The sequence below is a fragment of the Paenibacillus sp. FSL H7-0942 genome (genome assembly GCF_045040715.1).
Classification (GTDB): Bacteria; Bacillota; Bacilli; order Paenibacillales; family Paenibacillaceae; genus Paenibacillus; species Paenibacillus amylolyticus.
In genome coordinates this window covers 1,038,083-1,153,425 of the sequence record NZ_CP150279.1, presented here as the reverse complement: position 1 = coordinate 1,153,425, position 115,343 = coordinate 1,038,083, and the positions used below count along the sequence as shown (strand labels likewise).

Annotated in this window: 89 protein-coding genes and 2 riboswitches (2 of these 91 running past the window's edge); of the genes, 26 read left to right on the top strand and 63 right to left on the bottom strand. The window is 47.3% G+C overall.

The window, feature by feature from the left end:
- From MHI48_RS05140 to MHI48_RS05085, 12 genes are all read right to left on the bottom strand, one after another.
- A protein-coding gene (locus MHI48_RS05140) for an IucA/IucC family protein (RefSeq protein WP_405143241.1) crosses the window boundary here: on the bottom strand, positions 1–801 show its start. It extends 1,047 nt beyond the left edge of the window; 801 of the gene's 1,848 nt are visible here — the first part of the coding sequence; it begins with the start codon at positions 799–801; the stop codon falls past the left edge of the window.
- Positions 761–2,074, bottom strand: a complete 1,314-nt coding sequence (locus MHI48_RS05135) for a type III PLP-dependent enzyme (RefSeq protein WP_076329388.1) — start codon at positions 2,072–2,074, stop codon at positions 761–763. The genes MHI48_RS05140 and MHI48_RS05135 overlap by 41 nt, the downstream gene beginning before the upstream one ends.
- Positions 2,071–2,847, bottom strand: a complete 777-nt coding sequence (locus MHI48_RS05130; RefSeq protein ID WP_076329387.1) for an HpcH/HpaI aldolase/citrate lyase family protein — start codon at positions 2,845–2,847, stop codon at positions 2,071–2,073. The genes MHI48_RS05135 and MHI48_RS05130 overlap by 4 nt, the downstream gene beginning before the upstream one ends.
- Positions 2,844–4,856 carry an IucA/IucC family protein gene (locus MHI48_RS05125; RefSeq protein ID WP_405143239.1) on the bottom strand — a complete coding sequence of 671 codons (2,013 nt, stop codon included), beginning with the start codon at positions 4,854–4,856 and terminating at the stop codon, positions 2,844–2,846. Before MHI48_RS05125 ends, MHI48_RS05130 begins: the two co-directional genes overlap by 4 nt.
- The gene (locus MHI48_RS05120; RefSeq protein ID WP_405143237.1) at positions 4,831–6,618 is read right to left on the bottom strand and encodes an IucA/IucC family protein; all 1,788 of its coding nucleotides are present in this window, start codon (positions 6,616–6,618) and stop codon (positions 4,831–4,833) included. Before MHI48_RS05120 ends, MHI48_RS05125 begins: the two co-directional genes overlap by 26 nt.
- Entirely contained in the window at positions 6,596–8,029 is a 1,434-nt protein-coding gene (locus tag MHI48_RS05115) for an MFS transporter (RefSeq protein ID WP_405143235.1), read from the bottom strand. Before MHI48_RS05115 ends, MHI48_RS05120 begins: the two co-directional genes overlap by 23 nt.
- On the bottom strand, positions 8,023–9,378 hold the full coding sequence (locus MHI48_RS05110) for a diaminobutyrate--2-oxoglutarate transaminase (RefSeq protein ID WP_405143233.1): 1,356 nt from the start codon (positions 9,376–9,378) through the stop codon (positions 8,023–8,025). Before MHI48_RS05110 ends, MHI48_RS05115 begins: the two co-directional genes overlap by 7 nt.
- A 186-nt stretch (positions 9,379–9,564) precedes the next feature.
- A complete protein-coding gene (locus tag MHI48_RS05105; RefSeq protein ID WP_405143231.1) occupies positions 9,565–10,575 on the bottom strand; it encodes a hypothetical protein in 1,011 nt (336 codons plus the stop codon).
- Positions 10,576–11,147: 572 nt separating this feature from the next.
- Complete coding sequence (locus MHI48_RS05100; RefSeq protein WP_405143229.1) at positions 11,148–11,969, bottom strand: ABC transporter ATP-binding protein; 822 nt, start codon at positions 11,967–11,969, stop codon at positions 11,148–11,150.
- Positions 11,970–11,982: 13 nt separating this feature from the next.
- Positions 11,983–13,026, bottom strand: coding sequence for a FecCD family ABC transporter permease (locus tag MHI48_RS05095; protein ID WP_405143227.1), 1,044 nt, complete (start codon positions 13,024–13,026; stop codon positions 11,983–11,985).
- A complete protein-coding gene (locus MHI48_RS05090) occupies positions 13,023–14,036 on the bottom strand; it encodes an iron ABC transporter permease (RefSeq protein WP_076329380.1) in 1,014 nt (337 codons plus the stop codon). Before MHI48_RS05090 ends, MHI48_RS05095 begins: the two co-directional genes overlap by 4 nt.
- 97 nt (positions 14,037–14,133) lie before the next feature.
- Positions 14,134–15,147: an ABC transporter substrate-binding protein gene (locus MHI48_RS05085; protein ID WP_036672595.1), complete on the bottom strand. Its 1,014-nt coding sequence runs from the start codon at positions 15,145–15,147 to the stop codon at positions 14,134–14,136.
- A 425-nt stretch (positions 15,148–15,572) separates the two neighbouring features.
- Here MHI48_RS05085 and MHI48_RS05080 point away from each other — a divergent pair, with 425 nt between their 5' ends.
- Positions 15,573–16,154 (top strand): hypothetical protein, encoded by a 582-nt coding sequence (locus MHI48_RS05080; RefSeq protein WP_076329379.1) that lies wholly within the window; start codon positions 15,573–15,575, stop codon positions 16,152–16,154.
- A 223-nt stretch (positions 16,155–16,377) separates the two neighbouring features.
- A complete protein-coding gene (locus MHI48_RS05075) occupies positions 16,378–18,150 on the top strand; it encodes an alpha-glycosidase (protein WP_076329378.1) in 1,773 nt (590 codons plus the stop codon).
- Positions 18,151–18,544: 394 nt separating this feature from the next.
- Here MHI48_RS05075 and MHI48_RS05070 read toward each other — a convergent pair whose 3' ends face one another.
- From MHI48_RS05070 to MHI48_RS05060, 3 genes are read right to left on the bottom strand one after another with little or no spacing between them, the layout of a single operon-like run.
- Complete coding sequence (locus MHI48_RS05070; RefSeq protein ID WP_076329758.1) at positions 18,545–19,924, bottom strand: fatty acid--CoA ligase family protein; 1,380 nt, start codon at positions 19,922–19,924, stop codon at positions 18,545–18,547.
- On the bottom strand, positions 19,918–21,336 hold the full coding sequence (locus MHI48_RS05065; protein ID WP_076329759.1) for a hypothetical protein: 1,419 nt from the start codon (positions 21,334–21,336) through the stop codon (positions 19,918–19,920). Before MHI48_RS05065 ends, MHI48_RS05070 begins: the two co-directional genes overlap by 7 nt.
- The gene (locus MHI48_RS05060; RefSeq protein WP_076329760.1) at positions 21,333–22,712 is read right to left on the bottom strand and encodes an esterase family protein; all 1,380 of its coding nucleotides are present in this window, start codon (positions 22,710–22,712) and stop codon (positions 21,333–21,335) included. Before MHI48_RS05060 ends, MHI48_RS05065 begins: the two co-directional genes overlap by 4 nt.
- A gap of 447 nt (positions 22,713–23,159) precedes the next feature.
- On the opposite strand from MHI48_RS05060, the gene MHI48_RS05055 reads away from it, so the two are divergent.
- On the top strand, positions 23,160–25,316 hold the full coding sequence (locus tag MHI48_RS05055; RefSeq protein WP_143781519.1) for an alpha-amylase family glycosyl hydrolase: 2,157 nt from the start codon (positions 23,160–23,162) through the stop codon (positions 25,314–25,316).
- Between the two features lie 155 nt (positions 25,317–25,471).
- Here the strand turns inward: MHI48_RS05055 and MHI48_RS05050 are convergent, their stop codons facing one another.
- From MHI48_RS05050 to MHI48_RS05035, 4 genes are all read right to left on the bottom strand, one after another.
- Positions 25,472–26,758: an MFS transporter gene (locus tag MHI48_RS05050; protein ID WP_083677596.1), complete on the bottom strand. Its 1,287-nt coding sequence runs from the start codon at positions 26,756–26,758 to the stop codon at positions 25,472–25,474.
- Positions 26,759–26,906: 148 nt separating this feature from the next.
- Positions 26,907–27,743, bottom strand: a complete 837-nt coding sequence (locus MHI48_RS05045; protein ID WP_017690474.1) for a sugar ABC transporter permease — start codon at positions 27,741–27,743, stop codon at positions 26,907–26,909.
- A complete protein-coding gene (locus MHI48_RS05040) occupies positions 27,740–29,095 on the bottom strand; it encodes a sugar ABC transporter permease (RefSeq protein ID WP_076329761.1) in 1,356 nt (451 codons plus the stop codon). The genes MHI48_RS05045 and MHI48_RS05040 overlap by 4 nt, the downstream gene beginning before the upstream one ends.
- A 223-nt stretch (positions 29,096–29,318) precedes the next feature.
- Positions 29,319–30,605, bottom strand: coding sequence for a maltose ABC transporter substrate-binding protein (locus tag MHI48_RS05035; RefSeq protein ID WP_076329818.1), 1,287 nt, complete (start codon positions 30,603–30,605; stop codon positions 29,319–29,321).
- Positions 30,606–31,051: 446 nt separating this feature from the next.
- On the opposite strand from MHI48_RS05035, the gene MHI48_RS05030 reads away from it, so the two are divergent.
- Positions 31,052–32,086, top strand: coding sequence for a LacI family DNA-binding transcriptional regulator (locus MHI48_RS05030; protein ID WP_036672606.1), 1,035 nt, complete (start codon positions 31,052–31,054; stop codon positions 32,084–32,086).
- A 173-nt stretch (positions 32,087–32,259) separates the two neighbouring features.
- Here MHI48_RS05030 and MHI48_RS05025 read toward each other — a convergent pair whose 3' ends face one another.
- Positions 32,260–33,018 carry an SDR family oxidoreductase gene (locus MHI48_RS05025; protein WP_076329762.1) on the bottom strand — a complete coding sequence of 253 codons (759 nt, stop codon included), beginning with the start codon at positions 33,016–33,018 and terminating at the stop codon, positions 32,260–32,262.
- Between the two features lie 192 nt (positions 33,019–33,210).
- Between MHI48_RS05025 and MHI48_RS05020 the strand changes: the two genes are divergently transcribed.
- Together MHI48_RS05020 and MHI48_RS05015 are read left to right on the top strand one after the other, a co-directional pair.
- A complete protein-coding gene (locus MHI48_RS05020; RefSeq protein WP_076329763.1) occupies positions 33,211–33,804 on the top strand; it encodes a TetR/AcrR family transcriptional regulator in 594 nt (197 codons plus the stop codon).
- Between the two features lie 144 nt (positions 33,805–33,948).
- Complete coding sequence (locus MHI48_RS05015) at positions 33,949–34,500, top strand: hypothetical protein (protein ID WP_143781520.1); 552 nt, start codon at positions 33,949–33,951, stop codon at positions 34,498–34,500.
- Between the two features lie 120 nt (positions 34,501–34,620).
- On the opposite strand, the gene MHI48_RS05010 is transcribed toward MHI48_RS05015, so the two are convergent.
- From MHI48_RS05010 to MHI48_RS04990, 5 genes are all read right to left on the bottom strand, one after another.
- Positions 34,621–35,760 (bottom strand): toxic anion resistance protein, encoded by a 1,140-nt coding sequence (locus MHI48_RS05010; protein ID WP_076329765.1) that lies wholly within the window; start codon positions 35,758–35,760, stop codon positions 34,621–34,623.
- Positions 35,761–35,780: 20 nt separating this feature from the next.
- Positions 35,781–37,469 (bottom strand): VWA domain-containing protein, encoded by a 1,689-nt coding sequence (locus MHI48_RS05005; protein ID WP_076329766.1) that lies wholly within the window; start codon positions 37,467–37,469, stop codon positions 35,781–35,783.
- Positions 37,470–37,481: 12 nt separating this feature from the next.
- Complete coding sequence (locus tag MHI48_RS05000; RefSeq protein WP_100527732.1) at positions 37,482–38,213, bottom strand: hypothetical protein; 732 nt, start codon at positions 38,211–38,213, stop codon at positions 37,482–37,484.
- Positions 38,214–38,890: 677 nt separating this feature from the next.
- Positions 38,891–39,457 (bottom strand): Uma2 family endonuclease, encoded by a 567-nt coding sequence (locus tag MHI48_RS04995; protein ID WP_076329767.1) that lies wholly within the window; start codon positions 39,455–39,457, stop codon positions 38,891–38,893.
- Positions 39,458–39,538: 81 nt separating this feature from the next.
- Positions 39,539–41,860, bottom strand: a complete 2,322-nt coding sequence (locus MHI48_RS04990; protein ID WP_076329768.1) for a beta-L-arabinofuranosidase domain-containing protein — start codon at positions 41,858–41,860, stop codon at positions 39,539–39,541.
- Positions 41,861–42,042: 182 nt separating this feature from the next.
- On the opposite strand from MHI48_RS04990, the gene MHI48_RS04985 reads away from it, so the two are divergent.
- Positions 42,043–42,807: an AraC family transcriptional regulator gene (locus MHI48_RS04985; protein WP_133386495.1), complete on the top strand. Its 765-nt coding sequence runs from the start codon at positions 42,043–42,045 to the stop codon at positions 42,805–42,807.
- Positions 42,808–42,936: 129 nt separating this feature from the next.
- Entirely contained in the window at positions 42,937–43,449 is a 513-nt protein-coding gene (locus MHI48_RS04980; RefSeq protein ID WP_076329769.1) for a GNAT family N-acetyltransferase, read from the top strand.
- 134 nt (positions 43,450–43,583) lie between these two features.
- Here the strand turns inward: MHI48_RS04980 and MHI48_RS04975 are convergent, their stop codons facing one another.
- Complete coding sequence (locus MHI48_RS04975) at positions 43,584–44,627, bottom strand: 2,3-butanediol dehydrogenase (RefSeq protein ID WP_076253459.1); 1,044 nt, start codon at positions 44,625–44,627, stop codon at positions 43,584–43,586.
- 116 nt (positions 44,628–44,743) lie between these two features.
- On the opposite strand from MHI48_RS04975, the gene MHI48_RS04970 reads away from it, so the two are divergent.
- Positions 44,744–45,655, top strand: a complete 912-nt coding sequence (locus MHI48_RS04970) for a LysR family transcriptional regulator (protein ID WP_076329770.1) — start codon at positions 44,744–44,746, stop codon at positions 45,653–45,655.
- A gap of 114 nt (positions 45,656–45,769) precedes the next feature.
- On the opposite strand, the gene MHI48_RS04965 is transcribed toward MHI48_RS04970, so the two are convergent.
- From MHI48_RS04965 to MHI48_RS04940, 6 genes are all read right to left on the bottom strand, one after another.
- The gene (locus MHI48_RS04965) at positions 45,770–47,524 is read right to left on the bottom strand and encodes a methyl-accepting chemotaxis protein (RefSeq protein ID WP_076329771.1); all 1,755 of its coding nucleotides are present in this window, start codon (positions 47,522–47,524) and stop codon (positions 45,770–45,772) included.
- A 180-nt stretch (positions 47,525–47,704) separates the two neighbouring features.
- On the bottom strand, positions 47,705–47,995 hold the full coding sequence (locus tag MHI48_RS04960) for a hypothetical protein (protein WP_047841737.1): 291 nt from the start codon (positions 47,993–47,995) through the stop codon (positions 47,705–47,707).
- 20 nt (positions 47,996–48,015) lie between these two features.
- On the bottom strand, positions 48,016–49,404 hold the full coding sequence (locus MHI48_RS04955; RefSeq protein WP_076329772.1) for a WXG100 family type VII secretion target: 1,389 nt from the start codon (positions 49,402–49,404) through the stop codon (positions 48,016–48,018).
- A gap of 289 nt (positions 49,405–49,693) precedes the next feature.
- Positions 49,694–51,046 (bottom strand): amino acid permease, encoded by a 1,353-nt coding sequence (locus MHI48_RS04950; RefSeq protein ID WP_076329773.1) that lies wholly within the window; start codon positions 51,044–51,046, stop codon positions 49,694–49,696.
- Positions 51,047–51,183: 137 nt separating this feature from the next.
- Positions 51,184–51,465 carry a hypothetical protein gene (locus tag MHI48_RS04945; RefSeq protein ID WP_076329774.1) on the bottom strand — a complete coding sequence of 94 codons (282 nt, stop codon included), beginning with the start codon at positions 51,463–51,465 and terminating at the stop codon, positions 51,184–51,186.
- A 166-nt stretch (positions 51,466–51,631) separates the two neighbouring features.
- Positions 51,632–52,087, bottom strand: coding sequence for a GNAT family N-acetyltransferase (locus MHI48_RS04940; RefSeq protein WP_076329775.1), 456 nt, complete (start codon positions 52,085–52,087; stop codon positions 51,632–51,634).
- A gap of 255 nt (positions 52,088–52,342) precedes the next feature.
- Between MHI48_RS04940 and MHI48_RS04935 the strand changes: the two genes are divergently transcribed.
- Together MHI48_RS04935 and MHI48_RS04930 are read left to right on the top strand one after the other, a co-directional pair.
- Positions 52,343–52,918, top strand: coding sequence for a GNAT family N-acetyltransferase (locus tag MHI48_RS04935; protein WP_179086603.1), 576 nt, complete (start codon positions 52,343–52,345; stop codon positions 52,916–52,918).
- Positions 52,915–53,262 (top strand): DUF1801 domain-containing protein, encoded by a 348-nt coding sequence (locus MHI48_RS04930; RefSeq protein ID WP_076329776.1) that lies wholly within the window; start codon positions 52,915–52,917, stop codon positions 53,260–53,262. The genes MHI48_RS04935 and MHI48_RS04930 overlap by 4 nt, the downstream gene beginning before the upstream one ends.
- A 604-nt stretch (positions 53,263–53,866) precedes the next feature.
- Here the strand turns inward: MHI48_RS04930 and MHI48_RS04925 are convergent.
- The 5 genes from MHI48_RS04925 to MHI48_RS04905 form a co-directional block, all read right to left on the bottom strand.
- Positions 53,867–55,171, bottom strand: a complete 1,305-nt coding sequence (locus MHI48_RS04925) for a DUF1963 domain-containing protein (protein ID WP_076329777.1) — start codon at positions 55,169–55,171, stop codon at positions 53,867–53,869.
- 121 nt (positions 55,172–55,292) lie between these two features.
- The gene (locus MHI48_RS04920) at positions 55,293–56,471 is read right to left on the bottom strand and encodes an alanyl-tRNA editing protein (RefSeq protein ID WP_076329778.1); all 1,179 of its coding nucleotides are present in this window, start codon (positions 56,469–56,471) and stop codon (positions 55,293–55,295) included.
- A 463-nt stretch (positions 56,472–56,934) separates the two neighbouring features.
- Positions 56,935–59,082, bottom strand: a complete 2,148-nt coding sequence (locus tag MHI48_RS04915; RefSeq protein WP_076329779.1) for a hypothetical protein — start codon at positions 59,080–59,082, stop codon at positions 56,935–56,937.
- 261 nt (positions 59,083–59,343) lie between these two features.
- The gene (gene dhaK / locus MHI48_RS04910; RefSeq protein ID WP_405143214.1) at positions 59,344–61,113 is read right to left on the bottom strand and encodes a dihydroxyacetone kinase subunit DhaK; all 1,770 of its coding nucleotides are present in this window, start codon (positions 61,111–61,113) and stop codon (positions 59,344–59,346) included.
- Positions 61,113–62,255 carry a glycerol dehydrogenase gene (locus tag MHI48_RS04905; RefSeq protein WP_017690500.1) on the bottom strand — a complete coding sequence of 381 codons (1,143 nt, stop codon included), beginning with the start codon at positions 62,253–62,255 and terminating at the stop codon, positions 61,113–61,115. Before MHI48_RS04905 ends, dhaK begins: the two co-directional genes overlap by 1 nt.
- 305 nt (positions 62,256–62,560) lie before the next feature.
- Here MHI48_RS04905 and MHI48_RS04900 point away from each other — a divergent pair, with 305 nt between their 5' ends.
- Complete coding sequence (locus MHI48_RS04900) at positions 62,561–63,595, top strand: PocR ligand-binding domain-containing protein (RefSeq protein ID WP_076329781.1); 1,035 nt, start codon at positions 62,561–62,563, stop codon at positions 63,593–63,595.
- Between the two features lie 105 nt (positions 63,596–63,700).
- Positions 63,701–64,690 (top strand): aldo/keto reductase family protein, encoded by a 990-nt coding sequence (locus MHI48_RS04895; protein ID WP_340936916.1) that lies wholly within the window; start codon positions 63,701–63,703, stop codon positions 64,688–64,690.
- On the opposite strand, the gene MHI48_RS04890 is transcribed toward MHI48_RS04895, so the two are convergent.
- The 4 genes from MHI48_RS04890 to MHI48_RS04875 form a co-directional block, all read right to left on the bottom strand.
- Entirely contained in the window at positions 64,687–65,565 is an 879-nt protein-coding gene (locus MHI48_RS04890; protein WP_076329783.1) for a LysR family transcriptional regulator, read from the bottom strand. The two genes, MHI48_RS04895 and MHI48_RS04890, sit on opposite strands and share 4 nt — an antisense overlap.
- 31 nt (positions 65,566–65,596) lie before the next feature.
- Positions 65,597–66,067: an SMI1/KNR4 family protein gene (locus MHI48_RS04885; protein ID WP_076329784.1), complete on the bottom strand. Its 471-nt coding sequence runs from the start codon at positions 66,065–66,067 to the stop codon at positions 65,597–65,599.
- Between the two features lie 114 nt (positions 66,068–66,181).
- Positions 66,182–67,282, bottom strand: coding sequence for a low specificity L-threonine aldolase (locus tag MHI48_RS04880; RefSeq protein ID WP_076329785.1), 1,101 nt, complete (start codon positions 67,280–67,282; stop codon positions 66,182–66,184).
- Between the two features lie 53 nt (positions 67,283–67,335).
- Positions 67,336–68,196, bottom strand: a complete 861-nt coding sequence (locus tag MHI48_RS04875; RefSeq protein WP_076329786.1) for a LysR family transcriptional regulator — start codon at positions 68,194–68,196, stop codon at positions 67,336–67,338.
- A gap of 181 nt (positions 68,197–68,377) precedes the next feature.
- Here MHI48_RS04875 and MHI48_RS04870 point away from each other — a divergent pair, with 181 nt between their 5' ends.
- From MHI48_RS04870 to MHI48_RS04855, 4 genes are all read left to right on the top strand, one after another.
- Positions 68,378–69,367: a zinc-binding dehydrogenase gene (locus tag MHI48_RS04870; protein WP_076329787.1), complete on the top strand. Its 990-nt coding sequence runs from the start codon at positions 68,378–68,380 to the stop codon at positions 69,365–69,367.
- A 393-nt stretch (positions 69,368–69,760) separates the two neighbouring features.
- A complete protein-coding gene (locus MHI48_RS04865; protein WP_083677597.1) occupies positions 69,761–69,979 on the top strand; it encodes a bacteriocin immunity protein in 219 nt (72 codons plus the stop codon).
- A gap of 36 nt (positions 69,980–70,015) precedes the next feature.
- Positions 70,016–70,237 (top strand): hypothetical protein, encoded by a 222-nt coding sequence (locus tag MHI48_RS04860; protein ID WP_143781521.1) that lies wholly within the window; start codon positions 70,016–70,018, stop codon positions 70,235–70,237.
- 75 nt (positions 70,238–70,312) lie between these two features.
- Positions 70,313–71,101, top strand: coding sequence for a formate/nitrite transporter family protein (locus MHI48_RS04855; protein WP_036606169.1), 789 nt, complete (start codon positions 70,313–70,315; stop codon positions 71,099–71,101).
- A gap of 264 nt (positions 71,102–71,365) precedes the next feature.
- Here MHI48_RS04855 and MHI48_RS04850 read toward each other — a convergent pair whose 3' ends face one another.
- From MHI48_RS04850 to nirB, 8 genes are all read right to left on the bottom strand, one after another.
- Positions 71,366–72,352 (bottom strand): WXG100 family type VII secretion target, encoded by a 987-nt coding sequence (locus tag MHI48_RS04850; RefSeq protein WP_036606168.1) that lies wholly within the window; start codon positions 72,350–72,352, stop codon positions 71,366–71,368.
- Positions 72,349–72,474: a hypothetical protein gene (locus MHI48_RS04845; RefSeq protein ID WP_282615757.1), complete on the bottom strand. Its 126-nt coding sequence runs from the start codon at positions 72,472–72,474 to the stop codon at positions 72,349–72,351. Before MHI48_RS04845 ends, MHI48_RS04850 begins: the two co-directional genes overlap by 4 nt.
- A 154-nt stretch (positions 72,475–72,628) precedes the next feature.
- On the bottom strand, positions 72,629–74,200 hold the full coding sequence (locus MHI48_RS04840) for a glycoside hydrolase family 30 beta sandwich domain-containing protein (RefSeq protein WP_076329791.1): 1,572 nt from the start codon (positions 74,198–74,200) through the stop codon (positions 72,629–72,631).
- Positions 74,201–74,342: 142 nt separating this feature from the next.
- On the bottom strand, positions 74,343–77,054 hold the full coding sequence (locus MHI48_RS04835; RefSeq protein ID WP_076329792.1) for a beta-glucosidase: 2,712 nt from the start codon (positions 77,052–77,054) through the stop codon (positions 74,343–74,345).
- Positions 77,055–77,716: 662 nt separating this feature from the next.
- Positions 77,717–82,687, bottom strand: coding sequence for a DUF4132 domain-containing protein (locus MHI48_RS04830; protein ID WP_076329793.1), 4,971 nt, complete (start codon positions 82,685–82,687; stop codon positions 77,717–77,719).
- 24 nt (positions 82,688–82,711) lie between these two features.
- A complete protein-coding gene (locus MHI48_RS04825; protein ID WP_076329794.1) occupies positions 82,712–83,131 on the bottom strand; it encodes a hypothetical protein in 420 nt (139 codons plus the stop codon).
- Positions 83,132–83,474: 343 nt separating this feature from the next.
- A complete protein-coding gene (locus tag MHI48_RS04820; protein ID WP_076329820.1) occupies positions 83,475–85,607 on the bottom strand; it encodes a molybdopterin oxidoreductase family protein in 2,133 nt (710 codons plus the stop codon).
- Between the two features lie 21 nt (positions 85,608–85,628).
- Entirely contained in the window at positions 85,629–87,743 is a 2,115-nt protein-coding gene (gene nirB, locus MHI48_RS04815) for a nitrite reductase large subunit NirB (RefSeq protein ID WP_405143206.1), read from the bottom strand.
- Between the two features lie 425 nt (positions 87,744–88,168).
- On the opposite strand from nirB, the gene MHI48_RS04810 reads away from it, so the two are divergent.
- Positions 88,169–89,398 carry a nitrate/nitrite transporter gene (locus MHI48_RS04810; RefSeq protein ID WP_405144585.1) on the top strand — a complete coding sequence of 410 codons (1,230 nt, stop codon included), beginning with the start codon at positions 88,169–88,171 and terminating at the stop codon, positions 89,396–89,398.
- 123 nt (positions 89,399–89,521) lie between these two features.
- Here MHI48_RS04810 and fabF read toward each other — a convergent pair whose 3' ends face one another.
- A complete protein-coding gene (gene fabF / locus MHI48_RS04805) occupies positions 89,522–90,760 on the bottom strand; it encodes a beta-ketoacyl-ACP synthase II (protein ID WP_076329796.1) in 1,239 nt (412 codons plus the stop codon).
- A 138-nt stretch (positions 90,761–90,898) separates the two neighbouring features.
- Here fabF and MHI48_RS04800 point away from each other — a divergent pair, with 138 nt between their 5' ends.
- Positions 90,899–91,762, top strand: a complete 864-nt coding sequence (locus MHI48_RS04800; protein WP_076329797.1) for a helix-turn-helix transcriptional regulator — start codon at positions 90,899–90,901, stop codon at positions 91,760–91,762.
- A 134-nt stretch (positions 91,763–91,896) separates the two neighbouring features.
- Positions 91,897–92,571, top strand: a complete 675-nt coding sequence (locus tag MHI48_RS04795) for a response regulator transcription factor (protein WP_076253483.1) — start codon at positions 91,897–91,899, stop codon at positions 92,569–92,571.
- A 21-nt stretch (positions 92,572–92,592) separates the two neighbouring features.
- On the opposite strand, the gene MHI48_RS04790 is transcribed toward MHI48_RS04795, so the two are convergent.
- From MHI48_RS04790 to MHI48_RS04735, 12 genes are all read right to left on the bottom strand, one after another.
- Positions 92,593–95,835: a response regulator gene (locus tag MHI48_RS04790; protein ID WP_076329798.1), complete on the bottom strand. Its 3,243-nt coding sequence runs from the start codon at positions 95,833–95,835 to the stop codon at positions 92,593–92,595.
- 178 nt (positions 95,836–96,013) lie between these two features.
- Positions 96,014–96,319, bottom strand: coding sequence for a PAS domain-containing protein (locus MHI48_RS04785; RefSeq protein WP_076329799.1), 306 nt, complete (start codon positions 96,317–96,319; stop codon positions 96,014–96,016).
- 69 nt (positions 96,320–96,388) lie between these two features.
- Positions 96,389–98,347, bottom strand: coding sequence for a methyl-accepting chemotaxis protein (locus MHI48_RS04780; protein WP_076329822.1), 1,959 nt, complete (start codon positions 98,345–98,347; stop codon positions 96,389–96,391).
- A gap of 463 nt (positions 98,348–98,810) precedes the next feature.
- Entirely contained in the window at positions 98,811–99,668 is an 858-nt protein-coding gene (locus MHI48_RS04775) for a MetQ/NlpA family ABC transporter substrate-binding protein (RefSeq protein WP_083677600.1), read from the bottom strand.
- Positions 99,669–99,714: 46 nt separating this feature from the next.
- Positions 99,715–100,386 carry a methionine ABC transporter permease gene (locus MHI48_RS04770; protein ID WP_047841707.1) on the bottom strand — a complete coding sequence of 224 codons (672 nt, stop codon included), beginning with the start codon at positions 100,384–100,386 and terminating at the stop codon, positions 99,715–99,717.
- Positions 100,383–101,192 carry a methionine ABC transporter ATP-binding protein gene (locus MHI48_RS04765; protein ID WP_076329801.1) on the bottom strand — a complete coding sequence of 270 codons (810 nt, stop codon included), beginning with the start codon at positions 101,190–101,192 and terminating at the stop codon, positions 100,383–100,385. The genes MHI48_RS04770 and MHI48_RS04765 overlap by 4 nt, the downstream gene beginning before the upstream one ends.
- A 131-nt stretch (positions 101,193–101,323) precedes the next feature.
- The gene (locus MHI48_RS04760; RefSeq protein WP_405143201.1) at positions 101,324–103,627 is read right to left on the bottom strand and encodes a PQQ-binding-like beta-propeller repeat protein; all 2,304 of its coding nucleotides are present in this window, start codon (positions 103,625–103,627) and stop codon (positions 101,324–101,326) included.
- Positions 103,628–103,728: 101 nt separating this feature from the next.
- Positions 103,729–104,523 (bottom strand): energy-coupling factor transporter transmembrane component T family protein, encoded by a 795-nt coding sequence (locus tag MHI48_RS04755; protein ID WP_405143199.1) that lies wholly within the window; start codon positions 104,521–104,523, stop codon positions 103,729–103,731.
- Positions 104,498–106,069 (bottom strand): ABC transporter ATP-binding protein, encoded by a 1,572-nt coding sequence (locus tag MHI48_RS04750; RefSeq protein WP_405143197.1) that lies wholly within the window; start codon positions 106,067–106,069, stop codon positions 104,498–104,500. The genes MHI48_RS04755 and MHI48_RS04750 overlap by 26 nt, the downstream gene beginning before the upstream one ends.
- Positions 106,070–106,663 carry an ECF transporter S component gene (locus MHI48_RS04745; protein ID WP_076329823.1) on the bottom strand — a complete coding sequence of 198 codons (594 nt, stop codon included), beginning with the start codon at positions 106,661–106,663 and terminating at the stop codon, positions 106,070–106,072.
- Between the two features lie 229 nt (positions 106,664–106,892).
- Positions 106,893–107,003: riboswitch (TPP riboswitch) on the bottom strand.
- A gap of 43 nt (positions 107,004–107,046) precedes the next feature.
- Positions 107,047–107,715, bottom strand: a complete 669-nt coding sequence (locus MHI48_RS04740; RefSeq protein ID WP_076329805.1) for a pectate lyase — start codon at positions 107,713–107,715, stop codon at positions 107,047–107,049.
- A 347-nt stretch (positions 107,716–108,062) separates the two neighbouring features.
- Positions 108,063–108,938 carry a radical SAM/SPASM domain-containing protein gene (locus tag MHI48_RS04735; protein WP_076329806.1) on the bottom strand — a complete coding sequence of 292 codons (876 nt, stop codon included), beginning with the start codon at positions 108,936–108,938 and terminating at the stop codon, positions 108,063–108,065.
- Between the two features lie 217 nt (positions 108,939–109,155).
- Positions 109,156–109,258: riboswitch (TPP riboswitch) on the top strand.
- Positions 109,259–109,415: 157 nt separating this feature from the next.
- Between MHI48_RS04735 and MHI48_RS04730 the strand changes: the two genes are divergently transcribed.
- From MHI48_RS04730 to MHI48_RS04720, 3 genes are all read left to right on the top strand, one after another.
- The gene (locus tag MHI48_RS04730) at positions 109,416–110,180 is read left to right on the top strand and encodes an ABC transporter ATP-binding protein (RefSeq protein WP_076329807.1); all 765 of its coding nucleotides are present in this window, start codon (positions 109,416–109,418) and stop codon (positions 110,178–110,180) included.
- Positions 110,170–111,000 (top strand): ABC transporter permease, encoded by an 831-nt coding sequence (locus MHI48_RS04725; RefSeq protein WP_076329808.1) that lies wholly within the window; start codon positions 110,170–110,172, stop codon positions 110,998–111,000. The genes MHI48_RS04730 and MHI48_RS04725 overlap by 11 nt, the downstream gene beginning before the upstream one ends.
- A gap of 162 nt (positions 111,001–111,162) precedes the next feature.
- On the top strand, positions 111,163–112,236 hold the full coding sequence (locus tag MHI48_RS04720; protein ID WP_076329809.1) for an ABC transporter substrate-binding protein: 1,074 nt from the start codon (positions 111,163–111,165) through the stop codon (positions 112,234–112,236).
- Positions 112,237–112,729: 493 nt separating this feature from the next.
- On the opposite strand, the gene MHI48_RS04715 is transcribed toward MHI48_RS04720, so the two are convergent.
- Positions 112,730–112,879, bottom strand: a complete 150-nt coding sequence (locus MHI48_RS04715; protein WP_405143193.1) for a hypothetical protein — start codon at positions 112,877–112,879, stop codon at positions 112,730–112,732.
- A 376-nt stretch (positions 112,880–113,255) separates the two neighbouring features.
- Here MHI48_RS04715 and thiM point away from each other — a divergent pair, with 376 nt between their 5' ends.
- The 3 genes in view from thiM to thiE are tightly spaced (each overlapping or abutting the next) and all read left to right on the top strand, a layout consistent with a single transcriptional unit that may run on beyond the window.
- Complete coding sequence (thiM, locus tag MHI48_RS04710; RefSeq protein WP_076329810.1) at positions 113,256–114,068, top strand: hydroxyethylthiazole kinase; 813 nt, start codon at positions 113,256–113,258, stop codon at positions 114,066–114,068.
- The gene (gene thiD / locus MHI48_RS04705; protein ID WP_076329811.1) at positions 114,065–114,877 is read left to right on the top strand and encodes a bifunctional hydroxymethylpyrimidine kinase/phosphomethylpyrimidine kinase; all 813 of its coding nucleotides are present in this window, start codon (positions 114,065–114,067) and stop codon (positions 114,875–114,877) included. The genes thiM and thiD overlap by 4 nt, the downstream gene beginning before the upstream one ends.
- Positions 114,877–115,343, top strand: partial view of a thiamine phosphate synthase gene (gene thiE, locus MHI48_RS04700; RefSeq protein ID WP_076329812.1) — the 5' portion only. It continues 199 nt past the right edge of the window; the window shows 467 of its 666 coding nt (coding positions 1–467); the start codon lies at positions 114,877–114,879; the stop codon falls past the right edge of the window. The genes thiD and thiE overlap by 1 nt, the downstream gene beginning before the upstream one ends.

The window sequence follows — 115,343 nt, the reverse complement described above, 5'->3', positions numbered from 1 at the left end:
CTGCAATTGCCACGGGTGAACAGGCATCGGCAGATATTCGTTCAACGTGATCCCTTTTCGGGCAAACTCGGCTTCCAACACTCCGCGCTGAACATCGTCTAACACATCCAAAATGGACAATCTATCTTCACACCCTTGCTGCACGGCATCCAACCGTATAGCCACCCAGCGCAACGAAATCGCCTTCCCGAATTCTGCTGCATACCGTGTTACATCTTCTGCGTTGAATCCCACCTTGGCTTTGGACGATGGGTGAAATGGACGATCCCGCAATGCCGCAACGCGCTCCCCCTTGATAAACCATTCATAAGCAGAAGCCGGGACGTTAGCGGACAGATACTGGACTTGTTCCCAGCCCAAAGCATACTGCTCCACAGCAATGTCCAGACTAACCAGGAATTCCGCCACCCCAGGCTGCGCATAGGCCTTATCCGACAAAGCCCTCTGTAACACCGCACGTCCAACTTCTGCCGGAGTATCAAGGAGAACCCAGCTTCCATCAGTTTTCTCCTCGTAGATCGGTGAACCCTGAACCCACTGAGTCCCCTGTCTTACTCCAGTTTCAACCAGACACAGCACGCCTTGAGTGTGCAATCTATAGCGAGACGCTACATTATGATTATGCTCTTCGCTGTCATATCCCTTGTACAATCGACGGAACGGTGCAGGTGCTGCGGTAAAATCAATTAATGGGTGATCCTCCAGTGGGATTAATTGCTCCGACAAAAATGAATTCATCAGATCCGCCATAATCCGGCGTTCAGCGGCTTGCAGACTGGAACGTTTCATCAGTGTTGACATGATTATTGTCCTCCGTTAGATAATGGAATGCCGGGTGCGGATGCCCCAGAAAATCATGATGCGAGATGGTCCAGCAATAAGCCCCAGACTTTTCAAATACAACAATGTCTCCCACGCGCAGCAGTGCTACCTCCGCATCAGCATGCATGCGATCCTTGGGTGTGCATAGCTCACCTACGATATGGACTCGATGACCTCTTACCTCTGGCCGGACAAATGAATGCTTCCAACGGTCCGTCTCCATAATCTGGAACGGGTGGTTATGTCCCCATGAAGCAGGCAGACGATTGTGATGTGTACCTCCCCTTAACACAGCAAAATGCTGATCATGAGAGGTTTTGATATCCGTAACTTCTGCTGCGTAGTACCCATGGTCTGCCACCAGTAGTCGACCCGATTCAAAATACAGCTGACCTCCGCGTGAAGCAAGGCGCTCTCTGGCTTCACTTTGCTCCAGCAGGGAAGTGAACAAGGGCCAGTCGAATCCGGGGCTGCCATCATACGTAACACCGAACCCACCTCCTGCATTCACCACTTCCACAGGAAGATCATACTGTTGCTGCCACTGTTCCACCTTTTGCAAATACAACTCGATCATCTCGGCGTGCAGCCTTGCATCCATATTGTTGGACAAGGAGTGAAAATGGAACCCGCTTAACCGAACCACACCCGCGCCTTCCACACGAATGAGTTCAATGGCTTCTTCCACCGCCTCTTCATCTATTCCAAAAGGACTCGGCCCACCGCCCATGACAATCTTCGTCCGAGGTAACGTACTGCTTCGCAGATTGATTCGGAGCAGAATGCGCACCTCCTGCGCTTGCTTCTGTTGTTGCTTGTGTTTCGGCTCATTTTCTTGCACTTGCTCCTGCTCCATCGCCCTCTCTTTCGCAATCGCAATGATGCGCCGAAGTTCCAACAGACTCTCCACATGGATGTAACTCACGCCCTGCTCGATCGCCAGCCTCAGTTCGCTCTCCTTTTTACCCGGACCTCCAAACAGAATTGGAACCTCGCGACTTACCGCTCTAACCTTCAGCAGCTCTCCAATTGAAGCCACTTCAAAGCCCTTCACAAATGGAAGCAGCGCCTCAATGATCCGCGGATCAGGATTCGCCTTAATGGCGTAGAACAACTGTGTGTTCCCAGGCATGCTGTCCAACATCTGATGTACCTGTTCCTGAATGCCAGCCAGATCGTATACATACGCACATACCGGATCTTCCATCCCTCGTTGCAGTTCATCTATCGCATGCCATACACTAGGTTTCATATCTGCCCACCCGCATTCCTGTAGTCATTCCGTTTTTGGGCATACGCCCGAAACGCGGTATTCCGATCATCACCAAGCACGTATATATGTACTCCCCGCTCAGCCCAGAGAGACATATCCTCCACACCTCTGGTGACCGTTGCATAAGGTACTTCGCACTGCTGGGCGGTAGCATGTAATTCATCCAGCGCACGTCTCACATCCGGGTGCTCGGTCTGCCATGGCACACCGAGGGATTGCGACAGATCCGCTGCCCCTTCCAATACAAAACTCACCTGAGGGTGAGACAGAATCTGTGCACTTTGCCTCACGCCCTCCGCACTTTCAATCATGGGGACAACCATCACCTGTTCGTTCGCTTCTTCAATGTATTCTGTGAGCGGATATTTCCCAAATACACCGGGACGACCACTATTCAAGCTCCGCATGCCAACCGTATGATAGTAGGCGTGACGAACCGCTTCTTCCACCTGCTCCAGTTGCTCGACATGCGGAATGACGATGCCTTGTGCGCCACAGTCCAGCACTTTCAGAATCTCCGCTCGCTCCACTTTTGAGATACGTACCAGCGGGGTTAGGCCGACCAGTTCAGCCGACCTGATCAACTCTTCCACCGATTCCATCGATGTTGCGGCATGTTCCAGATCAATAATGACAAAATCATATTCCGCATGTCCTATCATCTCGACGATCACCGGGTGTGGTATGGATACAAAAAGACCGTATACGGGCTGTTTGCGTGCAATTTTTTCCTTCAGCGTATTAATCCTCATTCGACGATTCCCTTTAATTCGGGTGTTCCATTTGATTCAAGTACATCCTTTGATATCTTGAGCGGATTGCTCGCTTTGCGGAAATATAACTCTCCATCCCCATACAGACGGCGCTTGGTCATCTCTTCGATCAGTGCATCTTCGGCAAAAAGGTCAAATGCAACGAACCGTTCCGTGTACTCCGGGTGCTGCTTCTGATAATCCACAATTACACCTGCGCACAGCTGCCAGAACGCTTCCTCCGACAACCCAAACTTCTCCAAAGCCAGCGCAATATCTGTCATGCAGATAAAAAAGAATGCATCATACGTATAGTCCCGGACTTCCGACACATCTCCGGCATAGATGAAGGAATATCGATTGAACTTGCGGTGGGTTTCCGGCTCGGGGTTCAGCTTCGGTGCCCGTTCCGGGTGCAACAGTTGATCTGGTACATAGCGAACTCCATCATGCAGATCCTTGATAATGATTCGTTTCGGCAGATCATCTTCCAGTACCAAAATGATATTCTGAGCATGAGATTCCAACGCAATCCCGTGTGCATAGAGCAAATGTATAATCGGAAGAGTTACCGTGCGAACAAGGGCCTCGCTCCACTTTTCCACACCATGTCGTTCTACAGCATCCTGGATAAATGGAACACCATCCGGCTGCACCAACATCAATGCATTCAGCGGCCACGCCGTCTCACCTTGCTTCAGGTGAACCGATACATTCTCCCGCCAGATGGCACCAAGTGTACCGTAGGCCCGTCCATACTGGGTTGCAGGCAACTGCTCATAACGGAACGACAATCCCATGATTTCTTTTAAAATGCCAAACTGCGCCTGCTGCAACAGCTCATCTTCACGAACAAGTTCATCCAGCCAATCGCTGATCAGCGGTGCGTTCTGGGTCGTATGCTGTGCCAGAATACGTGTGCTCGACGTGTTGGTGATGCTAAGGGCCAGCTTGATGTAAGGGGCTTCCAGATTCACCCGATTCGACAGCGAACGGATCGACTGCTGCGCACGATATGGCGAAGACGATGGACCAAGATACACGATGTCTCCATCCATCAGTTGACGGGCATATACCGATTCCAACTGGTGCTCCCACTGCCATGGATGAACCGGAATGAATACATATCGATCACCTGCGTCAGAAGCTATTCCTATACCAACATTGCCGTCTTCCCTACCCGAGCTACGGACTGTTTCGCCTTTTTCACGAACTGCCCCATGAAGCTTCGCTTGGATTATCTCTCCAACGCTCTCACGAACTTCGGTACTGCTCCCCAACTGATCTGCACTCGCCCCATATGCGTTGACGTTCTCACCCGTGTCCGTAAAACCTTGTTGTTGCAGGATCTGTTGAAATCGCTGTACGTCCTCTGCGGTCAGATGTTGTCCCACCAGTTCTTCCAAGCTATAACCCGCGGATACAGCGGTCTGAGCAAATTCTTTTTTCACAGCAACCCAGACTAATGAAACCTTCGAGTTAAATTCAGGGCCATAGGCCAGATTGTCTTTCAAAGAAAATCCCAGCCTCGACTTATAACTCGGGTGGTACAGATGACCGTCGGTCATGTGACTTTCGAGCGCATCATAATGCCGATCTTCATTCGGAATGTTCAAGGGTAATATTGCCCGGCACTGGCTGTCCTTTGCCATCGTTTCGAGTAGTTCCTGGATAAAAGCCGTCACATTTGCACCCTTCAAAGCGTTCAGCACAATTTCCTCCAAAAACAGATCCAGATCGGTGCACGGTACGCCTTCTCTTTGGATCGAACCCTTCTTCACTTTCACCCGGCCAAATGAAAACTTTCGCTCCGCTTCACATGTGTACGCCACAGAATGACCGGAAGATGTAAGTCCCTCGGTTCGCCATTCGCTCCCACTTACATGACTGTCCAGAATGCCTTCGAACCACATTGCCTCCAGTGTCTGCCGCATGATCCGTTCCTGTACACCCACGTAGACTGCTTCTGTCCTGCCGCCTGCTTCAGCCCTGTATCTCACGACTCCCACGCACTTCACTCCCTATTCGTTTCATTACATTGCTCACCGGCACGTAGGCCGGGGTCTGGCTGATCCCTCTTACACAACTCACCAAGTTTTGTTTGGCCAGAAATGCATCCGTTGTCAGCAGATGTCGTACATATGCATTGCCCGTTCGTTCCAGCTCCTCCACAAGTACCTCACGTACCTGTTTCCAGAAATGCTCCTCCGGGACGTTCACATCTCGCGCCATCGCATGAATCAGAGACCCCAGATGATTGACGATAAAATAGTACGATGTCCGCGCCCAGGCTTTCTCTCGCGAATAAAATAATAAATCGGACGCAGCACGATCCTGCTCACTTATAAGTTCCTCATCCACACTGACCCCTTCCAGATCGCGGACGATAAACTCAACAGGCAACCCATCCTTTAAGGTCACAAGGGTATTCTGCAAATGGGCTTCAAAATGAATACCTTTCTCTCCCGCCGCCTGTACAATCGGTAGCAGAGAACATTTCAGATAACGTTCCAGCCAACGCTCGGCAATGTCACGTCCACCACCCAGCATCGTCATCAGTCTCGACCGCATCCCAGGAAGCGGCGCTTCAACCAGACTGGATAAGACATACGTATTCTCGACATCAAACTCAATGGGCCGATAAGCTATCGTAAACAGACTGGTTAACTCTTCATCTTCAAAAGCACAAGTCGCTACGCCTGTCTCATACGCAATATGTGTGTTCGGTTCAGCACCGAAGCAGTCATGCTGCCTGACGTACTTGGAGGCATCCAGTGTTCTGCGCATCTGCTCAGCACTGTTAGTGCGAATCATGTTGGTGATCTGCATGTTCAGTGACAGCTTGATATTGCAGTTCCATTCGGGAACATAAACTGTACGGACCGAAGAAGTTGGATAGACGATAGGCCCCGCACTACCGAGTAGAATTAATTTTTCATCTCGAAAATAGGACTGTACCCCGGACAATCGTGATATGTACGCGTATTGCCATGGATGGACAGGCAGCAGCCCATACATTTCACTCTTTTCTTTTAAAATAGGCTCCACATGGCTCCACAGTAAGTCTTGCAAATCCATTGCCGCCTCGTCATCGACCCATGCCTGCACGTAGACATCCTGCCTCACGGCGATATAACAGAGTTGAAATGATGTCCGTAACTCCGGACTGTACTTCTGCACATCCTGCTCGCTGAAGCCTTTGGAGTTCTTCGGAAACGGATGGAACGGATGACCATACAACAGTGACTGTTCCGATGTGCGATAATCGTGGATGTCGAGACCGGCTGCTTGTTCGATATACAACGTAAGGTTGCCCACACTGTTATCAACCTTTTGTGCAAAATCTCTGGCATACGCCAGCTCTACACGATTCATATTCTCACCCAATGGATGTACATTCTCCAGCTCAAGTGAACGCTTCATTTCCATCACACTTTTCATCATTCCATGTTGATCCGAACTCGCTCCCTGTTCCCCATTCCCGCTTAGCTCAGATGTGATCCAGCGAACCAGGTCGCGATAATGAACGGTTTCCCCGCCAGATTCCATGCTGAGGTATTCATGCTCCCCCATGGCAGAGTAATAAGACAAGCGTCCTGTCACCTTCACCCTACTAGCTTGAAAAGTAACAGTGTACGACAGCGTGTTCGGATTGATCCGAATATCGCTTTCCTTCTCTAGCGCAAGCTCACGGATGTAACAGTTCAACAGCAGTTTGCACGAATGTTCATGGGCCTGCTGCTCAGCCTCAGACCGGAGCTTGTTTTCCATCTCGAACAATGATGCCAACCTTCTTTCGGGTTATAAGTAAGACCAGGGGAAGTGTAAGCAGTATGGCGCAGCCAAGTCCGATACAGATCTCTTTGAGTGCTCCCCATTTTGCCATCTCCATGGACGTTCCTGCCCCGGCAAGCCATTGCCAACGCATATCGTAATACAGGGTCAAGCCCATCACCGCAAACGAAGAAGCCAGACGCTCAATCGTGGTTGATAACACCGACCCTTCGTGCATGTCTTCGTCTGCTAATGCTTGCAGACCAATCGCAGAGATGCTCATACCTGACAGGCCAACGCCAATTCCCCGGCATGCCATGAGCATCCCTATGATCCAGATCGATGCTCCCAGGGGCAGAACCGCAAACGACAAGATCGATATCGACACCAGCAACGTCCCCCATGCGATAAAATGTATGGACCGACCGCGATCCAGCAAGCTGCCGCCAATCCACATGAACAGACTTGTACAGATCGATAAGGGAATGAACAGTGCACCGGACAGGGCCGGTGACAGGTGGAAGACGTCCTGGAACAATAGTGGCAATGCAAAGATCACGCCAAACATGACACAATCCTGAATGGTCGAGATCAGCACGGTCAGCGGAAAGACGGCATTACGCCGCAGCAACTGGTACCGGATCAGCGGTTCCTTGCGACCGTTCTCTGTCTGGACAAAACGAATGAGCAGCACCACACCGAGCGCAATCAGCATCCAAGGTACCCATACTGCCACGACAGGACTTGCGTACAACTGTACCCCCAGACTAAGGGCACCTACAGCGCAGATCAGCATTATGACACTGGATGGATGCCATTTTTTCCTACGGGCAGGGATATAGGTTTGAATGACTCGACCGCAGCCGATCAACGAGAACACAGCTAACGGCACATTGAGCCAGAACAACATTTCAAGCCGTCCATACTGAATGATGAAACCACCCAGCGTAGGCCCGGCAGCCGGAGCCAACATAAGAAGCAAGCCCCACGCTCCTGTAATTCGTCCCCTTACCTCCGGTCCGTAGACATCAAACAGCAGCACAAGTGATAACGGAATCATCAGCCCCGCGGCAACGCCATGCATGAAACGAACCAGCAACAGTACCTCAATAGAGTGATAAAACAACGCACCTGCTACCGAGAACAGTCCATAGATACTGATCCCCAACATATACGTCTGCTTACGCCCCAGTCGGTCCACAATCAGGGACGCCACCGGCATCGTTAACGTCATAGCCAGCATGTACAGCGCGATAATCCACCCGCCTGCTGTCGTAGAGATCTGATAGTATTGCACAAAATAAGGCAGCAGCAGGTTAAATGCACTGTTGGTCAGCACCAGCGAAAAAGCACCGATTAGAATCGCGAGTAATACTGCATGCCTCTTCATCAGAGAAAGCTTCAGCATGCGGCCGTTGCTGAGGCAATCGCTTCAGCTACCGATTTCTCAAAGATCGCAAGGATTGCACTCGTTTCTTGCTCCGTAATATTCAGCGGCGGCAGAAAACGAACAACAGCTGAATGACGCCCGCCCAGTTCTACAATTAATCCATTCTTGAAACATTCACGCTGAATAGACTCAGCCAGCGCACCATTAGGCAGATAATGTCCCAGACGATCCTTGCGTCCCATTGGATCAACCACCTCAACACCAATCATCAGTCCTCTGCCTCGCACATCACCAATCTCTGCATACCGCTCTTTCAATGAATTCAGTTGATTCATGAACTGCTCACTGCGCAGATGCACGTTGTGTAGAACATCCTGTTCCCGAATATAACGAAGTGTAGCAAGTCCCGCTGCCATGGCTAGCTGATTGCCACGGAACGTACCTGTGTGTGCACCAGGTTGCCATTGGTCCAGCTCTTCTTTGTAGATGACAACAGACATCGGCAAACTTCCGCCAACTGCTTTGGAGCAGACAATTACATCGGGTACAATCCCGGCATGTTCAAATGAAAACATCCGGCCTGTCCGTCCAATGCCTGTCTGCACTTCGTCGATAATGAGCGGAATATTTCGCTCTGCTGTGATTCGACGCAGCTCCCTCAGCCATTCAATGTCTGCCGGAATCGCCCCGCCTTCGCCCTGGACCGTCTCCACAATGACTCCGCACGGTGCGGCAATCCCACTCTCGCAATCATCGAGCAGGTTCTCGATATACTGTGCGCTCAACCGGGCCGTCATGCCCTCACCAACACCAAATGGGCAGCGGTATTCATAAGGAAACGGCAGGAAATGAACATCGGGTAGCAGGCTTTGCAGATGTTGTTTCTTGCTCAGGTTGCCACTCATCGACATCGTCGCTTGGGTCGAACCGTGATAACCTCCCTGAAAGGCAAGAATAGACTTGCCACCTGTTGCATGTTTGACCAGCTTAATGGCTGCTTCTACGGCATCCGCTCCGGTTGGACCACAGAACTGGATTTTGGCTTTGTCTCGCATCTCTGCCGGGAGAATGGAAAACAGTTCTTGCATATATGAAAGCTTCAGCGGCGTTGCCAAATCCAGTGTATGAAGCGGAATTTGCTGATCCAGAACATCGCGAATGGCGTTGACCACCGTGTCATGGTTATGCCCCAACGCTAATGTTCCTGCACCCGCCAGGCAATCGTAGAATACGCGGCCTTCCGTATCGGTAATCTTCACCCCATGGGCCTTGCTAATGACAAGCGGGAAATGTCTCGGGTACGATCTTGCATTGGATTCCTTCTCATTTTGCATCTTCAGATATTCCGTCTGCACCTCTACTGACATAGCCCTCTAACGCTCCTTATAATCGATTCAGGCTGAACCTGCTGCCTGTGATTCTTGTTCTACATTTTGCATATGACCTGGTATTGGTTCAAAATCATGGTGAGGTCCGAATTAAATGATGGTATCCGTTATCCGTTATCCGTTATCCGTCATATATTGTCATCTATACGTTGTTATAAGCTATATTTATTTATATTCAAGTTGCTCCTGACACAGGTATTCCAGGTATAACCGAACCACATCACGAGTTGTTCCACCATGGGGAAAGACGTGGTGTGTCAGATCTGGCAAGGCGTTCACTTCCAGGATGCCTCCCAGATCTCTGGAGATCGGGGTGCGGATATCATGACAACGAACATCGACTCCTGCTACATCGATCTGAAGAGTCTTTGCCGCCTGAATAATCATCCGGGCATTTTCGGGATGAATGATTTCGGTACAATCCTTGTAGAATTCACTGATTTTTCCGGCGGCAGAATTGCGGAGATTGTACAGCTCGATTTCTTTTCCGGCGTCAGGAACTTCATCCAGTGTTGTCCCTTGTGCATGTAATACCTCCAGCAGTCGTTCCGTTTCTGCATTAACCTCGGGAAATGCTTCATACTCGCCAATGGGTGTCATCTCGATTCGTCCCTGATTCAACTGCTCAATTAACGCCCGAACGGTTGAAGTTCCGTCTCCCTCAACATAGACAGGCCGATACTGGTTCACAGCCGCCACTTCACCGTTAATGATCAGCACTCTGTAATCGATTCCGGTCACATATTGCTGTAACATAATGCTGCTGCCGTGGACACTCGCAAGATGAATGGCTGCCTCCAGTTCTTCTTCAGTACGCACATCCAACGTCACGCCCATGCTGCTGCTCGCATCCAGCGGTTTCACTACAATAGAGCCGTATCTATTCAGAAAAGCTACTGCTTCACTCCTCATCTCCGGGATCACGATAAATGATGGTACAGGCATCCCCTGTTCATGCAACAACATATTACATGCCTGCTTGTTCTTCGCGAGCAGTCCAGCGATTAACGGCAGACGATGAGATCTGGTTTTGTTAATGATGATCTCTTGGTCCCCTACAGACAGCTTCAGAAAATCTTCGCATCCCTCAAGAAGTGGCTCACAGGTGATACCCATTTCTCTCGCTTTGCTTATAATGAGTCGGTTTTGCAGATTATGAATCCCTTTCGGAAACACTGAAAATCCTCCTCGATCGAATGAAAGTACTCGCTCCTATATAAGTTGAATTAAAGATTATTTACGCTGACACTACAATGACAGAACAACCTTCCAATCGCTGTTATCCCCAGATTTTTTGAATCCCTTATACAAAGGGGAAATCCGGTGATAAAGGCGCAGCTTATGCTTCCGATGCAGCTTTCTTGCAGAAAACTTGTAGCTCCGCTTCTTCAGATCTGTTCTGCCCCCTCCGTTAACGTGTGAAATTTGAATTCAACTTATATTGCTCATACGTTCATCAATTTTTATTGTAATTTAATATTGATAATGATTATCAATATCATACAAAATCTATTTTATGGCAATTCGAGTTATATTGTCAATAATAAACTTTTAAGGAAAAATAAGATTGAATTTTGTGTAGGTTTGAGTCGATGCTGGTATGCTTTTATCGAATAATAGGCACAACAAACCGGGCAAGCTTGGGACATGGTTTTACCAACGGCTTGCCTAATTTGTCTTTATACAATGGAGTCGATGTGGAGTTTTGAATAATTTATTAAACGAATCAAAAGTAGACTTTTTGATCCTCAAGCCAGTTGAGTATAACGCTGTTCCCCATTCAGCTTCCTTCCTCTTCCATGTGGTATGCAGGTTGGTGTGCCAAACAGTGGATCAACTGCAATCTCACACTCCATCTGGAAAACCTTACGAACCATCTCCTGTGTGACAATATCTTCCGGTTTTCCTTCTGCGTAGATCGACTTGTTGTGAACAGCCACAATGTGATGCGCATAACGACATGCCAGGTTCAGATCATGAAGTACCATAACAATCGTGCGTCCTTCCCGTTCGTTCAAATCAAACAACAGATCGAGGATATCAATCTGATGTGTCATATCCAGATAGGTTGTAGGTTCATCCAATAGCAGCGTTTCGGTACCCTGCGCAAGTGTCATCGCAATCCAGGCACGCTGACGCTGTCCACCGGACAATGCATCCACAGGTCGATCCGCGAGTTCTGTCAGATGTGTGGACTCCAGTGCCAGCTTGACCATGCGCTCATCCTCTCGTGACCATTGCTTCAGCCATGTTTGATGTGGATAACGTCCTTGCTTAACCAGTTGGTTCACCGTCAAGCCTTCCGGAGCGGTCGGGCCCTGCGGCAGGATGGACATGCGTCTTGAAATTTCCTTGGTCGGCAGCTTTGCAATCTCTTCGCCATCCAGCAGCACCGAACCGGAGCTGGATTTCAGCAACCGGGCCATCGTACGCAGCAGCGTAGATTTGCCACAGCCGTTGCTGCCAATGAGGACGGTAATCTTTCCCTTGGGAATGGTCAGGTTCAAATTTTCAATAATGGGATCTGCTCCATAGGAGATCGTAAGCTCCTTGGCTTCCAGAATACTCACAGCTCTCTCCTCCTCAAAACTGATTTCGATTCTTGAACAACAAATACAGGAAAAATGGTGCGCCTACGCCTGCGGTGAATACCCCTGCGGGAACATCCAGCGGTAGAAAGGCAGTGCGGGCAATCAGATCTGCCGCAAATACAAGCAGAGCACCAACCAGTCCAGACACAATCAGCATACTGCCAAACATCCGTCCAACCAGCTTTCGGGCAATATGTGGAGAGATAAGGCCTACAAAACCAATGGTTCCGGCAACCGCAACGGCGATTCCCGCCAGCAGTACACTGCATAACAACAACGCTGAACGATGCCGCTGCACAGTTACACCCAGCCCTGTGGCCAGATCATCCCCGAACTCCTGTGCATTCAGGCTACGGGCGAACCAGATCGCCAGCGGTATAACAATTACTATAACCGGTAAAATCGTTCGGACATCGGTCCACGATGCTCCGTATATACTTCCTGTCAGCCAGATATAGGCTTGACCTGCCGTGTAGAACGGACTCAGGATCAGCATAAAGGTCGTCCCGGCTCCGGTAATGGCCGATACCCCAATGCCGATCAGCACCAGACGGATCGGACTGACTCCCTTTTTCCAGGCAAGCACATAGATGATCAAAGCCGTCACAATTGCGCCAGCGATGGCGAACAATGGCAACAACTTGATACTTACCGCTCCACCTAACAGCGTAACAAAACCTACAGCTGCAACGGCCGCGCCGCCGGTGATGCCGATGACATCCGGTGAGGCCAGCGGATTACGGATAATGCCTTGCAGAAGTGCGCCTGACATACCGAGGGCTACTCCTACGAGCAGAGATAATAGCACCCTTGGCAGTCTTAAGGTCAGCACGACGAAGTCATGCTCTCCTGCATTCAGACCAAATATCGTTCTGAGCACATCCAGCGGAGAAATAAAGTCACTGCCTACACTGGTACCGACCACTCCTGCCATCAGGAACAATAGGATACATACACCGATGACAACCAGTGATTTTCGTTCCATTTGCACTGAGACAGTGTCTTTTTTGTTGCGAAAAGTCAACACCTTCCTCATATCTTCGTCACCCCCTTGCGGGCAATATACACGAAGAAGGGTCCGCCAATCAGTGCAGTCATGACACCGAGTGGAACTTCCTGCGGCATGATCACCAACCTTGCAACCACATCCGCGGACAGCAACAGAATCGCTCCCCCTACAATAGAGTAAGGAACAAGCCAGCGGTAATCGTTGCCTACAAATGCACGCATGATATGCGGGACAACCAGACCGACGAGACCGATCGAACCGGCTACGGCAACCGAACCACCCGCCAGCAATACCGTAACAATTCCCATGAGCACCTTGACCAGAAGTACATTCTGTCCCATGCCTTTGGCGATATCGTCACCCGTCAAGAGCAGATTGATGGCTCTGCCCATGAACAAAGAGACAATAGCTGCGGCTGTCATGTACGGCAGAACAGGATATAACATATCCAACGTCCGTCCACTTACTGAACCGGCAAGCCAGAACAGTACATCCTGCAATCCGGTTCCATCCAGCACCAGAATGGCCTGTGTGAACGAGGCAAATAACGCGGAGATTGCCGTACCTGCCAGTACAATTTTGATCGGTGTCAGGCCATCACGACCTAGGGAACCTAGCCCATATACAATTGCCGCGGCTACAGCAGCCCCTGCAAAACCAAACCACATCATGGTAGTGAGCGAAGATACGGACAATACAACAATGGCAATAACAATAAAAAAGATCGCACCAGAATTGATCCCGAACACACTTGGTGATGCCAGCGGGTTACGTGTCAATGCCTGCATCAGCCCACCCGCCACTGCCAAACTTGCTCCTACAACAGCAGCAATAACCGTACGTGGCAACCGTTCCGTCAGCAGAACCACATGTTCCACAGAACTTTCGTCATAGAATTGCAGTGCTTCCCATACCATCTGAAACGTGATATGCGTACGTCCCAGAATCATACTGGCTAGGCAAGCAAGTAGAAGTAATATGAATAAACCAACCAGTCCATAGATCTTGGCGCTTGCCTTTGTAAAAAGGGGAAACATACTCTCACTCTTTCATCTGTAAAATGATAAAAGACCTGCCTGCCCATACACTTCGTTAACGAATGTTCTGGTGCATGGCAGGTCCTGCTCCTGTTCGTTAGTTCAGGTTGAACTGCTTATATAGATCGTCCAGCATCATGTTGGCTGATGTGTATCCACCTGCCATGTTCCAGGCCACTTCATCGACCTGAACCAGTTGGTTATTCTTGACTGCATCAAGGTTTTTCCACAGTGGACTGCTGGTCCAATCATCATAATTTTTCTGAATGGCATCTGTTTCTGTGCCTGAATTGAAGTTGAAGATCATGTCTGCATTCATATCTGGAATGTTTTCTTTGGAAGTCAATTCAACTCCCCATGTGTCTGCGTCATGTCCGGCAGGTCTGGTGAACCCAAGTTCATTCAGAATCTTACCCGCATATCCCATGTAGAAAATACGAACCTGATCGGCTCTAAAGTTCGTGATGGTTGCTTCAATTGGCAGACGATCCCCCATTTTCTCTTTGAAATCAGCTACACGGCCATCCCAATCAGACAACAATTTATCCGATTGCTCAACCCTATTCATCGCTTCCCCAACAGTTTTCACCGTTTCTTTCCAGTCAAAAAGCGTCTCCGTCACTACCGTTGGTGCGATCTGCGACAGTTGCTCATAGATCTCTTCATGTCTGATCTTCGTAGCAATAATCAAGTCGGGTTTCAACTTGTTGATCTCTTCCAGATTGGGTTGCGATTCCTGTCCTACTTGTGGAACTCCGTCCAGATCTGCTCTCAGATATTCATAGACTGGCTGCTGAACCCAGGATTCCACCACGCCTGTCGGTTTCACGCCAAGTGCAACAACGACATCATTCGCACCCTGGAACAGTGTCACGATCTTTTGCGGGGTTCCCTTGATTGTGGTTTCGCCCATGGCATGTTTGATCACTCGGGTCTGATCTTCAGTCGCACTGGCAGTTGTATCACTTTCATTATTGCTCTCATTGCTGCTTGCAGCTTGGCTGGACGTATTTGTTGTCTCGGCACTTCCACCCGAAGCACAACCAGCAAGTAGTGAAATCATCAGAATAAGTGCTGCATAAATGTATAGATTTTTCTTTACTTTATACATGAAATCCGTCTCCCCTTTTTTATCTAAATGATATTGAATCTCATTATCAATTGTATTGTAATGGAGATGAAATCATTATACAAGCATTTTATTTGGAAAAACTTTTCACTCCCTGTCGAACTCTGTAACTTCATAAAACAACATTAAATAAAGATAAATTAACTAAACCAATACAATATATATCGATACAATACGCCTCCACATAAACCATATATGTAATTTTTTTCTTACCTGCTAAATATACAAATCTCTCTTCTTACTTTTAGCTTCATCTAATACATGTCCTTTTTGCTGGTGAATCATTAATCATTCATATGCGTTTGATTGATGAATTTACTGTAAAACAATTCCTGTAATTTCTTGTTGTACTATGTTAGATTATCCATTGGAATAAAATCACATCTATAGATAGGGGATATTAACACGTGAAGAAATCATGGGTACTATCAATCATTATGAGTTTTGTCTTGCTCGGCGGGGTGTTCGCACCTGTAGGGTCCTATGCCGCTGCTGCGGATGACTCAGCCACTACATATTCGGAAGACGAATACTATGAAGAAATTGACACGTCAGAACAAGAACCGATCCCTACAGTCGAAGAAGAAGATTTCCTCAACTACCTTGATCAGTTGGATATGGCATCGTTATATGAGGAGAGAGCCTTCAATGCTTTGGGAGGTGGATTTTACATTACATCATCCAATCGCAAGTCCGTTTTCTTGAAACTGACCAATACAGCGATTCCTAACTACACCAAATATGTATCCAAGCTGAAGATGATCAAACCGCAAAATGCGGAATTGCAAAAAATCCATGCCAACTTGATCAAAGGTAGCTATACACAGCTGGAAGGATTCCAACTCGCTAAAAAATCTGTCTCCAAAACAACGGTAAACAGCGCTGTCCTGAAACAAGCCAATGCCAAAATTGCTACCGGCAAGAAAAATATCGAGAAATTTCACAAAGAATTCTCTGCATACGCCAATAAACTTGGATTTGATTTATAAAAAACAGTAATTGCAGATATGCGTCCTACATTTCGAATAAAACAATTTGAAATTTAAGGAAAAAAAGTGTTTTCTTTTGCTGAGTTAGTTCGTATAATAGCACTATAATCAAAAGGCTATGCTGCCGAAAGGTACAACCTCGTGAACAATTGAGGTTGTGCCTTTTTTTGCGTTTAATGGCCACTTTTATCTGAATTTCATCATCTGACGAGGAGTGATTTACATGATTCTTGAAGCCGTTTACCATCGCCCCAAACTCAATTGGTCCTATGCGTATGACCGCTCGACCATGCACCTGCGACTTCGGTCCAAACGTGGGGACCTGGATGCGGTGATTGCGATTACGGGAGACAAATATGCCTGGGATCGGACGATCACACACACCCCTATGCATATCTTTGCCCGGGATGAAATGTTCGATTATTGGGAAGCTGAGACTTCACCTCCCTATCGCCGATTACGGTATGGTTTCCAACTGATTCAAGGAGAGGAATCGGTCTGGATGACGGAGCGCGGATTCGAGCAGGCGCTGCCTGATCATCCGCTCGAATTCTTTGATTTTCCATTTATGAATCCAGTCGACATTTTTGAACCGCCTGCCTGGGTTAAGGACGCTGTGTTTTATCAGATTTTCCCTGAACGTTATGCCAATGGTGATCCATCCCTCAGTCCCAAAAATGCTGAACCCTGGGGAGGAGAACCTACACCGGTGAACTTCTTCGGCGGCGATCTCCAAGGTGTGCTGGATCATCTGGATCATATAAGTCAGCTCGGCATCAATGCCATTTATTTCTGTCCGTTGTTCGAAGCCACGACGAATCACAAATACAATACAGGCGATTACATGAAGGTTGATCCTCACTTTGGAACCAATGAACAGTTCAAGGCGTTCGTGGATGCCTGTCATCAGCGCGGCATACGTGTCGTTCTGGATGCGGTGTTCAACCATTCCGGCAGAGAGTTCCCTCCTTTTGTCGATGTCATGAAGAATGGAGCTGCCTCTCCCTACGCAGATTGGTTCTATATCAAAGATTGGCCGCCGCGTGTGGAGGATGGTATACCGACTTATGACACCTTTGCCTTTGAACCGCTCATGCCGAAACTGAACACGGAACACCCTGAAGTGAAGGCATACCTATTAGAGGTAGGACGTTTCTGGATTGAGGAGATGGACATTGACGGATGGCGGCTCGATGTGGCGAATGAGGTGGATCATCAGTTCTGGCGCGAATTCCGTCAGACGGTAAAAGCCATTAAACCTGACGCCTATCTGCTCGGTGAGATCTGGCATGATTCGCTCATGTGGCTTCAGGGAGACCAGTTCGATGCCGTGATGAATTATCCGTTTACCAATTCGGTATTGGACTATACGGTGCACGGCAAGCTCGACGGACTCGCATTTGCCAATGAGATCGGCAAACTGCTCGCAGCCTATTCACAGCCTGTGACCGAAGCGTCCTTCAATCTGCTCGGAAGTCATGATACACCCAGACTGCTGACCTTATGTGATGGAGACCAGCGCAAGATGAAACTTGCCGTTACGTTACTACTTACGTATCCAGGTGTGCCATGTATCTATTATGGAGATGAAGTGGGACTTGATGGGGGATATGATCCGGGTTGCCGCAAGTGTATGGAATGGGATGAGACCAAACAGAATCGCGATCTTCTGGAATTCTTCACCCGTACGATTTCCCTTCGCAAACAGCACCCTGCCCTGCGCAGCACGGAACTGAAGATTGTATATGCAAAAGCCGGAGACCCTTGTCTTGCCATCGAACGATTGGATTCGCATACGGGAGAGCGCATGCTTCTTGTTCTTAATGCGGGTGATGAACCATGCACCCTTGAACTCCCCTTGGGAGATCATAGCATCTGGCGAAATCTGTTCACATCAAACACCGTGGAAGCTCGTCAAAATAAACTGACCCTCGATCTGGAAGCATACGGATTCTCCCTGATGCAACTTGAAGTTAAACAGCCAGCTGAGGCCTGAGATAAATACAGCTAACAAGGGAAAATAACTTCAAAGAGGCTGTCCTCCAGGTGATATGCTCCCCATAAAGTAGACAGGTGAAATAATAAAATCCTGTTACTGTATGGGTAGCATATCAGACCAAGGACAGCCTCTTCTGTATCTTATACGTCATATTCTAACAAACCCAGCACACCTTATTCGCTTCATTATACGCGGGTTAAATGCCTAACGAATCAGAGAGACCTTATTTCGCCCAATACGTCGATTTTCGAGACCCGAAGCCGTATTTTTGAAGCAATAACGTTACTGAGATTCGTTAGGTTTTACTTTTCTTGATTATCCCCTCAATACGATGTTTGAGGTTCGTTAGCGATACCGATTCAAGCAAGGTGAAACTCTTCGAGGCTGCGACCTATTTCCCAGCCGAGGCGAAGGGTGTCGAAGTCATTGGTTTTCGTATTTTCTTCATTCTTGAACTTACGAGCGCTCCCTGTGTAATTACGATTTTCTGCGGAATTTTGTATGAAGGCAGCTTGTCCTGACAATATTCCCAGATGGATCGCCGCAGATCGGTGAGAGTACATTCTGTAGCCAGCCGGATAGTCACCTTCACCCTCTGACCCGTGATACCACTCTGTTCTCCCGAAACTACAGCCGCTTCAATACATTCCATCTCTTCCAGAACACCCTCGACCTCGGCAGGATACACTTTCCGTCCCCCTACGTTAATGATCTCGGAACGACGTCCCAGAATACGAATGTAACCCTGCTCCAGCACAACTTCATCCCCAGTACGTAGCCACCCGTCCTCTGTAAAAGGTGAAGGTGCATTCAAATATCCGATCATCGCAGTTTCGGTATGGATCTGTAATTCTCCTTCCACCACCCGGTACTTGACCCCTTCATCTTGAATGGAAAACAGCAGCGAGCCTGGCTCTTTGGAGCGGGTTGGCAGAATGCCAAGTTCAGACATGCCATAGGCTTGTATCGTCCTTAGTTGTGGAAATCTCCGGTTCCAGGCTGCCAGTACGGATTCAGGCATCACTTCCGATCCGTATGACACAACTTCGAGACTCGACAGATCATACCCCTCATCATTTCTACCCAGCAGCAACAGATTCATAAATGTTGGAGAGACCGGAAGAGCCTGCACACGAAACTTCTCAATCGTTCGGCACACTTCTTCGGGAGATCGATCTGCAATGATACAGAGACAGCCCCCACTGGACAGGGATTGCAGCATTGTATTCACACCGCCGATATGATCAAACATCATGAATGGAATCGTTCGCAAAGGCCGAACCTGCCGCCGAAAACCATGTAACAGCCGATCTGCACGATGCACAGTCGCTTTACTCACTCCCGTTGATCCGGATGAAAAGAGTACAAGTCCGCCTACGCCTTCTTGTGCCAGCGAGGATAACAACACAGGAACCTCTCCAGATAATTCACATGTTTGCCGAATGCACAACTTGCCTTCTTCAACGCCCAAACGCCACTTCACCTGTGCCAGCTGGATATATTCCTCTCGTTTGGCTTCAACCAGGTTCCGATCCATGGGGAGCACGATACACCCTTGTCCGAGCAAAGCAACCAATGCTGCCGCTGCATAGGGGGAATAGTCTTCCTCCAGCGTTACAAGTTGCCCAGTCAGCCCTTCTGCTGTAATCCACTTACTCATGATGCCAACCTGTTCCAGCAGCCACCGATAGCTGTACTCCTGTTCCTTCCAGATCAGCGCAGGTTGCTGTCCCTGTTCCGCGAATCGTTCAAGCAAGAATTGGTTCAACATGTTGCATCCTCCTTACCGGCAGGCGCCCATTGCTGTGCGAGATAATCAACAAGTGAACCCACGGTCTGATATGGGCTTTCCGGCATAGAAGCAGCAGCCATCTCCGCCAGAGCAGTTCCCATTCCCGTACCCCAACGATCTTCGATTCCCTGCTCTACCACTGCAAGCAATGACACGAGTTCCAGCGAATCCAGTTGCCCACTTCGTCCGTACAGTGGAGCGTTACCACCCTCACCAAGTGGAATCGTGGTATTATGGTACGCGTTTAACTCCCGGCAACTATCCAATACGATACGGAGCAAATCCTCCCTGTGTTCTTGTCCAATCATCAACACGGCCTGACGTGGGAAGCAATCTGCCTGAGGTATGGACTGTCGAAGTGACTCATACCATTGCCATTCATCGGTGACCAACATTTTAATTACACTTGTTAGCTGTACTTTCCACTGCTCACGCTGCTTTATCCGACTGACCTGAAGCATATTATAGGCCTTCTCCCAACGTACAATGATCTCGCTGAATTCTCTCGCATATTGATCAAATGGAGAACCGAGCCATAAGACAGACTCCTGAAGAAGATCTCGAAGAAAATATCGACTCCATCGCATATCAAACAGCAGACCCGATATTAACATTTCATTGGCCTGATCCCCTTCATTCGCCCCAAGCAGTGCATCTAAGAGTCGCAGAGACACCACATGTCCAAAATGAAAATTCCGCTCTCCTTGCGTAATCGTCCGGCCTGTCAGAAATTCTTCAATCTGCGTTGTTAACGCCTGGATCAACATGTCTCGGTAACCGTCATAGTCCAGCTTCACAGTCGCCCGAATGTCCATGGTGCCATACGTTCGGAGTTCTTCTTTGCGTTTGGCATGCGCAAGCTCGGGGATACTTCGGTTCCCTTTCCAGAAATCATGAAAGGCTGCTTGAGCAACCTTCCCCTTATACTTGGAGGGCACGGGATCGTAGACATGAACATGCTCATCATCCAGACCATATACGGCAATCCAATGGTCTACCAGATGCAGTCGGGAGCTTTGCTTCACGTGTTTGCGAATGTACTCGGGATTCTGATAATCCTCACAGTAAGGCAGATGATAACTGGTTCCTGTAGCCAAAAAAAGCCCACCTTCGCCAATATGCTGCCGGATCTGCGTCTTGCCTTCCTCAAAGCTGTCCAGCTGTCGCTGACCATACATCTCCCAGATCGGCTCTGCATAATCCAGCTTGTGAAAATAAGGCTTCACCAGTCCGTTATCCCCGCACGAAGGAAGGCTGTACAACCGACTTGCCGCCAGCAGTGCAAGACTTGTGATGGATCCTTGTCGATGGAGCACTTCATGAATCAGAGGAAAATTGCAGGGATAATAATAAGGAATGTCCAGCACTGGAGCGAATGAAGGAATGATCATTTTGGGCCTCCTGTTCCCGTTTTGGCTGACGTACTGCCCCAGGATTGGATTAGGTAATGCACAGACATATCATCTGTCGCTCGAAATACCCGATTGGCAATAGGTTTGCCATCCACATCGGTCTCGAAACGACGGAAACCGCGAGTAAACCGGAAGGAGAACCCACTATCTCGCGGGACTCGATAACAACCTTCATATCGACCTTTACCAGAACGGACAAGCTTCATGCCCATCCCACCATATATCGTTTCCTCCGAGTCTTCGTCGGGAGCTACCTCTGCACCAATGCAGACCTCCACATGATTGGACAATTCAGGAACGACCGTATAGATGCGTGTAGCAGACAGTTCCCCCATAGTCAGTGTGATGGATGCATCTCCAATACCGACAGGAACCAACTCTCCACTCGCATGAACCTGAAGTACATTCGGGTCACTCGAAGTATAATTCCCATGCAGCAGACTCTGAACCAATCCACTCTCGTAGTGCATTTGTGCATTGATACACACGGTCATTCCACCCTCTAGTCCGATGACATCCCTTCCAAGCAGTTCGAGCGAGGAGGGCTTACCCACGTGGCCGAACATGTACAGTAACGGGAGGTGAAGGCGTGCTCCCCAGTCACCTTCCTGATGACAGGCACCCTGCTGTTCCAGAAATGCCAATTCCTCACCCGATCCTACTCCGCGTTCAAGTACTTGATGAGCTACCCTTCTGACCTGGGAAGGCAGAAACAATCCTTCCGTATCTCCAATATCCATCCACATTCGAACGTCGGGTACCTCTTCTGGCAAGCGATACATGTTTTCTTCCAACAGTCCGCTCTCCGATGTTTCGTCTAACTGCACATCCACATAAAAAGGCGACATCATGATCATTTTTCCGAAAACATCCGGATTTCGCATCCCCATGTGCAATGTACAAAGTGCTGCGGCAGATGAACCCAACAACCCGGTATTCGACTTGTCTGGCAACGTCCGGTAACGATGATCAATGATCGGCTTGAGCTCATGCATGATGAAATGTTCATAGGCGATGCCTGAACACCCCACACTCACGGCCTCTCTCTCCGGAGCGACGAAGTGATAGAATTCGTTGTGTGTTACTGGACGGACATGCGTAATGCCGACAATAATCAGGGATTCAATCTGCCCGGAGGCAATTAGTCCGTCCGCTGCCTGATCCATGTTCCATGTTTCATTGCCTGGCCGGGATGGACCAAAAGCCCGCTGCCCCGCATGAACGTACAGAACCGGATAATGCCGAGCTGCCTGCTCATGGTAACCGGGCGGGAGGTACACATAAATGTTGCGGATATTGCCCAGCCGCGACGCCTGAATGCCTTCCAAACATTCGATGACAGAATGGGTACTCAACGATCATCAACCGCCTCTCTTCTCCCGATTCGACTGTATAATACAAATAACCCCGCCTCAGAAGAGACGGGGTTGTCCTAGAACACACGTAAGTGTCCCGGGATACATAGCCCTTATATTGTGAATCTGCGAATAGTTTAAATCCCCGGACGTGCTTTTGTAAACATAAAAATAGAAAATAAATGCTCCCAAAAAAGTTATTGACATAAGATCCAATATTTCTTACGATAACGTTGTGATCATAACTCGAGGGCCATGCTTTTAAACCTGAGCGGTTTAGGACAACCCCGGTAACTCCCGAAGGAGATGCCGGGGTTGTTGGCGTGTCAAAAGGAGGGAAGTCTTCAATCCACTGCGTAACACTTCGCTGTATTGAAAGCGCTATTATTCAAGAGCCGGGTTGGTTGTTTATCTAAACTACTACATTCACGAGAAGGGTGGATTACTATGTTTCAAATGGCCAAACGTGTACTCCTCAGCACAACACTGACACTCAGTTTACTTGCAGGGGGCGCACTTCCCTATCTGCCTGCTTCAGCGATCTATGCCGATGCGGATACCGCGGTTACCAACAAGCAGAACTTTAGTACAGACGTCATCTATCAGATCTTTACGGACCGCTTCCTGGACGGAAATCCTTCCAACAATCCTACCGGAGCTGCCTACGATGCCACTTGTAGTAACCTGAAGTTGTATTGCGGAGGCGACTGGCAGGGTTTGATCAACAAAATCAACGATAACTATTTTAGCGATCTGGGCGTTACGGCACTGTGGATCTCCCAACCGGTCGAAAATATCTTCGCTACCATCAACTACGGCGGCGTGATCAACACAGCGTATCATGGTTACTGGGCACGTGATTTCAAGAAGACCAATCCGTATTTCGGAACGATGGCTGACTTTCAAAATCTGATTACAACCGCTCATGCCAAAGGCATCAAGATCGTCATTGACTTTGCACCGAACCATACGTCTCCTGCCATGGAAACCGATACATCCTTTGCTGAGAATGGCAAGTTGTACGATAACGGTAATCTTGTTGGCGGATACACAAATGATACAAATGGATATTTCCATCACAACGGCGGCTCCGATTTTTCCTCCCTGGAGAATGGTATCTACAAAAACCTCTATGACCTCGCTGACCTGAATCACAATAACAGTACCATTGATCAATATTTCAAAGATGCAATCAAGCTATGGCTTGATATGGGCGTGGATGGTATTCGCGTTGATGCGGTGAAACATATGCCTCTCGGCTGGCAAAAGAGCTGGATGTCCTCCATCTATGCACATAAACCTGTATTCACCTTTGGTGAATGGTTCCTGGGATCCGCTGCATCCGATGCGGATAACACGGAATTTTCCAATGAATCCGGGATGAGTCTACTCGATTTCCGCTTTAACTCTGCCGTACGTGACGTCTTCCGGGATAACACATCCAACATGTATGCTCTGGATTCAATGATTACTGGCACAGCCGCAGATTACAATCAGGTGAATGACCAAGTCACGTTCATCGACAACCATGATATGGATCGGTTCAAAACAAGTGCCGTCAACAACCGTCGTCTGGAACAAGCGCTGGCCTTCACCCTGACTTCACGCGGCGTACCTGCCATCTATTATGGTACCGAGCAGTATCTGACTGGAAACGGGGACCCTGATAATCGGGCCAAAATGCCTTCCTTCTCCAAAACAACCACTGCTTTCAACGTGATCAGCAAGCTGGCCCCTCTGCGCAAATCCAATCCAGCAATCGCCTATGGCTCCACTCAGCAACGCTGGATCAATAATGATGTGTACGTCTATGAACGCAAATTTGGCAAAAGTGTAGCTGTTGTTGCGGTGAACCGTAATCTTTCCACACCAGCAAGCATTGCGAATCTAAGCACTTCACTGCCAACAGGCAACTACACCGATGTACTGGGCGGTGTACTGAACGGTAATAACATCACTTCCACCAACGGTAACGTCTCTTCCTTCACACTGGCAGCCGGAGCAACCGCGGTCTGGCAGTATACAACAAGCGAAACAACACCAACGATCGGACATGTAGGTCCGGTGATGGGCAAACCGGGTAATGTCGTTACCATTAGTGGACGTGGATTTGGCTCCACCAAAGGTACCGTATACTTCGGTACAACAGCCGTTACCGGTGCTGCAATCACATCCTGGGAAGATACACAGATCAAAGTAACGATCCCAGCGGTAGCCGCAGGCAATTATGCTGTGAAAGTAGCTGCGAACGGCGTTAACAGCAATGCGTATAACAACTTTACCATTCTTACGGGTGATCAGGTCACTGTACGATTTGTCATTAACAATGCGTCCACCACACTGGGTCAGAACATCTATCTGACAGGTAACGTGGCAGAACTGGGCAACTGGAGTACGGGCACAACAGCTATCGGCCCTGCTTTCAATCAGGTCATCCACGCCTACCCAAATTGGTACTATGATGTGAGCGTACCCGCCGGGAAACAACTGGAGTTCAAATTCTTCAAGAAAAATGGAGCGACCATCACGTGGGAAGGTGGTTCCAACCACACGTTCACCACACCAACCAGCGGTACAGCCACAGTTAATGTAAACTGGCAATAAGATAATCCTTCTATAAGCTAACCCGGAGTTACGCTAACGAGCGTATGCTCCGGGTTTTGCTGTACCTAGCGAGGTTGCTTAGATTGCTTCTGTCCTCTCTCTGTTGAATGTGTACATGTGGGTTCAATTCATATCAATTTGATGTATCATACATGTCATTGATAGGTTCGAATCGACTTCAATGTTGTAGCGGCCAGAATACCTGTCGCCAACAGTAATATGCCCACGCCTTGCAGCACAGAAGCTGCCCCCCACTGATCTGCCAATACGGAGACAACAGTCAATCCCAGAATAGGCGCTGTACTGGTGATTGTTCCTACTACGCCATAGACCCTTCCTTGCAGCTCGTCTGGAACGGCTGTCCTCAGCATAATCTGGGTGAGCATCGTACAGCACGCGAACATCGCACCTCCGCCCACGATTAACGGCAACACCATGATTGGAGAGGATACATTCGCCAAAAAAATATAAATCGGACCTAATACAATCAGACCGATAAACACCCATCTCCCTCTTCGCTTCAATCGTTTTCCCGAAGCAATCAACAATGCAGAGCCAATCATGTATCCGAGTGGAATACAGGTTTCAATTAATCCAAACTGCACCGGATTCGCCTCCCATACCTTGACCGCCATCACTTGAACCAGCATCATGGCTGACATGAAAAATAATATCAGCAACGGATTGAGCAATACGATGGATCGGATCAAAGGATTCCGATAGATGTAGGCAAACGAACTACGCCATTCCTGAGCAAACGTGGTCTGCTGACTAACGGATCGCTGTACCTCAGGAAAGCGGCCCGCCATCAGCACACAGACTGCGGACAACAGAAAGGTTGCCCCTGTAATTAATATGGCAACGAATCCACCAAATGCAGCAACAGCAACTCCCGCCGCCGCTAGTCCACTGATTCGGGCAAGATTATCCACCATATGAATGGTTCCAGTTGCTTGTTGAATATGCTCCCTGCCCACCATACTTGCTACAGAGGCGTGGAATGCAGGGGCCTGAAACAGGCTTGAAAACATGGAGAGTGAGAGCAACAGCAGCACCACCGGAAACGGAGCATGCCAGCCGAACAAGCTAACTGCAATCAGCACAGCCATCACACCGCGGAATACATCCGAGGCCAGCATCAGCTTCCTGCGATCCAATCGGTCTGCAACCGTACCCGCCACCGATCCAAATAGAAAGCTGACGGCCATATTGCAGATCTGTACAGCTGCCATGCTCTTTGCACTCCCAGTGGTCTGTAACACCCACAGACTGATCGCAATCCCATTGAAGCAATCCCCAAAGACCGAGATGCCATAGCCGTACAATATCCTCCGAAAGGTAACATTACGCCATAGTGTTCGCGGAGCTTTGGTATTATGCAATGCAGCTTGTCCATCTTGGTATCCGATAATCTCAGGCTCACTGGACGAGTTCATGCCCATACATCACGTTCCTCCCTTATCATCATTCGAGCCCATGCAGAATCAGGCACTTCCGTAGCATTGCCAGTCGATAAAGACATGACATCACGGAAGTGCCTGGTTGGCGTGCCGCAGGTATCGCGGCTGACTATGCTGTTATGGCACAGGATTACCCTTTCGAAGCTCCTGCCGTCAGACCCTGAACCAGGAATCGTTGCAGGAAAACAAACAGCAGGGTAATTGGAATAGCGATCAGTACCGCCCCCGCAGCAAACATCGTAAAGTTACTGTCCTGATAACGGTTGACCAGATCCCACATACCCACCGCAAGCGTCCAGTTCTCTTTCGTCCGCAGCACCAGCCGGGCGAAAATAAAGTCCATCCACGCACCGGTGAAACTGGTTAGTGCCACATAAGTCAGCATTGGTTTGGATAAGGGCAGAATGATGCTGGTGAATACTCGCAGGTGACTCGCACCATCCATGCGCGCCGCTTCGTCTAGGCTGCGCGGGATGGTGTCAAAGAAACCTTTGACGATAAATCCGCCCAGTACCGCTCCTGATGAATAGACCAGAATAAGCGCAGCGTGGGTGTCGAGTAATTTAATTTGCAGCAAAATGATATAGATTGCAATCATGCTCATGAAACTCGGGAACATGCCAAGGATCAGCATGGTGGAGAGGATCGTTTTACGTCCACGGAAGCGGAAGCGGGACAAGGCATACATCCCAAGTGTCACCATCAGCGTGGAGAAGATCATCGTGAAAAAGGCAATTTTCAGCGTATTCATATACCATCTGCCGTACATAAAGGACGGGTTATTGAACAGCTCACCGTAATGGGTAAGCGTGAATGCTTCCGGCCACAACCGTTCACTGAACAATGCCGCACCAGGTCTCAGAGAAGAGAGAAAGATCCAGAGCACCGGGTAGATGGAGACAACGGCGATGATCAGCAATAGCACATAACTCAGGGCCAAACGCAGCGGATTATTACGTGTCTTCATTGAATCATGTCCTCCTCCTTGAATGATTTGGAGCGGCGGAAGTTCCAGATAGAGAATGAAGCGATAATAAGGAAGATGATAATGCCTACCGCTGAAGCCATGTTGAATTTGTTATTGTCGAGTGTGAGCTTGTAGAGCCAGGTTACCAGTAGGTCCGTTGCCCCTGCGTACTGGTAGTCTCCCCGCAATGGATTTCCGTTGGTCAGCAGGAAGATGACATTGAAGTTGTTGAAGTTTCCGGCAAACTGCATGATGAGTACCGGAGTTGTGGCAAAAAGAATGAACGGCATCGTAATGATCCGGAATTTCTGAAATGCGGATGCTCCGTCCACTTCAGCAGCCTCGTAGAGATCACGAGGGATGGCTGTCAATACACCCAGAATCAGCACCATACTGACTGGAATACCAATCCACATGTTGACAACAATGACGGTGACTTTGGCCCAGAATGGATCTGTAAGCCAGGGCAATCCCTCCAGCCCAAATGCTCTCATGTAGGTATTGATTGGACCAAATTGACCATTGAACAGATTACGCATGAGCAGCAAGGAAATAATCTGCGGGATGGCATAAGGCAGAATAAAAATCGTCCGCCACAGCTTCTTGAAGCGTATGCCCCTCTGTTCAATCAACAGTGCTACAAGTACGCCACCAAAATAGGTGGTGACTGTCGCCAAGATGGCCCAGATGACCGTCCAGGTGAGCACGCCATAGAATGTCTGACTCCAGGATTTGAGCTGAATCAGATCACTGAACGTCTTGAATCCCACCCAGTCCACGAGTTTGGCTGGCGGAATATGATCCGGGGCCGAATAGTTGGTAAATGCGATCGTGATCGTAAACAGAATGGGCATAACGGTGAAGAAAAGTATGCCTAGTGCCGGGATGGACAGAAACAGATACGGAAAGTTTTTGTCCATCATGTTCCGAAGCGATGCCGCTGCGCCCAGGGTCTGCTTGCCTTCTTCCCTCGCAAGTCCTGTGACGTACGCATCCCGGATATTCAGGATATAGATCAGAATAAACACAAAAAACACCAGCAATACGATAATGCCATCAAGCAGCAAAAAGATGGAATGGTCTCCCCTTTGAAGTACGGTGGACCCATTCACTTTGACAAAACGCTGTGTATTTTCCCCCAGTGTCCATATGCCCCATACAGCCTGTGACAGGCGAGGAAGCAGGTACGCCAGCCCCGCTCCCTCCAGTAACAGTAGACAAATTCCCTTAATCCATTGTCGATTGTACAGCTGTCCAAGACCTTGCAGTATGATGGAACATATGGCCGCTGTCATCCGGTGCTGTCTTTCCCTGTTCGGTCCAACAGACACCGGGACATGCTGCTGTTGCATTCGCTCTCTCCTCCCCGCCTATTGCTAACCTGTATACATTGAACAAAAGTGTACTTACACTGACCACTCCGATGACAGAACAAGCTTCCGATAGGTGATAAAGGCAAGCCTATGCTTCCGAAGTAGCTTTCTTCTGTCCTCTACGTTTTGGTGTAAATATGAAGTTCAATTTATGCAGCTCTTATGCAGCTCTTATGCATATCTTCGCATTCGTCGTTCGTCCTTATTGGACGGTTGCAAGGCTTTCCTGGATCTGTTTCACAGCATTGTCCAGCGATGCCTTCACGTCCTTATCGGTATCCCATATATCCGTAATGGCCGAAGTGATTGGTCCCCATACGCTGTCCATGGCAGGAAGCGAAGGCATCGGTGTTGAGTTGTTGAACTGTTCCAAAAACGCCTTATTGATTGGATCCTCCTGTAGCTTCGGATCAGCAGCTACGTTTTTGTTCGCAGGAAGTGTACCGTTCAGGTCAAAGTTCTCCATCTGAGCTTCTTCATTGGAAAGGAACGCTGCCAAGAGCTTCGACGCATTCGGGTATTGTGTAAATGCATTCACATAATAGGCTTTAACACCTGAGAAGGAGGTCATCGGTTTACCATCGATTGCCGGAAGCGGAGCAACGCCAAAATCAATACCTGCATTGCGATAATCGGCAATGGTCCACGGACCGTTAATGTCCATAGCCAGCTTGCCGCTGGAGAATAATCCTTTTTTGATATCATAGTTCACGTCACCCATCTTAAGCGGCAGCACTTCCGACTTCAGCGTCTGCAAGAACTGTCCGCCCTTCTGGGCACCTTCGTTATTCAGACCGAGATCCGCGCTATCCATCCCGTTGTCTCCAAAAATATAACCGCCCTGTGAAGCCAGGAACGCATAGTTATAGTAAAATTGCTGCAATTCCCACATCAGCGCATACTGATTGGACTTCACATTATTGAACGTCTTGGCGAAACTGATAATTTCATCAAAGTTTTTCGGAGCTTCTGGATAGAGTGCCTTGTTATAGAAAAGGGCGTAGGTCTCCACGCTGTACGGATAGCCGTACAGGATATCCTTGAACGTCACCGCCTTCAACGCGTTGTCACTGGTGTTCTCTACGGTGTCTGCTTCGAATATGTCATTGGGCAGAATAAGTCCCGCCTCTGAAGCGCTACCAATCTTATCATGCGGGAAAACAACCACATCTGCCGCCAGACCCGCTGGTCCATCCGTCGTCAGCTTGGTTACCTGATCGGTTGGAGGTAATTCCTCCATTTTGACCGTTACCCCATATTTTTCTTCGAATTTTTTGGCTCTTTGTTCAATAAAGCTGCTTTGATTTTTGTCCTCCCAGATGACCAGGGTTGCCCCTTCTTCAGGCTGAAGGTTCTCGGCTGTCAGTTGAACAACTTCCTCCGGATTCTCACCTGCCGTAGTTGGAGATGTGCTTCCGCCTCCCGTAGAGCACGCAGCCAGTGTAAAAGCCATCATGACGGACAATGTTGCCCCTTGCCATTTTCTCATGTAAAATGTCCCCTTCCCTCTGCTTGGTCCAACAAAGTTCGCGCTTTTCACCCTTTTGTCTGCGTATGTTGTCAGGTTTTGCATCCCATATCCTCTTTTGTACAAACGTTTGCTCAAATGGAAGACAAGATGACCTCTCGGTTCAATATGTAGGGGTAAACAAGTCAAGAAGTATGTAAATCCACTGATGTAAGCGCTACAATAACAATCACATCATACAATAACGATCTTTATTTGCACAAACGTTTGCACAAGCCATATTTGCTCAATTTTAACCAATTTCCTTCTTCTACCTACAGTAATTTCCTGTTTCCTTGTTCTGACTCTTTCTTCCTTAATTTCACTTCACGTGCATCCCTTACTCGGCAGTTAGCAATTGATTTCTCGTATCCTTTGGATTACCATAGGAGAATATTTATACGATTGTTCAGAAGGGATTTTTTTACATGATTACGATCAAGGATATTGCCAAATTGGCGGGTGTTTCCCCTTCTACAGTGTCACGGGTGATTTCCAACCATCCTAGAATCAGCACCAAAACGTCTCTCAAAGTGAAGCAAATTATGAAAGAATTGAACTACCATCCCAACATCATCGCGAAAAGCCTGGTTTCCAAAACAACACATACCCTTGGGATTATGCTTCCGCGTCCTGCAGAAGAGTTGTTTCAAAATTACTTTTTCGGGGAACTGCTCCGAGGTATTATTACACATGCCACCCGTATGAATTATGAATTGCTGCTAACAACCGAAACATCATCAGACAATGAATTGCATGCGATATCCCGCCTTGTGCATGGCCGTAGAGTTGATGGTATTTTGCTGCTTGGGTCCAAGCGAGACGATCCCATCATTTCATTTTTGGAAGCGGAAAAGTTTCCTTTTGTGTTAATCGGTCGCAGTGAAGCTCATCCAAATGCCCCCATGGTGGATAACGATAATGTGCAGACCGCTTATGATGCGACTCATCATCTAATCGCTCAGGGACATACTCGAATCGGATTTGTCAGCGGTCCTCCGGACATTACGTTATCGCATGATCGTATGTTAGGATACCAAAAAGCGCTTGCCCAAGCCGGGCTGGATGCGGATAGTGATTGGATTGTGGAAGGCGAATTTCTGCAGGAAAGTGGATTCAGAGCGATGTCGCTGTTCATGTCCTTGCCGGACAGACCCACCGCAATTGTTGTCATCGATGACAACGTGGCCTTTGGGGTATTGAGAGCTCTTGCCGAGCTTCATTATCTGGTGCCTGAAGATATCAGTGTGGTCAGTTTTAACAATATTGCATTATCGGAACTGGCTTCTCCACCCCTAAGCTCTATCGACATCGGGACTTATCAGCTTGGTTATACAGCCGTTCAGGTATTGTTAAAAATTCTTAGTGGGGAACCACAGCTTCATAATCCGGTCATTATCCCCCATCGTCTGATCGTGCGTGAATCCTCACTCTTTTCCAAACCAAGGCCACCCTCAGATTGATTCATTTCGGGTTTCCGTGTAGTAATGCAAACGTTTGTCCTACACGGAATATGATGCTGTTATCCACCGTACGTAGGTGCATAGGTGCAAAAAAAGGAAGCCGCTTATAATTATGCGGCTTCCTTAATTCACACACTATTTCCGTACTCCATGCTCGACTGCACTTGAATAGATTAGTAAGAGCTCCAGCCAGCATCTGCTGTAACGACAGTTCCGTTCACGAAGCTGGACTCGTCAGATCCAAGGAACAAAGCCACTTTGGCGATCTCTTCGCTCGTCCCGATGCGTGGGTTGATTGCCATCCCAAGCTGTTGCCGCCCTGCACCGAAATGGCTAATACCTGTCATGGAGGAGCTGATATTGGTTGCCACAGCGCCTGGAGCGATCGCATTACAGCGAATGCCTTGCTCAGCATACATGTACCCTGTATTTTTGGTGAAGCCCACGACCGCATGTTTGGACGCCGTATAGGCTGCTCCTGCACGTCCGCCGTGTAGGCCCCCTGCCGAAGCAATGTTCACGATAACACCTTTTTGTTTTTCCAGGAAGATCGGCAATACTTTACGTGTTGTCCGCATTACACTGGTTGTGTTCACAGCAAACAATCTCTCCCACTTCTCATCCGTTATATCAGCTGCCGGCTCCATGCCATCCATAATTCCCGCATTGTTAATTAGAATATCTACTGTACCATATGTGCTCACCGTCGTATCGATCAGATTTTGCACATCTTCTTCTTTAGCCACATTGGCCAGAACGACAATCGCTTCTCCGCCCTGTGCCTTAATATCATTGACTACCGCTTGTGCGGATTCTTCGTTAATATCCGATACGACGACTTTCGCGCCTTCTTGAGCATACAACGTGGCAATTGCTTTCCCCATACCTGAACCAGCACCTGTAACAACTGCAACTTTATCTTGAAGTTTCATTCCATGTATCCTCCTTTGTGTATTCGTTTACAATAAGTTAACAAACAAATGTTCATTAACTCCTATCCTTAGTATAATAAGTCATAGCGTTTCACTTCAATCAGTAAAAGCTTGTCCAGTTGTACGTTAAACAACACTTATAAGCCCGAATGTACTTTAATTAATAAAGTGAACTCGCGAGGAGGAAAATAGATGTCTGAAACTATGAATTCGATGGACCGAAGAATCAAGAAATCAAAAGCTGCACTGAAGGATGCACTCATCCATTTGATGCAAAAACATCCCTTTAAAGAAATATCGATTACGGATATTGTGCAGCGAGCCGATCTGAATCGGGGAACTTTCTATAGGCATTATCAGTACAAAGAAGACCTGTTCAACGAAATTATCGATGATGTGATTCAGGATCTGGTAACTTCTTTCCGCAAACCTTATCAGGATGAGGAAAAGTTCGAAGTCAATCTGATGCCCTCTTCGGCTATCACTATATTTGAGCATGTACACCAGCACGCACAATTCTACACACTGGTTGTGAAATCTGAGGCCTCCTCCAACTTCCAGCGTATGATCTGTGATGTCCTTCGGGATCTCGCTTTACAGGATCTGAACCACATTTTCCCTCCGCACATCAACCATGAAATATTGGCAAGCTACCAATCTCATGCGATATTTGGCATGATCATGGAGTGGATCAGACAGGATTTCAAGCACAGCCCCGCCTACATGGCCGAGGAGTTGTTCAAGATCATCCATTACAAGCCAGATAATGTCGTGTTAAAAAACTGAAATTTTGAATCATCTTACTTCCCTTTAGTAGGGGTGATTGAGATTAATTTCAAGAAAGCTTCCCACCAAAATTATGTAAATGTATTCCTGTAATTTCTGGTAATGATATGTTAGGTTATCCAATGGAATACAAACAAAAGGAGGATGACATTACATTTGAAGAAGTCGTGGATTATATCATTGATTACCAGTTTTGTTTTGCTTGGTGGGATGCTTCTTTCTCCAGCCGCTTCTGCTGATGCAGCCAAAGTAGCAACCTCTACATATTCAGATTTGGATCAGAGTTATGCAGAATTTAAAGAGTACACTAATCAGTTATTTGCTCTTGAAACTTATGAGGCCAAAGCCTTCACAGCTTTGGAAAGCATCGACACCCAGGTAACTTCAACCAATCGCAAGTCCATGTATCTTAAACTTACGAATACGGTGATCCCCAATTATACGAAATTGGTATCCAAGGCAAAACAAATCAAGCCTACCAATCCGCAAATCAAGAAAATCCACGCTACATTTGTTAAGGCAAGTTACACTCAGCTCGAAGGGTACCTGTTGTACCAAAAGGCAGTATCCAAGAACAAAGTGAATTACACGTTACTAAAACAAGGTAATGCCAAAGTAAACACCGCTAGTGTTCTAATGGATCAATGCGAACAACAGTTATACGCCTATGCAAGAAGCTTGGGGTATGACAGTTAGTACCTATCTTCATAGAAGCCCAAAAAGCGACCGTTCCTCATGTTTAATGAGGAACGGTCGCTTTTTCTAATTATAAATAAAGAGGACAATCAAATAGGTATTTATTTCTCTCTCTCCTTATCACAGGCCCAGCTTCTGCCCTTTCTCCAACCGCTGAATCTGTTGCTCGCCGGTATCCGCAAGTTCACGGAACTGGTTAATCGTCTCGCGCATTCTTGGCAGGGCTTCCTGCTTATAAAGACTGATTGAATCCAGTGCTGACAACACATCGGTGAACGCCTGTTTCATCGTATCCACGGAGATGCTCGCTTCATACGCCTGCTTTTGGATGGCAATTCCCTGATCCTTGAGCATTTTCGATGTACCCGCGATCAGATCATTGGTCGTCTGGTTCAGCAACTCAATTTTCTGCAATACAATCTTCTGATTATACAAAGCACTCGCTACAGTTACGGCAATTTTCAATGCAGAGATGGTTACATTCTTCGCACGGTCTACGCCTCGGATCAGTTCCTTATTATTGCGGATGACCACTTCAATCGCCATGATGCCCTGCTGATTCACGACCAGCATTTGTTGAAGATCCATGACCCGCTGACGGAGCGGAAACAGCACTTCTTCCGTAATAAACCGGACTTTCTCGGGGTCCTCATTGCGGACCTTGGCGGCTTCAATCTGCGCGTCGATGGACTCATCCATAAGCACGCCAAGCTGAATCTCCTTTTGCAGTCGTTTGGTGAGTTCCCGCAGGTTCTGCTGTTCAATCTCCAGGGTTGTATTATCGTTACGCAGGGTGGATCTTCCTTTATCCAAAGAGGTTACGATGTCAGCGATGACTGCGTCAGCCTTCTGGTATTTCAGGAAATAGGCGCGAAGCGGATTGAACAATTTCCCGAGGAAACCGTTCTTGGCAAAGTCGACCACGCTTGGGTCGAGATCCTTCAGTTGCATATGCAGCTCGGTCAAACCTTTGGCGACCTGACCGCCCTCGTCTCCCGTCTTGGACAGATGTCCAACAGAGACTTGAAGCAAGGCGTTTTTCTCAGAAGAGGATCTCATCGTGTTCATGCCAAAGCCGTCAATGGATTGCAGAATTTCTTTGCGCTTCTCCAGGGATTCGAGGTCCAGTGTCATAATCATCTCTACGTTGGCATTTGCCACTTGTTGAAGCTCCGCGACCTCGGCGGGCACGGGTTTCACCTCTTCCTCAATCACCTTCTGAATTTCCTTCTGGCTCGGTATTTCCATTGAAAATGACATCTACAGTTCCCCCTTTAAATTTACATCTGTACGTTAAACAGGTTTCCAATCTTGTACACGACATCGTCGGTATCGGCATTGATGCTTGCGGCTTCGTTAATGCTGGAGATGCTCTCCAAAGCCTTGATGTCCGCATTGTATCCAATCGTATAGATTGGTATTTTGTACGTCTCGACCAGATCCCGGATATCCTTCAGGGTATGACCTTCGTTGGTCTCGCCATCACTTAGGACAAAAATCAACGGCTTCACGTTCGGATTAGCAGCCCTATAATCTTCCAGCATCTTCATTGCCACCACGATTCCATCAAAGGTCGCTGTACCACCGCCAGCTTGCAGACTATCAACTGTTCCAACAAACATGGACTGTTGGTTCGTATCATACTTGGCAATCGGCAGATTCACAGTTACCCCGCTGGAGTAAGAGACCAAGCCAATACTGTTCTCTGTACCCAGGTACTTCTGACCTTTGCGTAGGGACTCCTTCAGTCGGTTAAGCGGTTCGCCGTCCATGCTTCCGGATACGTCTGTCACGAACACGGCAGCAATAGGTTTACTGCCATTCTTTTTCTCTTTCCATACTTTCTGTGCAGACAACAACGTGCCGCCATCCACAGTAGCCAGTTCGGATTTGTAATCCTGTAACCCGTTGAAGCCGAACTCCTCCGCCGATTGTTGGTACTTTGCTTGGGTTACGAATTCCGCGAATTTCTGGATGATTTCCTGTTTATTCTGCGGCAATTGTCCCAATGCATACAGCGGGCTATCATGTCTCACACCAAACGGTGTAAAGACGTATCCACTCTTCAGATCAGCGGTATTCACATACGTCTGGTATTCGAGTACAAAGGCATCCAGTCTGCCGGACTTGGCAGCCTCCCTCATCTGAATCGTTGTCGACGCTGTAAACGGTACATTCGTCTGGAATTTTTCGAACCCTTCAATAGCCTTCTCGCCAAGCGGGTTGGCGCTGTCATACGTATTCAGTGCGGTCACCAGGAAATTCAGTCCTGTGGAGCTGGCAAATGGATCGGTATATCCCATCGCGAGTTCATTGTTGGCAATCGCTTCGGTTACGGTTTTTACATTAACGGAGCCGTACGTATCAACCAGTGCATCATATTTGGCTTTGGAGATGACAATACCCGGAACATTCCCGACTAGTCGCTCGGATACCATCTCTGTCTTCACTCCACTGGCCTCAACCATCTCGCCCCACAGTTCATTGGAAGGTGTGAAGGCATCCGGCATATACTTACCGGACTTGATATAATCGGTGGCTGTTCCGGAGGCAATGTTGCGGATTTTGACCGATACCTGTTTCCCACCAACGGTAATATTTGCTTTGTTGAACTCCTCGCCCACTTCGGTTAACCAGCCGTCTACCCCGCTGCCCGACTTCTCCGTGGAAGAGAAGATTTCAACGTAATCATTTGTTGTATTCTCTACGGCAATTGCAAATTTGGAGATATCCGGCAGTGATTCTGCCACATCGACCGGGTCGAGATCAATCTGTCCTTTGACCGGTTCCGCCGTCGCTGGCGCAATGTCCGCGTAAAGTTTCCCGAGTTCCTTACCTGCATTCTCTGTGCTCACCTGTGTAGTCGACTTGCCAAAGTTCGACGTCAGTGTAATCCCTGCATAGACCAGACCAAATACGAGCACCAGCATTACAATCGATATAAAAAAAAACTTTCCCTTCTTGGCCATACGAGCAACCCCTCACTGTCTGTATAATTTGGTGTGCTTGATTAACTGATCAATCTCCTGCATACAAGGCATCTGTTCAATATCTCCGGCTTCAAAGCTGTCGAGGCGTGAAATCTCCAATAACAACTGATCGAGCTTGAGCAAAATTTCCTCATTGGTGTGAAGCGAATTCTTCACATAAGACAGATAATCGTTGTATACCTTGGTTTTTTCCTGAAAAAGCTTCTGGGGAAGTGTGGAGGACTTGGATTTCATCATGTTGGCATAGTCAGCTTCATCGAATACATTCAACCGGTTCAGCACACTGCGGATGTTCAGGTACAACAGCTTCTCCACTTCCAATGTGACCGAAGCGAATTTCTTGTAGCTCAGTTCCCCTGGATCAAAGCGTTGATGAAGCACGTTCAGGAGGGTTTCTTTTTTCTTTTTCATTCGACTAAGTTGGGACAGCCCCAGCGTAATATCTTCTTCGAGGACTTTGATGCGTCTATAAAAAGATAGTGCTTCCACATAATCTTCATGCGTTTCAATATGCTTCACGGGCAGCACTACCGGTTGTCTGAACAGCAGGGCATAACTTCCATACAAGAGTGCCATTGCACTGCCGAACAGAAGGGTAACGGATAGCGCAGTTGTGAATGCACCCTCCTCGAAATTCAGCCCGATAAAGCCGGGTGAGAATGCGAGAACATTCACAGCCACAATACCGAGGATTAATCCCAACAATTTTATGTACTTGATCATGTTCAATCATCCGACCTCCTTTCATGTTATATATTGGTGCTTCATGTCGTAATTTTCCTGTTCAACTTATTCTTATTGTACATGATGTTAACGCTCTCAGGTGGATATGATTTGATATTTGGATACTCATAATATACGTGGTTTGGGCTTATCCCATTTCATATTTTCAGGGACAACGTGGAACTTGGCAGGAAATTTTGTGGTCAATCCATAAAAAGTGAGTTTTACGAGACAGCAGATTGTGGAGAAGAAATGTTATCAGGTAATACGTGGAAAATAGCTATGCGTGTCATTTTTTATATAAGACTTGTCTGAAAAAGGAGCAAAGCAAAAAAGACGAATCGGAGATCATCCGCTTTCGTCCCTTTTACGTTGGTTCATTATTTTTCGTGTTCTTATTAAAATTTTGATGCCGTGTTCTACATCTAACGAACTGAGGTGACGTTATTAGGTACATTCCAGCTTTTCTGAAAATGTAACGAACCTGAGACACGTTATGTTCCCGTTTTAGGCGAAAAGACGTTGTTTATCGCTTATTTCGAATGAAATAGCATCGCTGAGATTCGTTACATTTTCCACCACATCAATATTGCCCATATAAGACGTGTACGGTTCGTTAGAATAAAAAAATGGCCGCCTTATTGCTTCGTCTGTAGCAGACAGATTGACGCTTCGCACTACCTGAACTTGAACAGCGAATCCAACGGAATTACCAATTCAGGATATATAACCGATTGAATCGTTTCCTGCTCTGTATACAGATGACGGGTCTGGTAGCTGCCATCCTCCAGCGTGTACACATGGACGGTTTGATTACCGGGGTCAACAATCCAGTATTCGTTCACACCATATTTCTGATACAAGTTAAATTTTTCGTTAAAATCCTTTAACGCAGTCGAAGGTGATAACACCTCAATAATTAAAGAAGGCGCACCGTGACAGCCACTTTTGGATATCTGGTCTTTGGAGCACACTACCGATAAATCAGGCTGTACAACTTGATCTGGTAGGTCATATTGTTCATTTTCGCTAAAATACACATCAAAAGGGGAAACAAACACGAAACATTTCCGATTCTGAAAAAAAGTCCGTAAAGAGAAGTGCAGCTCACCCACAATAAACTGGTGCAATGAAGTGGGTGCTGGGGACATATTAAAAGCTTTGCCGTTAATTAATTCCCATGCCCCCTCCCAAGTTAACCAATCCTGAAAGTTATAAGTACCTTTATTATCGGGTTTTGCCACACTTCCAACCTCCTCTTTCACTAACCGTAATTTATTTTCATTATAACATTGTGTTTGCGCCTTTTCACACCATGCCTCTTATTATGAAAAGATGGATTCTCGTTTACTTCGCGTGGTGCGCACCTCTACAACTTTCCCGGCACAGCCATTGTCTCCCTTCGCCTGGAACATTACTGTAACGCTGTTTTTGCCTGATGTTACGGCCTCAGGAATATCGTAGGTCACATAGAACACGTCGCCAATTTTATTCATGTGAATTCTCTGCTCGCCAATGAGTGTTCCATCCACGGTAATAGCGAATTGTCTGTCATATAACGTACCTTCCCGTTTAAACGCGGAATGATCTCCGCCCCAATAGGCCACACATAGATAATTGGTTGCTTCACGATCCACCGCCAGTTGGTAACTGAAGTAAGCCCCACTGACGCCAAAAGCTTCTCGCCACATATGCAACTTCTTACGGCCATCTGTGGTTGAACCGTTGTGGTGCTCCCCACGGCAGTTGCTGTCCAGTTGATGTCCAATCTCATCCTGCTGACCGTCAGCCTGAACCCTGTCGATCGTGATATCGTTCAACTCTTTCTCCAGCGCATCCCCTTCATCGTTAAAAGGCCAGTACACGGTATAAAATTCATGATGCACATCATAGAACGGAATCAGCTTCACAGCTTCGCCAGTGGAAGTGACCTTCTTGCTAAGTTCAAATGTTAACGTATCTGCATCCACAACCTTGATCCACTCTCGTACATCCTCCTGCTCCGTCCAGATCACAGGTACAGGTGCTGTCTTGGGATTCAGCGCTGTTTCGTCCACAATCGTATCCTCGGGAAGACCCTCGTTTCCTAGTGCACCAGCGAGTACAATTGGGCCGTACAAGAATGCCACTTTGTGGGCATCATCCCGGGAAGTGTACTGGCGGAGTGACATCGGCAGTCTGATTGTGATGACATCGCCCGTTGTCCATGTGCGCTCGATGGAAAGATAGCCGGGTTCCATCCGTGTATACGGATGTTCCGTATCCCCATTGACGGTTGCCGTCATTGGCTGTTGCAGCCATGAGGGCACGCGTAATCTTAGATGAGCCGAGGCGTTGCCTCCGGTGATCGTCAGGGTCACCTTTTCCGAATAAGGAAAGTCGGTTTCGAGCTTCAGGGATATTCCCTGAGACGTCCAATCCAGCTGGGAAGCGATATACAGGTTGACGTACAGGTCCTGTTCATCCTCAAAATAGATCGCCTCGGCATATTTGCCCGGGTTCTCCATACCTGATCCTGTGCAGCACCACCAGGCGGTGTCGTGAGTCCCATAGATTTTGTAGTGGCCTTGCAGCGTTGATGCAAAATACGTTTTGTTCCCCGTATCCGGGTCCTGCGTGCCAAGGATGTGATTATAGATGGCGTTTTCATAATAGTCCATGTAGGCGCTATCATGATTCCAGGCAAAGAGTTGCTTCGTTAGATGTAACATGTTGTGAGTACAACAGCTCTCTCCTGTTTTGATGCCCAGACTCTCCATACCCTTTGCTTCGTAATGCTCTGAAATGCTCGTCGCACCAAATACATAAGAACGATGATGCACCGTGGTGTTCCAGAAAAACTCTGCCGCTGTCCGATAACTCTCATGGGTATGGTCCTGGTTGTAGATTTCGGCAGCACCGATCACTTTGGGAATCTGCGTATTGGCGTGTTTGCCTTGAAGATCGTCTTGTTTGTGCTCTAAGGGTCTCAGGATCAATTGATGGGTGAACTTATTAGCGATCTCAAGATATAAGGCTTTACCGGTAATCCCATACAAGTGTGCGAATACTTCATTCATGCCCCCGTGTTCACTTTGAAGCATCGTCTGCATCTGTTCTTCTGTCATCGGGAGCAAACCTTCGACCGCCCAGTCTGCAAATCGAGTAACCACCTCAAGTGCCTGTCCGTTGCCAGTCAGTTTATAGGCGTCAATCAAGCCGCGATAGATTTTGTGCACACTGTACCAGGGAACCCAGTATTCACCGATATTGAATCCACCGATATTTTCTGCTCGAAAAGCCATGTGGAAAGGTTCTTCGGACAAACCACCGATATATCCGCTTCCCGTGGTCTGCTGGATTCTCGCCAGTTCGGTGACAGCATAATCCAGTCTTTCTTTTAACGTGATATTCCCGGTTGCCTGATACGTCACAGCCAGGGCAGACAGATAATGTCCGAGGGAATGTCCGCTGATGGTACGTGCCTCCCAACCCGCGTAACGCTCTTTTCGGGCAGGTAAACCATGCGCTTCGAAGCATGGAGCCAGGAATCGATCAATATCCAGCGATAACAGGTAACGCTCCCCCACCTCTTGTGATGTTTGAAACACACCATTTAACAGATCTACATGTTCCGGTCCCAGAAATCCTTTTTTCGTATCAATCATGACACTCACTCCTTCTCGGGATGTAATAGATATCCATTCATTCTTAAGGGGTAAAATCCGTGTTCTGTTCCATATGACTAATACTCATCAATCTACTGTAGAGCTTGAATATCCCCATACTATCAAATAAAATACAATTACATCAGACTCATAATCCAAGAAAAGGTGGATAAATCCGTCCTATGCAAAAGCCACTGGAACATTACCTGTGCGGCAAGTTCATATCCGAAGGCAACTGGAGCCACATGAGACGCAGCATGCCTGTGCATGAGATCATTTTGATGCTGGAAGGTGAGATGTACATTGCGGAAGAAGAGGAACAATATGTAGTTCGTGCCAACGATCTGTTGTTTCTGCGCGCTGGTCGCACCCACTATGGCTACCAGATTAGCGACACACCCGTCAGTTTCTACTGGGTTCACTATGATGCCATGTCGGCAGAATTCAACCAGTTTAGGACACATGCCACCATTCAGGTACCTTCCATGGCCAATCAGTTATTCAAGCAGTTGCTGCATGTGTCATCCTTCTCACCGGAGGAAGCCAACGCTGCTTTGTTATTGTTGTTCAGAGAACTGGAGCGGAATATAGAGGCGGATTATCGTCCGCACAATGCGATTGTGGACCATATCTGCAAGTGGGTCGATATTCATCTGCATACAAACATCACGGTGAGTCAGATTGCGGAAAATTTTAATTTTAACAAAGACTATATCTCCAAAATGGTGAAACGTGAGAAAGGTACTGGACTCAAAACCTATATCCTCACAGAACGAATTCGCCGGGCGAAACAGTTGCTGCTCAACACCAATGCTAGTGTAAAAGAAATCGCCGGACAGTGCGGCTTCTCCGACTACAAGCTATTCCTGCGCATGTTCAAACAATACGAAGGCAATACGCCAACCGAATATCGCAATCATCTGTATTCCACACAGCTCAATCGCTGATGCGCTACGATCTATAGAAATGACTGAGTTACCTATAGAAAATTTGAATGAATCGGATTGAATCCGTTATGGTAAAATGCAAGAAAACTATATTCCATACTTAACCCATAAGAGAAGAGGAATTATAAGATGACAACGGCTGCCGTTACGATTCACCCTGCCACAGAAGCAGACCATCCAGAGATTGTAGATATCCTTGTTGCAAGTTATGCCGAGTATCGGGAGACTTTTGAGCAAAATGAACGCTGGGAGGCCTACCTCAAAGATATTCGAGAGTCTGTGGTTAATCCGTACCTGACACAATTATGGATCGCGAAGATTGATGATCAGATCGTTGGTACAGTCCAATTATTCGAAACAGCGCGCAAGGCTTATCCAAACTTTGAATTGCCAATCGATTATCCGTTTATTCGGCTGTTGGGTGTTGATCCAAAATGGAGAGGTCACGGGATTGCCAGAGTATTGCTCCAGCAATGCGTAGATTCTGCCAAAGACATGGGCAAAAATACGGTGTATTTATATACGGGCGGTCAGATGGTCAATGCCATCCGGTTATATGAGCGTTTTGGATTTACAGAGGATGAGGAATTCAGCTCCGAGAGTGACGGAGGCAAGGCGATCTGTTACCGTTATGATTCCTAGTGGAGGTTAACAGCAACACGGGATCAGGGAGCAGAGAATGAAATGTAAAACAGACCGATCATCTTCATGACGGTCTGTTTTACATTTATAAATGATCAATCAACATTTGAAATAATACATCGCTATTGATTTTTTTAACCGCCAATCTCCACCAAAATCTTCGCATGGCTCTTGTCGCTCATTAACAGCTCAAGCCCTTCCTGCACGATATCGTCCAGTTTGATTTTCTTGGTGATGACCTGTTTCACATCGAGCGACCCTTCCGCAATCAATGAAATCACTTCAGGGAAAATGTGGCGATATGCCAGCGTTGCCGTTAGATTCGCTTCTTTGACCAGAAGATCGAAGAAGTTCACTTGAAGCGGATTTGGAATCGCTGCGATGACAACAACTTCTCCGCCTTTTTTGACAACCGCAATGGCGCTATCCATCGTTGGCTGCACACCCGCTGCTTCATAGGCCACATCGATGCCGCCCGATTGTTGCAAGATCACCTCTGTTGCATTGACTTTGGCACTGTTCACCGGAATGGCTCCCAGTTTGGCTGCCAGGTCCAGACGTTCCTCAAATACATCGACTGCATAGATTTCAGAGGCTCCTGCTGCTTTGGCAGACAGAATGGTCAATAATCCAATTGGACCTGCTCCATATACGGCTACTTTGTTCCCCACTTTCAGCTTGCTGTGACGAACCGCGTGAAAGGCTACGGCTGTAGGCTCTACAAGCGCACCTTCTTCGAAAGATACGTTATCCGGGATGGGATGAACCATGTATGCCTCAACAACAACATACTCCGCAAAACCACCATCACCATTCAGTCCAACGAATCCAAATTGAGTACACTGGTTGTAACGTCCCTGAATACAGTACTCACATTTTCCGCAATGGTACAACGGCTCTACCACAACTCTATCCCCTACACTGATACCGCTTACATTACTTCCCAATTCACTCACGGTTCCTGCAAATTCATGACCCAATGTCAACGGTGCTTTCTGTCCTGAGAGCGGATGATTCTCGCCTTCTTGAATTCCTACACCATGATGATAGGCATGCAAGTCACTGCCGCAGATCCCCGCATATTCCACTTTGATTTTGACCTGACCCGCTTGAGCAACCGGAACTTCCCGTTCTTCTACACGCACGTCTTTATGGCCGTACCATACTGCTGCTTTCATGAAGTTCATCCCCTTTGTATGATTGTCTATATATTATATCGCTGTTCATGTATTATTCATATTTATAGATACTAATGTTAACATTAGTTGTATTAATGCTAAACGGAGATGAAATCATGAATCTGGAACAGCTCGAATATGTCGTTGAAATTGCGAAAACGCAGTCATTCTCCGCCGCCTCGGAACATCTACATGTCACTCAATCGGCGATCAGCCAATCGGTGCATCGTCTGGAGAAAGAATTGGGTATCATCCTGTTCGAACGCTCGCGGCAGGGTACTCACCCCACTCCCGAAGGCAAACAATTCATTGCCAAGGCACTGGACATTTTGCAGCGGATTGATGAATTGAAATCCCTGAACGCCGAAGCCTCCTCTCTTAGCGGAGAGCTTCATGTGGCTACTTTTCCAAGTGTCATGCCCTATCTTGTCCAGTCTGCTGCAGATATGAAGCGTGAGCACCCGCAACTTAACATTTCCATTGAAGAGAAAGGGTCCATGGAAATTATCGAAGATATTCGCAATAACAAAACCCATCTGGGCTTTATCGCGATCTATGCGAAACAATTGCGGGAATTCGATGGACTTCACTTCAGTCCCATGTACTCGGGTAAGCTGGTCGTCGGTACTCATCACCTGTCTGAACTTGCCAAGCACAGCCGCGTTACACCGGATCAATTAAAAGAACACAAGCTGGCACTGTATCGAGATGGTTTCATCGAAGACTTCATCAAGGAATTCACCTATGATCATGGACCTCTGTCCATTCTGTTTAAAACAAATAATTCAGAAGCCATCAACATGGTGTTAAGAAACGATATTGCCTCCACGATTGGTCACGACTTTTCCTTTCACCAAAATCCATTATGGAAAGAAGGTCTGGTGAAGATGGTAGAGATCGCTGGAATCGATCAACCGAAAATGCAGATTGGCTTCGTGCAGACGGAGTCCAAGGAGTCCGCCGTAGCTGCAGAACGATTCGCCCAACGCTTCAGACAGGCGATAGAGCTGGATCATTTAAAAGTTTAAATCTAAAAAAGTGCTCCACCCTTTGAAGGAAGTTTGGGATGAACACCAACTTCTCCAAGAGCGGAACACTTTTCTGACTATCTCTTGCGTTACTATTGCTACATCTAACTCAAACTATACTTTCACTTTGCGCACGGCTTCGCTCATCTCGGTGGTCTGCTGTTCCAGCATGGTGGAGGTCTGCGCCACCCTGTTGAACATGGCCGATTGTTCACGCATTAAGCGATAGATTTCATCCGAATGATTCGACACACCAGCTGAGATCTGCGAGATCGTATTTACGGAGGCCGCAGCCTCTTCCGAACCTGCCGAGATCTCCTCTGCTGCAGCGGAGACTTCCTGAATGCGACGGGTCACCAGTTGGAACGCATCAACTACATGAGCGAAAGCTTGCTCCGCTTCTGCGGTAATTGTAACCCCTTGTCCAATCTCGGTTGCAGTAACCCCCATCTGTGAGCCAATCTGTTGTGATTCTTGTTGAATACGAAGCAGCAAGTCTGAGATCCGTTCCATGGATGTGCTTGAGGCCTCAGCAAGCTTCCGAACTTCATCCGCCACAACCGCAAAACCTTTGCCGTGTTCTCCTGCATGTGCTGCCTCAATGGATGCATTAAGCGCAAGCAGCTTCGTCTGACTCGCAAAATCACGAACCGTGTGCAGGGCACCACCAATTTCCTGGGAGTAGTTGTTCAGCACCTGAACCATCGCTACAACTTCACTTGAGACATTTGAGATGCTCTCCATCTGTGTTTTCATCAGTGTCATGCTCTGTTTACCGGACTCCGCCGTAGAAAGCGCACTTGTTGCTGCATCCGATACAATCATCGAGGATTCGGAAATATCCGTTATGCCTTTTGCAATCTCTTCCATCGCATGCGCACTATCGCTCGCACCCTGCTTCTGCGTATGTGCCCCTTGCCTAATCTGTTCGACAGATTGATCAACCGTCTTGCCCATCTCAAGCATCTCTTCGGTACTACGATTAAATTCCTTCGTTGATTCCGATAAAATATCTGTGGTTACTGCTACGCCTTCAACCATGTTACTCACAATCTTATTCAAGTTACCGGACATATGTATCATCGCTTGATATGTTGTTCCAATCTCATCTTGGCTGCGCAAACGATACGACGTCAAAATTTGGTTCGCTTCTGCAAGCTCACCCTGTGCCATTTTTTCCACACTCGCCTTCAGCGGTTGAAGTGGTCGCAGTCCTCTTACGATAAACCACGTGACAACAGCAATGCCTATAAGTGTAATCAGTAGCAATAAGGCATAGAAGGGAATACTTGATTTCATTATATCTGACTCAATGCTTCCGATGACCGATACCGCCGTATCGATCCCAATTACACCTGTTACAGCGCCATTACTATCCAGCATGGGAGCGTAAGAGGAAATATAGTCGCCGTACTCCTCATTGTTAATAATCGAAGAACTGGCTGTTTGCCCCTGCAACAGCTTCTGAACAGCCTCCTGAGGTACATCCGTTACTTCATTAATCGGTGAGGCTTTATCTACATCCTTCATACCGTCCACCATAATAAGTGGCGTACCTTTGTCATCTATTTTGACGAAATACACATACATTGCACCAATGCTTACGCGAAAGTCATCCAGTTCATCACGAATCTTCACGAATTCGTCATTCTCCTTGGGGTCCTTGGCAAACTCGGCATAAGATGCTGTATCCAGCTGATTCACATAACTCTGAGCAATCTGGATGTTGTAACTCGAAATGGCCTCCTGCGCAGCAAGTTTCATATTGGCCACCTGTAACAGCATGCTTCCAACGGCTATAATCGTAATGACCAGTGTGACTACTGCAACAATGCGCACAACCAAACGTTTTCTAAAAAAACCAATCATCCGCTCCTCTTCCTCTCCCGTGAACCCAAGCCTTTTTGACTAGGCGCTACCCAAAAAACACATGCTTGAAGCACTATGTATGGGAAAATAGTAAACGAATATGTCGAATTAGGCAAGAAAATATTGGGTTTGCATAAAAACGCTATCATGGCTGTGGTAGCTTTGTCCATTGGATCAGTATTAGGAGTTTTGTGTATACACTACTGAGTTAATAGGGATCTCGGATTGGCTTATTGATTTACCAACACATATACCAATACTTTTTTTATTCATTAACGAACTTGAGATTTGTATTGAAACCACTTCTATTGAAAATTCTTTATTGTCAGGTGTTCGTACAAAAATATAATTATTGATTCGCTTTTTAATTTGATCATGGCTCAGATTATCAAGATCAGGATTGATTCCCACTAAAATAGTGCCATGTTCTGACGATTCAAAAATATCTCCAACATTCATTAATTTATACATAATTACAATCCCTTCTCCTTCTATCTATGTTGAATATAAAGTTCGTTTTTTACATCCTTTACACGGAGATCTGCATTTTTCAATCTCGTAATCGCATCTCTGAGTAGTGTCATTCTCTCTACAGAAGTTAACTCTGGGGCAAATCTCGCCGCTCTTATACTGGCTTGTGCTTCGTCCAACGCAAAATTTCGCGCATAGGTTGCATCATCAAGATTATATAATTCGAAAGCTTTTCCGCTTTTAAACGCTTCATAATGTCCAATAATCTCATGGGCTATAGTAGCTCTACCCGAAACACGTGTATTCGCACTTAATGTGCCTATTCCAAGAGACTCTGCTGGTAAAACATCTGTATTGATATACAGTCTGTCATACATCATACCGGTATTCCAATGTTCTCGAAATACTATATTCTCTTCCGGAAAACCTAATCTTACAGAGTAACTAACCAATTCAGTTTTCTGAGCATCTGTTAGTTCTATTTCATTTCTTAAACCATCTGATGAAATTTGTCGATAATCCCCTGTCCCCGCCTCTTTTTCCTTCTCCAGATACTCGGAAAACTTAGAGGATTCTCTCGCCTTTTTACTCTCAGCAATGTTATCCAGAACTCGAAGGCGTTGATCTTGATGTCCATTAAAACTACCTGTTAACTGCCCTGTACCAGGCGGACGATTGAATGAATTAATCTTCGCGCCGCCTTCCGACGAAGTCAGAAGATTATGCGGCTTGATCATCGTGGAAGCATAACCCCCACCAACCATCAGCCCTCCCAACCCAATCATATTCGCCCAGTGTTCACTGGACCAGGCATTGGTCGGAAAGGTGGCTTCCCGTATCGTCCCATGGATACCAAATGTGAGCCAGTTGGCAGCATCATTCGGGGAGTTGAATGCTTTATCCGCCCTGTCTACATACCCCTGAACAAGACCACTTGGAATACCAAATGTCCAATAATCCAGAAAACCACCTACACTATCATAACGCTTTTGATATCGATCATCCGCAGATTGCATAAAGGCTTGTCCCAATTCGACTAAACTATCAGCAGACTTCTGAAAAGCATTACGGGTGTCGGTTGCTGGTGCCCTGCATTCATCTGGCGGTGGTGGTACGCAACTCACATCATAGGATTGTACAGCTTGCTGATCAGCAAGTCTGAATTTTTCCGCATGCCCTTCAAGCTCTTTGGCAATAGATAAAGATAGTGAGACAAAGTCATCCATCACCCGCTGCGCAACTATAAAATCAACATAAAACCTTTCCTTCGTGCTGCCATCCCACTGTCTTTCGATTTCGTATAAATGTTGTTTCAAGATGTTATTCATCTGAAAAACCTGATTCTGAGCTGTTGTAAATTGTTTCGAGACAGATATCAACTGTTCAGGAGTTACTTTTATCGTTGTCATGTGAGACCTCGTTCTAAATATATTTCGTTGTTATACGAACATTTGTTGTTTAGAATGCTATAAGATTCATATGTACAGATGCGCTTTTATTATAAAGTGAACACAGATCATTTCGTAGAGACTGCCGGTTTATTTATCTAGTTCGTATTACCCCTAATTTGTCCCAGTTATAACAAAAACAGAGGCTCTAGTTCCAAAATAAAACCATTACCTTACTGAATACAAAAAACACCCCGCCGCAAGCGCCGAGATGTCATGTTGTTCTACATTTGCATACTACCCATTCATACTAAACTGTTCGTCCATTCGTCCTTCTGAATCGAATTAGGGACCAGATAATCAGCAACGCAAGCACGGCAAGACAGATGCTAATGCTGAACCGATTACCTTCATCAAACACAAACATCACCGCAATTACACTAAGACATAGTACAACAACTCCGGTTATATAAGGGAATCCCCAAACTTTGAAGGTCGGTTGAACCGGATATCTCTTCCGCAGTTTCAACTGTGATGAGGCAATACAGATCCACACAAGGATTACGACAAACCCCGGAACTGCGAGCAATACGCGGAACAGTTGATCCTGCGCGAACAGGCCAAGCAAGGAACCTCCGAGCAAAACTACTGAGCACACCAGAAGTGTGTTAACAGGGCTACCATTGCGATTCGTCTGTGACAATGCCTTCGGAGCTTCCCCACCCACTGCCATGGAGTGCATCATCCGGGATGCACCATAGATCCCTGAATTCGCAGCAGACAGAACGGCAGTCACCAAAATAAAGTTCATTATGTGTGCTGCTCCCGGTAGTCCCGTGGATGCAAGCACCTGTACAAATGGACTGCTCTCCGGCCCGATCTCATTCCATGGGATAAGACCACAGATGATGAGAATCGGCAAGGTGAAGAACAGAATAATTCTGAGCATGAAATTGCCCACGATTTTGGGCATAACCTTTTCTGCATTTTCCGTCTCGGTCAGGGTCAGACCAATCAGCTCCGATCCCCCATAGGAGAACATGACCACAAGCAGTGCCGAGAAGATCGATGACCATCCGTTCGGGAAGAATCCGCCTGCTTGCGTATAATTTTGCAGATAAGGGGTATTGTCACTTGGGATAATGCCAAAGATCAATCCTGCACCCAGGAAGATAAAAATAATGATCATGGCAATTTTGATCCCGGCCAGCCAAAACTCAAATTCCCCGAACACACCTACACTTAACAGATTAACCAGTATAATGAACGCCGCACAAGCCAGACTCAGCATCCACAGCGGTACTTCACTGAACCAATACTGCAAAAAACTCCCGGCGGCAATCACCTCAATGACACACACCGATAACCATAGAAAGCAGTACATCCATCCCATAACAAAGGAAACTCTGCTACCAAATGCCTCCTGCACGAAGTCTTTCATATTTTTGTTCTTGTACACCGTAGCCATCTCCGCCATCGCGGCCATAACAACCAGCAGCAATAATCCGGCAAAAATATACGTGACAATAACGCCCGGACCCGCGAGTCCAATCGTCTCTGCACTGCCTTTGAAAATTCCCGTTCCAATGACACCACCCATAGCCATAAAACTGATGTGTCTTGGTTTAAGCTTCTTCTGTAGTGTTCCTTCTGTCTGAGCCAATTCAAGTCCTCCTGATGTAAAAAACGTCTGTAATGCTGTCTTGTTTCATAGACATAATGTCCAGTATACCCTATTGTCCATCAATCAGCCCAGAAGTTCCTCATGGCCAATTCATCCCAAAAATATATGGACATAACCTATGTTTTATACCCCACAATGGCACGAAGCAATCTGTGTGCAATCCAGGTTAGCAAAATGTACCCTGCCCCATAGATGAACCAAGCGCCTATGTTACTACCCCATGTTGAAAGATCACTCGCGATATACAACAAAGGCAGCATAAAAGATATAACCAGCGCTACCCAGAGTCTAAACGAATTGGCAAAATAACTGCATACTCCAAGCACCACAGCAATGATGGGACATAACACCAAGACAGCAAACAGCGGATTCATATCATCGAACCACCAATATATCATGCACGACTCCCTCCACATTCTTCGTCACAAGGCCACGTTGTTTTAATGCTGTATTATTTAGTTTATTCTACTCTTTTTCCATCTCTTAAAATGTACGATATGTTGCAAAATTAAAAAACCAGCGTCCTGTAAAAAAACAGAATTCTGGTTTCTCATGCGATTCCACTTAGATTTTTTTTGTCATAAACGTGCTGTTCGGGTCCCATATATAATCTGCGAATGGTTCGCAATATTCAAATCCGAAGTCTTCGTACAACTTCCGTGCCGGGATAAATGAATCCATTGAACCCGTCTCCAGACTGATTCGCTTATAACCACGGTCTGTGGCAACCTCCATAATATGAGCCAAAATTTTTCTCGCGACGCCTTTTCTCATATGAGCTGAAGCAGTGCGCATCGACTTCAGTTCTGCATGCTCTAGATCAAGTTCTTTGATAGCCCCGCAGCCGAGCAAGTCGTCCCCTTCCCAAGCACACCAGAAAGTAATTTCGGGCTCCTTGAGTCCATCCAGATTCAACGCATGAATACTTTCTGGAGGCGAATCTGCTGCCATCCCTTGCAAGTGCTCAGCGATTAATGCCTTAACTTGTACTCCACTCAAATCATCCACTTTGATCTCCATAACGTACCACTCCCGCCGACATTTTTATTGGTTTTATCACTGAATGTATATCAATCATTTTATCTTACTACCGTGTTAGGTTTTATGACAAGAGGTTACTTATATCCACTGAAATACGCTATTGTGATTCACCTATAATTTCCAGTATGATGAGGCTATCATATGCCAAAGGGGCGAGGTCTATTGCGAAATATACATAGAGTTAAACGTGGAACTAAGGTGAAGCAAGCTTAACTTAATTTAAAGGAGACCCCTATGACACTCACTACGGATAACCTGTTTTATAGCAAACGATTAAAGATGACGCCACCACGCTCTGAAGACGTGCAGACCATGCTGCAATGGAACGAAGACCCGGAGTACCTTCGGAATGTGGATACTGACCTGGCCATTCCCTATTCGGAGAAACAGTTGGAGGATGAGGGCGAAACGAAGAACAAGGAAGTTTACTTCAGACTTCGCACGCATGAAGAGGATACGCTGATTGGTTTTGTCGTCATTCATGGCATTGAATGGAACAACCGCTGCGGACAGCTTGCCATTGGCATCGGACTTGCCAAACATCGCAACAAGGGATATGGCACGGAAGCGTTGAATCTTATTTTACGATATGCGTTCAATGAGATGAATCTGGACCGAGTTGGTCTCGATGTCATCGCCTACAATGCCAAAGCAATCCGTTCCTATGAAAAGGTTGGTTTTCAGTTGGAAGGTCGTGCACGCTCAGCTGTATATCGTGATGGTAAGCGTTATGACCGCTTGATGATGGGAATCCTAAGACCAGAATGGGAAACACACAATCAGATCCATACGGAGGGTGAACAAGTATGACCAAGAATGCAGAAGTTACTGCGTTTATTGAACAGATTCAGATCCCCTGGCAAGTACAAGTCGCTGAACAATTGCGCCAGTTAGTGCATGATACCATCCCTGACGTACAAGAACGCGTACAATACAAGAAACCTCATTTTTTGAAAAACGGAAAGTACGCTGCGGTCATCTCGCCTTCCAAACAAGCCATGTCTTTCACCATCTTCAATGCAACTGGACTCGATCTCCCCGATGGGATATTTGAAGGCCCGGAAGAACGAAAAACGATCAAACTCAAGGAAAAAGATACGCCGGACTATGAATGGTTGGCTGATTTGTTAAAGCAGGCATCTGCGGAATTGTAGAGAGATGTAGTGAAGAGCACATACGCCGAAGTAGTAACTTAGGTAGTAATGTGCGAAACGTATGGTGTGGGCCGTAATGTGCGGGTGGTATGTATGGGGTGAGTTTAGGGTTAGGGTTAGGTTTGTGGCAAGCGCTAACGAATCGGACATACCTTATATCGCAGTTTTAAAAACATATGAAATTCTAACGAATCTCAGCAGTCTTATTACAGAAACCCCTTCGATTTTCTTCGAAAAACCATGACAATTGGAGAAATAGAGTGGCTATGATTCGTTAGAATTCTATACTGCTGCAAATTCACCCAATAAGACGTGCTAGGTTCGTTAGACTGTGTGAGTACGACAAGCGGCCTCTGCACGTAGAAAAAACAACCCATTCTCACTCTGGCGGCTAAATAAATAGCATAAACGACTGGCTGTAGCAAAGATATCTCACATCCATCCTGCGCAGGGCAAAGGGGCATCCCATGAAGTTCCAAGAACTTCGGGATGCCCCTTTGTTATAGTCTGTCTACTACTGTCATTCCAACCTTAAAAGCGGTGTAATATCATAATAAGATGACTGCTTATAATTGCTTATAATGTTATATACTAGCTTCCACCATCAAGATTGCTGGTACGATACGGCGGTCATCTGACACGGCTCACATATGAACATGTAATACATACCCTCACCATATTTCTCAACCTCGCCCCAGTCCAGTTGTGCGACAGCCTTCATTCTCGTGGAACAGCGTGGACATGTTGGGTACTCCGCATCTTGAACCCATCCCGGATGGCCGCCGACCTGAGATAACGATGGCTCCATCGCCCACTCACTGGCATGGAATGCATGACGCGATGCATTCGCAATCCCAAACTGCTGGCCAACATCCGGTGCAAGTTTACCATAGTCGTCCAGGTCAATCTCTTCCATTCCCGCAGGCATGACATTATGTGAACTCCATAACGGTTCCCCTGCTACGTCCAGCTCCATGTAAACCACACCGTAACTGCTGCATATCACGCAAGTCCGTATCTGAAGTTGCTGAGCATGCCAAGAAACGTCATTCAATGCTGGATGCTTAACATCCAGACTAATTAAGGTGGTTAACGCATTGCCACACCATGGACAGCAATTGGCGCTAGGGTTCAGCATCGATAGTGAACTTCCGGTTAACTCCACGTTAGGTCCTTCATTCTCTTTTACTTTATAGAGTGAATAACTTGGGGTGATGAATAATTCCCTGCGCTGCCCGTCTTTTGTAAGCTCCCAACCAGCTTCAGTGGTGTAATGCTCAGGTGCCACGTATAATTCGTTCGCCCAAGATGGAGGAGATTGTCTCCACTGCCGGAACTGCCGCACGACAACATCATCTCCGATATGGGCCAGCATGAGCAATATGTGGTTCCGATTCTCATCATCGGTATCCACCTGCTGCAAGAGATGATCACGAGCCTCACCCGAGGCACTTTTATACAAAATGGCAGGATAATATATCTCCTGTTCCAGCAGCTCAGGAATTTCGGCAGTCAACGATATATCATGGTAGCAGACCAGATATACCAGAATGTCTTTGCCCGTATCTTCATCACCTGTACGAATCCGTTGCATCGCGTAATCCTTCATCTGATCTTGTTGCTCTACAGACAAGGATAGATATACTTGTTCCTCGGATTGTTCATAGGGTGTATAACGAATTAGTGGATCGCGAACCTGAGGTTTGTGCATGATTTTCAAAACTTCGACCGGGTCTGTGATACCTGCATACAGGTTCACGTCACGTCGATTCGCTTCAATGTATCTCTGGCGCTCCTCGCGTTCCATCTCCTGCTTGCAGGGCATGCAATAACCACCCGTTTTCAACGCTGTTGCTGGTAAAATGGTATTTGCACACCCTTCCCGTATACACGGAATTCGTTCTGTCATCCCTCCACCCCCTCTACTATCTGCTCGCTTCATCATGCCATGACAAACACGCCACAACGTGACGTGCTTGTCCCTTACTCCATATTTAAATACCTGCGTGTACCATAAAGGAAAATACGAATCAGTGATGTCCCAACTGGTCCTTGGTAAATTCGTAAAAGGCAAGCGCATCTTCACTGCTGGCAAAGCCTGCTTGAGCCATCTTTTCACTGCCTCCACCTTTACCCTGGTATGCTCCAAGATTACCTTTGAAGAAAGGTCCACAAGCCCATTCAGGCGGCTGGCCGTTCTGTGCCAGAACTACTTTGGCCTCTGAGATACTGGCAAAGAGTACAAGCCCCTCATGGTCTGCCGTCAGCTTGGTAGCAAGACTCTGCATATCCTTGAGCGATTTGTCTTCAAAGACCTGAGCAATTACCAGCCCTTGCCGAGCGGCCAGAAGTTCCTCCGCATAATAGGCATCATTGGTTGTTTTTACTGCATTCAGCTCGGTTTGTAGCTGTTTTTGCTCCAGTTCCATTTTCTCAATACGTTCCAATAATTCGTCCTTGCTGGTCTTTAATTTAACCATGATGCTATTGAGCACGTTTTGTGTAGCTGTGAATTCACTCAGGGCTCTTGTTCCACATTTGAAATAAATGCGGGTGCCGCCCTTCACTTTTTCAGTTTTCAACAGTTTGATGATCCCAATCTCACCCGTCGCCGACACATGCGTTCCACCGCAGGCGTTATACTCCACACCCTCGATCTCGACGATGCGAATGTCTTCCGTTACCGTAGGTTGCTTCACCAATGGTAACTGTGCAGCCTCTTCTGCTGTAACCCAAGACGTGTTGATGCGAGCGTTACGATAGATCTGACGATTCACTTCTTGTTCAATGGCGGTTAATTGATTCGCTCCCAGTTCAGCCGTAGCCACATCAATCGTGTCATACTCCGTACCGAGATGGAAACTGAGGGTCATCGCTTCAGTCAGCTTTAGAGTGATTGCCGATAACAAATGCTGACCCGTATGCTGCTGCATATGATCGAATCTGCGCTCCCAGTCAATCTCACAATGTACCTCAGTCTCTTCAGGGGTACGTTCCAGCTTATGCCATACTTCGCCATCTTCAATGTTCACATCCAGAACAGCGATGCCACCAATTTGTCCCAGATCACAAGGTTGTCCGCCCCCATGCGGGTAAAAAGCAGTCTCCGCCAGCGTGACATATACACCGTCTTCCTTGTCTACTCTGTCTGTAATCGTTGTATGCCACTCTCTTGTATAAGCAGAGTCATAATAGATTTTTTGCGTCATTGAATCATCCCGATCCCTTCTCGTTCAAATGGTTTTTTACCGATCTGCACCTAACCTCCAGATTACACTATCTGGAACTGCGAATCCAATTTAAGGCACATAAGATCGCTCCCCCATATCAAAAAGACCGCTCTGTAAGCCAAGCTACAGAGCGGTCCCTTACTTATATCCACGTTTAATGTAACGTTGGATATGGTTTGAGCTATGATTACACCGGAACGGAGATTGCAGACATATTACTTATTATAGACACAAGAGCGAAGCAGACAGAAAGGACCTGAAGAAGCGAAGCGTGCTCCTTTATCACCGGATTTCTACCTTCAGGGGGAAAATCATTAAAATCCGGGGATAAGAGAGATCGAAAGGTTTTCTGTCTGTGTAGTTCCTGAGTGTCAAATCAAGTATGGTCTGCAATCGGAGTGGTCAAGTATAGTCCTAGGTGCATTCCATGTCTTTTTTTACATTAAACCAAATTCCAGAACAGGGCGGTATTCGCCACCGTAACCATCGTGAACAATAATGTGTTCACAAATGCGGCGAGCCATACATTATTCGTTTTTTCAAACATTTTGCGTGCATACACGGCAGCGATGATGAGACAAGGCACCAGTGCAAAGAGCAAAATGCCATTCAATGCCTGACCTGGATACAACGCCACACCTGTCATAAAGTCTTTGCCGTATTGCACCAGCAACCACAGCACCAACCCGCCAACATTCAGTACAATCGTCAGTAACGTTCCGCTACGTTTGCCGCGTGTGTTGGCATTCAGAGCAACTGCACTGACAAAGTAATAAATCAGGAAGAACGGTGTATACCGTAAGGCGGTAATGAAGTGTTCACTCTCGAACGTACGGACCGCAAACGTCCAGATCCGGAAATCTGTTCCGAAGATCGCCTGCACTACAAACAGCAATGCGTATCCGATGACTACTGCGAGCACCGCGGTCACCAAGCTGGCAATGATCGTAACAGGATTCAAGCTGATACCATAATCGCTGAAACGGGTTCCTGCATCCTTTTTAGAGAAATAATGGAAGGCAAAGGTCACCAGGATCATAATTAACGCCGAAACCAACGCCCAATACACAATCTGGTTCGTTGTTGGTTCATTGAAGTACGAACTTGTAACCACAATCTTGTCTGCATATTGGAAGACAAGCCACATCACTAGGGACACAACAGCCAGAAGCACGCTGCCTACCGCAATATTTTTCATCCGGCGGCTTGATGTATAGTCGTTCTTCTTGCTTCCAGCCATCACGAACCCAATAATGGCTCCAAGCACACTCACGGCAAGTACAATCAGAGCGATGATGCGAAGCACATTCAATCCATTTGCCTCTTTATCCATCAAGGTTGGGAATAAGACCGCTGGAATCAGGGTGCTGAATGCGATAGCAAGCCAATAGATTGATTTTTGTTTCCCACTGACTGCTGCGGACACCGTTGCAATCTCTCCCGTTACCGTTTTGCGCAAGAACGGCAGTCTGATCAACAACGTAATCAGCGGCACAATCATCAAGAAGAATCCAATCAGAGCGACAAAGTTAAATGCCTCTTTCGCCCACCAGATCTGATTGCCCGAATCCAGATTCACATTGGTCTGATTAGGCGACGTCACACCATTAAATGCATGTGCATAGAAGTCGATTAGATGCCCAGTTGTTGTACGCGAGAAATGGTTCCATGGGTGAGTCTGATTAGGTGTAAACAGAATATGCTCACCCGTTTGGGAAGGACGTACCACTTTTCCGTCTACGGTCAGATCGCCGGATGGTACTTTGGTAAATGTATCGGTCGTACCTCTTGGCGCATCAGGTGCAAGGCCAAGGAAGGCTTTACCCGAAGCCGTTGCTGCAAAATCCTTGCGAGTCACCGTACCTTGTACTTCTTTCTCCGCGGCTGTTTTCTCTTCATCTGATTTGTTGAAGAAAAACTCGTCATATTTCCCCGCGACCATGCCCACCGTCCGACTGCCAAATGCAGCCTGAAGCTGATCCTGTGGCGCAACCGCCGCAGCGTAAGAGTAATCCGCACCTGCTGAGATGCCTGTGTAGATCATACGGTATCCTGTTTGAAGGGAACTCATCTCGTCCATGTACATTGACAACAGCGTTGAGAACCCACCCATGGAGTGACCGCTGACTGCCACGTAGGCATTGCCTTTCTCATCTTTCTTGGTGAAGTCCTGCTCATAAATATATTTGGCTGCATCAAACTGCGAGTATATCCAGAACGTTCCGAACAGATCCTTTACCGGAATATCTGCACTCCAGCGGGAATCCCCGTGGTCATACATGTCCAGTGCAAGCACAATATAGCCGCGTCGGGACATCTCAATAGCAGGTGCATCCTGCATTTCTTTCGTATTCAGATATCCATGTGTTGTAATAATGACCGGACGTTTATCATCCGCACCTGCCCCTTTAGGCATGTAGAGCAGACCCGATAGCGTGCCGTGATCGGCTTGGAATTTGATCTCTTTGACCTTAACGGAATAAAAGGAAGAGTTGAACATTCCAGCAAACAAGCTGCCGAAAATGACCAAAACGAGTGATAAAACCAACAACCCCTGCGGTTTTTTTAAGAATGATGTGACTGTTCTCATAAAGGTCCCCTTAATAAATATAAAATACTAGATAAATGAATGAATAATAGTGCATTGTAGATACGTCCAAAGAGCTATTCAAATTAGATGTAAATGATAACATGTAAAAATTGACTTAGTATGGCCTAAAAAAGGCACACATAACGGCGCCGGACGTCCGGCGCCATTACCTGTGTCACTTGCTGCATAGTAGCTTAACGTTTGCTGACTCAATCTCTATACCTGTCTGATGAATGACGCTGGGCAAACCCGTGACCAATCTTATTTCATCGACTCAGATAATTCTGTGAAAATAACACCCAGCGCATACGCGCCAGCATCCGGGTAGCCCAGACTACGATCGCCGACGGCACCTGCACGTCCCATACGTGCCACGATGTCTTCCGTTTTCTTCGCACCTTCAACGGCTGCTGCTGCACCTTTGGCAAATGCTGTTTTGAAGTCATCGCCAGACTCCGCACTTTGAGTCCAGGAATCGGCACACGGAACGAGTGCATCGATCAAGGTTTTATCACCTACAACGGCACCACGTCCGAAGGAACGTTCTCCTGTATACTGAATCCCTTGCACCGCTGCATGGATCATCTCAGCGAATTCAGCAACGTTTAATTGCTGTTTATCCCCTACTGCTTTGCCAGCTGCACGGAATGCCGAACCCCAGATTGGGCCGGATGCGCCACCACAATATTCCATGATGACCAAGGAACATGCATCGAGAAATGATCCGATGTCTTTTTTATCTTCGTTAATGATGTGATTCCATTCGCGTTTCAACTGGCGGAAGCCTTTTGCCACACTCATACCGAAATCGCCATCACCGGCATGTGAATCCAGTTCACAGAACGGTACCTCGTTCTTGATGATGATCTCGCCCATTTTATCGATCAGATAGACGACATTGTTCAGTGAAAATTGATTGCCTTTGATGACCGCAGCTGATGCATCCGTCTCCACTTCGTAAGATACGGGAGCATCTTCACCCACAACAGCTTCCAGCGCTTCGGAATACGCCACTTGTGCTGCTGGAGGGCCGGATACTTTAAATGCAGGTGTATCACTTTCCTTGAACAACAGCGTTTTTAGTTCATCATCCAGTTTCAGGATCGTAACCGACGCACCCGCCATATCGATACTTGTCATGTAGTTGCCTACAAACGTAGTAGCGACCTTCAGACCTGCATGTCCAGCAAGCTCACGCTGAACGGAATTGTTGAGCAGATACAGTTCTTGCAGTGGTGTTGCACCAAAACCATTCACGAGCACCGCAATCTCAGCGGATGCATCCTTATCCAGCTTCATGTCTGCGAGCAATGCTTCGACCATACGTCCTGCCAATTCATCAGCCGATACGATTTTCTCCCGGCGAATCCCTGGCTCACCATGAATCCCTACGCCGAATTCCATCTCATCTTCAGCAATTTCGAATGTAGGCGTGCCTTTGGCGGGCACCGTACAGGATGTGAATCCAAAACCAATACTGCGCACGTTCTGAGCTGCTTTCTCAGCAACGGATTTCACATCAGCCAGACTGCGGCCTTCTTCGGCTGCTGCTCCGGCGATCTTGTGAACCAGTACAGTTCCGGCAACGCCGCGACGCCCAACGGTATACAAACTGTCTTGTACAGCGATGTCATCCTCAACACGTACATACTGTACGTTGATGCCATCTTCTTCAGCCAGATGTGCTGCATTTTTGAAGTTCATCATGTCGCCGCTGTAGTTCTTGATGATCAAGAGTGTACCCTTGTTGCTGGCTGTTGCCTTGATCGCTTGATAAACCTGGATTTGGGAAGGAGATGCGAATACATCTCCACACACCGCTGCATCCAGCATGCCTTTACCCACATAACCAGCGTGAGCCGGTTCATGTCCGCTGCCTCCGCCACTGATCAGACTGACTTTATCAGCCTGAATCTCTCTGCGTTTGATGACTTTATATTTTTTCAGAAATTCAAGCTCCGGGTGTGCAAGCGCAATCCCGTTGCACATTTCAATAACAACATGTTCGGCCTGGTTAATAATTTTCTTCATTATTTTACCTCCCGGCGAGCTGCTTTGTACTCACGGCCCATGCGGTCAGCCGCTGCAATGGCAGCAGCTACTTCAGGAACGGTGATTGGGAACGGCATGGCGTGAATGGATTCTTCCGGAATACAAGCGATCTCTGCCACTTTCAACAGTTCTTCCTGACTAATCGTATCTACACCGATATCCGCCAAGCTGATCGGCAGTCCCACTTCGAGACAGAAGTCCATGACTTCATGCAGCTCTTCAGTTGGTGCATTTTCAAGGACGAGTTGTGCGATTGTACCGAAGGATACTTTTTCACCGTGGAAGAAATGATGTGTGCCTTCCAGAACAGTCAAACCGTTGTGGATCGCATGTGCTGCGGCCAGACCGCCACTTTCGAATCCAAGACCTGACAACAGAATGTTAGTCTCAACGATGTTTTCCAGGGCTTGTGTCACAACGTTGCTGTCACTCGCTACTTTCGCTTTTGCACCATCAGTCAGCAGCATTTCATAACACAATTTTGCCAATGCAAGTGCCGCATTCGTACCTACTGCAGATGGGGTATATCCTTCGCGGGAACCCATTGGCAGACTTGCGTTTACACGGGAATAAGATTTCGCTGTTGCTCTTGCTTCGAAGTATGTAGAGAGCGCATCTCCCATACCGGATACGAGGAAACGTGTTGGTGCATTAGCAATTACCGTTGTATCAACGAGTACCACACTCGGGCTTTGTTTGAAGTAAGCATAGTCATCAAAAGAACCATCCGGTGTGTACAATACAGCGGAGTGACTTGTCGGTGCGTCTGTTGCCGCAATCGTTGGGCAGATGATCAGTGCTTCACCTTCAGCTACACATTTAGCCGCATCAATGGCTTTACCACCACCAAGACCGATGGTAGAGTCACATCCTTTTTCCTTTGCGATCGCTTGCAGACGAGCAACTTCCTCACGGGAACATTCCCCTTTAAAACCGCTTTCAACAAACGTAATATTAAATTTCTCGGCTGTTGCATCCAGCTTTGCTTTGACACGCTGTACATCATCTGGATGTGCAATCAGCAAAGCAGATTCTCCGAAGGATTTAACAAAGTACCCCAAGTTCAACAACTCGTCTTCGCCTTGTACATATTTAGTTGGGCTGATAAATGCTTTTCTCATAATATTATATGCCTCCTAAGGATATGAAATAGTGTAGTGATTACATCAAATTTTAATTTCTTACAATTGACCTTAATATAACGCATGAGCAGCAGGTTTACAGTGGACTTTGATAACAAATTATTATAATTTACAATCGTAATTTTTTGCTTTTTGGCACAATCATGGTATCTTATTGTCATGAGATGGTTGAATTTTGACCTCCCATTATACATTACCCGTCATCAATACATCTTAATATGTACAACTTGCTAACTTTTAACGGCCTAAATTATGAATCTGGTTAGCCTATGGAGGTTGCACCAATGATCAAAGAATATCTGCATATCAATAAAATTCTGGACCTTAATAAATGGAAGCGTCTACAAGATTCTCTCGCAACAGTAACCAAACTGGCGATCCTCACCGTTGATTATAAAGGCATTCCCGTAACCAGTCACAGCAGCTGTCAGGCTTTCTGCCAGAATGTCCGTAAAGATCCGGAGCTTCTCCCCTACTGTCAAAAATGTGATTCACGCGGTGGTCTGGAAGCCGTTCGATTGAATGAACCTTATGTGTATTTATGCCATTTCAATATTATTGATATCGCGATTCCAATCACGATTGATGGCAAATATATCGGTGCCGTCATGGCAGGACAAGTGAAACTCGCCGATCCGGAAAAGGGTAGCGACTTGGAGCAAATTGTCACGTCCAAAAACGTACCCCTGCATGCAGCCAAGTTGGAGGAATTAAAGGATGATTACGCCCAGCTACCTGTGATGACCTATGAAGAGATTGTGAAAATCTCTAACATGTTATCCCTGCTCTGCAACTACATTGTGGAAGAAGCGCTAAACAAAAATCTGTTAGTTGAAATGTTCGAAAAAGCTTCAGGCAATCAGGAGACTCTAAACCTCTCCACCATTTTGCCGGGTTACTCCATTCGTAATATCGAGTCGATCAAAAAAGAGATGACCAATGCGATAGCGGATGCTTATCTGAAGAACAGCCCAAGTGACACGGAAAGCTCCAGCCCGGTGCTTCAGCCTGCTTTTGAATACATTCACAGTCACAAGAGTGAGCAGGTTTCACTCAAACAAATGGCCGATCTATGCCACCTGAGTCCGAGTTATTTCAGCAGACTGTTTGCCAAGGAAACCGGTGAGAACTTCACAACCTATCTGGCTAAACTCAAGATTAAGTGGGCTAAACAATTGCTGGAGGTCACCGACATGCCTGTCTCACAGATCAGTGATGAGCTGGGATTTAATGAATCGGGATATTTTATCAAAATATTCAAAAAGTTCGAGGAAATTACGCCTGCTCTCTATCGCAAATACCTCCAGGAGAAAATATAGGTTCACTGATACTTTTTTCGTATCAAAGATGAGGTTAAAAGATATTTCACCTATTAATCTGCCATTGTTACAATGGAGTCCAGATGACTTAGGGAGGCGACATGAATGGAATATCGCAAATTAGGAAACAGTGGATTAACCGTCAGTGAGATTTCACTCGGCAACTGGATTACGCATGGAGCGCAAGTCGAGGATGGAATAGCAGAAGCTTGTGTGCGAACCGCATTGGATGCAGGTATTACCACATTTGATACCGCAGATGTGTACTCCAATACCAAGGCAGAGTCCGTACTGGGACAGGCTCTTAAGGATATACGAAGAGAAAGTATTGAACTGTGCACCAAAGTCTGTCACCCAACCGGCACAGGTCATAATGACCGCGGACTTTCACGTAAACACATCATGGAAGCCTGCAATGGTTCATTACGGCGGCTACAGACGGATTATATCGATGTCTATTACGCTCACCGTTATGATTACAACACTCCGCTGGAAGAGACGTTTCTGGCATTCTCCGATTTGGTGCGTCAGGGCAAAGTCCATTACATTGGCGTAAGTGAATGGAACGCAGATCAGATTGCAAGAGGAGCCGCTTTGGCGCGGGAACTTCATGTCCCCTTCATTGCAAGTCAGCCGCAATATTCGATGTTGTGGCGTGTGATTGAGCAAGAAGTCGTACCTGCAAGCGATCAAGCAGGGCTGGGACAGATCACATGGTCTCCTCTTGCTCAGGGTATACTATCAGGCAAATATGCGCCTAACGCAGCATTGCCCACCGGATCACGTGCAGCTGCTGAGGCAGGAGCACCCTTTTTCAATAAACTGGCTGGTCAGTGGTTACGTGAAGATGTTCTTACCGCTGTGCAACAACTTGTTCCACTCGCTAAAGAGATTGGTCTAACTCTCCCCCAACTCGCTGTGGCGTGGGTTCTTCAGCATACGTATGTTAGTTCCGTCATTATCGGTGCATCCCGGCCAGAGCAGGTATTGGAGAATGTAAAAGCTTCTGGTGTGAAACTGGACCCTGCGATCATGACTCGTATTGATGAAGTATTGAATCCATGGATTGAGCGTGATCCAACCAAGACGGGTTAAACACATTCATCAACAAAGTTCATAAAACGGGATACCACTTCCTGATTCATATCCGTCCGCCATGCCGTGTACAACGGTACGGAGGGCGGATTTTCTTGTAATGGAAGAAAGACTACACCCTTACGCTGGAACACATCCACCGAGGACGGAACAATGGAAATGCCCATGCCAGCCGCAACGAGATTCACAATCGTATACATCTGGATCGCTTCCTGCGTAATTCGAGGGTCTACGCCATGCTCCCTGCAATAATCCAGAACGAGACGATGGAACGGAGAACCCAGATGCCTTGGGAATAAAATAAAATCTTCATCCGCCAGTTCTCGAATTGAAACTTGAGTCTGAGAAGCCAACGGGTGATGATCTGGCAATACGGCAATCAACGTTTCCATCTGGCAGGGGCGGAACGAGACATGACGAGTATCTTCCTGATATCTCAAAAATCCAATATGGATCTGTCCGTCTTCCAGTGCCTGCAATTGTTGGGACGAAGTCATCTCACGCAGCGTCAATTCAATCTGCGGATATGCAGCGCGAAATTTCCTAAGAACATCCACCATAATGCTCCCCGAAGCCGAATCCACAAAGGCTATGGTTATATGCCCGATGATGCCCTGATCTGCTTTTTGCGTAAGCTGAATGGATCGTTCGAGCTGGGCCATGATTAGCCTGGCCTGTTCCAGAAATACCGCGCCTGCCGGGGTAAGACGAACCATTTTCCTCGTGCGCTCCAACAGCTTCACGCCAAGCTCTTCCTCCAGATTCTGAATCTGCTGGCTCAGCGGTGGTTGCGTCATATTTAATTTTTCCGCTGCACGGTGAAAATGAAGTTCTTCTGCCACGGTGATAAAGTATCTTAACTTCCGAATATCCATAAGCCAATTGCGCATCCTTCCGTCTACCTTGTTAATTCATCTGTTCCTGAACCCAGATTGCCGACTCAGCCAGCATCGTCATCAATTCATTAAAGTCCACAGCAATCTCCCGCAGAGGAGTTTCCCCTGCATCGTGGATCAACATCAGCACCTTGCCTGAATTTTGATCCAGTATGGCCGTACTTCCTTCACCAAATCCACCAATCGGGAAAGGCTGGAGGTCAGCTGGCAGCTCGTATTCTTTCTCATATTCACGGTATACTTCCAAAAAATCCGGATAAGCCCAGCTCAGTTCTTTCACCGAATACAAGGCAGGGTCGCCGAAGTTACATGCACCGAATTCAAGCAAAAGTGCGCGATACGCTGCGGGCAGTTTTACATTATGCTTTTGCTCAAAATCCTCAATGCTCTGTTGTTTCTCAGGAGTACATCCATCTCCCATTGTTGTATCGTAGGCCTTGACCAAAAGATCACGAATCGGTTTCAATTCTATTGACGTCACTTGAACTCCCCCTTTTAGTTACCTTTCCCCACTGATCAGCCGTTGTGAATTCAATAGTTCTCCTTGAAGCGCAACACCTTACCCAAACAAGAGTCGAGCATTAAAATCAACTTCTTATCTCACCTGTTTACGCAACTCTTGATCCAGCCATTCCAGTGCTGCATGCAGCTTGTCCTGAGGAACTTTCTCATAACGATCACCCGTAGACAATTCAAAGGCACAGCTGTTCCCACTTGTTTTGTTCAGATATGAAGTCAATCCTATGCCATACTGCTGAGCCATTTGCACAAGAATTGGTTCAACTTCGGCAGCAGCGAGCGCAAAGTGCACATGGAACATATTTGATACAGGTACCTCGGGCAACGTTTGTATCCCGTGACACGCATTCAGTAAGAAGGCGAGTTCTTGAGCCTGCTCGTAATACAACTCCATTTTGCCAATCCGTTCATTGAAATAATACTGAGAACTCAAAATATACGGATACAGGCCGATTAGATCTCCGCCGTGCCGACGTTTCCATACTTTCGATTCTTGCATCACATCCGGATCACCCGCCAATATAGCCCCCGCAATACCTCCAATGCCTTTATAAAAGGATACATACACCGTATCAAACAAACTGCAAATCTCCGCAGGCGTTTTCTGATAATAGGGAGTAATCTCAAACAGGCGTGCCCCGTCCAGATGTAGCTTAATCCCGCGTTCACGGCAATAGGCCGAGATCGCTTCCAGTTCTTCATACGCCGGTAATTGCCCACCAATCTCACGTTGTGGCAGTTCCAACAGCAGACAGGCAATGTCCTGATCAAGCGCTTGTACATCTTCCAAACGAATCAAACGATCCTTGTCCGCAAGTAAAATTGATTCAATCTGATGCAACTCTTTCAGTCCGTCTTCCTCATGGATTTCAAGATGACACAGAGGGTGGTAAGCTACTCGTTTTACATCTTTGCGGTCACACCAGATCCGTAATGCAATCTGCTGCGCCATCGTTCCACTTGGAAAAAATACCGCCGATTCCTTGCCAAGAACGTCAGCCATCTGTTGCTGAAATTCTTCAATGAGTGGGCCGTTCCCGTAGTGGTCACTGAACAACTCCCCATCGATCTGGTCCAGTACGTTCTGAAGTACCTTCACTTGGCGACTGCCATGACCACCTACAATAAAGTCTGCCTGATTAAATGCATCACCCAACGTTAACGCAGTTTCTTTCAAGATCACTCACTCCTTTATAGTGCATGTTCATAAACGGACTTTTGAACAACCTCTTATAGGTCTGGTTCTGTAATAATCTCAACCAAAGCGCTGAGTGCACTAGATATATGTTCACCACGGGAATACACAAATCCTACTTCCAACCGACAATAGGGATCAGGCAAAGACATCACCGCGATCTCACCTCTTAATTCTGCTTTGGTAACCGAAGAACGTGGCAGCAATGATACGCCGAGCCCGGCAGATACACCATTCAGAATCGTGTCCAGTGTTCCATATTCCATGATGTTAAGCGTGTGGATACCCTGATCGTTCAAAAAGGATTCCGCCTGAGTGCGATGAGTGCATCCGATCTCAAAAAACAACATCGGCCTGGACAATAACGTGTACATCTCATGTACTCCAGGTTCAGCGATCAACACCAATTCCTCGTCATACATCTTCATATAATTCAGCTCAGGATGATCAATCGGGCCATATATTAAGGCTCCATGCAATTCATGTTGGATGACCTTCTGGTTCAGTTCATGGGTCCCACCCGTGACAAGCGAATGTTTTACTTCCGGGTAACATGAAGTATATTCAGCCAAGAGCGGCGTCAGAAAAGTAGAAGCTGCTGTCTCTATGGCACCTAGACGAAGCATGCCAGCTGGTGGGTTACCCACTTGCGTGGCCTGCTCTGCTTCATATAATAATTCTAATATTCTATCCGCATACCCAAGCAGGTTCTCGCCTGCTGGTGTAAGCGACATCCCCCGATTGGAACGATGAAATAGCGGTACTTGCAGTTGGGTCTCCAACTGTTTAATCCGTGCTGTTACATTGGACTGCACATAATTAAGTGAGAGCGCAGCTTTACTGATACTACCTTCGCGGGCAACCGCCTGAAATATTTTCAAATCACCTGCATCCATACTCTGATCACCTGCTCGTCGTTATATCGGCATTCTGCATCATCCGATTCATGCAAAGTGCTTATCTATTATTTTTAATGATACTGACAATCATTTTTGTTCATTTTACGTGAATCTGCTCCGTCTGTACAATGAGGCTCAGTAGTGAAATCTAGCTACACAGACAGGAGGAATATTGAACATGAAAGCTATTGTCCATTCGGCCCAGAGCGGCCTTGCAGGTCTTCAATATACAGAGTCAATCTCTCGGGCACCAGAAGCCGGGGAAGTGCAGATTCAATTAAAATCCGCTGGTATCAATCATCGGGATCTATTCATCATGGCAGGACGCGGCCCTCAGGACATCCCACTCGTTCCCGGTTCCGATGGAGCAGGTATTATCGTAGCGATTGGCGAAAGCGTAAGAGGGTTCGCGATAGGAGATGAAGTCATTATCCATCCTACGCTCGGTTGGGAACATGCATCTGAAGTGCCCACCGTACCCGATATTGTTGGTGGCCCTATGGATGGAACACTGGCTCAATATATAACGTTGCCTGCTGAAAATGCCCTGCCTAAGCCAGCCCACCTATCCTGGGAGGAAGCAGGTGTGCTGTCCCTTTCAGCCCTGACGGCCTATCGCGCCTTATTCACTCGCGGTGTATTGAAGAAAGGTGAACATGTGCTCATTCCCGGTATTGGCGGTGGTGTAGCAACCTATGCCCTGCTCATGGCGGTTGCGGCAGGTGCCAAGGTGACCGTCACCTCCAGAAGTGAAGCCAAAAGAAATGAGGCACTGCGCTTGGGTGCTACCCATGCATTGGATAGTCATGCCGATTGGAGTACGCAGAACGATCTGGAACCTGTGGACATCATCTTGGATAGCATCGGACAAGCCATGTTCCCAAAATATTTTGATATAATCAGACCAGGTGGACGTATCGTGATGTATGGTGCAAGCTCGGGGGATGATCTGACCCTACTGATTCGCTCTATCTTCTTCCCGCAGATCAGTCTGATCGGCACCTCTATGGGCAGCCGTGAGGAGTTTATCCAGATGTTGCAATGGGTGGAGCAACATGACATACATCCTGTAATTGATGGCGTATATCCATTGCAAGACATAGTAAAAGCATTCGAACGTATGGAAAAAGGCGAGCAGTTTGGTAATCTGGCTATCCTTATGGAGTGATATCTATTTTGAGATGGGCCTTCATGAATTGTTGAAAATTGATTTACGATAATGGGGTGAATCCATCTGACCCGTCTCGCTAAACGTATACTAATTGTTCTTATTACTATTATCATTGTGGCCCAAATTCCTATGTTAAAAGAAACCTTAGCCCGAGGAGTTACTACGTTATATGTGAAGATAAAGTATCCCGAACATTCCTTTCAATTCCAAGACTTCATCTACGAGTCTCATTTCGGAAACTATATCATTTCTTATACTGATCAAGACGAACAACGCATTAGTCTGATGCTTGAGCCCAATTTTTTTCCGGCGCTCATTATATATGATCCATTGAATCAACCCATGAAAGACTAGTTTTTTCACACTATGAATCATTCAGGAGGTATCGATATGGACAATCGATTACATTTGGTCGAATTGGTCCGCAAATTGATGGATGCCGAAGGAACGGAAGCCGAGTTGGATGACATGTTAACGGAGCTACAGCAACAGGTTCCACATGCAGAGATCAGTAATCTGATTTTCTGGGATGATCGAGACCTGACGCCTGAACAGATTGTGGAAGAAGCCTTGGCTTCCCGTCCGATCATTCTCCCGCCCAAGCCATAATATTCTTCGTGAGGTGAACGGTAGGATATGTCTGACATGTCTGATATGAATCATAATAACAACAATGAACACCCTGATTTTAACGAAAACAGTGGAGAAGAAAACATATTAGTCAGAGGAGCGGCCTTTGCTATTCTTGTTGCACATCAACAAGTTAATGGTGCAGCATCCGCGTTAGAATCGCTTCAATCCGATCCTGATTTTGGCTCTTCTGCAATACGGGTACTGCATTCGAAACAACGAAGTAATAATCAATAAACCAAGTTCACCCTCCCCAATTTCCATAATTTCGTTATAATGGTAAGCAAGACACCATGCTATTGGAGGAGAATTATGGAAACGGAAGCTTTACGCAACGTGGAACAACTAGCTCTGAAGAAACACAAGATTTACAAACAAAGTTTAATCAGGTACCTCGCACGCTCCATGCTGGCCAGTATGTTTATCGGATTCGGCGTCATCGTGGCGTTTAAGACAGGTAACTTCTTTTATATGGAGCAGTCCCCGTTTACCTATCCGATGGCGGCAATTACGTTTGGGGCGGCCATCATTTTGATCGCCTATGGCGGGGGTGACCTGTTCACGGGCAATACGTTTTATTACACGTATGCGGCGCTGCGCAAGAAACTGCGCTGGTTCGAAGTGATCAAGCTGTGGATTGCGAGTTATAGCGGTAACCTGATGGGCGCAGCCGTGTTTGCCTTGTTAATTTACCTGACCGGATTGTTCGATTCGTCTCAGGTGAATGGTTTTCTGTTAAGCGTGGTGGAGCATAAGATGGAAGTTCCAACCATGCAACTCTTTTTCCGCGGAATTCTGTGTAACTGGCTTGTATGTATGGCGTTCTTTGTCCCGATGTTCATGAAGGAGAATGGAGCCAAAATGTTTGCCATGATGCTCTTTGTGTTCTGCTTCTTCATCTCGGGATACGAGCACAGCATCGCCAATATGTGTACGTTCGCGATTGCACTCGTGCTGAACCATCCGGGGACGATCTCAATTGAAGGTGTGATTCACAACCTGGTTCCCGTGACCTTGGGTAATCTGGTGGGTGGTGTGCTGCTGATGGGCTTCATGTATTATGCGGTGAACAAACCGTTTCTGGATGAAGAGACGCATTAATCTCTGGCAAAAAAAGCCCTCCTTCCGGCCCGGTCCTTCGACCGTGGCGAATCGGTAAGAAAAACCCAAAACACCCCGGCACCCTTCCCATCTCAGGGAAAAGGTTGCCGGGGTGTTTCTCTATGGGCAGGCTCACGGATAAGCCGCCTGCCCTCCACACGCATAGCCATGTGATACACAACCACATGGCTCCATGCGGTGGGTCGGCAAGCAGGCCGCAATCAGGTAGCCCTGTGTTGCCCGCTTGCCAACCCCATCCGTGGCTTAGAAGTACTCCCGCCACGGAGTATATTCAATATCGTTGTCGCCGCGCGTGACCACGATCATATTCTCGATTTTGCCCGTGTCCTTATTGGTACGGTAGATCATCGTACGTGTCTCGCCTTCTTCCGGCACAGAGAACAGGAACTTGTCCGCAACGAAGGAAGAACCAAGTCCAGTGGCATGTTCTGTAAAGGCAGAGCCCGTCTTGCTTGTGAGCAGCAGACCAATCCCGTAGGCTGTAGCGGTTTGTGCTGCTTTGCCAAAGAGATGCTCGCCTTGACTGGTCGTGTGCGTTTGCTCCGAATACCTATACTTTTCCGTATCCTTGCTATAGTCCACCACATTGCCCTGTTTATCCAGACTGATGGTGGTTGTTTCGCCCTTGTCGCTTTTCACCTGATACGTACCTACGATGGAATCCTCGGTAATTTTCACCGTCTTGCCCGTATTGGGGTCAGTCTGATAGATTACATCTTCATACTGAAGCCGAATGATGTTCATGCTGGCCTGAATCTGCTGCGCAAGTTCTTCGTCACCCATCTCTTTGGCTTTCTTCAGCATTTCCTCATAGTTCTGGTATTTCTCGGCATCCTTCTCATCCCATTCATCCATGTTCTTTGGTGGACCTGGCGTTTTGTCCAGATCATCACCTTTATTTTTGCCCATGGTTGATAGCGCCCGCGCTGCAGTCAGCGCCGTCATGATTGCCTGGCTCACTGCCTCTTCATCTGTCGTGCGGAAACGCTCGGCAATCTTCTTAAGCTCCGACTGAATGGACAGAACCAGTTCCAGAACAGATTTCATCGTGCCTTGAGCCGTTGAATAATCGTTATAAAAACGCTCACGCTCCATGCCATCCCAGTTGCTGCGCATGACACTCATCTTACCGTCCAATGTGGACATGAATCCCGATAATTGCTGATGTGCCTGAGCGAACTGCCCACTGACCGTCTCCAGTTGTTCCGGTGTCACCTTGATCTGTGTCATCCTGCACACTCCTCTTCGTGGTCATTATATCCCGTGGTTAACCAATGTGTTGCCCGAACAGAACTCTCCCAGATCTCGACCAACTTGTCATGATCCTGTTCCCGATATTCAACGACTAACATGTCCGACGTATGCTCCTTTTCTATTAAAAGTAAAAGGTTATGTAAAAGCCCGATCCTGGGATCGGACTTGTTTAATACATTAAATTTGAAATAACTCTACGTTTATTTTACCATGTCCATCATTCAATCTGTACCCATAATTTCCAAGCTTGAGTCAACGTTCTACCTCCGTTTTTGGCTTCCAACGGAAGGTTGCTGCCGATTGGGAAGGCAGTATATATCGAAACGAATCTCCGCTCATGACTACATCAAAGGAAACTTCTGCCTCACCCGTGTTAACTGCAACCAGCACCATCGTTCCATCCGGATTGCGGAAGGTTACGTTCTCTATCTTGCCCTGTTCTTGCGTGGAATCAACTCTCACAGCTCCCGGACGTACATAACGGCTGATGTGGCCTAACGCATAATACTCCACATTTCTGGTGATTTCGTCACTGTCGGGGTCAATCGTCACAACCCCACGACAGTTCTCACAGCCACCGTTCGTGGGTCCACCTTGCGGATCGAGTACGATGTTCCAGAACAGCACATTCTTCGCCCAGTTGCGAGGTGCACCAATAATGAGATTGGACATCTGCCAGCTCAGATTCTCGCCAAAATCAGGACTCCACTCCCCACCACTACATTCGGTAAAATAGATATTTTTGTCCGGGAAGCGCTCATGCACTTCCGACATGGCAGATGGATCACCTGCATAACAGTGGAAAGCAGATCCATCGATATAAGCAGCAGCCTGCTCATCACCAAGCACCTTGTCGGTATATTCAACCGCCTGATCCCAGTTATGATCATACGCAATGATTCGCGTGTCCAGTCCCGCATCCTGTAGCGCCGGGCCGAGATAATCCTGAATGAACATCGCTTGTTCTTCAGCTCCCATACTCATACTCGGATATTTGTCCGAGGTGAACTCCGGTTCATTTTGCAACGTGATCCCGTAGATGGGAATGCCCTTTGTCTGATAAGCTTTGATATATTTCACAAAATATCTCGCGTACGCTTCATACACCTGGGGATCGTTGTAATCCAGATACCAGCCGTTAGTGGTCTTTTCTCCATATTTCATCCAAGCTGGGGCCGTCCACGGTGTGCCAAATACTTTAAGATCCGATTTAAGACTAGCTACACGCTCCAGCATATTCACAACTTCCTGATCCTTTTCGATCGAAAAGGATTCCATGTCATAGTCCTTGCCAGACTCGATATCATCATAGGTATAACTCGAAGCTACACCTGATTCATCTACCGAATAATCGGAGGCACCAATCGTATGACGCACCATATCCATGTTCAGCCCTTCTGTTGTAAACAGTTCTTTCAGCAGTCGCTCTTGTTGTTCCTCTGGGAGCTCGTTGATCAGATGTGCCGATGAACCCGTCATCGCTGCGCCAAAACCATCCATGGTCTGATACGCCTTGTCCGGGTCAATCTGTATGGTGAACGCCGACGAAGAAATGTCTGGCTCCTGCGTTGAAGAAACTGAAGAACTTGTGTCTGCATCATGGTGATCGGTAATTGGAATGGGCTTCTGTCGTGCAAGCAGATTTTGCTGATCTCCCGTGGTTAACCAAACTTCGGCCGTTCTCTGTTTGTCCACAACCGGTGGCGGAGCGGGTTGTTCACTTCGGTTGAAGATAAGCCAGATTCCTATACCGACAAAACAAACAGCAGCGATCAACAGGATCATCCATCGTTTGAGATATTCTCGCCAACCTATGTTTATCATGCTTCACTCTCCTTCCATTGTGGAAAAAGCCGCGGCCACTAGGCCACGACTCATTTTCCTAATCTATATGAAGTAGAACAAACTGCATTTAACGAAATAACTTCACTGGGAGAACAACCTTCCAATCTCCATTATTGAACTTTTATTTACCGGACTTGCTTCCGATATTCACACTGCCTGTCAGACGGATATCATCCGATGCACTGCCAACATACACTTGGACTTTACCCTTAGGCATTACCCATTCATGGGATGTTTCATCCCAGTAGGACAATGCGCTGCGATCCAGTTGAATGTTGACCCGTTGCTGCTTGCCTGCCTTCAGATCTATCTTCGCCCAACCAGCAAGCTGCTTCTCTGGCGTTTCAACTTTAGTTGGCAGATTGCCAACATAGACCTGTACAACTTCTGCACCGGCAACTTTACCGGTATTGCGCAGATTCAGGGATACTTCTACAGTTTCCTTATCGCCTTTACCTGTGTTTTTCACATGCAGATTACGATAATTAAATTCGGTATACGACAGTCCGTGTCCAAAAGCAAACGCCGGTGTCATGCCTTCTTTGTCATATCCTTTATACCCTACAAAGATACCCTCGGAATAGTTGCCCACCCCGTTCACACCCGGGAATTGTTCCGCAGTGGATACCGGGGTCTGGGAATCATCTGATGGGAACGTCACCGGCAACTTACCGGATGGATTCACATCACCAAACAGCACACGTGCCACTGCATTACCTTGTTCCTGACCTGCATACCAAGCCTGAACGATGGATGGCACTTCTTTTTGCCAGGAATCCATTTCAACAGCGCGACCACTCATTTGCACCACGATCGTTTTGGGGTTGGCTGCTGCTACCTTGCGGATCAGCTGCTCCTGGTTATTCGGCAACTCCAGGTCGGAACGGTCGACGTAACCTTCACTGTCATACGTACGAGTTACCACGACGGCAACATCGGATTTTTTCGCCAGCTCAACTGCTTTTTGCATTTTAATATCCACAGCGTCGTCTGGAGCTTCCCAGCCAAAACGAACCTGTGCACCCATATCATGATTAGTCTGTACCGGGAAATCCGTACGATACTCAATTCGAATATTGTGGGACTCGCCTTCTTTGAATGTGATTTCTTTCTTCGTTGTACTCAATGTTTCACCTTGATTGTCTACGAGTAACTTATCATCCACATACAGTTTCGCAGAACCTAGACTGGTCAGGGACAGTTTATATTCACCCGTTTGAGGTGCTGTGATCGCCCCTGTCCAACGAGCAGACATTTTGGCATTGAATTTCGTAGGTGTCACTGGAAGCTTGGAAGACTGTGCGTTAAAACCTTCATAGTTGTAGAATCCAAGATTCATGTTGACCTGATGATCTGTACGGACCAAAGAAGGATTACCCTCCATATCTTTATTCGTCCAGTATTCAGCACGCAGACCGTATTCCGCACGATCTGTACCATAGTCTCTTTCACTTTCCTGAGCATCCGCTGGTGATAAAAGAGTAGAAGGTACGGCGGATGGTCCATTAAATGCATCCCCTGCGGAGATAGGATCGGTTCCGGCAGCATATTTTACATCCACACCGTTACCGGCACGGTTACGAATGCCTTGAAGTGGACTTACGGTATACGTCGGATTAACCAGACTGCTACCTCCACCAGCAGCAGATGCGTTATCTGCATCCGGACCGATGACAGCGATGGATTTCACGTTTTTCTTGGACAGCGGTAGCACATTATCGTTGTTTTGCAAAAGAACCATGCTCTCTTCTGCAATTTCACGTGCCTGTTTGCCGTCTTTCTTGGCATTGATTTGTGTATTCGTTACAGGGTTATCGAACAGCCCTTTATCGAACATTTGAAGCAAAATGCGTCTAACCTTCTCATCAATGGTTTGCTCGCTGACTTCGCCATTGTTCACGGCTTCCAGCAATTTGTCTCCCCATTTGCCGTAAGGCTCTCCCGGTGTCTCCAGATCCAGACCCGCATTGGCGGACTTGGCTGTGCTGAAGTTTGCACCGTAGTCACTCATGACAAACCCTTCGAAGCCAAACTGATCCCGAAGGACATTGGTCAGCATCTCCTTGTTCTCACAAGCATATGTACCGTTCACCTGGTTAAATGAACACATTGCTGAACCAAGATCCGCTTTTTCAACCATCGCCTGGAACGGACGTGCATAGACTTCCTGAATGGCACGTTCGCTGGCTGTTGCATTGGTCGTGAAACGTTCCGTCTCCTGGTTGTTCAGGATATAGTGTTTCGCTGTAGCGATAACTGGATTACTTTGAATCCCGTTCACATACGCTGCACCCATGCCGGAAGCCAGTAGCGGATCTTCCCCGAGAGATTCGAAGTTCCGGGAACCCCATGGTGTACGTGCAATATCCAGCCCAGGTCCGAGCACTACATTATGTGTTGTATCATGTGCTTCCTGACCGATCAGATCGCCATATTTCTTGGCCAGATTGGTATCCCAGGAAGCGGCAAGCGCGATGGGGGCAGGCAATGCCGTGGACTTTTTGTCCTGCACATCCGGGTTAGCCACACGTACTCCTGCGGGTCCATCTGCCATCTGTAATGCCGGAATGCCGAGGCGCTCCAATCCATCATTATAGAAACCATAATAGTTATTGACTTTACCAGTTACGAATCCAACTTTCTCCTCCAGCGTCATCTCCTTGAGCAACAGCTCGGTGCGTTCTTCCGCTGATAGAGATGTGTTCATCCAAGGCCGATTGGCCCCAGAATCCGCCTCCGCGGCGAAGGCGTGCAGCGGCATAGCCGCAACCGCCACGATGATTAATAACATAAACCATCGTTTGAGGAAAATCAGATTGAGTCTTCTGTTCATGTTGTAAGTTCTCCTTCTCTCTTGATCATTTTTCTTGTGCACATATTGAATACATGTATACAAGGGAATGCGAACTGGCTTGATCCCAGTCTTTCAAGCATTCAGGTCGTCCTGCACATGGCTTCTGAAACTGCAGCCTGCAAGCAAGTCAGCAGATTTCGCTTCCTAACGATAGCCGACATGATCATGAATTACATCCCCTTAAATTTGGTAAATGACTGATTAGAACAAGCCTAGTTCTTTGGAATCACCATGTTAACAATTCAGATAACAAAACAAGAAAACGAATTATTTACATTTCCGTAACTACTTTCGAACAAATTCTTTACTTTTAAAAACAGTCGGTTCGACCCACTCCCGATCAACCAATTAATGTAATTAATTATCAGATTAAGGAATATGATTAGACGATCTGGGTCCTAAGACTATTTGAAACCGGAACCAATCCGGCCCATTGAAATATCCAAAAATATAAAGGCAACTGAGGTCCCTTTTAACAGGTTCCTCAGTTGCCTTTATGTTTGGATTTCTCCATATTGTTCACTTGTCACCCCTGATTCTTGTTCTACACTCATTATATTGAGATTCCGAGTTACATTGAAAATCGGAGCAACAAATAAAAAACCGCCCCACAAGGCGGTTCACTTCTAGTTTGTTCACTTCTAGTTCTGTAACTGTGCAAGAATCTGCGGGTCCTTGATCTTTTTATCTTCAGCGAGCAACATCACCTTGGACAGAATCTCAGCTGTTCTCGGATCTTCATCGAGGAATGGCAGGAAGATTCGACCCCGATGCTGACTGTGCACCGGTACGATATGAAGTGCACCAGTGGCTTGTTTGAACACATTACCACTTCCCAGATGAACAGCATACTCACCCAATTCACCATCAATTCGTGCGTAATTCCCGTCCAGACGTACATTGTCGATCTTCAGCAGACGCAACGACTCATTCACAATGACATGACGCATCTCGATTGTTGTCAGGCTGGCCTCCGGATCTACGCCTCCCACATGTGCAACACTGACCACAAGATCGATATCACGCATGACTTCGGAGAAGAACGTCAGCGGCACATCTTGCAACGCTACAGGTTTGTAACTCTTGCGATCGTAGAACTGAACCGTCTCCAAGGTAGGTGCTTCGGTATCTGCTGGTGAGAACCAATCTGCCATGGCATAGAGATTCGCGATCAGATTGTGCTCATAACTTACCTTCTGCAGACCTTCCTCATAACTGACAGTCCATTGGCGTCCTTTAAGCAGAGCTACTGCTTTTTTCGGTTGAATCTGATACCCGGCATATCGGCGGGACACCGTACCATTAGCCAATTCGTCCTCGTTAGGAAGATATAGCTCACGGAATACCTGCTTGAACGGCTGACGCTCCTGACGGGTGAACAGATCCCGCTGGAATTCACTCCAGCTTCCGCTCTGATACAGATGAAGCGGATGAGCAATCAACAGTTGATCCTGTTCCGCTAGTGCATGGATCGTATCCTCCGGCCCTGGAGCAACCAAACCACTGGACGATACATCGAATCTTCCCGTCTTGTCACCTGACTGGAAGACAAGTGTTCTTACCAGCGGTTGTATAACCGGATTTTGCATCAGACTCGCAATTTCCTCACGTTTAAAGGACGTTCCAGCAGTCATCGAACGTTCCAGCTCCTGTCGTGCCCGGCGATACTGATCCACCAGATCCGATTTCAGCTCTTTCAGTTCAGCGATATATCCATCTTTTTTGAACCGGGCAGGTACAGATTTGAGTGTCTTACCTTTACTAACGATAACCATCTCGGGTTGACCTTCCTCATCGATGACCAATTGCGCTGTCGTATCAGCATCCAATGCATGAGGTTCAAAAAAGGATTTCATCTCATCCAACTTACGTGCTTCCATGTCCCACATCAGCCGCGTAACATCGGCATAACCTGCATTACGAGCAAGATTGCCCAGTGCAATCTGCGATGCCACACCTTCACTGGCACGGCGTTGCGCACCGAATTGTTTGCTCTGCATCAGAAACTTCTGAATGAAGTCGTATCGCTCACGCAGATCCTGTTCGCGATTTACAGCGAATGGAATCAAACTGTAGGTTAACAAGTGATCCTTGTTTCGCTTGTCTGACACGGACTCACGCATATCGTCCAGTCGAAGCTTGCCTAGTGCAGCATCTGCGAACAATTGGGATCTGCGGTGGTTGGATCCCCCGGAAATGTACTTGGCACAATCGTATAACAGATTGAACCGTTCCTCCCCGACAGCAGCATAGGCTTCTTCAAACCAAGCGATATCAAACGCACCTTCATTAAAGTCCTGTGGTGAGATTGGAGAATAGTGGGCCACGATGGTTTCTTTCTCCGCAGTAAAGCGTTCATTAATATGAGCATGGAAGTACCAGGCCGCACTGCGTAGACCTTCCCATCCCAGATGTTTCGCTACAATCTCCATCCACTGCGGGGCGTACATGGCTGCTTCCAGCAATTTCTTCTCATTCACCGGATACTTCTGGAGCAATTCCCCAAGACGCTTCTCATCTTCTCCATCTCGTGGATGACAATTCTGAATTAGATAGCTAAACGTCTCTTTACGTGTTGTGTTGTCCCCATAACTATAGATATATCCACGGACAAATGTATCCTGATCCATCGCCGAGACCAGATGTACCCAGTGTTCCATGCCTTCAATTCGATCCAGTTTCATGGCAAGTGTGCTTACTTCTGTAGAGAGTTCTCCCCGGGTCAGCTCAATCTCCAGAATGCGATCGACCACCGCATCTCGCAATTGAACAAGCTTCGGATCACTCGCGATCATTTCTGTACGAGTGGATGTTAAGTCCCGAATAAACAACTGACGATTCCCACCGACCAGCACCTGTCGATATATCTCTTGATCATCAATCAGGTTCAACTGGTACGCACGCAGGAAATCTTCAAGTGACAGTAAAGACAGCGGTTGACTACTCTCTACAAGACTGGTGAACTGGTAAGCTGTCTGGAAGAAACGTTTGAAGCTGTTATCGTCATGGATTTTGCCGCGAACTACATAATTCCAAGGTCCAGTCAGAATATGAAGCATGCCTGACTCTTTTTCGAGTCGATCAGCAGGCATACTTGCGATGATGGAGGCCCAGGTTTTCTCAGCTATTTCAAACGTGTCGATCGGATCGCTATCCTGAAATGCCGCCGATATCAGTGCCACTACCTGATCCTTATATGTTAACGAATCCAGCATCTGCTGCAGCTTTTCGATGTCATCCAGAGGATAGATCCGTTCGGCAAACGACTTGCGCCAGCCTTCCAATAACGGAATCTTCTGCAATTCGTCATAGTCATACTGCTCACGGAAATAACTGTAATGGTCGCTCAAATTGCCATTGAACTCCCCGAGCTGTATAGCCATGTATAGCTGCATCAGTTCCACACTGTTGAACTCGGCATGTTGAATATAGTTCTCCCATACGTCATGAAGTGGGAACTGTTCCATCTGCTTCATTTCATTCCGCTCTCCATATGGAACCTTGGAGCGAAGACTCGCTCCGACTAACAATGTGTCTTTATAGCCAGCGTAGTATTCCACTTGATACTCATAATCCCTGTGTTCATGCACTAATTCACTAAGTCCCTCCAGAAATGGTCTGGTCTTATCCAGAGAGAGTGTAAAGATATCCTTCGGATTATGGCCCTTGAGATCACGCTTCTCATCCAGCAATGGCTCACGTCGCTTCGGATCAAATAAACCAAATCCATTAGAGGCTGTGTAACGACTGCCCTGATCGGTCAGCTTATCCAACAGTTTCTGTTCCTTGGCAGTGGGTGTCTCAATCAGCTGCGCCAATGGCTGCAATTGATCCTGCTGATCTATCCGCTCTGGATCTGCCGCAATCTCGGTCAATAATTCTAGCGCACCCAAGCGCTGCAGTTCACTCTTGGCCTGCAAAAGTCGCTTCAGCGAGACCTCCAATTGGTCCACGGGTTGCAGTAACAATACATGAATGACCTTCTGACGAAGTGAGCCTGTTTTGAGCTTCATCAACGCCTCCATCTGTTTCATCTCATCAACCGTCAACGTGAGCAGCTTCGCTTTGGCGAGTGCACTCTCCCGATTACTGATGCTTTTATCAGATAAACTCTCAAACACAAACTGTCTTTGCACCTCATTATCGGGATGCAGAACAAACTGGGACAACAGTTCTCCGCGCAGTTCCGGGCTTAATCGGTCCTTGATTGCGATGACCTCCCCGATCCATTCCGGGTCCATATCATAAGCGGCCAAATATAACATTTTCTTGACTACATCATCCGTATCAATCCGGTAGTGAACATACTCAAGTACACCCGATGGTCCACCTGACCCGCCTTTTGGAATGGCAGCCAGCATCTGTTTGAACCGATCAAAGTCCTGACGCCGCAAGGCCTTATCTCCAAGAGCAGGCAATGGCCACACGTAGACGCTACGCTGATTCTCTCCATTCTCAAAACTCCAGTTGTACATATACATCGCATCATAGTTGGTCACAATCCAGTGCATCAACTCGGTATCCTGCGCCTCCAGATAACGACGTGCAATGTCCAAACGAAGCTCCCTGTTCTGGCTGTTAGCCAGTACATATTGAGCAACAATCTTCTGATATAACTGACCTTGATCCATAATCTCGATTATCTTGCTCTTCAATTCATTCTCTTCAATGACCGCTGTCGCCCAAAGACTGATAAAGAGTTTGTTGGCGTTAGCTTCCTGCTGCCAGGCCTCGCGTACTTCTGGTTGCACAAGCGCCTGATAGGCCTGTTCAATCAACTGCGCCGCAACACGTTGGTTGGCTGCTTCTATACCGATCCCCGTCCATACGGCAAGCGCTCTTACCACGGAACTGAAACGAATCAGGTTGTTGTCGATAATGATTTTTAATATGTAAATATAGGCTTCCAGTGTCCCTTCATCCATCCGCTCCACAATGCTTTGGCGCAGCCCTTCCTGCAACCTTGCTGCAACGAGCAACTCACCCACCATCTGATAGGCATCCGCCTGATCGCTCATGAATATACCTTTGATCATTTCATGGGTTAACAGCGCCGTCTGATTGTCACCATAGATAATATCGTGCAGTGCCTGCTTCATATCTCCGCCCTGATGATCCAGTTCATAAGCGATACAATCCGCCAGAACCCAACGGATCTCATGCAGATAATCCAGCTTGTACTCACGAAGTGACACATATTCTTCCAGGGAGAAATTTTTCATTTCCATTCGGAACAATCCCATCAGTTTACGGATGACTTGTTCTACATGCTGCTCCGGATCGGATGTGCGGAAAGGGCGGCGTTCATAGTTGTTACTGTATGGGAAACAAGTCGCACGCTCTGCGATATAACGGAATCGTGCAACCAATGACTCGCTCGCCAGATGCTGGAGCACATCCAGTAGTGGCTCGAATAATGGTTTCTGTGTTTCTGCAGCCAACCTTCCAAGCAACTTATCAGTATTCAAAAACATCTTTTCGTCTCCACGTAAATACGTAGACCCGGCGATCTCCACAACATAGCCTGCCAGCTCAAGCTGTACCCCTGTTAACGACTTGGCTCTTTCCTGCAATCCATCCATATACACCTGTACTTGCTCTTCCTGATTCATCCTGTTCTCCTCCTTCATCGTTCTCTACCACAGACGTCCGGCTAGCATTGTAAAACGAATAAACACCACGTTATCTCCGTCTTTTACAACAAGTGACTCATCCAGTTCCTGCAATTCTTCATCGTTGAGAAACACTTTGTACAACCCATCCTCATATGCGGTTATAGCTGTCTCCATCGCAACTTCCAGATCAGGAACACCCTCATTGTATACTGCGCCAAACCCGACTTTCCCCACCGCTCCTTGCGCGTCAATATCATCCGGCATCAGGTAGGCGAACAATTCTGCCTGTTGTTTCTTGTCCTGATGCGCTTTTACTTGTACAGCCACCATGTTCTCAATGAGCTGCCTTAACGTATGAGTTGTTTCCGGAAGTTCGGCAGCTTGCTTGGCAAGTACCGGCTTGCGCTTGCCCAGACTTTTTACCGTTATCCATACGTTCACCGCATTCCCTCCCTTGTCCTGCTCTATTTGAAGAAGCTTCCATAAGCCCCGATATCTATACCACGATGCAGAATAACCTAAACTCGAAATGACTATCTGTCTCTAAATAAAATATAAAATACGTACATATGTACCCCTAATGAACATCATAACTAAAATTCAATCCATATTCATGAGCCAATCCTCATGTTTACGTGGAACCACGGAACTATGGCCTACTTGCGTACATATACGCAAAAAAAGCCGCACAGTCTCATATAAATATGGACTGCGCAGCCGCTAAGCTACCATTAGAACAGTTTATGACGCCTGAGAACCTTTAATAAATTGAAACCTCTATGAATCATCTTACCAAGCGCAAAGGTCGAATGGTTACAGCTGCTGTCTTGAACCCAGGCATCCGGCAGAACGGATCCAGCTCTGGTCTGGTGGCCCGATTCACATTCTGAATGCCGCCCCAATGCATCGGAACGAACAAGGTATCCTCCCGAATCGAATCTTTGATGCGCGAACGAACCGTGAAGCTTCCGTACGTCGATTGAATCTCAATCCACTCTCCATCGTGAATACGATAACGGGCAGCCGTAGCCGGGTGAAGTTCAACAAAGTTCTCCAATTCACGAGCTGCCAATGCCGGACTTCGATGTGTCTGCACCCCTGTAAGATAATGAGGCAACACACGCCCATTGGTGAGAATTAAGGGGAACTCCGAAGATATATCATTCCAGCCCGGGCTGGATTCAAATGTGAATGTCGCTTTGCCGTCCGGGTGAGCGAATCGTTCACCGAACAGCAGTCCTTCTCCCTGATCTTCGAGGGCAGAACACGGCCAGTATACCCCTTTCTCGTTACGCAAACGCTCATAGGTAATGCCATAGTAATCAGCCACTCCGCCACGACTCGCCACCCGAAGCTCATTAAAGATATCCTCAGCAGTGTCATATTCAAAATAAGAAGCTTTACCCAATTGCGCGGCAATCCGGCATATTATATCCCAATCATCGAGCGTTTCTCCCGGCGCAGGCCGCCCCTGTTCACGAAGCAGAACACGCCCCTCCAGATTGGTCAATGTACCTTCATTCTCCATATAAGATGTAACCGGCAGAACCAGATCAGCCATTCGCGCTGTCTCGGACAGAAACATGTCTGCCACGATCAGAAAGTCCAGCTTGCGCAGACCTTCTTCCACCAAACGCACATTGGGGTTGGATACGACCGGGTTGGAGCCCATCACAAGCAATGCCCGAATCTCCTGATCATGAACCTTTTCCATCATCTCATAGGCCGAGACCCCTTTACCCGGTAAACTTGCAGGGTCCACGCCCCAGACCGATGCCACATAGGCACGATCGGCTTCATTTTCAATGGAGCGATAGCCCGGCAGCTGGTCAGCCTTTTGCCCATGCTCCCGTCCGCCTTGACCATTTCCTTGACCTGTGATGGCACCATATCCGCAGCCTTCTCTGCCAATTTTGCCAGTTGCCAGCACCAGGTTCAAAAAGTGTCTCACTGCCATATGTCCATCCGTCTGCTGCTCCACACCACGTGCTGTCATGATCATGCCTGTCTCTGCCTCACCGTATGCCATCGCCGCCTGACGAATCAGCCCCAGATCAACCCCGCACGCTTGTGCCGCCTGTTCGAGTTGCAGATCAGCCAACCCTTGTATCAATTGATCGTAACCATGCGTTCGTTCACCAATAAAGTGAGGATCTATCAATCCGGCATCCATAATCACCTTCAACATGCTATCCGCCAGCAGAGCATCCATGCCAGGCTTCACCTGCAAATGAAGGTCGGCAATGGCAGCGGTTGCCGTCTTGCGTGGATCAATAACGATAATGAACGCCCCGTTCTCCTTGGCTTGATTGAAGTATGGAAGAAGGGTAGGTTGGCATTCTGCAATATTGGTACCTGCGAGTACTATACAACCTGCCTTGGGAATATCGGACAGACGGAACGTCAATCCACGGTCCATCCCAAACACTTTACTGCCAGCTGAAGCCGCAGCTGACATGCAGAACCGTCCATTATAGTCGATATACTTTGTCCCCAATGCAACCCGGGCAAATTTTCCGAGCAGGTAGGCTGTCTCATTGGTCAAAGATCCGCCTCCGTAGACTCCGACCGTATCTGCTCCGTATGAATCTTTCAAGTCCTGAAACCGCTCTGCGATGGTCTGAATGGCCTCCTTCCAGGAACAGGGTTCAAGCTCGCCATTACGACGAATGAGCGGATGCATTAATCGTTGACCACTGAGCGCATGTTGATGAGCATTCATGCCCTTCACACACAACCTGCCCTGAGAGGCTTCATTCGGAACACCCTGAACCGTATACTCACCACGACGCTGGCCTGCAACAGGTGCAGCCAGTTCTTCAACAGTCATCTTGCACTGCACACTGCAATACGGACACTGGGTTTCCTTTACATACAGCTTGGAGGCTGTTGGTTCTGAACTCACGGATAATCCCATCTTTCCATCCCCGCCTTTCATCTATATATCAGCTTGAAGTGTAGCTGCAAGTTCCTTCTGTAACTGGTCATCCAGCAGCGTTTCCCGAATCGACATGAATCCCAATCGTTCCGTCCATGCCCATAACGGCTCATCATACCAAGCGGTTTGGCGATACCATTGAAGACAGGCTGATGCGAGTGTGGCCGCTTGCACCTCTGTTTCAGCCACCCCAATCAAGCCACCTTGTTTGACCGGATGCTCTGCATGACCGCCTGCGTAGATCTCCCACCCAGCTGGTGAAGCCAACAAGCCGATATCCTGCACCAGTGCGCTCACCAATGATCCCGGCCCTGGTGCGACTCCTACATTCACGGGCGACGGCATTGCTGCGCCGATCCAACTCGCACGAAGCTGTGCAGCCAGCCCCCTGGCATCTCTTGCATAGGATGAAAGCGGGATCTGATCATCCCAGCGTACCTGAATCTCTGAGTGACCTTCCAGCTCTCGAACAACCATCGTTCCACCGGATACCTGTAAGTAATAATGAATTACGGGACGACATACCGAGCAACCAAGCTCCGAACCCCAACCCAGCTTCTGCAAGATCAAAGATATGTCTGGTAGCCCTGTCTCCAGAACATTGATGTCAGCCAGTATTCCCTTCAACTCTGCATGCCCAAGATCCGTACAACTGCAAACAGGCATTGGAGCAGGTTTATCTGGTGTGGCTACCACGCCAGTACCCCCGTTATTTTTCAGGTTATGCGTATGTTTCAACAGAGCAGCCACCATCGGGCGACAGCCACCGCATGAACCTGACGCCTTGGTCTGCTCCTTCACCTGATCTGCCGTCTCGAGACCCTGTTCCTGAATAGCTTTCATAATGGCAGCCTTGGTCACATTGTTGCAGGCACAGACATTCTCCTGAGCCGATAATGCCGCAGCAGCTATCTCAGCAGGGTCTGGGGCGCCTTCACGCGGAGCCAATTCCGCTACATCTGCGCCTCGTTGCACAAGTCCAAGCAATGCCGTTCCTTCGGTTGTATCTCCAAATAAAATGGCTCCACGCACTTTGCCAGCCTGCATCAGTACTTTTTTATATGTGCCATGAATGCCATCCAGATGTTGAATTGCGGTCTGCATGCCTTCGCCGCTGATCTCACCCGCCGAGAAAACATCAACCCCCGATACCTTCAGCTGTGAATATGGAATAGATCCTTTGTATTCAGGCGTTTCCTGTCCACAGAGCGTACGTGCGAGCACCTTCCCCTGCTCGTATAAGGGGGCCACCAGACCATAACTGATTCCCCGATGTTCAGCACATTCCCCAACTGCGTAAATACCCGGTACACTGGTGCGCATATAGTCATCTACCATAATTGCCCGATTGGTGGCGATTCCACTTCGTCTGGCCAGGTCCACATTTGGCCGAATTCCTACAGCGACAATGACAACCTGTGCTTCAAGCTTGGAACCATCTGTGAACTGAAGGCCCTGGGCCTGCGATCGCCCGGTAATTTTCTGCGTATTTTTGGCCAAAAGAAAGGACATTCCCTGCCCTTCAAGTTCCTCCTGAAGCATCGCGGCAGCCTTCTCATCCAACTGTCGGTTCATAATGTAAGGTGCGTTATGGACCACCACAGCTTCCATGCCCAGATGCAGCAACCCGCGCGCAGCCTCCAGCCCAAGCAATCCGCCACCAATGACGGCGGCCTTACGATATGTCTTCGAATATTCAGACATGCGCGTACAATCATCAATCGTTCGGAAGGACATGACCCGCTCTTTATCAATCCCCGGAATCGGTGGGATAAAAGGTGATGACCCTGTCGCCAGAATCAGGACATCATAGGTTTCTTTTAGTCCGGATTCCGTCTCTATATATTTTCCACGGGTATCAATGCGGTGTACCGTTTCACCTGTACATAGCCGTATATGATGCTCGGCGTACCAAGTCCAATCATTGATAATGATATCCTGTAACGAATGCTCACCCTGCAATACTTTTGATAACATGATCCGATTGTAGTTGGGACGGGGTTCATTGCCGTAGATTACAATCTCATACGTATCAGGCTCCAGTGCGATAATCTCTTCGACACACTTCACTCCTGCCATGCCATTCCCGATAATCACCAGTTTGCTTCTACTCATGGGCTGCCCCCTATCTCTCTCACCTGAAAATAAACAGAAAAATCCCTTCTCCATGATTCGGAAAAGGGCACCGTTGCCTCCGGAATCCACACGCCTTTGTGTAGATTCATATTAGATTCAGATTAAGGGAATCCGAATCTAATGTCAACTAAATTAACATTAAAAATGCGAATAACGATTAAAAAACGAAATATTCAAAATTTCATGTAATTTATGTTGACATATATATTTTCTCTTGATTATAATTTGAATCAAAATCACAGTGCTGTGATCAACTCAGATGCGGGAACACAATGACGTGTACCGCCTGTCGGCAACGGGGCCGCAAATCGTTCAGATCTGGACGAATTGCGGCCTTTTTCTGCCTCAACAAGCACATAGACAAATCACGAAGATCTCAATTGGATGAGGAGCGATGATGGATGATGGAGAGCAAAAGTTTTTGGAAAAGCGGGCATAAGCCCACCCTCTTCGGGGCGTTTATGTATTTTGACATCAGTTTTATGATATGGGGGATGCTTGGTCCACTCGCAGTTGTCATAGCATTGGACTATCCGATGACTCCGCTGGAAAAGGCCAATCTGGTCGCATTGCCTATTCTCGGCGGCTCCATCCTGCGGCTTGTGCTTGGCTTCATGTCTGATTATATTGGTCCGAAACTGACCGCACAGATCGGGATGCTCGTCACCTTAGTTCCTTTGTTACTCGGCTGGTTATGGGTCGACTCTTTAAGCCAACTGTACGTGGTGGCACTCTTGCTTGGTGTCGCAGGCGCCTCCTTTGCTGCTGCGCTACCTCTGGTAGGCCAATGGTATGGCAAGGAGCATCAGGGTCTGGCCATGGGTATTGCCGGGGCGGGTAACAGCGGAACCGTACTCGCGACGTTGTTTGCCAATCGCTTGGCTACGCATTTTGGCAGCTGGGAAGTTGTGTTCGGACTTGCTATTATACCGATTGTTATTGTATTCATCCTCTTTTCTATCTTTGCCAAGAATAGTCCTAACCGGCCTGAACCCAAGAAATTGGCCCAATATGGAAGTCTGCTTAAACAAAAAGATGCTTGGGTATTCTGTGCCTTCTATTGTGTAACCTTTGGTGGTTTCGTTGGATTATGTAACTATCTCACCATCTTCTTCAACACCCAGTATGGGCTCTCTCCAGTTCGTGCCGCTGACATTACCACCTTCTGTGTAATCGCAGGCAGTTTCTTCCGGCCTGTAGGGGGTTATCTGGCGGACAAAATTGGTGGAACCCGCATGCTAACATTCCTGTACACAGGAGCCTGCATCATGTTAATCGGAGTATCCTTCATGCCACCGCTTCCTGTGGTAGTAGTCATGTTGTTCCTCGGTATGATGTGTCTGGGAGCCGGAAATGGCTCCGTGTTCCAACTGGTTCCCCAACGTTTCGGCAATGAAATTGGCCTGATGACAGGTATTGTGGGTGCCGCTGGCGGATTGGGCGGGTATGCACTGCCGCTGATTCTCGGTCAACTGTATAGCAGCTATCAATCCTATACACCAGGTTTTGTCATTCTTAGCCTGATTGCAGCAGCTTCCCTGTTCCTGGTTCTCTTCATGCAATCCCGCTGGCGTGTGAGCTGGTTGAGCCGAGGTAACAAAGGCATGACGGAATCGACATCCCTTTCTTCCTGAGCAACCACTCGGCCGTTAACCAATGGTACGGTGTATGTGGATGATCCCGAAGTCGAAGTAAGCAAAGAACAGCGCAGCCCGATGGGGCTACGCTGTTCTTTATGCTTAAAGCTGCTTTTTTGCTTAAGATGAATACTTTTGAAGAACTATAACCGCATTATGACCGCCAAAACCAAAGGAATTAGACATCCCAATCCGCAAATCCGCTTTTCTTGCCTCGTTTGGCACATAATCCAGATCACATTCGGGGTCCCTCTGCTCCTGATTGATGGTTGGAGGAATGATGCCATGCCGCAGACTTTGAATAAGTGATATCGCCTCCGCACCACCTGCTGCACCAAGCATATGTCCCGTCATGGACTTATTCGCTGTGACCGGAATATCATAGGCACCTGTCCCGAAAAGTTGCTTAATCGCTCTTGTCTCAGACAGATCACCTGCCTCCGTACTGGTGGCATGAGCGTTAATTACATCAATGTCCTCAGGCCCAATCTGAGCTTCTTTCAGTGATGCTTTCATCGCCAGATATGCACCCCGTCCTTCCGGATGGGTAGCTACCATATGATACGCATCTGAACTGGCACCATATCCTATCACTTCGGCAAGAATATTCGCCCCTCTTGCTAAAGCATGAGACAGTGATTCCACAACCAGAATTCCAGCACCCTCCGCCATGACAAAACCGTCTCTCCCTGCATCAAATGGACGGCTGGCTGCTTGGAACGCTTCATTTCGTGTAGACAACGCTGTCGCATTACCGAAGCTTGCCAGTGACACTTCGGTTACAGCCGCTTCTGTTCCTCCAGCAATAATGACATCGGCTCCGCCATGACGAATTAATCGAAAAGCCTCTCCAATGGCTGTATTGCCAATGGAACAAGCTGTTACTGGCGACAATGTCGGCCCCCAGCAACCAAACCTCATACTGACCATAGCTGCCGCCATATTGGATATCATCATAGGTACCAGTGTTGGGCTGACTCGAGCAGGTCCCCGATCTGACAGGACCTTGCCTTGTTCCATCAATGTCTGGATGCCACCTATGCCTGAACCAATATATACACCTACCCGTTCACGGTCCAGTTCATCCATCACAAGACCCGATTGTGATACAGCCTGATCCGCAGCAGCAACAGCAAATTGAACGAATCGATCCATACGTCTTGCTTCCTTGCGTCCAAAACGCTCTTCACCATCAAAATCACGGACCACTCCTGCGATTCTGGTTTTGTACGAAGCTGTATCAAAATGTTCTATAGGTGATACACCTGATCTACCCTCAATTAATCCATTCCAGAATGTATGTACATCATTTCCCAAAGGAGAGATGACTCCCATACCTGTAATCACGACTCGTTCCATGTCCATCCTCCTTCAGCGCTGTTGTCTACCTTACTCTTACGCTCTGCCACTAATAGTGCACTTTTGAATATCCTATTACAAGTTGTCAATTATAATAGTATAATGACTACCATGATAACGAGGATTGAAGGTGATGGATTGAACTACGATGTCAGGTTACAGGCATTGTCCACTTTTCTGAAAACACAGCGTTCCAAAATTTCTCCCGAATCGGTCGGTTTACCCACTGGAAGTCGGAGAAGAACACCTGGGCTGAGAAGAGAAGAAGTTTCCCAACTGGCAGGAGTGAGTACAACATGGTATACCTGGCTTGAACAAGGTCGGGATATTCAGGTATCCCATTCCGTGTTGGATAACATTGCTTCAGCACTGAGGCTTACTGCGGATGAACGAAAGTATCTGTTTTCGCTCGCCATGGAGCATCATACGGAGCTGCCCACACTGGAAGAAGAACCGGTTCAACTTCACCCTTCTTTGCAGAAAATTTTGCAAGAGCTTTATCACTGTCCTACCGTGATCTCGGATCGGCGTTGTTACATTGTCGGCTGGAATGATGCAGCCCGGCATGTTTTTATGGATTTTGAACAGATTTCCCCCGAACAACGGAATATGATCAGTCTGTTATTTGATCGAAAGGAGTTTCGCAGGCTCGCGGTAAACTGGGAGGATTTTGTTAGTGGATTTCTGGCGATTTTTCGTGCTTACTATGGCCAGTATGTTGATGATGAATGGTATAATTTATTTTTGGATGACATGATGAACAGACATCCCGATTTTCATACCCTTTGGAAACAAAGCAGCGTCAGCAGTGCCCCGGACGTATTAATCGAGTTCAGGCATTCCAAAGCAGGCAAAATGTTGTTTGATCTGACTTCGTTGCAGGTTCAGGGTAGTTCCGATCTGCGTATCAGTGTCTACACCCCTGCGCCAGAGAGCGCTACCGAGCGTAAATTGATGCGCCTGATCGAGCGTGAAGCTGATCCACATCTCGGCAAGCATTAAATCGGAGTCTCTCACCTTCTCGGAGTCATGTTAGAGCCTCGACATCCTCATGTTGCATGTTTTAAATACCAGGTATATTAAGTAATCCATGGATCTTAGTCCTTCTACAAGAAGGGGGTTCAGAAAGGAATATCATGACGAAAGTGCTTATCATAGAGGACGACAACATGTTAGGCGATACATTATCCTTGTATTTGCAAGGTGAAGGGTATGATGTTATCCGTGTCGATAACGCAAGAGATGGTCTTCTACAGCTTCAAGCGCGGCCTGATATCCTGCTTCTTGACTTGATGCTCCCTGATTCGGGTAATAAGAATCCTAGTTCTCTCATGCGCCAACATACGGCAATCCCCATCATTGTCATCTCTTCCTTAACCGAGGTTTCTGAGCGGATTCGATCATTAACAGACGGGGCTGATGACTATGTATGTAAGCCTTTCAGCATGCAGGAGCTGAAGGCACGTATTGAGGCCGTATTGCGTCGTTACTCTATATTGAACAGCTCTGTTGTCACTGAACAGGAATCCGGAATATCTCTCGATCTGGCCCGAAGAACTGTTCTGTTAAATAACCAGCGCGTGGAGATGACGTTCTCCGAATTTGAGATCATGAAGCTGTTTATTCTCAATCCTGGCAAAGTCTACAGTCGGTATGCCCTGATCGAAGCCATTCGTGGTATTGATGCCTACATTAATGATCGCACCATCGATGTGCACATTACCAAGCTTCGCAAAAAAATTGAGGACAATCCAAAAAACCCCCAATACATTCAAACCATCTGGGGGGTCGGATATAAGTTCACACCTTAAAACAACACAGCTTCATTCCGATCACCATGGCAGGGACTCGGTAATTTTATCAATTTCCTGTTGTACCTTCTCCAATACCAAACGCAGTTCCTCTTCTTTGAACAACGGACGGAACAAGAGCGATTCCAATTGGAGAACTGCACACATCAGGTCCACTGCATGCAGATTCGCAGCTACGCCTCGAAGAGAATGAACACTACGAATTACATCAGCAATCTGTTGTTGCTGATGTTGAATCGCCAGTTTTTTTTGAAACGAGCTATACCCCATTCTGAATTTCGTGAGCGCATATTGCAGAATATGCGGCTTGCCGTCCATCTGTCTGATCGCCTTATCTGCATCAATTCCATTGATTTCCCTTATGCCTTTTAGATCAATCCATATTTCCAAAATGTCTGCGAGCTGCTGTTCATGTATGGGCTTAGTCAGTATGGCATTCATGCCTGCTTCAAGATATAATTCATGGTCGCTTTTTAAACTATTCGCTGTAAGCGCAATAATGGGTGTACGATCATATTTCCTCATCTTCCGAATGTGTCGCGCTGCATCAATTCCGTTCATAGCTGGCATATAGAGATCCATCAGAATCAGTTCCCATGTTTGTTCGTCCAATTTCTTTAAAACCTCTGTGCCACTGTCTGCCAGTGTCACCTTGAATCCGGTATGTTCCAGCATGGCCCGAATGACCAGTTGATTGATTTCATGATCTTCAGCGATCAGAATGTGCCCTTTGGATTTAAGCAAGTAGGATTCATCACCTTCTATCATCCGCTTTTTCTCCAATGGCCCTTCACCCTGAAGTGCAAGTAATACTTCGAACAATCCCAGACGTGTAATCGGTTTGATCATCATGAGATCCGGGCGAAAGGATCTCTCCTCACTCCACAGGGCATTTTCACTAAAAGCATGGGTATAACCCACCATTTGAAATTTGGTTTGATTCATTCGCTTCATGAAACTATCCCATGACGATCCGTTGACGGTCTCCTCTGCATCCATATTCAACATGATCAACATCGAACTTGCCCCATCTACATGATGGACATACCAATCACTTTCCATCATCTGGTTCAAGGAAGTATACAGCGTCGGATTCATCCCGAATGAATAGAGCAGCTGCTTCAAATTTGCCCCCATCCGCTCATCATCTTCAATGATAACCACATCATTCGCACCATATAAGAGAGGGTGTGTCTGCAGGGAGAAACTCTCTTCTTCTTCCGAATCTGCAAGTTCAAATATCAAGTCGAATGAAAACAGACTGTACTCTCCCAGCACACTATCCACCCGCAAGCTTCCTCCCAAAGAGGTGACCAGAAGGTAACAGATGACCAGCCCAAGACCAGAGCCACCATATGTTCGATACGTCGAGGGTTCCGCTTGAGTAAACGGGACAAAGAGCCGTTCCAATTGTTCGGGTGACATTCCGATTCCCGTGTCCTGTACCTCAAAACGGACATGAACTCGCTCCGCCTCCAATGAAAGAACCTCTACCTGCAACGTTACATATCCATGCTCCGTAAATTTAATCGCATTACTGAGCAGATTCAATAACACCTGTTCAAGTCGGAACGGATCACCAATCACCGTTAATGGCAGATCAGGATCGGTTGTAAAGATCACTTCGATATCTTTGTGCCCGATGGCCACACCGATCTGATCTGCCACACGTTTGATCACATCCTCTGGTGAAAAAGAGACCTTCTCCAACATCAGCTTGCCTGCCTCAATTTTCGAAAAATCAAGAATATCATTTACGAGGGCAAGCAAGGTTTGGGAGGACGAATTGATTTTACTCAAATAATCCTTTTGTTGTGGAGATAGATCTGTCCGTTGAAGCAACAACGAAAAGTTGATAATACCGCTCAGTGGGGTACGAATCTCGTGGCTCATGAATGCGAGAAACTCACTCTTCGCCTGGCTTGCTTTGTCAGCCTTAACACGTCTATAGTGATCCGAAATGTCTTGAATGACTGCCTTGATTTTCTCACTCGAGTTTAATACTTTAACAGGGGATAGGTGAACCCGAACATGCTGCTCACGACCTTCTCCAACAATGAAACTCAGTTCCGTATCCAGTGCTATATTGTGATGTAAGGCTTTTTGGAAAACGAACAACCAGTTTTCCAGCTGCTCAATGAACAACAATTCTTCAAGCTGACGCCCAATCACATCCTGCCTGCCGAGACCGAGAACATCGAGAAATTTCTGATTCACTGAAACAATACATCTGTTGTTATCCAAACCGACAAACCAGTCTGCCGACACTCGCTCAAGTGTTCGATATCGCTCTTCACTTTCTTGAATCCTTCGTTTAACCGCTCTGTGTTCCGTAATATCAAGTCCATATCCCACGACATATTTCACCACACCCTCTTCTCGCAGAGGGCGAACGTTCACCAGCGAATAGTAACCTCCATGCTCAATCTCGTAAAAAAAAGATTCCCCTTCCCATGCCCGGTTAAACTGCTTTCGCAGAAATTCTACCTTTTCCTGAGGTAAAATATCCAATGTGCCCAGTTTGTAATCTTGCTTCAGACTACTCATATCCAAGCCCAGTCGGGAGAGCATCTCTCCCTCAAGCACAAGATACTCGAATTTTCCGTTCTGTTTTCGGATTTTAAAAGTAAAACCCGGCTGCATACGAAGCATCTCCAGCATTTCCTGATCCCTCTGAATGACCAATCTCCTATATCGATGATTTTGGTTCAGATAATACAGGAATAATATAACGAACAGCAGGCAGATACATTGAAAAAAGAGAATCTGCCCCATCATTAGCAGAGAAGGGGAATTGGTCTTTAGTGCAGAAAACTCATACACAGTAATCAGCAGCAACGCTCCGGACAACCACTTCTGTATAAATCCCCTGATATACTTAAAGATCAGACATATGGCTACAACAAATAACAACTCTGTCAACGCATACTGCCAGTTCTCCAACAAGGGATTACGCCCCATATTAATCCGAAACATCCACATGAATGCAAAAGTAACGAAAGCAGAGCCACTCCCACCAAAATAAGCAGCAAGCAGATACACACTGCCCCGGAAATTCAACAATGTACCATCCTCAAGCACAATAGAGAAATAATAGAGCGCCGTGCCCAACATGCTCAGCGTAATACCAATAATGATTCGAGTCGTGATGGATGTTGAACGGGTAGCATTTGTATGGTTCAGATAGTGATGAATCAGGAAAACAAAGATCAAAATTAGCGTGAAATTTAATACAAGATCGCGTAGCAAATGGTCACCGTCCACATTACGACTTCAGGATTTCATGCATTCAATGAATGTTGTCAGATTCATGGTCGCAGTTCCTCAGTACACAAATCATAGTATGCCGTGCTCCCTTATTCAATTGACGATATTGACCATTTTTTTGAAAATAATTACTGCTTTCAGCTAACATCCCCTTATCACCAAACAACGTTTTTTTTCATGAAAATTCATCATTAAATATGCTGATATAAAAAAGAGAATCATCCAAATGAACCGATGTAATCGTAATTTGGGCTTCCCACACTTCCTGATCAGCCTTCATCAGTTTGGCTACGCCGGACCAGGTCTGATTTCCTCTCCATTGGGTATCCATTAGCAATCGGGCAGGCTGACCTATGGTGCTCTCCCGTGAGAATCCTGTTTTGGTTACATAAACGGAATTCACATCCAGAATCACACCCTCCTCATCTGTAATCATGACCGCATCCGTTAGCAGTAAGAAGGCTTTGAGTTCCAGTTGCATGGTTGTCCACTCCCTCTAATGAAACATGATGTGATGCTGTCCCTGTGATACTCTCTTCTACGATCCCGTTTAATACTTAAACTGTCTAATCAGGCGCTGCAGCTCTTCAGCCAGGGTAGACAAGCCACGAGCCGAGGAAGAAATCTGCTCCATCGCTGCCAATTGCTCCTCTGAGGAAGCGGCCACTTCTTCGGAAGTTGCGGCGTTGCCTGACGCAATGCCTGCCAACTCATTGGATACAGCAGATACTTCCTGCACACCTGCTGTGATCTCTTGCGATGTGGCAGCAATCTCTTCAATCTGAGGTGTCGTTTCCCGCATGCTATCCAGAATACGTTCAAACTTCCGAATCGCTTCTGTAGAGATGTCCATGCCCTCTCCAACCTCTGAAGTCACCTTCTCCATCATGCGAACGGAAGCAGCCATATCTTCCTGTACCGCCGTAGTCAGCACGGTGATTTCATTGACGGACTGCCCGGATTGCTCTGCCAACTTGCGAACCTCTGCTGCTACAACGGCGAATCCATTGCCATGTGTACCTGCACGAGCAGCTTCAATGGATGCGTTCAGCGCGAGCAGGTTTGTCTGTTTGGCTATATTTCCGATTAACTCCGTAATCGCTGAAATTTGGTGTGATCGTTCATATAACGCCTGAATCAATTGGTTTGTCTGTTCTACCGTCTCTTGAATCGATTGCATCTGACTCACCGTCTGTTTGACGGTGTTGCCGCCTTCTTCTGCTTGTACGGTTGTATGTTTCGCCAAATCAGCGACATGTATGGAACGTTCGGCGATTCTTGTAATACCAATCGTAATTTCATTCATGGCCTGATGGTTATGTTCAATACCTTCGGTTTGTTTCTCCGCACCACTCGCAATTTCCTGAATGGCTCGCGCTACCTGCTCACTGGCTGCACTGGTTGATTCCGCACTCTGAGTCATTTCATCCGATGAGATGACTACCTGACTGGCGCTGTTCTCCACATTTTGAATCAACACACGCAGATTGCTCTGCATTTTGCCAAAAGCCTCACTCAGTTCACCTATTTCATCATTACTTGTGCTTGTAATGGTCTGGGTTAGATCCCCTTCGCTCACCTGAATCGCCTGATCCTTCAATTGACGAATCGGTTTAACAATCGATCGCATAACGAGCCAGATGATCAAAATTCCGATGACAAGACAGGAAACGATCACCATAATCGTTCGATTCAGAATAGGCGCAGCGGCATCCTCTACTTCAGAAGAAAACATGGTACCTGCAACCTTCCATCCCGTGGATGCATTCGTGGCGTAATACATGACCTTATCAACCTGATCATAGGTATAGTTGAAGTTACCGGACTCATTCGTATACACTTGTGTCCAAAAGTCTTCTGTTGCATCTGTTCCAGGTTGCATCGTCGGATGATAGATATACTTTTCGCTGGCATCCAGCAGAATCAGATGTCCCTTTTCTCCTACTTTAATTCCGCTAACCAATTGACTAATGTCCGCCAGATTGAGATCCAGTTGGACCACACCAGATTGGTCTTCCAGTGCCTTCGCAATCGTAATGGTAATCTCTTTTGTCTCTGCAGAAACATAAGGGTCTGTAACAATGACTTGCTGTGGAGTACCCATCGCTTCTGTGTACCATGGTCTTGTTCGCGGATCGTAATCTTCAGGCATCTCCGCATCAGAGGACATCAGATACACACCTGCCTCTGTGCCTACACCTATGGTGATGATATCTTTGTTCTGTGCGGCATACCCCTTCAATTCGTTCACAACCCGAACCTCGGCATCTTCTTGTCGTAATTGCTCTGCAAGTGTATTCGCATAATATTCAATGTGATTCCGCTTGGCATTGACTGAAAGATCTATCGTTGCACTGGCAAGGTTCACATTTTCCATCGCACTATGTAAAATTTGCTTCTCCACTTCATCTTTTGCACTGTTATACGATAAAACTCCAATACTGAACGAAGGAATGGCCAGGAAAGCAATAAAGGACACCACCAGCTTGGTCTTAAAGTTCTTATGCATCTTGTTGAACCAGGTCGATTTGCTATTTTTTCGGGACAAATTTCTCTACCTCTTCCAGATAAATTTTAGTTTTACTTGATCTACTTATAAGTTGAACTAGTGATTATTTACACTTGCCACTCCGATGACAGAACAACCTGCCAATTGCTGAATGATTCATACAACTTATATAGCTCTTGTATAGCTCTCATAGATTGTAAACCATCTTTTCAAAAAACTAGGTCTCACTTCTTGTGAAAAACACTTTTTACACTAAAAAACTCGAACAAATCTCTTAATTTATAATCCAAAAGAACTATTTTCAAACAAATTATACGAAAAAACTATTAAATAAAGTGTTCCGGGGATATGACCAAATTGTTAACTTTCTAAATACTTGTTAATAAGCACGCGGACGACAAAAAAAAGATCCAAGCGTTATCGCTCAGATCTACAGGTTATTTACATTGGACCAACGTATTCTCTATTTAAATGCCGGGATCGCGATATCTGCATATTCCTCTTCGAAGAAGGCTTTGACCTCTGGACCCGCCATGCGTTTGGCCAGCTTCTGGATCGCTTCGGAGTCCTTATTATCCTCACGAGCAACCATGGTGATTGCAAAATGGGAATCATCCTTCTCGGTTAACAGTGCATCCTTTTTCGGTGTAAGACCGAGCGGACTGGCATATGCCGGTGTCATGGCTACCAGATCAGCATCATCCATCATGCGAGCCAGCATCAACAAATCCACTTCCTCAAACTTGAAGTTCTTTGTATTCTCGGTGATGTCTGCCTGTGTCGCGTTAAAACCTGCGCCCTCTTTCAGCTTAATCAACCCGTTCTGCTCCAGCATCACAAGAGAGCGACCAATGTTGGAAGGATCGTTTGCAATTGCAATCGTTGCACCTTCTGGCAATTCCTCAATCGTTTTGTACTTTTTGGAGTAGCCGCCATAGATGGCATTATAGATAGGCTGTACAGCCACCAGATTGGCATTGTTCGCTTCATTATACTGGGTCATGTAAGGCACGTGTTGGAAGAAGTTTGCATCCACTTCCTTATTCGCAAGTGCCGTATTTGGTTGAACGTTATCTGACAACACAACAACTTCCAGGTTGACGCCATCTTCCTTCAAAAGCGGTTTAACAATATCCAGCACATCTGTCATCGGCGGAATCAACGTGGCTACTTTTAGCGTAACTTCTTGTGCAGCCTGTGTGTCTTCCTTTGTTCCTTCAGCCGCAGGTGTTTCTTCTTTTTTGCCACAAGCAGCTACAACCAGCATTACTGCAAGCAACATAAGCATCATTTTTACTTTCATTTCATGTTTACCCCTCATCGTATAATCTGTATTGGTTATTCGTAATAATGCACGGTCCAACCGTTCAGGATCTGCGATCCAGCCAGTGGGACAGTCTGCTACCTGTGAATTGGATCATCTGTACCAGGATAATCATAATGATGATCGTAAATACCATAATCTCCGTTTCGAAGCGCTGATAACCGTAGCGAATGGCAAAATCACCAACCCCGCCGCCACCTACAATGCCCATCACCGTCGAGTAGGAGATGAAGCTAATCGTAGCTGTTGTGAGTCCCAGTACAAGACCAGATCGTGCCTCCACGTACAAGAATTTCACCACAAGTTGCATCGTCGATGCTCCCATGGAAGCAGCAGCTTCAACCACTCCCCTCGGTACATCCAGCAACGCTTGTTCCACCAGTCTGGCGTAGTAGGCAATGGCAATAACCGAGAGTGGCACGGTTGCCGCCAGCGTACCTATGGACGTTCCCACAACAATCCGTGTGAATGGAATCATGAATACAACCAGCAGTAAGAACGGAAACGAACGAACGATGTTAACGACACTGCCGAGTACAAAGGACAGCGTTTGATTCTGATACCGTTGTCCTCTCCGGAATAAGTACAGCAGTGTACCCAGAGGTAACCCGATCAGAACAGCTGCCGCAATGGAGATGCCCACCATAACAAAAGTCTCTCCGATCGCCTGCCATATCTCATGCTGATATTTCAGCACAGACTCAGGTAACCTCATGACTTGTCCTCCTGTTCTGCCTGACGGAACAGAGACGAACCTGTCATCCCGTAATCGTCACCCGCAAGCAAGGAGGTCAACAGATCAGGCTGCGGAGCAGGGATACTGCTCACTTCCGCTTTAGACAACGTACGAACGAGTCGCCCATCCTTCATGACGGATATCCTGTGACATAGTCTGCGAGCCACTTCCATCTCATGCGTCACTACAACAATGGTCACGCCCAGCGTTTCATTGATATGACGCAGCACATCCAGGATACCGTTCGTGGTCTGTGGATCCAGCGAAGAGGTCGGTTCATCACAGAGCAGCACATCCGGACGACTGGCCAGCGCTCGTGCAATCGCCACACGCTGCTTCTGTCCTCCGCTGAGCTGAGCAGGATATTGATCTGCCTTGTCTTCCAGTCCAACAAACCGCAGCACCTCAAGTCCACGTTCAACTCGCTGCGCACGGGGCATACCCGCAAGCTCCAATGGCATGCAGACATTGCCACTCACCGTTCGGTTACTGACAAGATTGAAGTGTTGAAAGATCATGCCAATGGATCTTCGTGCCTGACGCAGACTCTGTTCATTCATCTGGGTCAGGTGCTGCCCATTCACAACAACCTCACCATCATCCGGCTTTTCCAATCCGTTGAGCATCCGCAGAAGCGTGGATTTGCCTGCACCACTTGATCCGATGATGCCATGAATTTCTCCTTGTCCCACTTCGAGGGACACCGAGCTTAATGCTTCGAATCCCTGATCTGCACGGGAACCGCGCTCGTTATAACGTTTGCTTACACCATATAATGAGATCATGGAGAGTCCTCCCGTGAATGATCATGCATGGTTCTTCAAGAACACATGAAGAAAGCCCGCACAGCCGATAACCGGAGCGCGAGCAAGCCTGTTCATTTATAATAAATCAACATCTCTTACGAGACAAGCTTTTAAGGTGAGATTGCCTCCTGCAGGCGGCTGGCTTCATATACACGAAAACGTCCGTTGGACGAACCCACATACACTTCATTACCGATCCGGTTAATCATTCCATTCTTCGCATCCCGGTCCCGGTGCTCCGGGTTTCCCATCACAACGTCATGTACACGACCTAACAGTGCTCCATTCTTTTTGTTCATTACGAGCAAATTCTCGTCCATGGGCAACAGCAACTGATCATCAATGACCAGATAACTTCCCTGATTCGTCGGATGCCTTAGTGTTGCAATCGTATCTTTGGTATCCCAGCGCGTCTCCCCCGTTTTATAATCCAAAGCCGCTGGATAACCGTTCTTAATCACATACAACTGATCCTCTTCCACCAGTCCTCGTTCAATCTTGCCCTTGAGCGTCCAGCGTGTTTTGCCTGTCTTGGCATCATACAGGGTAGTTGTAAAATCTGCATATTCTCCGTAATGATCGCCGTTTTTATTCTCACGGATCAACAACATGCCATCATTCAGCTCCTCAAATCTCTGTCCTACCCGAGCAGGGAATTGGGCAAGCTTTTTCCCCGTGTTCAGATCAAGCAGAAGCCACTGATTATCTAGTGATAGCCATCTTTCAGCATTCGTGGTTGCAAAGGGATCAAGACGTTCAATTCCACCAGTATATGGATCATTCCAAAATTGTTCTATGGTGGATCGTTTGCCCTTTAAGCTCCATACGGTTCGCCCTGATTGCGGATCGACTGCAACCAGCTTATTCTTTTCCCAATACAACACATAGGGGTCATCTGCACTCTTATTCAATAATTCATAACCCGTAGCCAGTTTTCGCGTCCACAATGTTTTTCCGTTTGCACTGTCCAGAACCATTAACCAACTGTTGCTTGAACTCTCAACAACCGGGTTATCCACAACCACAACGTTCTTCGCAGCGGTGATGCCATTTAGTCTAAAATTTTGCTTAGGAGTGTACGTCCACGTGACCTTTCCGTTCTTCAAGTTCAGATGACGAATACGATCCACGTATTTTTTCTTATCAGGGTCATAATCGGTGTAGATTGTAACGTATTTGCGCTCTGCATCCATCTCTGCCTGCTGTCTTCCAAAACCCCCGTTGATCTCCCATAATTGCTGGCCGGAATGTCGGTCAAGGACATATATGGAACCTTCGTAGTAATCCCCGCTGAATCCACCGTCATCCCCTTTCATCAGGAGCACATCATCCGTGGCTGCTTGTAAAAAAGTGTAGTTAATATCCCCCTGGTTGGTCCATACCGGTTTCCAAGGGATTGTCGTTGGCAGTGTTGTGCCATAGATTTTTGTTGTGAACCCATATTCATCCGCCCGACTTATGTTCCAATCGGAAACGACAGCATTTCGATTATCCTGTGCTAAATTCCAGCGTGTTCTGACCAGTCTGCCATTCTTGTTGAATGTGACCAGAAATTGCGCATCTTGCCGCTCATATCTCCAGGTCTGTCCAATACTCATTGCATAACCCGTGAAATTTAGATTGCTTGAACTCTCTTTCCACTCCGGCTCGCCTAACCACCCAGCCACTTGTTTGGAGGTGGTTGCCTTGTTCAGCTTAATATCTGTCAGATGGCGTATAACCGAAGTTGGCAGCGATGCATCCTGTTGGAACCAGCCATCAGCCACATTCATCCTCTGTTCTATAGCCTGTGCCTTGATCCAGAAGAGTCCTGGCCGATACGTGAAGGATTCTTTATTCCAGACTCGTGGGGCAATGGATACCCCATACCAGCCTTTCCACTTTGCAACAATAACAGCCTTATCTGTTAGCGCTTTCTCAAAAGACCAGGTTGTAGAACTATCTGGGGCCAGATACAGCTTGCTGCCTGATTGGAGTGTGATGCTTTGGGGAGCTGTTTCCGTCATGCTTCTGCTCTCCTTCAGTGCATACCAACTTGGCAACCAAAAGTTTCCATGATCGGTTGACTTAAGCTGCACCCACTCGCCTCGAACCGAGGCCAACGTATACTTTTCGTTTTTTGTTGTATAGTATTCAATCCCCATCTGGTCAGCAGCCACACTGCCGTCCCTTCTGTTTTTGAACAGAGGGATGTCATTAATAAGCGTAACGGTGTCTCCTTGTTTGTAAGCTAACTTTGCAGTTAAGACTTGGGAACTTGCCCCCAATGCTTGTGGCGTTGTAGCCGAAGCTTGTCCTTCAAGGGCGACCATTTTGGAATCCAGCAGCATCCAGCCCGTCAACAGCACAGCTGATAATCCAGTCATGGTAATCCATTTGTACCCCGTTCTCTGCCAGTCAGGACCCGTCTTCACTCTCGTTCATCCCCATTCATTAGAAGTTATTTCCAATAGAGACGCAGTAAAAAGGAAAAGGTTACCGTTTACCTCAATATATTTCTATCTATCTGCCCGTATTACCTTACATCCACCATCGTAGCATGATAAGGAAAGGTAACCCCGATGTAATAAGCAGCCGTTAAGGTGAGCATATAATAAAATACAAACCACAGATCAGCTCGCGAATAGCCAATCTGAATGTAATACGTTCGGCTCGCGCCATCTGTGAACCCTTTCGCTTCCATCGCTACCGCCATTCGCTGTGCACGGCGAATACTCTGTGCCAGCAGCGGAATAGCGTAACGCTTGAGTGTACCATACACATTCCAGCGAGAGCCGCGTTGCTGTGTTCCACGAATACGAATCGCATAACGGAGCGTCTGGAATTCATCCAGCAAAATGGGGATCATGCGCATCGCGGCCAGAAAGCTATAGGCATATTTTGCGGGAAGCCGCCACTGCTGCATCAGGGAATAAAACAGTCTCACAGGCTTGGTCGTAAGACCAAAGAGTAACCCTGCCGCTGCCATGCTCAACGAGCGAAAACCCAAGTGTAGACCGCGATAGAAACTCTCTTCGGTTATGTGGATCAGTCCCCACTTATACCATGTGGTCTCGCCCTTACCAAACATCATCATACCTGTAGACGTGGAGATAAACACCAGAATGAATGGTGATGCGTACAGCATCAATCTATACCACGGATGACCTGTCCAGCACAGTAACAGCATCATCGCCAACGCAACGTTGGTCATTACATTCAGATTGTGAATGAGGATAACGATGACAAACATCATCGTCAGAATGATCATCTTTAATCCCGGATTGACGTTATGAAGCCAGGTTTCACGGTGAGGAAACGACAGTTGCATCAGATAACCTCCCCTCATCTACCGTCCAGATTCGGGTGCAATATCTTTTTACAATTTCACGATCATGGGTAACCATAACAATAGCTGTTCCCTCTCTCCGCAATTGCTCCAGCTGTGCTAACATGGCAAACGTATTGCGTGCATCCTGTCCAAAAGTAGGTTCATCCAACAGCAATATTCGCTGCTCTCTCACCAGTGCAGAGGCAACGCTCAAGCGTCGTTTCTGCCCCATCGATAATTGGTAGGGATGGCGCTCGGACAGGTCGATTAGTCCAAATTGATTCAACATATGATCAGTCCTGACAAGTCTTTCTTCCGTTGAAAGCCTGCCCCCCAGCAATGAGAATTCCACTTCTTCCGCGACGGTGTTGGTCACAAATTGAAACTCCGGGTTCTGAAATACAAACGCAATTCGATCTGCAAGCTGCTCTGTTTTGCCAGAAGGCTGACCGTCCAACTCATAATGACCTGTTGTTTTCAGGATATTCATCAGAGATAACAACAATGAACTCTTGCCAGCTCCATTAGCTCCGACAATACCAATCCAGTCTCCATGCCATACCTTGGCCTGCTCCACCTGAATGAAAGGTGTTTTCCCACGCCATCCGGTGAACTGCTGCAAGTCCAGTGCAGGCAGATAGGCGGGAGATACAGGCGAAAAGGATGAGTCGTGAGATATGGGGGATATACCCGGTGTATCGGATAAGCCAGACGATCCCTGTGCTTCCAAACTTGAGATGCCCTGATCCACACACACTTGAAGCTCTCCAGAAGCACTTCCCTCTTCTTGCTTAGCTGCCTGCTCGTGCTCATCCCACACACCCGGATACCAGATTCCATAAGCCTTCAGCTTTTCCCGTTCATGAGTAAATACCTGCTGTGCTGGCCCATCCGCCACAATCTTTCCTTCAGGTGATAACACAATGATGCGGTCGACCATATCCACAATCTCGTTTATTTTGTGTTCAACGATGATGATCGTTTTGTCACTGGCGATTCGTTTGACGGTATCCCACACCTGGGAAGTCCCCACATCATCCAGCAGTGCAGTGGGTTCATCCAAAAACAATACCTCCGGGTCCATGGCAAGCATCGAAGCAATCGCAAGACGCTGCTTCATCCCCTGAGACATGGACTGGATCAATACACGATTCTGTTCAAAGGATAACCCCACTTGTTTCAGATAATATTCAATCAGAGCAGGCATCTCTTCACACGGAATATTTCGGTTTTCCAGAACAAATGCGATCTCTTCATCCGTAAAGGACATACAGAACTGGGTATCCGGATCTTGAAAGACTACTCCTGCTTGGGCGGGAACCTGAATATCATCACATTTCATCGGAATCTCAACCGAACGTGGTATCAGACCGCTCAAAATTTGCAATAAGGTCGATTTACCGGAGCCACTCGGGCCAAGCAACAGCACTTTCTCCCCTTGACGCACAGAAAGAGACAAGCCTTGAAATACCAAGGCTTTCTCTCCCGGGAACTTGCATCTTAGATTAGTCACCCTTACCGCTTGCGAATTCTCTTCCCCGTTCATCTAATCCAGCGCCTCATAATCTTGTTTGGATACCGGTCTGAGCGAACGCGTTACACCAGTCAGTTCCAATGCTTTGGCGAGATAATAAGCGAACACTCCAGCAATCAAGATGCTTCCGATGAAGCGGAATCCGATAAATAACGTGTAGTTCCAGGCCGAGAGTGAATCAATATACCCGTACTGGTAATCCAGCAAAAGCGAAGCCGCTGCGGCTCCTATGGCTGCAAGACAGGTGACAAACAGATTGGTTTTGCGATACAAAAATGCGGCGAAGAATATCTCGGCTCCCAATCCTTGCAACAGACCGTATACAAGTGTGGACATGCCCCATTCACTACCCAGAAAAGCACTTACCGTTGAAGCCGCAACTTCGGCAAGAATAGCCACGCCTGGTTTACGAATGATAACAAAAGCAAACGTGCCCGCCATAAACCACATGCCGTAGATCATCTGCTCCGCATGAACGCCAAATGGTTTCATCAAGTCATATGTAGGTCCCCATATCTTGTAAATCACCCCAAACACTACTGCGATCACGATGGTTACCAGAATATCCGTTAGTTTTAATCGCTTGTTGCCTGCTGTTGTTTCCATATTCTCTACGTCCTTCCTTTGTTCCCTGTGGGGGTTATCAAAATAAACGAAAAAGCCTCCCCGGTTCCGGGCAGGCCTTACGTACAGTGTACAATCCTCACAATGATGTATTGGATGGATGTCGAAAATACGGAATATCAACCAGCCCCCCTCCGTCATGGCAGATACACCACCACAGTTCAAAGAGGTCTGTTGTTCATCCACGTTCATTCCCACAATTCACCCTTACATATCGCAAATCCATGTTCTCTACGCTGGCATTACCCAGATCAGATGTACGGTCAGCGGCACAAGGCCACTCTCTCAGCCCAACTTCATTGAGCTCCCGGTTCACTTATTTCATTGCTTCTAATGTACATCAAATGGGTATTTGTGGCAATCCTTTAATATTGCGTGTTCCCAGACTGGCTCGTTTTCCCTGAAGCAAACCCCTTGAACAACGTTGGTACTTTGGAATAACGGGTATTCGTAATTTTCCCCTGTGATGTGCTGCTGTCTGTACGCATAATCGAATCTTTTACATTGGAAATGTTGGAGTTATCCAGCGTCATGTTAACTGCGAAGGAAGTTCCACCATTTTGGCGAACCAGTTTGCCAATATCATCTGCACGGAAATTTTTGATGTTAATTGTTCCAGCTGCATTCATCTGGAACACTTTATCATAAGCCTTATACGCTGCCCCACCGGTAATGTTAACCGTTCCCGCAGACTTCAATGTCAGTGCATCCTCGCCCACGTCCTGCCAGACCACATTCGATATATTACAGTTGCCATAACAGTGAACACCATCAGCAGCTGGTGATCCAATGTTTACGTTTTTGAGCGTGGCCCCTGCCTCCAGACGGAAGACTGGCTTCTGATTTTCTGCTTGAGATCCGTCGCCCAGTGTGGAAGGATTGGCTACAAATGTTTTACCTTGGCCGTCATAGGTCGTGCCCTTTGGTACCACAATGGTTGAATTTACAACCGTAGGCGCAGCCGCAACCGGAACTGCACCAAATATAGAAGCAACCAAACCAGCGGACAGTAACAACGTCAACATTTTTTTCATAACTTTATTCCTCCCTTATTCTCTCGTTTTTTGGTAGTGTACAGTCTGGGCTTGTACTGGAAGTTCGCCAGAGGTGCACCTCTGTCCGAACCACAACCTAATCCTACCAAATAAGGAAGGTAACTAGAATAATCATTAGATCAGATATATCATGACATCGTACAATCCCTGTCATATCGGCATTTTTTGCATGCTAGGTCTCTCAAGCAATATGCTCATATCAACCTCTGGTATGCTCATTTGTAACGTTGGTACCCCTCACTTAATCCCCAATAACAAAGAAAGACCACTACATTTGTCTCCAAATGTGTGATCTTGAATGTCTTCTGGCTTGCTGTTATAAAATATCAGGCTCCGAATCTCTTACGATAACCGCACTTTCGACACAACTCTTCCACAGCTTCCCGCTTGGAGAAGCCATATACCAGATTGTTCGCTCGCTCACCCTCAATAATCTCCGAGAATGACTTCTCGTGCACATTACCCAGGTTAATCACACCCTCGCCATCGAGACAGCATGGAACCACCGTTCCATCTACAAGCACAGCTGCCTGACCGCGAAGTGCATGGCAAAATCCTTTACCGTCATCTTCAGGTGCATCCAGACTTGGCCACTGGAACTCATGGTCCTGATTCAGGTATACATTCGGGGCAATTTTGACCCCGCTACCTGGAACTACTTTTTCCTCAATGCGGAAATCCAGATTGAACTCACGTTCCAATACTTCAAGGGTCTCCCGATTTCGATTCATCTGAGCATTTGTGAAGTTATCCTGTGTCAGATTCCACAACCGAAATGAGATGATGACATTGTGCTTAACGGCCTCGTGTACAAAGGACAAAATATGACGCAGGTATCCGTCACGGTCTGTTGAACCTTCATGCCCATCGAAACTGTGCAGGGAGAAATTCATCTGCCGCAGCGCTGGTTTGCCAAGCAATTTATGCTGAGTCTTGGGCAGCAGTGTACCATTCGTTGTAATGTTCACCTTGAGTCCCTTCTCATGTGCGGAATCGAGCAACAGATCTATTTTGGGATGCAACAAGGGTTCGCCTTTGACATGTAGATAAATATGATTGGTGTGTGGTTTAACTTGATCCAGTATATTGTTGAAGACTTCAGGGTCAATGAATCCTTTGGCACGCTGTGTCTGCGGACAGAAGCTGCATGCCAGATTGCAGATACTCGTGATCTCAATATATACTTTTTTGAACGTTTTCAACTCGGGTCCCCATTCTGCTTCGGAGGGAGAACAATCCCGCCTGCATTTGTGATCCGGCCAATATGCGCCACCACTATTATATCGGGTTAGGGAGCCTAGGTAAATTGTTCAGTTGTTCGGGTCTGACTCCAAGTTCATCTCAACAATTCCATCATGCTGCCTCTTTACAGTTCATGTTCAAGTGATATATGCTGAACACACAACTGCATATCTTGAACTTTTGCACTAGGGGAGCCTTGCGGCTGAGACGAATATGACTATTCGGACCCTTTGAACCTGATCTGGATCATACCAGCGGAGGGAAGTGGAGCGGCCTTTTAGTAAGCGGAATTTTTCATGTATGTGAAGATAAATTGCGGATTTAACTTACAGACCCACTCATTTCTCCGGAAATGGGTGGGTCTTTTTTGTTCCTTTTGCAGAGTATAGGATGCCGTTGTTATTGCAGTAGTCTGACATCAAGGGGGTGAGGATCAGATGGATAACCATGTAACCATTCACAACGTAAGCTTTGCTTTTCCCGAAAAAAAAGAGTCCCCTGTGCTCGTCAATGTGTCACTTCAGGTTCAACAAGGAGAATTTGTCTCGCTCATCGGCTCCAGCGGATCAGGTAAAAGCACACTCTTCAAGCTGCTCGCAGGCTTGCATGAGCCAACCGTTGGCACCATCGATATAGCTGATGTCCCGCAAGGACAACGGCTCGGACGAGTCGCCTATATGCCGCAGAAAGATCTGCTGTTATCCTGGCGTACCGTCATGGAGAACTGCATGCTACCTGCCGAGCTTGCACCAGGCCGACAGGACAAGGACAAACTACGAGCCGATATCATCGCAGGATTGGCAAGGTTCGGCTTGTCCGGTTATGAGCAGGCCTATCCAGATGAGTTATCCGGCGGCATGCGGCAGCGGGTGGCATTGCTGCGTACCTTGCTTACAGGCGGGCAGCTCATGTTGCTGGATGAACCCTTCGGTGCACTCGACGCCTTAACCAAACGAGAAATGCATCGCTGGTTGCTGGAGCTGTGGGAGGACTTTGGACAAACCGTGCTGTTCATTACCCATGACATCGAGGAAGCCCTGCTGTTAAGTGACCGTATCATTCTGTTAACTCCAGGGGGGCAAGGTCAGCAGTTGCGGGAGATGACGGTTCCTTTACCACGCCCAAGGCATTCGGACATGATCTACAAACCGGCTCTCGTGCAGATGAGGCAACAACTGGAGGAACAATTACATGCAAAATGATAGAGCTGAGGTTAGCGTTTGGACGTGGTGTTCAAAGTGGCTCTCGAAATGGTTTTCCCAATATGGTTTGTTTATTCTGCTCATGTTCTTTTTACTGGCGATCTGGGAAGTGATTGTGCGTATGGGATGGGTGCCCTCCTTCATCATTCCTGCACCCACGGCCATCACAGGCTCACTGGTTGAGCATCGTCGTCTGCTGTTGACCATCCATCTGCCTGCTACCTTTATGGAGGTTATTGTTGGTTTTGGCTTGTCCATAGTGACTGGAATTACGCTGGCAACAGGCATGCATATGAACGGATCGATTGAAAAGGCCCTATATCCCTTCATTGTAATTAGTCAGACCATCCCGCTGATCGCCTTGTCCCCCGTATTTATCTTGTGGTTTGGTTACACGTTGTGGAGCAAAGTCGCAGTGGTATTTTTAATCGCATTCTTCCCCATTGTGGTCAGTACCTACGATGGACTCCGCCAAGGCGATCCAGAGCAGCGTGAACTGCTGCTCACCATGGGCGCCAGCAAGTGGGATATTTTTCGCAAACTCCAGGTTCCCCTGGCACTTCCCTCTTTTTTCTCGGGGCTAAAGATGTCTGTGGTGTACTGCGTGGTTGGGGCAACGATTGGCGAATGGCTCGGTGGTAGCAAAGGTCTAGGGTACTTCAGCCGTCGTATGTCCAGCAACATGAACACGGATGCGATGTTTGCCGCCATTTTGCTGTTATCCCTGCTTGGGATCGTTTTGTTTGTACTGATTACCTGGCTGGAGAACCGGTTTAGCATACGGCGTCATCGTCATGGAGGCAAAAGAAAGGTTGGATAATACTTAGACAGAAATTAGATGTAAATACAGGAGTTACGATCTTCAGAACATACCTTATGCACAATTTCAGCAGCATCTTCAATCAGTTCATTGTCACATTGTCATTAACATGCTGTTGTCCATTTTCTACAAATCAAAACGATGAAATGAGGAACTTCATTTATGAATAACAAAGGTATATACTCCCTGCTTCCCATCATGCTCATTAGCCTTTTGCTGTTCGTTAGCGGATGCAGCACCACGAATACCAGCAAAAATACGCCAACAACAGACTCTAAGACCAACGCACAACAAACAGACAAGTCTGCAACCGAACCAGCATCAGACGCCAAAGATAAACTGTCCATCATGCTCGACTGGTACCCGAATGCAGTACACTCCTTCATCTATGTGGCTCAGGAAAAAGGATACTTTGCAGACCAAGGTCTGGATGTCGAAATTCAGATGCCTGCGGATACCAATGATTCGCTCAAACTTGTTGCTGCCGGAAAAATTGATCTGGCCCTAAGCTACCAGCCCCAAGTCTTGCTCGCGCGTGGCGAGAACATTCCTGTACGTTCCATTGCTGCTGTTGTTCGGCACCCGCTTGTGCATCTGTTGACCGAAGCAAATGGCAACGTGAATTCACCCAAAGATCTTGAAGGAAAAACTGTCGGTTATTCTTCGATTCCGCTGTATGAAGCGATGGTTCGTACGATGATCAGCCACGATGGTGGCAATCCCGACAACATGAATCTGGTTGACGTTGGGTTCGATCTGATTCCTTCGCTGGCTTCCGGACAGGCGGATGCAATTATGGGTGGTTTTATTAACCATGAACAATTGATTTTGGAGAAAGAAGGACATGCCATGAAATCAATTAACCCCACCGATTATGGCGTGCCTGATTATTATGAATTGGTCCTGACTGCGAGTGAAGCTGGCATTGAAGCAAAAAAAGACCAACTTACCCGGTTCGTCAAAGCGGTCCAGGAAGGACAGAAATATGTAACGGAGCATCCAGAAGAAGCCTTGAATATTCTGCTCGCTCATGAGAATGAAACGTCTCCGCTTGACCCGGAGATCGAAACCAAAAGCCTGGAAATTCTGCTACCACTCATGAATGAAGAAGGCCAACCATTTGGTCGGCAGGAAATGGAATCGTGGGAAAATGTACGTGCATGGCTCGTTGAACAGGATTTGATTCCTGAATCGGTGAAAGCCGAGGATGCTTTTATTACTCTGCAAGGAGAGTAAATAAAGGAGAGCAACGTGAATGAAGGAAAAGTGATTGAACATAAAGGGAATGAAAGCAATGTGATTAAAAGCAAAGTTAGCAAAACGTAGGATCGAATGCATGAAGTTTTGCGAAATGGAATTGGCCTGAAGCAAGCATCGGAGGATCAGAATTTATAACAATCCTAAGTGGCTTGATGTGCAATTGGGTAGATTGATATGCGTTTGACTGGCTTGATGTGCATCTGGGCAGATTGATATGCGTTTAGGTGGCTTGTTGATATGTATTTGGTAATGTAATTAGCGCTTATCTTCAAGCCTACTGGGAGCTGAAACGCTCCTTAATTTGATCGAAACAGAGCATGCTACGACCGCTAACGAATCTGAGGCGTCCTATTCAGGGATTTGGAGCGGTTGCAGAAATCTAAAGAACCTGAAACATGTTATATCAGAATAAATAGCTGTTTGCAGCGTTTTGGTCAGGAGATTCTGGGAATAACGTGTCTGATGTTCCTTACATTTCAAAAGGAGGACCTGACAGCCAAATAAGACGTCCTGTGTTCTTTAGAAACATCGTCTGAACAGTCGTGCCCCGATCGATCGTGCCCAAATCAGTTGGGTATCGACCAGCCTGGACTTCAAGACACTGGTTGGATGCTAACATCCATCACAGTATTGCTTGCCTGAGTTTGGAGAAATACCCTGGGTTCACTTTCTGTATTTTGTATCGTTTCGTTTTTTACTGTTTCGTATGTGTACTGTTGTCTATCTGCGAATTTACATTTTATTTTGATCCACCTTTTAGCTATCAATCAAGGCTAGATATCGATCAGAATGATTCAATTTGTCTATATCCAGTTCCAAAAATCCATTTTTAGTGAGTTATGAAAGTTTCTGCTTTTCCTGCATTAATGCATCTGGCTGTTGTTAGACTCTGCGCCCCAACTCAACAAGGCAACTCATATCCTATTATTCTGTTGAGTGACTCCAGATATCGGACTTCCGCCGATCGGGTTACTTCAAAACAAGGAGGAAATTATATGTCTTATCTGGAACGTGTTCGTACGCAAAATCCGCTGGTACACAATATCACTAACCTTGTCGTGGCTCCCTTCACAGCCAATGGTCTGCTTGCACTCGGTGCGTCCCCTTTTATGGCCTATGCTCATGAAGAGGTCGCTGATGTCGCCAAGATGTCAGGAGCCGTGGTACTCAACATCGGTACACTCGATGACAAAGTCGTTCAGGCAATCCGTCTGGCAGGCCAATCGGCTAATGCGCATCACGTGCCTGTGGTGCTTGATCCGGTTGGAGCTGGCGCAACCACTTATCGCACGGAAACCGTGCAAATGCTCGTTCGTGAACTTCGTCTCACGGTACTGCGCGGCAATGTGGCGGAGGTCGCCAATGTCATCGGTGAGAGTTGGAGTATTAAAGGTGTGGACGCAGGGTCAGGTGAGGGCGACCGAATCGGCATTGCGGAGCGGGCAGCGCATAAACTTGGCTGTGTCGTGGTCATTACCGGAAAAGAAGATATTATTACTGATGGACAATCCACATTCCTCACGAGTAATGGTCATGCCCTGCTCACTCAGGTCACAGGTGCTGGCTGTCTACTCAGTTCGGTGATTGGTGCTTTTACAGCCATAGCGGAATCAGGAGCCGATCTTCTAGGCAGTGTTGTTGAAGCGCTCGCGTTTTATGGTGTAGCAGCTGAACTGGCGGCAGAGCGGACAACTCATCAGGGGCCGGGCAGCTTCCAGATTGAATTGTTGAATCAATTGGCACAAGTAACACCCGACCTCTTGGCAGAACGCTCACAGATCTGTCAGATCCGTGGAGGTGCAGTATGAGTATTGCTCAAGCGCTAACCATTGCAGGCTCCGATAACGGGGGCGGCGCAGGAATTCAGGCCGATCTAAAAACATTCCAGGAGCTTGGCGCATACGGCATGACCGTTATCACCGCTATTGCTGCCCAAAATACAACAGGTGTGCAGGGCGTTTTTCCCATCCCTTACGATGGCATTGCCCAGCAATTGGACTCGACCGGCGAAGACTTTCAACCAACCGCAACGAAGACCGGCATGTTATATAGTGCCGAGATTATTCGTCTAGTGGCTGAGAAATGGCAGCAATACCGTTGGTCAAATCTGGTCATCGACCCTGTGATGGTAGCCAAAGGTGGCGCTCCCCTTCTCCAGCAGGAAGCTGTAAAGGCGTTGGTTACGGATCTGTTGCCCCATGCCCTGATCACAACACCCAATATTCCGGAAGCGGAACTGCTTACCGGGATGTCTATCATCAATCTGAGCCAGCGGGAAGAAGCCGCAAGACGGATTGTACAGATGGGCTCAACGTATGCTTTGGTCAAAGGTGGTCATGATGAAGGAAGTGGCATGATCGTGGATGTGCTCTACGATGGGCAGTCTTTTCATTATCTGGAGAATGTTCGTGTGGTAACACGTCATACACACGGAACAGGATGCACGTACTCTGCTGCGATCACCGCAGAGTTAGCAAAGGGTTCACCTGTTCTGGCTGCCGTTACGACCGCGCGAGCATTCATTCAGGCAGCCATCGAAGATGAGCTGGGGATTGGGGCCGGACATGGGCCGACGAATCATTTTGCGTATCAGCGCAGACAGCGAGGTGAGCAGTGATGCGCCCTTGGGATGCAGAAGCGGTACAACGCGCGATGCAGGTGTATTTGGTGATGGGCAGCGTTAATACAACGCAAGACCCTGTGGAAGTGCTGCGCCAGGCCATTGCTGGCGGCATCACGCTGTTCCAGTTCCGTGAAAAGGGAACTGGCGCCCTGGTTGGCGAAGCTCGCATCACACTTGCGATGCGGCTTCGCGAGGTGTGCAGCCAGCACGGGGTCCCGTTCATCGTGAACGATGATGTGGAGCTGGCTGTAGCAGTGGAGGCCGACGGCGTGCATGTCGGCCAGGATGATGCGGACGCGGCGCTAGTACGCGCCCGCATTGGAGATGGGCGGATGCTTGGCGTATCCGCCCACTCCGTGGATGAGGCGCGCCGTGCGTTGCAGGCGGGCGCCGACTACCTTGGCGTCGGGCCCATGTACCCGACGCGCTCCAAAGCGGATGCCCATGCTGTGCTGGGCCC

What these genes read in the sequence shown, in the direction of transcription:
- MHI48_RS05135 (WP_076329388.1), bottom strand. Translation starts at nt 2,074, where the DNA reads ATGAAACCTAGTGTATGGCATGCGATAGATGAACTGCAACGAGGGATG.
- MHI48_RS05130 (WP_076329387.1), bottom strand. Translation starts at nt 2,847, where the DNA reads ATGAGGATTAATACGCTGAAGGAAAAAATTGCACGCAAACAGCCCGTA.
- MHI48_RS05120 (WP_405143237.1), bottom strand. Translation starts at nt 6,618, where the DNA reads ATGGAAAACAAGCTCCGGTCTGAGGCTGAGCAGCAGGCCCATGAACAT.
- MHI48_RS05115 (WP_405143235.1), bottom strand. Translation starts at nt 8,029, where the DNA reads ATGCTGAAGCTTTCTCTGATGAAGAGGCATGCAGTATTACTCGCGATT.
- MHI48_RS05110 (WP_405143233.1), bottom strand. Translation starts at nt 9,378, where the DNA reads ATGTCAGTAGAGGTGCAGACGGAATATCTGAAGATGCAAAATGAGAAG.
- MHI48_RS05095 (WP_405143227.1), bottom strand. Translation starts at nt 13,026, where the DNA reads ATGAGGAAGGTGTTGACTTTTCGCAACAAAAAAGACACTGTCTCAGTG.
- MHI48_RS05090 (WP_076329380.1), bottom strand. Translation starts at nt 14,036, where the DNA reads ATGTTTCCCCTTTTTACAAAGGCAAGCGCCAAGATCTATGGACTGGTT.
- MHI48_RS05085 (WP_036672595.1), bottom strand. Translation starts at nt 15,147, where the DNA reads ATGTATAAAGTAAAGAAAAATCTATACATTTATGCAGCACTTATTCTG.
- MHI48_RS05075 (WP_076329378.1), top strand. Translation starts at nt 16,378, where the DNA reads ATGATTCTTGAAGCCGTTTACCATCGCCCCAAACTCAATTGGTCCTAT.
- MHI48_RS05070 (WP_076329758.1), bottom strand. Translation starts at nt 19,924, where the DNA reads ATGTTGAACCAATTCTTGCTTGAACGATTCGCGGAACAGGGACAGCAA.
- MHI48_RS05065 (WP_076329759.1), bottom strand. Translation starts at nt 21,336, where the DNA reads ATGATCATTCCTTCATTCGCTCCAGTGCTGGACATTCCTTATTATTAT.
- MHI48_RS05055 (WP_143781519.1), top strand. Translation starts at nt 23,160, where the DNA reads ATGTTTCAAATGGCCAAACGTGTACTCCTCAGCACAACACTGACACTC.
- MHI48_RS05050 (WP_083677596.1), bottom strand. Translation starts at nt 26,758, where the DNA reads ATGGGCATGAACTCGTCCAGTGAGCCTGAGATTATCGGATACCAAGAT.
- MHI48_RS05045 (WP_017690474.1), bottom strand. Translation starts at nt 27,743, where the DNA reads ATGAAGACACGTAATAATCCGCTGCGTTTGGCCCTGAGTTATGTGCTA.
- MHI48_RS05040 (WP_076329761.1), bottom strand. Translation starts at nt 29,095, where the DNA reads ATGCAACAGCAGCATGTCCCGGTGTCTGTTGGACCGAACAGGGAAAGA.
- MHI48_RS05035 (WP_076329818.1), bottom strand. Translation starts at nt 30,605, where the DNA reads ATGAGAAAATGGCAAGGGGCAACATTGTCCGTCATGATGGCTTTTACA.
- MHI48_RS05030 (WP_036672606.1), top strand. Translation starts at nt 31,052, where the DNA reads ATGATTACGATCAAGGATATTGCCAAATTGGCGGGTGTTTCCCCTTCT.
- MHI48_RS05025 (WP_076329762.1), bottom strand. Translation starts at nt 33,018, where the DNA reads ATGAAACTTCAAGATAAAGTTGCAGTTGTTACAGGTGCTGGTTCAGGT.
- MHI48_RS05020 (WP_076329763.1), top strand. Translation starts at nt 33,211, where the DNA reads ATGTCTGAAACTATGAATTCGATGGACCGAAGAATCAAGAAATCAAAA.
- MHI48_RS05015 (WP_143781520.1), top strand. Translation starts at nt 33,949, where the DNA reads ATGACATTACATTTGAAGAAGTCGTGGATTATATCATTGATTACCAGT.
- MHI48_RS05010 (WP_076329765.1), bottom strand. Translation starts at nt 35,760, where the DNA reads ATGTCATTTTCAATGGAAATACCGAGCCAGAAGGAAATTCAGAAGGTG.
- MHI48_RS05005 (WP_076329766.1), bottom strand. Translation starts at nt 37,469, where the DNA reads ATGGCCAAGAAGGGAAAGTTTTTTTTTATATCGATTGTAATGCTGGTG.
- MHI48_RS05000 (WP_100527732.1), bottom strand. Translation starts at nt 38,213, where the DNA reads ATGATCAAGTACATAAAATTGTTGGGATTAATCCTCGGTATTGTGGCT.
- MHI48_RS04990 (WP_076329768.1), bottom strand. Translation starts at nt 41,860, where the DNA reads ATGATTGATACGAAAAAAGGATTTCTGGGACCGGAACATGTAGATCTG.
- MHI48_RS04985 (WP_133386495.1), top strand. Translation starts at nt 42,043, where the DNA reads ATGCAAAAGCCACTGGAACATTACCTGTGCGGCAAGTTCATATCCGAA.
- MHI48_RS04980 (WP_076329769.1), top strand. Translation starts at nt 42,937, where the DNA reads ATGACAACGGCTGCCGTTACGATTCACCCTGCCACAGAAGCAGACCAT.
- MHI48_RS04975 (WP_076253459.1), bottom strand. Translation starts at nt 44,627, where the DNA reads ATGAAAGCAGCAGTATGGTACGGCCATAAAGACGTGCGTGTAGAAGAA.
- MHI48_RS04970 (WP_076329770.1), top strand. Translation starts at nt 44,744, where the DNA reads ATGAATCTGGAACAGCTCGAATATGTCGTTGAAATTGCGAAAACGCAG.
- MHI48_RS04965 (WP_076329771.1), bottom strand. Translation starts at nt 47,524, where the DNA reads ATGATTGGTTTTTTTAGAAAACGTTTGGTTGTGCGCATTGTTGCAGTA.
- MHI48_RS04960 (WP_047841737.1), bottom strand. Translation starts at nt 47,995, where the DNA reads ATGTATAAATTAATGAATGTTGGAGATATTTTTGAATCGTCAGAACAT.
- MHI48_RS04955 (WP_076329772.1), bottom strand. Translation starts at nt 49,404, where the DNA reads ATGACAACGATAAAAGTAACTCCTGAACAGTTGATATCTGTCTCGAAA.
- MHI48_RS04945 (WP_076329774.1), bottom strand. Translation starts at nt 51,465, where the DNA reads ATGATATATTGGTGGTTCGATGATATGAATCCGCTGTTTGCTGTCTTG.
- MHI48_RS04940 (WP_076329775.1), bottom strand. Translation starts at nt 52,087, where the DNA reads ATGGAGATCAAAGTGGATGATTTGAGTGGAGTACAAGTTAAGGCATTA.
- MHI48_RS04935 (WP_179086603.1), top strand. Translation starts at nt 52,343, where the DNA reads ATGACACTCACTACGGATAACCTGTTTTATAGCAAACGATTAAAGATG.
- MHI48_RS04930 (WP_076329776.1), top strand. Translation starts at nt 52,915, where the DNA reads ATGACCAAGAATGCAGAAGTTACTGCGTTTATTGAACAGATTCAGATC.
- MHI48_RS04925 (WP_076329777.1), bottom strand. Translation starts at nt 55,171, where the DNA reads ATGACAGAACGAATTCCGTGTATACGGGAAGGGTGTGCAAATACCATT.
- MHI48_RS04920 (WP_076329778.1), bottom strand. Translation starts at nt 56,471, where the DNA reads ATGACGCAAAAAATCTATTATGACTCTGCTTATACAAGAGAGTGGCAT.
- MHI48_RS04915 (WP_076329779.1), bottom strand. Translation starts at nt 59,082, where the DNA reads ATGAGAACAGTCACATCATTCTTAAAAAAACCGCAGGGGTTGTTGGTT.
- dhaK (WP_405143214.1), bottom strand. Translation starts at nt 61,113, where the DNA reads ATGAAGAAAATTATTAACCAGGCCGAACATGTTGTTATTGAAATGTGC.
- MHI48_RS04905 (WP_017690500.1), bottom strand. Translation starts at nt 62,255, where the DNA reads ATGAGAAAAGCATTTATCAGCCCAACTAAATATGTACAAGGCGAAGAC.
- MHI48_RS04900 (WP_076329781.1), top strand. Translation starts at nt 62,561, where the DNA reads ATGATCAAAGAATATCTGCATATCAATAAAATTCTGGACCTTAATAAA.
- MHI48_RS04895 (WP_340936916.1), top strand. Translation starts at nt 63,701, where the DNA reads ATGGAATATCGCAAATTAGGAAACAGTGGATTAACCGTCAGTGAGATT.
- MHI48_RS04890 (WP_076329783.1), bottom strand. Translation starts at nt 65,565, where the DNA reads ATGGATATTCGGAAGTTAAGATACTTTATCACCGTGGCAGAAGAACTT.
- MHI48_RS04875 (WP_076329786.1), bottom strand. Translation starts at nt 68,196, where the DNA reads ATGGATGCAGGTGATTTGAAAATATTTCAGGCGGTTGCCCGCGAAGGT.
- MHI48_RS04870 (WP_076329787.1), top strand. Translation starts at nt 68,378, where the DNA reads ATGAAAGCTATTGTCCATTCGGCCCAGAGCGGCCTTGCAGGTCTTCAA.
- MHI48_RS04865 (WP_083677597.1), top strand. Translation starts at nt 69,761, where the DNA reads ATGGACAATCGATTACATTTGGTCGAATTGGTCCGCAAATTGATGGAT.
- MHI48_RS04860 (WP_143781521.1), top strand. Translation starts at nt 70,016, where the DNA reads ATGTCTGATATGAATCATAATAACAACAATGAACACCCTGATTTTAAC.
- MHI48_RS04855 (WP_036606169.1), top strand. Translation starts at nt 70,313, where the DNA reads ATGGAAACGGAAGCTTTACGCAACGTGGAACAACTAGCTCTGAAGAAA.
- MHI48_RS04850 (WP_036606168.1), bottom strand. Translation starts at nt 72,352, where the DNA reads ATGACACAGATCAAGGTGACACCGGAACAACTGGAGACGGTCAGTGGG.
- MHI48_RS04845 (WP_282615757.1), bottom strand. Translation starts at nt 72,474, where the DNA reads ATGTTAGTCGTTGAATATCGGGAACAGGATCATGACAAGTTGGTCGAG.
- MHI48_RS04840 (WP_076329791.1), bottom strand. Translation starts at nt 74,200, where the DNA reads ATGATAAACATAGGTTGGCGAGAATATCTCAAACGATGGATGATCCTG.
- MHI48_RS04835 (WP_076329792.1), bottom strand. Translation starts at nt 77,054, where the DNA reads ATGAACAGAAGACTCAATCTGATTTTCCTCAAACGATGGTTTATGTTA.
- MHI48_RS04830 (WP_076329793.1), bottom strand. Translation starts at nt 82,687, where the DNA reads ATGAATCAGGAAGAGCAAGTACAGGTGTATATGGATGGATTGCAGGAA.
- MHI48_RS04820 (WP_076329820.1), bottom strand. Translation starts at nt 85,607, where the DNA reads ATGGGATTATCCGTGAGTTCAGAACCAACAGCCTCCAAGCTGTATGTA.
- nirB (WP_405143206.1), bottom strand. Translation starts at nt 87,743, where the DNA reads ATGAGTAGAAGCAAACTGGTGATTATCGGGAATGGCATGGCAGGAGTG.
- MHI48_RS04810 (WP_405144585.1), top strand. Translation starts at nt 88,169, where the DNA reads ATGGAGAGCAAAAGTTTTTGGAAAAGCGGGCATAAGCCCACCCTCTTC.
- fabF (WP_076329796.1), bottom strand. Translation starts at nt 90,760, where the DNA reads ATGGAACGAGTCGTGATTACAGGTATGGGAGTCATCTCTCCTTTGGGA.
- MHI48_RS04795 (WP_076253483.1), top strand. Translation starts at nt 91,897, where the DNA reads ATGACGAAAGTGCTTATCATAGAGGACGACAACATGTTAGGCGATACA.
- MHI48_RS04785 (WP_076329799.1), bottom strand. Translation starts at nt 96,319, where the DNA reads ATGCAACTGGAACTCAAAGCCTTCTTACTGCTAACGGATGCGGTCATG.
- MHI48_RS04780 (WP_076329822.1), bottom strand. Translation starts at nt 98,347, where the DNA reads ATGCATAAGAACTTTAAGACCAAGCTGGTGGTGTCCTTTATTGCTTTC.
- MHI48_RS04775 (WP_083677600.1), bottom strand. Translation starts at nt 99,668, where the DNA reads ATGAGGGGTAAACATGAAATGAAAGTAAAAATGATGCTTATGTTGCTT.
- MHI48_RS04770 (WP_047841707.1), bottom strand. Translation starts at nt 100,386, where the DNA reads ATGAGGTTACCTGAGTCTGTGCTGAAATATCAGCATGAGATATGGCAG.
- MHI48_RS04765 (WP_076329801.1), bottom strand. Translation starts at nt 101,192, where the DNA reads ATGATCTCATTATATGGTGTAAGCAAACGTTATAACGAGCGCGGTTCC.
- MHI48_RS04755 (WP_405143199.1), bottom strand. Translation starts at nt 104,523, where the DNA reads ATGCAACTGTCGTTTCCTCACCGTGAAACCTGGCTTCATAACGTCAAT.
- MHI48_RS04750 (WP_405143197.1), bottom strand. Translation starts at nt 106,069, where the DNA reads ATGAACGGGGAAGAGAATTCGCAAGCGGTAAGGGTGACTAATCTAAGA.
- MHI48_RS04745 (WP_076329823.1), bottom strand. Translation starts at nt 106,663, where the DNA reads ATGGAAACAACAGCAGGCAACAAGCGATTAAAACTAACGGATATTCTG.
- MHI48_RS04740 (WP_076329805.1), bottom strand. Translation starts at nt 107,715, where the DNA reads ATGAAAAAAATGTTGACGTTGTTACTGTCCGCTGGTTTGGTTGCTTCT.
- MHI48_RS04730 (WP_076329807.1), top strand. Translation starts at nt 109,416, where the DNA reads ATGGATAACCATGTAACCATTCACAACGTAAGCTTTGCTTTTCCCGAA.
- MHI48_RS04725 (WP_076329808.1), top strand. Translation starts at nt 110,170, where the DNA reads ATGCAAAATGATAGAGCTGAGGTTAGCGTTTGGACGTGGTGTTCAAAG.
- MHI48_RS04720 (WP_076329809.1), top strand. Translation starts at nt 111,163, where the DNA reads ATGAATAACAAAGGTATATACTCCCTGCTTCCCATCATGCTCATTAGC.
- MHI48_RS04715 (WP_405143193.1), bottom strand. Translation starts at nt 112,879, where the DNA reads ATGTTAGCATCCAACCAGTGTCTTGAAGTCCAGGCTGGTCGATACCCA.
- thiM (WP_076329810.1), top strand. Translation starts at nt 113,256, where the DNA reads ATGTCTTATCTGGAACGTGTTCGTACGCAAAATCCGCTGGTACACAAT.
- thiD (WP_076329811.1), top strand. Translation starts at nt 114,065, where the DNA reads ATGAGTATTGCTCAAGCGCTAACCATTGCAGGCTCCGATAACGGGGGC.